Below are 83,347 nucleotides of genomic sequence, written 5' to 3' on the forward strand. Positions count from 1 at the left end.
AAGGCCCTGCGCGTCTGGATCGACCAGCACCTCGACCACGGGGTGATGCTCGGTCCCGAGGACCCGCTGGTCCCGTTGCTGCGCGAACACGGCTGCAAGGTCCACGAGGTGCCAGGCTGGCCGACTGTGGAGAACGTCGCCGAATACCTCGCGGACATCGCCGCCGAACTGCTCGACGGCGTCGAGCGCGTCCCCGGCGCGAAGGTGACCGCGGTGAGCGTCCGCGAAACCCACGTCAACCGGGCCGGATGGTGTGCATGAGGACATCGGACTGAGACTCGGTGGGATTGGGGTCAACGCTTCGTTCTCGCCCACATGGCAGCCGCGACGGCGGCCATGACCCCAGCCGTCGCGGCCAACGATGCCCCGCGAGACCGCTGGCGGACCGGCATCGGCACGGTTACCCGCGAAGTTGGTGCGCTCTGCGCCGCCCGCGCCCGGGCCTGGCCGGTTCGTACCTCTTTGCGTGCGTCCACCAGCACTGGGATGAAACCGATGCTGACCGCAAACAGCGCCGGTACGGTGGCGGCACGTGCCAATGCTTTTGGATCGGGAATAGGGCACTCACCTGGAGTACACACGAATGTGGAGTCGGCCGCTCTCGCGAGGACCAGCCCCGCGATGACGATCAGCCAGTACGCGGAGAACTTCCACAGCGCTGATTGAACATTGGCCATCGTTGTGTCGTCGTTCAACCGGACCGCAAGAATGAAGGCTCTGACTAGCAACAGACCCAGCGACCCGGTGAACCCGAAATAGACTCCCAGTGTCACACCGAATGCCTGATCCGCGGAGCTCCAGATAACCCCGGTGAAAGACAGCCAGCCCAAGGCCACCAGGACAAATGCGGTGCCAGCGAGAAACAGGGCAACGAGAGTGATGCCGTAAACCAATGCGTACCCGGCGCGGTCCGGGAGGCTCACCGCCTCGTGTTCGGCTTTGGACAAGTTAAACCGGCCTGCGGGTGTTCCGAAGAGAATCCGTTGGAGACGCGTTCGCGATTCTGTTCCCGTTAACTTCCGAATGTTCATAACACGGAACGATGACACAGGAAGGTCATGAACACTTCAGAACCGGCAGCAGTCGCACAGTCGGAGCAGCCTCAGCGCGCACGATCGGGTGCCGTGGCGGGGACACCGGCCACGTTGGTCGCAAGCGAGGTCTTCGGCCCGACCGCGCAAGGCGAAGGCCCCTCGGCCGGTCGGCGGGCGAGTTTCGTCCGGCTCGGTGGCTGCAACCTCTCCTGCTCGTGGTGCGACACGCCCTACACGTGGGACGGGAGCCGGTTCGACCTGCGGACCGAGCTGGAACGGCGACCAGTGCGGGACATTGCAGACCGTGCGTTGTCCGGGAAACCCGGCCTGGTCGTGATTTCCGGCGGGGAGCCGTTGCTGCACCAGCACCAGCCCGCGTGGACGGAGCTGCTGGAGGGGCTGCGCGGGGGCGGGGCCGATATCGAGATCGAGACCAACGGCACCGTCGCGCCGACGGCGGAGACGCTGGAACCGGCCCTGGGGGTCCGGTTCAACGTCTCGCCGAAGCTCGCGCACTCCGGCGACCCCTCCGAGCGGCGCATCCGCCCGGAGGTGCTGGCCGCGTTCGCCGCGAGCGGGCGCGCGGTGTTCAAGTTCGTGTGCGCGACCGTGTCCGATGTGGACGAGACCGCCGAGCTGGTCGCCCGGCACCGCCTGGACGCGCCGGTGTGGATTTCTCCGGAGGGCACCACCGTCGAGGCTGTCCTGACCCGTACGCAGCTCATCGCCGACCGCGTGATCGAGCACGGTTTCAACCTGGGCACCCGGCTGCACGTGCTGGCCTGGGGAGACGAGAGAGGCCGATGACCACCCACCCGACCACCGCCCTCGCGACCGGCATCCGCGCGTGGCTCGCTGACCGCGGACTCGACCCGGACGAACCGAACCTCGCCGACACCCCCGCGCGGGTCGCACGGGCTTGGACCGAACTGACCGCAGGCTACGACCAGGACCCGGAAACCGTGCTCGAGCGCACGTTCCCGGTCGACCGCTCCGACGGCATGATCGCCGTGACCGGCATCGCGTTCACGTCGATGTGCGCGCACCGCCTGATGCCCTTCACCGGCACCGCGACCATCGCCTACCTGCCCGTCGCCGGAGCCCCCGTCGTCGGCCTGTCGAAGCTGCCGCGCCTGCTCGACATCTACGCCCACCGGCTCCAGGCACAGGAGCAGCTGACCCACCAGGTCACCGAAGCCCTCGACACCTACCTGAAAACCGAAGGCTCCGCGTGCATCGTGCGCGCCGAACACGGGTGCATGACCCAGCGCGGCATCCGCAAACCCGGCGCGGCCATGGTCACCACCGCCGTGACCGGCCGGTTCGCCGCCGACCCGGAGCTGCGGGCGCAACTGTGGGACCTGCACCGAGGAGGCTGACATGGGGCGACGCGGTGTCCCGCCGAAGCCGACCGCGCTGCGGATCATCGAAGGCGACCGGCACACCGAGCGCTACAACCACCACGAACCGATCCCGCGCGGCGGCCCTCCGGAGTGCCCGGACGACGTGGCCGACGCGGTCCGCGAGATCTGGGACTACACCGTCGGCGAACTCGACGCGATGGGCATCGCGCACGCATGCGACCGCGACACCCTGCTCTGCTACTGCGAAGCCGTCATGGCACATCGCCGTGCCTCGGCCGTCGTCGCGAAAACCGGCGTGATCCAGAAGGGCCTGCACGGCGGGTACGTGCGGAACCCGGCGCTGGTGATCCAGCGCGATTCTGCGCATGTGATCCGCGCGTTCGCGCAGGAATTCGGACTGACTCCCTCGGCTCGGACACGGATCGAGCAGACGGATGGGGCTAGCCGTGACGGAAGCGAAGGCAACCCGTTCGCGGGCACCGGCTAACGACTCACCTTCGAGCCTGCCGATTTGTTGTAAGTCCCGATTTTCCGTGGCCGTGTTACTGGCAAACAGCCAATCAGGTGGGACTGCGACAAACGGGTGGGATCCGTGGGCAGTGCCTCGCCGGAAGCCGGAACTGTCGGTGGCCGGGTGTACCACTTGCGCGACCGCACATTTAGGAGGATGAGCCGTGCCACCACGCAACTACACCCGCGCTGACCGCGCCGCATTGATCCTGTTCGGACGAGGCAAGTGCTACTGGGGTCCGGGCTGCACCGAGCCTCTGCTCACGAAAGTTGAGAACCGATACCGGCTCAACCTGCAGATCGCACACATCAGGACCGACAAGGCGAAAGCCGAACGCTACGTACCGAATATTTCACGTGAAAAAGTTGATGCGTTCGAGAATTTGTTGTTCCTCTGCAAGCCGCACCACGACACGGTCGACGAGCGAGGAGCCGCCGCGCGGTTCACCATCGAAGTCCTCGAAGGCTGGAAACTGGAGCGCGAGGACGGCTCCTACGAGGAATTGCGGGGACTTCGCGACATCACCGAGGATGGCTTGGTCGAGCGGATCACCACGGCCGTCGAAGAACAGAACAACGATATCCGCACTACGTTGGCGCGTCTTGACCAGAATGACCAGGAAGCAGCGGCCCTTATTCGTGAGCTGTCAGACGAGATCCGAGGGTTGCGCAACGCAAGCTCCGTCCTGGACCCGGACGCGGTTTCGATGCTCAGCCATGCAGCACGCGACCTCAGCCATCTTCAGGACAGCGCCTCAGCTTTGATGCATGCCGCACGCGACCTTGCACACCTCGAAGACAGCGCTTCGAGGTTGGCAGAGGCCGCCAACAGCGCGGCGGGCCTGCAAGATGTCGCAGAAAGCATCAGCAGTTCAGTGCGCCGCGCCAGCGACTTCATGTAGACCCACCCCGTCACAGCCGGCCTCGCCCGTTCGGCCCGATCTGGGCAGGGACGAGGTCGGCTGTGACGGCGAAGCCAACCCGTTCGCGGGCAGCGGCTAAACGTCCTCCTTTACGCGCAACCCTCGCCCGGCTGCGGATCTCGCCCGAGGTCGGCTGGTACCTGCACTCGCGCGGCATCCCCCTCCCGTCCTGCCCGCCCGCGATCAAAACCCCCGAAGGCGGCGCGCGGCGCGGAGCACGGTTCGACCCGGCCCGCGTCGACCGCGTCCTCGACGTGTTCTCCCGGTTGCGGCACACGCAAGGCAAGTGGGCCGGGCAGCCGTTGCGGCCGGACCCGTGGCAGATCGCCTACATCCTCGCCCCGGTCTTCGGGTGGGTGTACCGCAACGAAGACGGCGACTGGGTCCGCGTCACCCGCCGCGTCTACGTCGACGTACCAAGGAAAAACGGGAAAACGACGCTCGCGGGCGGGTTCGCCACCTATCTCACGTGCGCCGACAACGAAGCGGGTGCGCAGGTGTACGCCGTCGCCAGCGGACGGGACCAGGCGCGGTACTGCTTCGACCCGGTCCGCCAGCTCGCGCAGAAGTCCCCGGCGCTCGCGCCGTACGTGAAGGCGCTGGCGCACCGGATCATCCACCAGCCCAGCGGCAGCTATTTCGCGGTCGTGTCCAAGCTGGCCGACGTCCTGCACGGCGCGAACGTCGCGGGCGCGATCATCGACGAACTGCACGTCCACAAGACCCCGGACCTGGTCGAGGCCGTGGAAACCGGCACCGGTAGCCGGACGCAGCCGCTGGTGTTCACCATCACCACCGCCGACGACGGCCGCGCGGAAAACGATCTACGCGCGCCGCCGGCACTACGTGGAGCAGATCGCCCGGGGCGCACTCCGGGACTCCTCGATGTACGGGGTCGTCTGGGCGGCCGACCGCGAAGACGACCCGTTCGCCGAGCCCACCTGGAAGAAAGCAAACCCGGGCTACGGAGTCTCGCCGTCGAAGGCGTATCTGGAGACCGCCGCGCGCGAGGCACGCAACTCGCCCGCCGATCTGGCGAAGTTCCTGCGGCTGCATCTCGGGATTCGCACCCGGCAGCAGACCCGCTACCTGGACCTAGAGGTCTGGGACCGCAACGCGTCCATCGTGGACGAAGCCCGCCTCGCCGGGCGCCCTGCCTACGGCGGCCTGGACCTCGCCTCGACCAGCGACCTGTGCGCGCTGGCGTGGTGCTTCCCCGACGGCGAGGGCGGGCACGACCTGCTGTGGCGGCTGTGGTGCCCGGAGGCCGCGCTGGAGGCCATCGACCGGCGCACCGCCGGGCAGGCGAGGGTGTGGGCCGACCGCGGACTGCTGGTCGCCACCCCCGGCGACGTCGCCGACTACGACTACATCCGCACGCAGATCAACCTCGACCGGGAGAAGTTCGCGGTCCGGGAGATCGCCTACGACCCCTGGAACGCCAGCCAGCTCGTGTCCGACCTGCTCGGCGACGGCGCACCGCTGGCGAAGATGCGCCAGGGGTTCGCGTCGATGTCCGCGCCCACCAAGGAATTCCAGCGGCTCGCGCTGGAAGGCACGGCCGAGACGCCCCGGCTGCGCCACGGCGGGAACCCCGCTATCCGCTGGCAGGTCGACAACCTCGCCGTCGAGATGGACGCCGCCGGCAACGTCAAACCGTCCAAGCGCAACAGCGGCGACAAGATCGACGGCGTCGTGGCGCTCATCATGGCGCTCGACCGGGCCGTGCACCACACACTGCCCCGCCGCTCCGTCTACGATGACGGCGACCTCGAAATCGTGTAGTTGCGTTACCCGGCTTCCCCGAGGAACCACACGAAAAGGTCGAAGGCGCGGTCGCAGTAGGGATCAGCCTCCACTTCATGGTCGGCGACGTTTTCGGGTATGCCCGACCGCAAGAGTGCTGCGATCTCTCCGAGAATCGAGGCGCTCGCGGTCCCGACGGACGCTGCATCGTCCTCGGCGATAGGAAGGTCGACGGCGATAGTGTCACCGGATTCGTAGTACGTCAAGTAAGCTCGCAGTTTTCCGTTGCCGATCTTCATGAATCCTGACAGGAAGAGCGGGAAGACTTGCTGAAACTTCTGAACATCGTGTGCGCTCGCGGCCGGGTCGATGTTTAAGCTTGTCAGGCTCAAGAACATCGATGTGCTTGCTGGATCGTCCGGCGAGCCGAAGTCCTGGGCTTCGAAGTCAGTAATGGACGGGTCGTTCGACAGGGCAGCGAGCGCGTTTTCCAATCCGGCTACGAAATCCGTTGACGATATTGGCGATCCGTCGTTACCAGTGAGTTGGAACCAGACCGACAGCGTCGAACGGCTTTGTGTTGACGATGGCACCGAGAGAGCGGCGAGAAATCTATCGGCGGACGAGCGGACGATCCCGATGACTGACGGGCTGCGCTTGAGCTGAAGCGGCGAAGTCAGCTGCACTGCCCGGTCGAGGATCTCTCGGTACGCTCCGTCGAGGACATGCCGAGCCGGGTGGCCCTGAGTTTTCCCAGGGTCACCCGGCGACGCAGCAGCCACGTTGGCTTGCTCAGTTGACGACGTCGGGGCAGACGTTGACGCCTTCGCAGAATGCGGTGATGGTTCCGATCGGTCTCCCATCCGGCGTAGTGTACTGGCCGTCTGACGTGCGGGGGGCTTGTTCGTTGATCACTCGGACAATGACGAAAATGTCACCCTCGGCGTCCGTGAGGAAGGCCAAGTACTCCAAGTGGGTGCCGTTCGACCTAGTTGGATCCGGAAAATTGTTCTCGTACGCGGCTTTGATGGCGCGTTCCGTACGGATGTTGTGCGAGACTGCGTAATGCACGTACCCGAACGCAGTGTTGCCGTGGCGGGTCGGAAGGTCCCTTCCGTTCAGATCCCGATGCGCCCAATCGATTTTGTACCACGGCTGCGGCGGATCGGGTAGGCTGACACCCGGGGGAAGCTCCTTTTTCGGAGCATCCAGTGCGTGTGATTTGCTGAATCTTTCCCGGTACTGCGCCTCGGACAGCAACAGCAAGGTCGAAGGCTGCTGCCGCAGCGCCGCAACCCCAGCGGCGACGCTCTCCGCGTGAGCCACCGGTACAGCGATTGCCGACAACGCGAGCGATGCACCAAGGGCGGCAATAGCCGCCCTCAGCCTGAGTTGCTTTATCAAATTCCCTCCCCGGAATTGTTTTTATCGGGCTTCGGCAGCCGAACGTAATCCCTGCATCATCCGAAGTCCCGTGTTCCAGTAAACGAGCCGGACACGCTGCCCTGAACCGCCATTTGGCGGATCTTGGCATGCAGCATCGATCGCACGTGAAGATTGCTCGCAAACGTGGCAGGGGGTCGTGTTGATCACGCTCGCCTTGGCAATCGCATGCACGGCCCTTACCTGTTCCTTGCTTTACGTGCAGTCCGCGCGCTACAGGCTGCGGTTCGTCCTCCGGCGGCGCGTGATGGTGAGCCTCGTGGACGATCAGGCGATCGTCGGCGTGCTGTGGGGCCGCTACGGCAGGCTCTTCGTGCTGCGCTCCGCGGAGCTGGTGACCCCCGGTCGCGAACCGGTGGCGATGGACGGAGACGTCTACGTCGAGGCGGACCGGGTCAACTGGATCCAGGCTGCGGGGGCAGCCTGATGCCTTTCGTTGTGTCCCAAGGCGTTCTCGCGTCGGTCCACCAGTACCAGAACGCCACGATCCCGGTCGGCGGGTCGGTCATGCTCGCCGACGGCCTGGCGCAGGACTATGCCGCGATCTGGCGGACCCAGCCGCAGGTCCGGACGGTGGTGTCGTTCCTGGCGCGCAACATCGCGCAGCTCGGCATCCACGTGTACCAGCGGCTGTCCGATGTGGACCGTGTCCGGCTCTCCGATCATCCGGTCGGGCAGCTGATCGCGAAACCGAACCCGTTCACGACCAGGTACCGGTTGATCGAAGCCCTGGTGTCGGACCTGGCGATCTACGACAACGCGGTCCTGGCGAAGATCGGCGGCCCGGACCCGGCGCTGGTGCGGCTCGACCCCCGCTACGTCACCCCGTTCTCGGCGAACCAGTTCGCGGTGGAGACCTACCGGTACCGGGGCACCACCGGCTACCGCGACCTCCCCGCCTCGCAGGTGGTCCATTTCCGTGGATACAACCCGGAAGACGGCCGCTGGGGCTGCTCGCCGATGGAGACCCTGCGCCGCACGCTCTCGGAGGAGTACCAGGCCGGGCAGTACCGCGAACAGCTGTGGCGCAACGGCGCCCGCCTTGCGGGCTACCTCAAACGCCCGCTGGACGCGCCGGACTGGGGCGACACGGCCCGGGACCGGTTCCGCCGTTCCTGGCAGGCCCAGTACACCGGCACCGGCGGACGGGCCGGCGGGACGCCGATCCTCGAAGACGGCATGGACTTCGTGCCCGCGTCGGTGACGCCGGAAGCCGCGCAGTACATCGAATCCCGCAAGCTCACCCGCGAAGAAGTGGCCTCCGCGTACCACATTCCGCTGCCCATGGTCGGAATCCTCGACCACGCCACGTATTCCAACATCACCGAGCAGCACAAGAACCTCTACCAGGACACCCTCGGGCCGTGGCTGGCCATGATCACCGAGGAACTGCATCTCCAGCTGCTGCCCGATTTTCCTGACGCGGCGGACGTGTACCTGGAGTTCAACCTCGCGGAGAAGATGCGCGGCTCGTTCGAGGAACAGGCCGCCCAGCTCCAGACCGCGACCGGGGCGCCGTGGATGACCCGCAACGAGGCCCGCGCCCGGGTGAACCTGCCGCAGATCGACGGCGGGGACGAGCTGGTCACCCCGCTCAACGTGCTCACCGGCGGCCAGGCGTCGCCGACCGACAGCGCCCCCGAACCCAAAACCGTGCTCGCCACCGCCACGCGACTCCTGGAGGGCATCGCAGCATGAGGAAGAAGACGTGCCCGGTCCGGATCAAAGCCGCCGGGGCACAGGACGGCACCGAAGACGGCGTGTTCGAGGCCATCGTCGCCGCGTACAACGTGGACAGTGTCGGGGACAAGATCGTGCCCGGCGCGTTCGCGGACACGCTGGCCGAGTGGAAGGCGTCCGGCGACCCGATTCCCGTGCTGTGGTCGCACATGTCGCACGACCCGGACTACCACATCGGCTACGTGGAAGACGCCGAGGAACGCGACGAGGGCCTGTGGGTCCGCGCCCGCCTCGACCTGGACGAGCCGAAAGCGGGCAAGATCTACCGCCTGCTCAAAGGCCGCCGCGTCCGGCAGTTCTCCTTCGCCTACGACATCGCCGAAGGCGGCTGGATCGACAAGGCCGACGACCCGGACGCCGAAGACGACGGTGCCGCGGAGGGCTATTACGAGCTGCGGAAGCTGAAGCTGTTCGAGGTCGGGCCGACGCTGATCGGCGCGAACCAGGACACCGACCTGCTGACCGTCAAGACCCCGCCTCCCCGGTCGTCCGGACCGGCTGTCCGGCCCGAGCCCGCCGCACCGCCTGCCAAGGCGGGCCGCGCGCTCTCGTCCAAGAACGAAACCGCGTTGCGCGACGCCCTCGCGAAAATCGCCGAGGGCGCCGACGCCATCGAGACTGTGCTGTCCGCTCTGGACAGCGGCGACGAGGACAAGTCCGCCGGCCTCGCGAGCAGCGAGCCCGCCCCGCCGGAACCGTCGAAGGCGGCGACCTCCGCCCTGCTGCGGGCGACGCTGGCCCTGCTCGACGCCGAGTCGCAACCGCTCACCGCCTGACCACCGTCCGAACCAGCCTGACGTTTTCACAGGCCACGCCCAGCCCCGCCCGCGCCAGCCGTTCCGGCTGCGCCCGCCCGGCACGGGAACCGCCTCGCTTCGTCTGCGCTCCGCGCACGAACTGAGGAATCCCTTGAGCACCACCATTGCCCAGCTCGCCGACGAGCTGAAAAAGCACCTGAACGACGCGAAGTCCATCGCGGCCACCGCCGACGACGAGGACCGCGATTTCACCGACGACGAACGCGCCACCGTCACCGCGGCCATGGGCAAGGCCCAGGACGCGAAGAAGGCGCTGGACGCGGCCAAGGCCGACAGCGCCGTGCGCGACGCGATCAAGGATCTCGGCGACGCCGTCGGCCTGGCCGACGCCCAGGCCGAGGCCAAGAACCGCCGCGAGCAGGCCGACCGCGACGGCTACCAGGACCGCCCGCGCACCAGCATCGGCGAAACCTTCATCACCTCCGAGCAGTACCAAGACCTGCTCAAGACCGCCCCGAACGGGCAGTTCGCCAAGGACATGCGGGTCCAGTCCCGCCCGCTCGGATACAAGGACCTGGTCACCGCCGTCTCGCCGACCTCCGGCGGCGCGTTCCGCACGCAGGACTACCGGGGACTGCTGGTCGGGCCGGAACAGTTCTTCCGCCCGCTCACGCTGCGCCAGCTCGTCACCGGCGGCACCACCACGAACGACCAGATCGAATACGCCCGCATCACCGGATGGCACAACGCCGCCGCCCCGGTCCCGGAAGCCACCACCGCCGCGCCCGTCGGGTCGGGCAACCCGGCCGTGACCCCAGCCCAGGCCGGAGTCAAGCCCGAATCCGGGTTCTCCACGGTCCGCGTCACCACACCGGTGCGGACGATCGCGCACTGGATGCCGGTCACCAAGCGGGCATTGTCGGACGCGGCCCAGGTCCGCACCCTCATCGACAATTTCCTCGAGGTCGGTCTCGAAGAAGAACTGGAAGACCAGATGATCGCCGGTGACGGCACCGGCGAGAACTTCGAGGGCCTGGCCAACGTGTCCGGCACGCAGACACAGGGAGCCGTCCCGGACCCGGCCGGGAAGCCCGAAGGGTTCGGGAAGCTGCTGGCCGTGCGCCGGGCGAAGACCCGGGTCCGCACCGTCGGCCGCTCCACCGCCAACGGGGTCGTGATCCACCCGAACGACCTGGAAGCCATGGACGAGATCAGCGACATGCAGGGCCGGTTTTACTTCGGCGGCCCTGCAGGAGCGAACGGCACCTCGCCGCTGTGGGGCCTGCCGGTCATCGAGTCCGAAGCGGCCACGCCCGGAACCGCGTGGGTCGGCGACTTCCGCAAGGCGATCCTGTGGGACCGCCAGCAGGCGAGCCTGACCGTCACCGATTCGCACGCGGACTTCTTCGTCCGGAACCTCGTCGCCATCCTGGCCGAGATGCGCGCCGCGTTCGGCATCATCCAGCCCTCGGCGTTCTGCAAGGTCACACTCGTCCCGAATGCGTGACGACGTCGGCTGTCCCGTCTGCGGAAGCACCGACTTCTCCTGCGGGACAGCCACGTCCACCACCGGCGTCGACGAGCGAACCGAGGAGGCACCCGCCATGGCGGACCTGCGCGAATACCGCGTGACCGTGAACGGCCACGACACCATCATGAACCTGACCGAAGCCGATGCAACCCGGCTCGGCGGCATCCCAACCCGGACTCCGCCCGAACAGAAGCGCGCGGACCCGCAGACCAAGGCGCGTACCGCGCGCAACAAGTCCGGCGATGCGGCAACGGACTAAATCAACGCACCATCCAAGAACGTCTTACCCTGCGCTACCGCTATCGATACCGCTACTTCATAAATCAGTTCGGCGTATTGAATTGCCTCGACAGAGCTTACAGCTTGATTGTTCCGTCGATGCATTACTGAATTCTTCAGCGCCTTGAGGCTTGTCACCACGGCGCGCTCAGAGGCGGGAAGCAGTTTGTAGATAACGTCAGTCGTGGATCGTCGAGCGGGAAGCTCCTCTTGACCCGATTGATCAAGGTACGCCTCATTGAGCTTAGCCTCAAGTCGAGACCAGGAATCAAGAATGACGGCCGCAGGCGATATCTCCGCGATCCGCCTCATGTCTTTTACGAAATCACTTGACTCTTTCGCGTCACCTACCGGAACTCGACCCTCGTCTTTCTTCGCCTCAGCCTGCTGCTTAACCGCCGCTTCCAATACCTGATGGAATTCGATGGTCACACCGCTTGGCCCGACTCCAAACTTTGACATATTCTGCGCCGACAAGAGCGCGCGCAGCGGTTTCTTAAACGAGAAAACTAAAACTAGAATCAATACCGGCCATACAAATTGACCGATCGTTCTGCTGACAAACTCCAGCACGCTCATGAGAAGACTCTACGTTTCAGAGCAAGCTAAGAGCGCTGACGGTTCGGGTTCTCGCGTAAACGTGACGTTTCCGTGGCCGAAGACTGCTGCTTTCGGGTGATGGCTGGCCGATCGGGAGGTCTCATGGTTGACCTGCCTTCTTTGGCCGACATGAACGCACTGGCCCGCTGGGCCCGTAGGGATCCCGCTGACCCGGCCGTGGCGGACGCTGCAGCAGCGGCGTCCGCGCGGTTTCGGGGAGAGGTGCGTTGTCCGGTGTCACGAGTGGACGGCGAGGAGGTTCTACTCGACGGGTTCGGCGGGCCGGTTCTGACGTTGCCGGCGGCTCCCGTGGTGGCGGTGGCAAAGGTCGAGATGTGCGGGAGGGTGGTCACGGATTTCACGTGGTCACGGCACGGGCTGCTGCGGCGGGCGGCGTGCTGGCCAAACGAGCTTGGCGCGGTGCGGGTGGTCTACAGCCACGGCTACGACCCGGTGCCCGAGGACGTCGCGGACGCGGTGCTCACGGAAGCCCAGTACCTGCTGACCGTGCAGCCGGGGGTGGCGGCGATGACGGTGGGCGGCGAGTCGGTGTCCTTTCAGGCCCCGGCCGTCGGTATGCCGTTGTCGTGGACTCGGGCGGTGGAGCGGTACCGGATCAACCGCGGAGATGAGCCGTGATTTTCGGCGACACGGTCACCGTCGTCCGTCCCGTCGTCACCCAAGACCGGTACGGGTCGGACGTGCTGGACTACGACGCCGGTACCCGCACGACGGTGACGGGGGTGTGCGTCCAGCCGCGTTCGTCCACGGAGGCCACCGGCGACGCGCGGGACATGGTGACGACCGGGTGGCGGATCTACACCCCGGCAGGCAGAGACCTCGACGTCGAGCCCACCGACCGCGTCGAGTGGGCGGGCCGCACCTGCGAAGTCGTCGGCGAGATCGCCCGCTGGCCGCATCCGATCCGCCCGCGCGAGGTCCACCACTGCGAGGTCGACGTCCAGAAAGTGAGCGGATGATGCCCGGCTACCGGCTGTCGGACCGGCAATGGAAGCAGATCGTGCAGGCCCCGTCGGTCCGCAAACGTCTGAGGCTCGTCGCCGGGCAGATCGCCGCGCACACCCGCGCGAACCTCGCCTCGGCCGGGTCGGAGGCGACGGTCACCGTCGAGGAAGGCACCCGGCCGAAAGGCCGCGCCTACGCCCGGGTCGCGCACGACGACCCGTTCGGCGAGTACGGCACCGAACACGTTCCCCGCCACCGCGCGCTCGGGCGCGCGGTCGGCGGCAAGCAGTAGAAGGAGATCCATTGTGGCCAAGGTGATCGTCGCGTTCCACCGCGACCACACGCAGGTCGGCAAGACCCTCGACGTCAGGGACGACGAGGCGGCCGTCATGGTCAACGAAGGCCGCGCCCGCTACGCCTCCGACCAAGCGGGCGACGAGCCCGCCAAGACCTCGTCCCGCAAGAGCACTGCCAAGACCGCCGAGCGGTGATCGACGCCGAGGCGCTGGTCGTGTCCTGGCTGGCCGGGCGTCTCGGCGGAATCCGCGTGGTGGCCGAGCTGCCCGCGCGCTTCGAGCAGTCGCTCCCGCTCGTGCAGGTCGCCGTCCTGCCGGGACCGAAGACCGACCGGCCGTGGAACTCCCGCCGGCCTTTGCTGTGGCGTCCGCGCGTGGACGTCGACGCCTACGCCGCCACCCGGCCCGCCGCGACCGATCTCGCGTCCGCGGTGTCGGGCCACCTGCACGACCTGATCGGGCAAGCCACCGAGTGGGGCGCGGTCGCCGACGTCGGCGAACCGTCCGGACCCGCGTGGCGCCCGGACTACAACCCGTCGGTCCGCCGCTGCGGACTGACCGTCGAACTCGTTCTGCGGGCCGACTAGCCCGTCATCCATCCGCACGTCCCGCTCGCTCACCCGGGGCTCCGCATCATTCAAGGGAGAAACCCCGTGGCACTGAACTCCGCTCTGGCCCGCCTTGGCGTGACCGGTGCGCTTTACACCGGCCCGTTGGGGACGACCGCGCCGAGCGCGACGGCGATGGAGCCGTGGGGCGCGGGCATGAGCGACCTCGGCTACATCTCCGACGACGGGATCGTGGAAGGGCGCGACGAGGACAAGGAGGAATTCACTCCTTGGCAGTCCGCGACCCCGATCCGGTCGGAGATCACGAAGTCCACGCAGACCTACCACGCCACGCTGTGGGAGTCGAAGTTCGAGACGATCAGCCTGTACTACCGCGTCGGCATCGACGACATGAAGCAGACCGGCACCGGCAAGGACGCGGTCGTGTCCTTTGTGGAGGAAGGAAAGCCCAAGCGGGACCTGCGGTGCTTCGGCATCGACGTCATCGACGGCACCTACCACCGCCGGATCTTCCTGCCCATGGCCGAGGTGTCCGAGCGCGGCGAGCTGACCTACAAGTCCGACACCCTCATCGGCTACGAAGTGACGATCACGGCGTATCCCGGCAGCGACGGCTTTTCCGCGCTGCGGGTCTACAAGGAGGGCTGGCAGCTTCCCACGCCCCCGACCAGCGGATGACCATCCGCTCCTCAAGCGGGGGCCGGTGCGGGCATGTGGTGAGCGGCCCGCACCGGCCCCCTTCCCATGCTCACCACCGCTCACCGGAGACGAGGGACGCCACAGTGCCCGCCATCGACATGGACGCGATCCTCGCCCAGCGCGAGGAAGCCACCGGCAGCTCCGACACGTTCGCCTTCACGTTCAAGCAGAAGCAGTGGACGTGCAAGGACCCGATCACCGCCGAGGACGACTGGAAGGACGGGCTGCTCGACCTCGACACCGATGTCGAGGTCGCCGAGTACTACATGGGCGACGAGCAGTACGCGCGATTCCTCGAAGCCGGAGGCCGGGCCGGGTACGTGATCCTCGCGATCAACCAGTACATGCAGAAGATGCGGCAGGACAACGACGAGGGACGCCCTACACGGCGCTCGACCTCCTCGGCCCGGCGCCGGAAGCGATAGAAGCCGCCCTCTGTGCGACCTACGCGCCGCGCGACCCGGTCGCGGAGTTCTGGCGCGGCGACATCAGCCTGCGGCACCTGCGGGTGCTCATCGAGCACCTGCCGCCCGGCTCGGCGTTCCACCGCACGGTCAACGGCCACGCCTGGACCGACGTGGAATACCTGCTCGCGATCGTCGCGGACCGCCTCGGCGAGAACACCTTCGTCACCGCACGCGGCGCGGGCATGAAGGGCCTGCGGCGCCCGAAGCCGCTCGCCCGTCCCGGCGAGGACGAGCAGGGCCGCATCGGCGACCGCGGCGACGCCCCCGCCGAAGACGTCATCGCCTACCTCGACCAGTACAAACCCCGCCCGGCCGCATGACCGCGCCCTCGCACGAGCCGGAGGTGAGGGCGTGGTCAACTCCGGCGAAGTCGTGTGGATCGACACCCTTCCCTCCGCGCGCGGCTGGGGCGCGGAACTGGCGAAGCAGGCCGCCGGGGCGGGCACCCGCGCCGGTCGGCAGATCGGGGACGAGCTGGAGCGCTCGGCCGGGGCGACCGGCCGCCGCGCCGGTGCGTCGCTGGGAGCCGGGATCGAGGCCGCGAAGGAGAACGTCAAGCGGGTCGCGACCGAGCTGGAGACCGCCCGCAACCGCGAGGCCGACGCGGCGGGCAAGGTCCGTGTGGCCGAAGCCCGCTTGGAGGAGGTTCGTTCCGGCGGCAACGCGAAGGCCAGCCAGCTGGCTGCCGCTGAGGAAAAGCTCGCGACGGCGCAGCGCGGGTTCGCCACCGCGCAGGAGCGGACGGCGTCGGTCTCGTCCCGGGTCGAGCAGGCGCAGCGCAACGCGGCCGACGCCACCGACGAAGTCACGGTGTCGATGGGCAAGGCCGACCGCGGATCGGCCAGGTTCGGGACGTCGCTGCTGGAGACCACCCGCAAGGCGGGGAGCTTCGCGTTCGGGCTGACCGCGATCGGCAACGCCGCGTCGGTGGCGATGGACGCGCTGGAGAACGCGCGGCTCGGCGACAAGCTCGCCGCGCAGCTCGGCGCGCCCGCCGACATGGCCGCCGACCTCGGCCGCGTCGCCGGGAACCTGTACGCGCACGCGTACGGGGAATCCCTCGGCCAGGTCAACGAGGCCATTCGCGGGGTCCTGCAATCCGGGCTCGTCATGGAGGACGCCACCAACGACGAGATCGAAGGCATCACCGCGAAAGTCCTCAACCTCGCGACGGCGTTCGATCAGGATCTCGGCGGCACCACCGAAGCCGTCGGGCAGCTGATGAAGACCGGGCTGGCCCGCGACGGGTACGAAGCGCTCGACGTGCTCACGCGCGGATTCCAGCAGGGCGCGGACCGCTCCCACGACCTGCTCGACACGATGACCGAGTATTCGGTCCAGTTCCAGAAGTTCGGCCTCGACGCCACCAGCGCCACCGGGCTGCTGGTGCAGGGAATGCAGGCCGGGGCACGGAATTCGGACCTGGTCGCCGACGCGATCAAGGAGTTCTCGATCCGCGCGGTGGACGGGTCGAAGACCACGGCGGACGGGTTCAAAGCCATCGGTGTCGACGCAGCCGCGATGGCCGCGCAGATCGGCCGGGGCGGTCCGGAAGCCTCGGCGGCGCTGGGCCTGGTGCTCGACAAGCTGCGCGCGATGCCGGATCCGGTCGCACGGTCGCAGGCGGCGGTGCAGCTGTTCGGCACGCAGGCCGAAGACCTCGGACAGGCGCTCTACGCGCTGGACCCGAGCAAGGCCGTCGCGGCGCTGGGCGACGTCGCGGGCGCCGCCGACCGGATGGGCGCGACGCTAAACGACTCGGCCGGTCAACGGCTGGTCGCGTTCCAGCGGACCCTGGAAACCGGGCTGGTGAGCTTCTTCGGCGGGGTGCTGCTGCCGGCGTTGCAGAACGCGGTCGGCTGGGTGCAGGAGAACGCCGATTGGCTTGCGCCCCTGGCGATTTCGATCGGCGCGTTCGCCGCCGGGTACGCGGCGGCGTCGGGTGCGATCAAGCTCTACGAGCTGGCGACGAAGGGCGCGGCGGCGGCGCAGTGGCTGCTCAACGTTGCCATGAACGCCAACCCGGTCGCGGTCATCGTCGGCGCTATCGCCGCCGTGGTCGCGGCGGTCGTGTATTTCTGGAACACCAGCGCCGGGTTCCGGGATTTCTGGATCGGCGTGTGGGCCGCGATCCAGTCCGCCGCGCAGTGGGCATGGCTGAACATCCTGAAGCCCGCCTTCGACGGAATCGTTGCCGGGCTGCGGTTTCTGGGCCAGATCGCGTCGTGGCTGTGGGTCAACATCCTCTCGCCGGTGTTCTCGTTCATCGGCCAGGCCGCCGGGATTCTCGCCGCCGTCGTCGCGACTGTCCTCATCGGACCGACCGTGCTCGCGTTCCGGGCGCTCGCCGCCGTCGCGACCTGGCTGTGGACCACGATCCTGCAGCCCGTCTTCAGCACGCTCGGCGATTTCTTCGGCTGGCTGTGGAATTCTGTTCTGAAACCCTATTTCGATGCGTGGGTTTTTGTTTTCCGGCTCGTCGGAAATGTCGCGTCGTGGCTGTGGGCTAATGCGCTACAGCCTACCTTTTCCGCCATTGGATCATTTTTCTCATGGCTTTATCTGAGCGTGCTGAAGCCGTATTTCGACGGGTGGGCTCTCGCATTCCGCCTGGTCGGCGACGCGGCGTCCTGGCTGTGGGATCACGCGATAAAACCGGCCTGGGACGCCATTTCCGGCGCGATCTCGTGGGCCTACGACCACGTGATCAAGCCCGTGTTCGGCTGGTTCCGGGACCGGATCGACGACGTGAAGACCGGTTTCGGGCTCATGCAGGAAGTCACGAAGCGCGTGTTCGACACGATCGTCGGATTCGTGAAAAAGCCGATCCAATTTGTGATCGACATTATCTGGAACAACAGCCTGCGGAAAGTGTACAACGCGGCGGCCGATCTCATTCCCGGAGTCGATCCGCTGCCCGAACTCAAGCTCGCGCGCGGCGGTGTCCTGCCGGGCTACGCGCCGGGGCGCGACACCGTGCCCGCGCTGCTGAGCCCCGGCGAAGCGGTGCTGGTGCCCGAGCTGGTGCGCGCGCTCGGGCCGGGCACGATCCTGGCGGCCAACGCGGCGGCCATGGGGGGACGCGGCTACTCCGGGGGCGGGCTCGTCGCCCGGTTCGCGGGCGGCGGGATCGTCGGCGCCGCAACGGGTTCCGTCGCCGCGCCTGCTGTGGCCGAGGCGGCGGCCGTTCCGGACCCGGCGGTGTTCCTCGCGGCAGCCGACGCCGCCGACGTGCTGAACGCCGCCTCGGCGGCACTGGCCGAGACCGTGACCGCGGTTCTCGTGCCCGCGCTGCTCGCGGCCGAACAGCACACCGGAACCGTTCTGCCCCAAGCGAATGCGGCGCTGGGTGTGAGCCTGGCCGGGTTGCAGCTGAACGCCATGACGGTATGGGCCGCGATCACCGGTGCCGTCGTCGCGAACGCGAACATCGCCACCGCGCGGCAGCGCCAGCTCCAAGCCGACCTCTCCGTGTCGTGGAACGCGGTCGCGGCCGGGGTGTGGGCATCGGTCGATGCGCAGAACAGCGCGTTCGCCGCCCTGGCGGGCGGGCTCGCGTCCGTGCGGACGGCGGCGGGCTTCACCTCCGGATGGGTCCGCGACCGGTTCGCGGAGATGCCCGGCTATGCGGGCAACCCGGTGCGCTGGATCCTGCAATGGCCGCTCAACGGCGGCCTGGTGGCGGCCTGGAACAAGCTGAACAGCGATTTCGGGCTGAACAAGCCGATCGGGCCGGTCCCGATCGGGTTCGCCGCCGGCGGTCGCGTGCACGGGCCGGGCACCGGCACCTCGGACTCGATCCTCGCGCGCGTGTCGCGCGGGGAGTTCGTGGTCCGGGCGGCCGTGGCCCAGCGGATCGTGCCGTTCCTCGACGCCCTCAACGCCGGGCAGGCCGAAGCGTTGCGCGCGGCCGGGTATGCCCGGGGCGGGCTGGTCGCCGACACCGGCAGCCAGGCCAATGCCGCACTCGGGCGTGGCCTGGCGTTCGCCCGCGCACAGGCCGGGAAACCGTACGTGTGGGGCGGCACGGGTCCCGAGGGCTACGACTGCTCGGGGCTGCTGTCGGCGGTGACGAACGTGCTGCGCGGGGACTTCCCGTACCGGCGGCTCGGCACGGCCGCGAGCCAGCCGTGGCCGGGGTTCGCCCCGGGCCTGGGGTCGGCGTTCGCGACCGGCTTCAACGACCATCACACGGCCGGGACGCTGGCCGGAGTCAACCTGGAAGCCCAGACGTTCCGGGTCCCGGTCAAGGTCGGCCCCGGCGCGTCCGGCGCGGACGCGGGCCAGTTCACCGGGCACGCGTTCCTGCCCGTGGCAGGCGGGTCGTTCGTGTCCGGCGGAGCGGGCGGGTTCGATCCGGCCGCGCTGGTGGCCCCGTATCTTGCCGACGCGCTGCGCCAGGCCGACGACGCGACCCGGGTGTTCCCGGGCAACGTCGCCGCCGTCGACGGGGCGGGCATGGCGCGCACCGCGATCGAAGGCGCGCGCGACTTCGGGACGCGGCGCCTCGGCGAGCTGTACGCCAGCACGGGCGCCGCTGCCGGGTCGCCCGCCGTCGTGGCCGCGGTGCGCGCGGTGGCCGGGCGCTACGGGTGGGGTTCCGGGCCGCAGTGGGACGCGCTGTCGTGGCTGATCGGCCACGAATCGTCGTGGAACCCGGCCGCGAAGAACCCGACCAGTTCCGCGCGCGGTCTGTTCCAGCAGATGGAGAGCGTGCACGGCCCGGTGCCGGATTCCCCGGCAGGGCAAGCGGAATGGGGCCTGTCCTACATCGCCGGACGCTACGGCTCCCCGCTGGGCGCGAAAGCGTTCTGGGAAGCCCACCACTGGTACGACCAGGGCGGGTGGCTCCAGCCGGGATTCACGCCCGTGTTCAACGGGACCGGCAAGCCCGAACTCGTCCTGCCGCACGACACCGCGCAAGGCGTGATCGGCGCGCTGCACGGCAGCGACGACCCGGTCCGGATCACGGGCGAGCTGTCCATTTCCGACGACGGGCTGACCGCGTTCGTGGACGGCCGGATCGAACGTTTCGACCATGCCACCGGCACCGCGCTCGCGCGCGGCGTCCGGATCTAGGAAGGCGTACAGGTGAGCTACGAATACCGGTCCGCCAAGGACTATTTCTTCGGCACCCTGGCGAACGCGGCGGCCATTTCGGACACCACGCTCTCGGCCGCCGTGTTCGCAGACATCGACACCGACTACAGCCCCGCCACCCCCGGCAAGTACCTGCCCGTCGAGCTGCACGACCCCTCGCAAGGAATCTACGAGGTCGTCTGGATCGTCGGGCACACCGCCAGCTCCCAGACGGTCACCGTCGTGCGCGGACGGGAAGGCACCCCGGCGCGGGCATGGAACGCAGGCACGCAATTGGTGTGCGCACCGACCGCCGGGCGCGACACGCTGTCCGCGCTGTCCTCGGCGGACCTGCCGATCGACCCGCACATCGGGATGCGGGTCGCGCGCACGAACAAGCTGGACGTCCTGGAGCGCGCCGCCGGCGTGTGGGCGCCGAGCACGGGCGTGGCCACGGCCGCCGACGTCGGGCCGCGCCGGGGCGGCGGCTCGGTCCCGGACGGGTCGGTGGTCCTCATGCGGGGCGGCCATCGCACGGGCACGACCGTGGGGGCCGGGGAGATCACGGTGACCCACGCGTCGCCGTTCCCGAACGCCACCGTCTCCACCACCGTGACCGTCGTGCGGACCGGCGTTCCCGCCGTCGTTGTCATCGCCCGGGAAACCGCCGCCGGGGTGACTGTCGGGTTCTACGCGATCAACACGGGCAACAACGTCGGCTCCGGCGTCGCCGTCGAGTTCCAGTACCTCTCGATCGGGTTCTGATGGCCTGGGCGCACGGCACATTCGCCCGCACCCCGTACGCAGCCGGGACCGGAACCGAGCTGCCGGACCTTCCCGGGCAGCAGGAGCTTCCGCCGCCGATTCCCGGCGGTACCGCCCGCTGGACCTACACCCCGAACCCGCCGCTGGGGTACGCGCGGCGCGGCTGGTCCGGCGGCGCCTACCTGCAGACCTATCCCGGCGGGGGCGTGTCGATCCGGCCCGTGCCGGGATCCGGGGTCATGCAGGTCACCGCGTGGTGGCCGGACGCGACCGTCCTGCAGATCGTGCGGGAGCACCCCGACGGGACGCTGTGGCCGGTGCGCGGCGGAAACCCGCTGTTCGTGACCGAGCCGACGCGGCGCAACTGGGCGCTGAACCCGTCGTTCGAAACCGGCCTCAACGGCTGCGTCCCCGACGCCGGGAACCCGGAACTCGCGCGCGTCGCGGACGGGTCGGCGGCGCAGGGCGAGGTGTTCCTGACCGCGACCGTGAAGGCGGCCGGGCCGGTCGGCGTCACCGTCCCGACCGCGCTCCCGGCGGCGGCCGAGGTCACGATCGGCATGGACCTGCGGTTCTCAGCCCGCCCCAGCGCGGTGACGGTCCGGATCGCCTGGACCGACAACACCGGAGTCCCGCTGCCGGTCGCGTCCGCGACGCTGAGCACGGACGAGATCAACCAGTCCGTGAACCAGTTCGCGCGCCAGGTCGTGCGGCTGACCGCTCCGGCCGGTGCCGTCACGCCGACGCTGAAGGTGATCGCCGAGGGAATGCCGGCGGGCGGGGTCATGGCGCTGGACGGGGTGACCGCGGAGCGCTACCGCACCACGGGCAGCTTCTACGACGGCTCGACCTACGGCGCGACCTGGCTGGGACCGCCCGGACTGTCCGCGTCGGTCCTCGCGCCGCTGCTGGTCTTCCCCGACGGGGAATGCCCGCTCGACGTGCCGGTGCGCTACCGGGTGGTGAACCCGGCCCCGACCGGCGGCACCATGGCCAGCCAGTCCGCTGTCCTGCTCAGCGGCGGCCGGACCTGGCTGACCCACCCGTCCCGCCCGGACCGGCCGCTGGTGGTCCAGGTCGGCGCGGTCCCCAGCCGGGTCCGAGAAGCCCCGCGCGGGATCTTCTACCCGGTCGGAGCCACGCACCCGATCATCGTGTCCGCCGCGCAGCGGCGGGCGCCCACCGGAGACATCAGCTTCGGCGCGCTGTCGTTCGCCGAGCGGGACGCCCTGCTGGAGCTGTTCGCCGACCTGCAACCGGTGTGCCTGCGCGCCCCGGCGGAATTCGGGTACGGCACCGGGATGTGGCTCGCGCTGGGCGACCTCACCGAGGACCCCGGCAACCGCCGCGCCTACCAGCAGACCCGCGTCCTGACCGCGCCCTTCCACGAAGTCGAGGCGCCGAGCGAACTGGCGGTCTAGGGGGCGACGGCTTATGTGGCCTTTGTCCACCCGGGCACAGATCGCCCTCGCCCAATCGCACTCGATGACCGCGCGCGCCACCGTCACCAGCCTCGGCTACGGGAGCCTGGAAATCCCGTTGTCGGGCGGGTCGGTCGAGGTCGACGCCCGCAGCAAAATCCGCCGATCCGCGACCCTGCAAGCGGATCCGCGGTGGTGGCCCGCCTCGCCGGTCGACGTCTTATCGCCCTACGGCTCGATCTGCCGGATCGACTACGGGATCGTCCTGCCCGGCGGCGGCACCGAATGGGTGCCGCTGCTGTTCGGGTTCCTGGATGAAACCTCGCGGTCGAGGCCGGTCACCGGCTCCGGCGACATCGAGGTCAAGGTCGTGGACGCGTCGGCGCACGTGGCCGAACACCGCCTCGACATCCCCTCCCAGACCGTCCCCAACGCTACCGCCTTCGCCGAGATCGCCCGCCTGGTTCGCGACACCCTCGGCCCGATCGAGGTCGTCAACCTGACCGGGTCGGCTGCGGTGGCCCCGGTGATCGTGATCGAGCGCGAGCGCTGGGACGCGATGGAGAAGCTGGCCGATTTCCTCGGGGCCGAAGTGTTCTTCGACCCCGAGGCACGGCTGATCGTGCGCCCGCAGCCGACGTTCGACCAGAATCCCGTGTGGACGGTCCGCACCGGCGACGGCGGAAACCTGCTGACCGTCAAAGACAAACTCTCCCGCGAACAGGTCTACAACCGGGTCGTCGCCAGCGGGCAGCGCACCGACGGCGTCCCCGCCGTCTACGCGGTGGCGACCGACACCACCAGCCCGGCCCGCTTTGGCGGCCCGTTCGGCAACAAACCCCGCTTCTACACCTCCGAACTTCTCACCACCACGGCGCAGTGCCAGGCAACCGCGGACTCGCTGCTCGCCCGGGTGCGCGGCATCGCCGCGCAGATCGAGGTCGAAACCCTCGTCAACCCGGCATTGGACGCGGGGGACGTGATCACGGTCCTGGACCCCGAGACGGGGGAAACCCGCCACATCATCGACAAGCTCTCCATCCCGCTCTCGCCGGACGGGACGCAGACCGTCACCACCCGCTCCGACGACCTGCCCGCTGAGACCTGAACCGCAGGGAGGGCAAAGGAATGCGCATCGCCGAGGCCGTCACCCGGCTCGTGGACCAGGCGCTCTCCGCCCGCCGGAAAGTCGGCACGGTCACCGGCATCTCCGGGACCAAGGTCATCGTCTCCGTCCAAGGCGGATCGCTCGCCCTCCCGCGCCTGGCCAGCTACACCCCGGCCACCGGCGACATCGTGCACATCGACGCGAGCGTGCCCGGGGCCTGGCTGGTGCTCGGCAAATCCGCCTAGGAAGGAGCCGAACGCATGGCATCGACCCTCGCCGACAGCGCGGAACTCGCGACGTTCCCCGGGTTCGTCCGGCGCGTGCAGGCCGCCGTGTCCGTCGCCGCGAAAGAGGTCGGGGACGAGCCCGACGACCCGGCCAACCCCACGCGCGGCCAGCTGCGGCGCGCGCTGGCGACCAACGTGTTCGCCGACCCGGACGGCTACCGCACGCGGTTCGCCTGGGCCGTCGCGACCAACCCCGTCATCACCGTGCAGTCCACCGACGGCGAAATCCAGTTCTGCGTGAACCAGGCATGGGACACCATCGCCGGTGCGCCTCCGAGCCAGACGTGAGCGCGTCGTGGCACTCGCCGCCGATGCGGCCCCGGTCGGCCCGCCCTGGCTGGCCGCCGCGCTCGCGATCGCCGCCGCCGTCGGGACACTGCTCGCCGCCGTGATGCCGGCGGCGGTGGAGAAGATCAAGCAACGCGCCGCCCCGCCGAAAACCGAGGCCACCGCGCCGAAACCGGCCAGCCAGACCGACCGGGCGCTCGACATGATCGACGAGTCCCTGCGCGACCTGCGCCGCCAGCGCGACGAGGCCGAGCGGGAAGTCCTGCGGCTGCTCGACCTGCTCTCCGCCCGCGAAACCGAACTGCGGAAGCGGGGGTGGCCCGGATGAACAGCGACCCTCCGGACGTGATGGCCGAGCTGCGGCGCGGCGTGCACGACGCCGTCGCCGAAGCACCCCGCCAAGCCCGGCAAGCCGCCCGGGACGAAGTGCGCCGCGCCTGGAAATGGGCCGTCCTCGCCAGCGTCGCCGTGTCCCTGCTGGTCGCGCTCGCCACCGGCGTCGGCGTGCTCAACCTCTACGGCCGCGCCGCCTCCACCGACGCGGCCGTGTCCGCGTTGCGCGAGCAGGCCGAGCGTTCCCGGACCCAGGGCGAGCAAGCCAATGCCGAACTCGTCCAGCGCGGGCAGCGGCCGGTGCCGATCCCCGAGCCCGGCAAGGCCGCCGACAGCGAGGTCATCGTGGCCGCCGCGACCGCCCGTGTCCTGGCGACCCTGCCCGCCGACCCCACCACCGCCGACCTCGGCCAGGCCGTCGCCCGCTACCTCGCCGCCCACCCGCTAGCCCCGGCCGAACCGGCACCGCCGCAGCTCTCCGCCGCCTTGGCCGCCTACCTGGCCGCCAACCCGCCGCCCTCCGGCCCGCCAGGACCGTCCGGCGCACCCGGACAGCCCGGCACCAACGGGCAGCCCGGCACCGACGGACCAGCAGGCCGCGACGGACCGACCGGACAGGACGGACGCACGCCGACCGCGGACGACATCGACGCCGCGTTCACCGCCTACCTGGCCCAGCACCCCGACACCCTCTGCCCGCGCGGCGGGACCTTCGCCCGCCTGCGCGTGCAACTGGCCGACGCCGCGACCGCCGAGACCTGGCAATGCGTCCTCGCCATCACGCCACCGTCCACAACCGACCCACCCGACAACAGCGGCACCGCAACGCCGGAACCGCCCTCAACAGCTAGGAGGGGCGGACCGTGAGCGTTCTGGTCGACCTCTACGAGAAATACAACCCCGTCACCAGCTGGCCGCAGCTCGCCGCCGCCGTCGACGGCGCCTACGTCAAATACTCCGACGGCACCGGCGGCGCCGCCACACCCGCCGACGCCTACGCGAAAGGCTGCTCCGCCCACGGAATCCCGTACGGCGGCTACCACTTCGCCGAGCCCGGCAACGCCGCGCAGCAGGCACGGGTGTTCCTCGACCAGTACCGGCGTCTCGGCGGGCAGCTCGCCCCCGCACTCGACCTGGAAACCGGGGCCATTCCCTACGCCGCGCGGCCCGGGTTCGCGCGCGCGTTCCTCGAGGCCGTCCACCAGGCGTACCCGGTCGTGGTCCTCTACGCCTCCGCGTCCTGGCTGGCCAGCCTCCGCCCCGACACCTGGCCGTATGACTGGGACCGCACCTGGTGCGCCTCCTACGGCCCCAACAACGGCGCCCGGCACGCGATCACCTCCTACCGAGGCCGCGTCGACCTGCACCAGTACACGAGCCGAGGCCGCCTTCCCGGCGTGTCCGGCCGCGTCGACCTCAACCATGGCGACCTCGCCGCTTTTCGGCTCAGCTCCGCCGACACCACCGCGGAAACGGAGAACGACATGCCCGCCATCCCGTATCCCTTCGACGGGACCGGTCGCGACGCCAACGGCAAACTCAAAGAGCGCTGCCACGTCTTCACCATCCCCGTCGGATCGGTCAGCCAGGTCGTCAACAGGGCATGGCTGTCGTTCAAGTGCGCCATCGGCCGAGCCGAGCGGGTCCGGCTCATGGCCATCGCCGGCGGACCGAAAGCTTCATACACAGTGGACAAGACCTGGACCGGTGTCGCCTCCGACGCGACCCGCGTCTACGTCGAAGCCCCGTCGGGGACCGACCAGTTCACCGCATTCGTTCAGAGCGAGTTTCCCTACAGCCTCGGCCTGGAGACGGAGGCCAAGCGATGAACCCGTGCCGCTACCGCAAAGCTTTCGCCGCGCTCTGGGGAACCCTCACCGTCCCGGCCGTCGTCGGCCTGCTCGCCCTCGCCGGAGTCCACGTCGCCCCTGAAACCGCCGCGCTCGTCATCGCGCTCGGCTCGGCCCTGCTCGGGACCGGCGCTGTTCTTGGCGCCAAACCCAATGAATCAGCGACACCATCATCGAGTGCGGGCCGAATGCAGGACGGTTCTCAAACACCGCCGGTCCGAGACTAACCATGCATCCTGCGAAAAAGCCCCGATACCTGTGTTCCACAGGTATCGGGGCTTTTTCGCACGTAGGGACGGGCCGGAACTGTAAAGGGGGAGGGCGGCTCCGGCCCGTTCGCAACGAGATTACAGGTTGTGGGTCCTGAAGGCGGCTCGGTTCGGATCACCTCATCGGAGGCTGTCGAACAACGAACGCAGCTGCCGGGCCATCGTCTCCGGCCGAGCCGGAGCGACGTTGACATATCGGCCGTCGCCCTCTCCGGTCACCGAGAAGAGGTAGCGGCCGGCCGAAGTGTCGTAATAGGTGCAGACGTTGCCGCCGCTGGTGCGATGTCCGCCGAAACGGTCGCGCACTGCTGCGACGAATTGTCCTGCCCCCGTGCGCGGCAGACTCGCTACGTCGATGACCCGCCGTGCCTCGCGGTGAGGTGCGGCACCGTCGATGACGAGTTTCAGGTCCGCCTCCGGGACCGAGAAAGCCGGCCCGGTTCCCGGCTGCGCGCGCGGCAGCTCGCCGATCAACTCCTCGGCGAGCGCGTCCGGACGAGCTGGCCGGATAAGGATCTGCTTCGAAGCGGGCACGTAGCAGGCGAACACCGCGTCCGAACCCTCCGCGGTGACCAGCAGGCGGTAACGACGATCGGCAGTGGCGTTCACGATCGCCGACAGCTCCCGGGCGCCACGGCACAACACGGTCATAGTCCGGGCGAATTCCGAGGTCAGCCCGCCGCCGCGCCAGGTTCCCTGGCTGGCTAGGGCCTGCACCGCGGCGTCTTGGTGTTCCCGGGTCAGATCCGGGTCCCGCCACACCGGCTCGCCGGTCAACACCGACGGAAGCGACGCCCCGACGTGCTCGGCGGCCAACGAGAGGCAGTCGACCGGCAGAAGCAGCTCACAGTTGAGCACGAGCATCTGCTACGCACCGATCACCGGGGGCACCGACTTTGGGAGCTTGCCGACGAGCGCGTCATCCGGGTCTTGCTCAAGCAGGTAGTCCGCGGTCTTGTGGACCTGGTCCTCTTCCTCCTTGCGGCCCTTCGCCCCGCCCGCCATGCCGCCCATGCCCGCAGCACCCGGTCGACCGGCCGCTCCGCTCGCCGGGGCGGCGGGCCGTCCCGATGCGCCCTCGTTCAGGGCACCTGCACCGGTCCCAGCACCCGTGCCTCGTCCGAGACCGCCGCTGCTGTTGCCGTTGCCGGATCCGTAGCCACCCGAGCTGTTGCCGCCGGGGCCGAAGCCGCCGCCCGGACCGAACCCGCCCGCTCCGAAGCCACCACCCGGTGCGAAACCGGTGCCGCCCCCGGTCGCGTTGCTGTTGCTGTTGCCGCCGGGCTGGCCGCCGTTGGGGATCCAGTAGTTCGGATTGCCGGTGTCCGTGGCGGACGGCGGAGCGTAGCCGGCGGTGCGGGTCGCGTCGGAGGGAGCATGCGTGCCGGTGCCGCCGACCGGGCTGCCATCCGGCCCGCCCGCTGTGCCCGAATGCGGTCTGCCGCCCGAACCTCCCGGGCCACCGGTCCCCCCGGAAAACCCGGGACCGCCGGTTCCGCCGAAACTGTCGCTGTAACCACCCGAGCCGGGCACGCCCGAGGTTCCGCCACGGCCATGGCCCCCCGGGGCGTAGGGCGAAGGCGTGTGCCCGACGCCCGGACCACCGGGCTGGGCGATGGAGAAGTCACCGCCCGCAGAAGGCATGGTCAACTGGCCGTACTGAGACGGGCTGGCCCACTGCCCGGAATTGTTCTGAGACTCGCCGTAATAACCGTGGTAGCTGTCGACGACAACCTGAGCCTTCTCGTCCCACCGCTTGATCTGATCGGCCCGGTTGCTCAAGAACGAGAACCACGTACCGCTGACCAAATCGTCGCTCGGCCGCGTACCAAGATCACCGACCGATTGAACCTTCGACTTCAACGTATTGTAGGAGCCGCCTTGGCCGTTGTAGAGGTTTCCCGTCTGCTGCAAATGCTGGCCGCTGACCTTCGACGCCTGCACCAGCGGACCCGCGCCTGCATTGGCCTGCCCCGCCGCGTCGCCCTGCCAGTACTGGCTCATCTTGCCCTGCAACTGCAACATTTGATCGGCGACGTCGTTGTGCTGGGTCGAGAGATCGCCGCTTGCGGTCGAGCCGTGGAACATGTCGTCGGAACCCGGACCCTTGCTCACCAGCTCGACGATCTGCTGCGCCGAGAGCTCCTGACCCATCACGCACCTTCTTTCAGCTTAGCCACTACAAGCCCCGCCGCTTTGGTCACCAAAGAACACGGATCGCTGTATGAAGGGGAACTCGGACGAAGGCCCGCACCGACGGTGAACACTTCGTCGTCCGTGATGCCGACCGCGATTTCGCAACCGCCGCTCTTGCGGTCGTCGAAAGCGGCACTGAATACCGCGGGGTAACCAGAGACGTCCGGTGCTGGCTCAAAATATCCGCCCCCGCCGACCTGGCTGTTTTTATAGGAGGCTGACAAACCGCCCTGTCCCTTAATAAGACCGACGCTGATGTTGTTGCCGTCTTCGCCGTGCCAGTTGCACATCGGGACGCCGCCGCTGCTGTCTTTGCTGTTGTTGCGCACGCCTCCGATGGACTGGCTGACCTGCTCCTGGGTAAGCAACGCGCAGGGATCTTGTTCGTACTTGCCGGCGTTGAGCGGAGCCGTCACTTTCGGGGCGCCTGGTGCCGTGCTGGACGGGCCTGCGCTGGACGGGTCCGAGGCGGTGCTCGACGGTGAGGGGTTTGCGGTGCCGGGAGCAGAAGAGCAGGCAGCCGTCAGCAATAGAACGGCGGACAAGGCAGCGAGAGCGTTGATCTTAGTCACGTTGTCATCCTTGCTTGCGCAGGCGGTCACTGTGCGCCTGGTCCTGCTTCTCGTAGGCATCGATCGCTTTTTTCAGCTGGTCGGCATAGCCCTGCGCATACGACCTCTGCTGGTTAAGACTGGCCAGGTAAGCAGCTGCATGGCCTTTCGCCGCTTGGATTTGCATCGTGCTACCGGGATCTTCCGCAGGCTGCCGAAGATGCGGCAAGACCTGGGCTTTTCGGATCATGTCGCTGAGTTTGTCGGCAATCGCCTGCCAGTCCGGCTGCAACGAGCGCATGGCGTCGATGTCCATCTTGAAGCCGCCCCCGGCCACCGCGGCGGTCGCGCTGAGATCCTGCGCTACTTGCTGTGTAGCGATCATGATCCCGGCCGGATTGGGCATCACCTGCCCGGCTATCACCTGGGCGTTGCGCTGGGCCTGCTCTTCCGGGCTGATGTACCCGGCGTGCCCCGTCGGCAGCTGCGCACCGCCACCTGAGGCCGGCGGACCCGAGGTCGCGACCGGGCCGCCGCTCGACAGCGGCAACGGCGGTGCGCCTGGTGGCGGCGCAGGCTGATCGGTCGACGTAGTCTGCTGGTAGACGCGGTCCAGACCGCTTTGCCCCTCCGGCATGCAGTAGCCCCTCTCCATGACGGCCGCCCGTTGCGTGGCGAGCTCGTCGTGCCCTCTGCGTACGGCGGATTCCGCCGCTCCCCGTTGTGCGACGTTGTGTGGTCGCGTCGTCACTGTAGCTGCGAAGGCGGAGAGCTGTCAGCAGAATGTAACAACTGGCGTGGCCGAGATCGTTTTGACCTGCAGATACGTGGGCGGGACGGCGGGCCTGTGTTACCAGCCGCTGGCAAGCCGGGCACCGACCTTGATCACAAAGCTAGCCGTCAGCGTAGGGATGAGCAGAGAGCGAAGAGGAGTACACGGCCAGGACCAAGCGGCCGGCCCCGGAGCGTCTCGGCGACACCGTCGCAGCTGCGATTCCTTAGCTGGCCAAGTGGAACTTGGTCGTCCCCTGGATGATCGCGGCGAACGACTCCCGCCGTGGCAGCGCACACTGGTCAAGTTCATCAACGAGGCAGCTGTAGTGACCGTCGTGGTCCGGAACAAATGACCCAGCGGCCTGATGGTTGAGATAGACGAACGTGCTGTGACGCAGGCCATAAAGCGCGAACGGGCTGGAAAACCCGAAGCATGCGCTATCGGACGGAACGATCCGGATGGCGACCTCGGCAGCAGCGTTGGTGAAGAGATTGCCGAGGAACCGCAGCTGCCGAGCCATCGTGACCGGCGGGGCGATCTCGTCTGCGAGGGCCGGCGCTCCCAGGTAGACGGTGAGCTTCTTCGAGTTCTTCCCGACGAAGGCGACGCGGCGCCGTTTTCGCTGATCGGTGATTTCTTTCGCATCGTCGGCGCAGAAGCCCTGTGCAGCGAGGACGGCCTGGCTGTATTCAGGCAGCTGCAGCAGCTCGGGTATGGCCAGCGGGTGCCAAAGAGTCACGGACTCTGCCGTCTCTTCGCAGGCACGCAGCGTCTCGGCATGGTCAGCGGTGCTCTGGTTACCGAGGATGGTCACGCTCGGTTCGGTGCTGCGGGCGATGCTCATAATGAACTGCTTCTCGTCGCCGACGACACCGAGGGCTCCCAGTATCGAAGCGACGATCTCCGCGTTGGCTCCGCGCAGGCCGAGCTCCCAAGACGAAACTTCGGCAGCGGGCACACCGATACGACGAGCAAGCTCCCGGACACCGAATCTCGCATCCTCCCGAACCTTCCGCAGGAGAGCGCCCAAGATGGCGATGCGAGGCTGTTTGCGGCCGAAAGGCGGGTTCACGCGCCCTCATCCGCACTCTGTTGATCAGCGGGAAGCACGTCCCCACCGGTTTCGGGGCCCGCCAGCACCTCGGCGCTATCGCTCCAAATCCACCGGCCCACCGTGCTCACCACCCCTTCCGGCGCGGCGACTGCGGACGCAGGCACCCTCTCCGTAGCGAGAAATCTCGCGTAGACGGTACGACTGCTACCGGCGAGTAACCCGAACTGTCAGTTCGGGTACCGCGCCCGGCCGGGTTCGAGGTCAGGAAGGCAGACCGATCTGAACGGCAAGCTGCGCCGCTTGGCGGGAATCGTTGCGACGCCCTCGTTTCATGACGGCTCGGACAAGATCGTGCGCAGCCGGTCGGAAGCGGACGTCCTCTGGGGCTTCGGTCTCCGCGGCTTTGAGGAGAGCCAGCGCCGCCGGGTGTTCCCTTCGTTGGAGGTAGCCCTTGGCTTGGTCGAGCAAGAAGGCCACCCGCCGCTCTATCGACGGCGAAAGCTCGTGGTCCACCTTGGCCGCGAGCCGCAACCCTTCGACTGCCTCTCCGGACTCGACTTCGATGGTGACGGCATGCATTGCGACGTTGATCGGGCCGAACGCAGTCCAGCAGGTATTTCGGTCGCCGACGCGCTCGGCGAGCGAAGCCGCCTCCCTCAGCCGATCCCGACCCGGCCAAACCTTGCCCGCGCGGACGGCAGCCACCGCTGCGACCAGCAGAAGCGCTCCGGACAGCGCCGTCGCGTTCAGGACGTCGCCACCGCTGGAGGCGCGGAGCACGTTTAAGGCGGACATGGCCAGGTCTTCAGCCTCATCGGCGCGACGGTCGGCGAGGAGAACCTGTGCGAGATTCCAGTGCGCACCCGCGATCCGGACCGGATCGTCCGCTTGCTCAGCAGCGTTTCGAGCACGGTCCGCCGCGAGCAGGGATAGATCCGCTCGTCCGATACGTTTGGTTACCGTCCTCAACAAGCCGTTAAGGTCTGCTGCGACAGCATGGACTTGCCGACTTTCAGCTCCTGAAACGTGACGAGCCGTGGCTTCGATCGTATCGATGAGTTCGGGTAGGTCAGTGGTCAGTGTGCTGTAGCGGTGACCCGACGTTTGCCAAACTGACCACGCCGTTCGGACTTGCTGTCTGAGGTCCTCCACATCGATTGGACTCACCGAACGCGGCGCGGTCATCGCACGATAGATTCCGGCAGCCGACACGGTCGTGGCTGCGCCTTTCGCCGGGTCGGCGGGCATCGCGTTGAGCAGGTCTCCCGGTTCAACTCTGAGCACTTCCGCAAGCCTGGCGAGCACCGGAATCGTCGGGAGTTTGGTGCCTCGTTCGATCTGATACAGGTAGTCCGGCGTGACGCCGACCAGGCCCGCGACGACGGTCTTCGCCTGGCGGGCCGCAGTACGGAAGAATTTCACCCGGTCGCCGACCGTGCGAGCCAGATGGTCATCCATGATCCAGCGCCACCTCCCTGCCGGGCCTGTGACCAGGGCGAATGGTAACGCTTCTCGCTCGTCCCGTCACCGATGGCACACTCTGTGCATGACCGTGGCTCGTACCTTGGTGCTCTGGGACATCGACCACACTCTTATCGAGACGAGAGGCGTTGGACGGGCTATCTACGACCGGGCGTTCCCTGCGGCGACAGGAAGGCCGCTTGCCAAGCTGGCGACGATCGCTGGGCGCACCGAGCTGGACATTATGGCCGAATCGCTGCGGATCAACGGAATAGAACCAACCGATGAAGCAGTGACCCGACTGGCCGACGCATTGATCCAGGGCTACCAGAATGCTCGCGAGGAGCTGGCAACAGTAGGCCGAGCCTTGCCCGGTGCTCGTGAAACGCTCGCGCAGATCGCTCTGGACAACTCTGTTCATCAAGCGGTGCTGACCGGCAATCTGCGCGCGGTCGCACGTATCAAGCTGGAGGTCTTCGAGCTGGCGAGTTTCGTCGACTTCGACAGCAGCGCTTTTGGAGACGACCACGCCGAGCGATCGGAACTGGTGCGGATTGCTCGGCGGCGTGCTGGCGAACGAACCGGCACGCACTTCGAGGACGACCACGTCGTGCTGGTCGGCGACACTCCAAACGATGTCAAAGCTGGCTTGTCCGCAGGCGTCCGTGTCATCGGGGTAGCCACCGGGAAGACTAGCGAAGCGGAATTGCGGGACGCTGGCGCTACGGAGGTCACGACTTCCTTGTCCGGACTCAGGTTCTGACTGATGCAATTGGCGACACTCCCGATCGGATGCGGTACGAGTGGGAGACCCCTACGTGAGTCATCGCACCGGGCTCTAATTCGGGGTCGAAGGATTAGGCCGTTCAGCGGGGCCGCCGTTGTTCGATGTCGGCGGTGTTCGAACAGTAGGTGCGTGGCGAGACGCGACAGTTGTGTCCGCAGAACGCGCTTGCTGCGCGTCTGCGAACGGCTAAACCCGCGCTAGCTCGTGCAGGCGGGGTCTCCAGTGAGCCCGCTCCAGTGGGAAACGGTCTTGTCCCTCGCGTCGCGGATGGCCACGGATTGGAAGTCGACGGTGGCCTTTGTCGCGGAACTGCGCAGCGCTTCGCAGGCAGCGAGTGTTTCTCGGTCGCCGTCGGTCAGGGTCGATCGGCCGATCACGCCTCGCCCGTCGAGGTCGACCGCGGTTACCTTGCCGAACCATGGCTTGCCTGAGTGATCGGCGCGGAAGACTGCGCGAAGCTTGTCGGCTGGATTGGCCGGCGGAGCAGGTGGTGTGCTCGCTGGGCGCTCTGCCGAACTAGACGCTGGCGCGCCCGGGCTGACTGGCCGCGAGGCCGCCGACGCGCTGGCTGGATTCGCTGGCGTTGAGACTGGCGCTGTCGGCGCCGATGCACTGTCGCGAGCAGGTTTGTCCCCGTTGAACGCGCCGATGACCCCGGCCGCCACGACGACGGCAACGACGCCCCCGGTAATCCATGGCCAGCGACGCCGCCGCTTCGCTGAGCTTATGTTCTCGGCCTCGTTTTCGGTGCTCTCCATAGTTTTCGCCCCTTCACTGGTGCATGTCATCTCGTTGTTGATCGCACCTGCCCCGGCTAGGCACGATAGTGGCTGTTCACGCTTGTCCAATCCGCCGATCCGACGGTCCTGGCCCCGTGCGGCGCGGGTTGCGGGGCAACCAGGTCCCCGGTGCGAGTGGTCGCGCCGGGGACCTGTTGACGCTGGATCGAAGGATCAGACGACTCGTCGGGCCCGCCATTGTTCGAGGTCTTGACGGTGTTCGGTCAGCAGGTGATCGGTGATGAGGTTCGCGAGGTAGACGTGTCGGCAGAACACGCACGACGCGCGCGTGCGGAAGTGGACGACAGCGGCGGGGCTCAGGTGCGGCAGCCCTGTCCGGCCGCGTCTGCGAGCGGCCAGCTCGGTTTGAACACGGACGGTGAGGTTGCTGACGAGGGTGGCCAGTTCCCGGAGTCCTGGGTCTGGCAGGTCGCCGACCACGTCCTCGAGTGCGGCCAGTTCGGCTACCTGGGGAACGGTCACGGCAGAGTTTTCTTCACGTAGAGCGGGATATCTGGCCACAGTCCGACCTCCAGTTCATTTGTGCGTGCGCAGGATGCGCAGACGCGCACGACCACGGGCAGATCTCCTTCGGGGAGGTGCCCGTCGGTGCTGCCGATCGCGGCAGCGAGAATCACCGGGACCTGGGCCTGCGGGATGCCGAGAGCGACGAGGCCGGCGGCGGCGAACTCGGCGTCGCCGATGAAGGCGAGGCCGGTGTCGGTGCCGGTCATGCACGCCACGCAGGCCCCCGCGTAGTTGCCCTGAATGTTCGGAGGGGGCGGGAACTCGTTCATGTGCGTTCAGTCCTCGGTGTCCGGTAGTAGCGTTCGCTGATCTCGGCGTCGTGTCTGCGGCCCTGGTTGAGACGGAATCCGTGCCGTCCGAGCCAGTATTTGAGCCGCGTGACCTTGGTTTGGGGGCGTTCGGACTCGACAGGCGAGGCGGTGGCGGCGAGCACGAGGCCGTGGAAGTCCGCCCAGACGGTGATCAGGCGCATCGCGCGTTCGGCTGCGCCGTAGCCTCGTTGATCGCGGTGGACGCGGATCAGGCTGAGCACGACGTGCCCGGCCGGTTTGAGGTCGAGTTTGAGGTCTTGCAACTCGGGGTTGTCGTCGCGCAGCAGGCTGGCGAACTCGTCCACGTCGGTGCCGATCACCTCGTACGGGTCCTTGCCCGCCAGCAGCATCAGCGAGCGGCCGTTGTCCCATTTCGTCCACAGCTGGCTGCCGTTGCCGCCGGTCACGGTTCCTGTGGTGCCGACCGGGACCGGGTCGGGGTCGTTTCTCATCGGGCCGGTCAGGCGGACACGAGTGCCGGGCGGGACGGGGCAAGGCAGCTGTGTCCGGCGGAAGAACGCGCGGGCGTCGGCGTCCACGGGCGGCTCACCGGCCGTTCGGCGTGCGGTCGTGGTCGGCGAGGAACTCGCCCTTGCGGTTCACGGTCCAGCCGACCCGGCCGCCTGTGTGCACGATGTAATCGCCCGAGCAAGCGGTCTCCTCCCCGGCGCGAGTGTTCAGGGCCAGGGCTTTCCGTTCGTCCGGGCTGGTTCCGGTCCAGACGACTTCGCCGCCTGCCGTTTCGATCCAGGCGCGGATGCGACCGCGGTTCGCGTCGGTGAGCTGGACCGCGTCGACGCGGCGCGGTTTCACCGTCCAGTCCTCGGCCACCTCGGCGGCGAAGGCCGGGTCGGCCAGGCCCTTGAAGTACTCGTAGGTCTCGGACCAGTCGGCATTGCTGAGGGTGACGGCGGACAACGTGGCGCCGAGCCAGGCCATTGCTTGTGCCCGGAACGCGGTCTCGCTGCCCATGGGGAGGGTAGTGCCGATCGGCCGCCCGGCCGGGTCGTGCTGGGACGGGGCACGCAGCGCTTCGCAGAGGTCGTGCGTGGCGAAGTAGGTGTCGGGGTTCATGGGGTCAGCCCTTTTCTTGGTGCGGTGCGGAGTGGTCGAGGTGTCCGAGCGGGGCCGTCCACGGTCCGTCGTTGAGCTGGACCGTGAGGCCGGTGTCGAATGCGAAGCGCGCGCGGCGGAGGCCGCCGGCCTGGAGCCGGAGGAGCAGGACGCGCAGGTCGTCGCCGTCGACGAGGACGGAGCGCGCGGTGGGGCTCAGCTCCTGTTCGACGGCCCGCCGCAAGAGGATCCGGACGGCGGCGGCACGGTTGGTGCCGTTGCCCAGCGCCCACGTTTCGACCAGCGCTTTGAGGTCGTCGCCGAGTTCCTGGCGGATGGGGCCGCCGATCGCGGGCCGCCCCTTTCCCCGCCGTTCCGGCTGAGCGGGAACGGGTTGGTCACACCTGTCCTCGGGTTCTTCCGGCTCGTGCTGCGCCGCCGGGACGAGCCGGAAGCGGACGCTCACGCGTCCAGTCCGTTCGCGGCCAGCCGCCGCACCGCGTCGCGCAGCGATTCGACGTCCACATCGGACTCCTGTCGCACGACGACCCACGTGTAATCCGGTTGCCGGTAGTAGCCGACCTCCAGTTCGTAGAGGTCGCGGCCGTTGAGCTTGACGATGATCTTGCGGTGCTTGCCGGGGCGGTACGGGCCGTAACGGAACATCACCCCGTCGTCGGTGTAGACGAGGTCGCGGGCGCTGACCTCCAGCAGGAGCTTTCGGCCGAGCTGCTGCCAGATGACGTCGGTGTCGGCGTCGGCCAGCCGCTTGTCCGCGATCGATTCGGGCTCGTCGTTCATTGCCGTGGTCCTTCCTGATCCTGTCCGGGTCAATGACTGTCCTGTATGGACACCGCACGCCTGCCTCCGAAGAGATCAGGCGGCGGAGTCAATGCAGGGCTTTCCGGATCAGACCGGGAAACACAGCACCGAACTGTCGGCGGTCTCCTTTCTGGGGAGTCGTTTCACGGTCGCGTCGGCGCGCTTGCTGGTGCGCGGGTCGCCGAGCACGGCGTCGACGGCCTCGCCGAGGTGCGCCGGGCAGCAGTAGCGTCCTTCGTCGCCGTTCTTGAAGTAGGTGACGAAATGCGTGGCGGCCTCCGTGCCCGTGCCGAAGGAGCAGAACCGGTCAGCCATCGGCCCGGTCCCTTGCTCGCAGGAGAGATTCGGCGAAGGGCAAGCCTTCTGCGGTGCACTGCTGCTTGAACAGGTCGATGTGCCAGCGGGACATCGCTTCCTGCACGAGTTTCGTGCCGATGCCTCGGCGTTGCCGGTCCGGCCGGACGAACACGGTGATCGCCCCGGCTTTCTCGTGGGGCGGGAGATCCTGCGGGTAGTGGTTGAGGATGCCGACCAGGCTTCCGGCCGCGTCGCGGAACAGCAGGCAGTCGACGTAGGCGCCGGGACCGAATCCGGCCGACAGGTCGCCGCGAAAGTAGCCGATGCCGGGCGGGCCTTCGGCCGGGTACTGCTCGGCCTGCGACTGCCAGGTGAACACGATCATCTCCCGGATGATCCGGGCGAGTCCTCCTTCGCCGCTCATCGCGGATGTCCTTCCAGCGCAACGTTTCCCATGCGCCACGTCGGACGGCAGTCCAGGAGGTCATCGCCGTGCGGGCATTCCATGTCGCTCAGGTCGAGATCCCAGGTCCGGGCATTCTCGTCGTGGACGAACCGAGGCTTGCCCTCCAGTTCCGCGTAATGCGCTTCGCACCAGAAGCCGTACGACGATTCACGTGCCGGTGCGATGTTGTCGGCGAATGACCGGACCAGATCGGCGAACGATTCCCGCGTCACGGAACGGAATCGGAAGTGGTCAGCGGCACCGGTCAGGCTGTCGCGGAACCTGCCGCGCACCGTGCACCGGCCGTCTCCGCGGTCGGTGACGGCACCGGCGAGGCTCATGGTGCCGATCTCGAAAGCGAAGTACTCCGGATGGACCACAGCGGACTCTTCGGTCATCAGAACTGGCCTCCTGGGACGCGGCGGATGCCGAGGCGCCCGCGCTTGATCTCGAACATCAGATAGCGGAGCCAGATGTCCGCCTTGTCCGACAGCGAGGTGTCGTCGCCCTTGCCGTCGGGGCCGCCGAGGAACACGGCCGTGCCGTAGTACATCTGGCGAACGGTGCCGTTGAAGCCGTACACGATGACGGTGGCGTACTCGTTGGGGATCGGGAGCTGCACCTGGTGGGCGTGCTCGTCCGCGTACATCGTGGCGTCGAGGCCGTCCGCGTCGAGGCGCACCGCTTCGACGGAGTCGCAGTTGATGACCGAACTCAGGGCGTCCAGAAAGTCCTGGCCCGCCGGGGGAAACAGCTTTTCCTCGATCATGCCGTCCGGGGTGACGACGAGGCCGCGCACGTCGCTCACTGGTCGGCCTCCTCGACCTGCCACGCCCAGCCGAGGCCGAGGGCGTAGCGGCCGTCGTCGTCGGGCTGCACCACCGCCGAAGGCCGGAACGGGCTGTCCGGGGTGAACACGAGCACGTAGCCCTCCTGCGACCATTCGCAGCGAGGGGATTCCTCGTCGTCCTCGGCGATCCGGTTGGTCCAGGCGACGACTTCTTCGGCGACCGGCTTGGCGAAGCGCGGCTCGGCGTACCCTTCGGCGTTCGGATAGTCGTTCAGGTATGCCTCGAACCGCGGATCGAGTTGTCCGCCTTTTATGTCGATGTAGACGTTTGCGCGCACGGCAAACGCGGTGCCGCAATCGGCATTCATGATGTCCGGGTCCATTCTTTCAAGGGTTGCAATGTCCCCGCGACCGCGTGCGGGAGCGGCACGCGAGATCACGGCAGATCGGGCCGCGAAGCGGCCTGACCAGTCGAAATGACGCGCGCGGCAGCGATTGCGGAAGCGTTGCGAGGGACTGTCCGGGTCTTGTGCCTGCCCATTTACAGGCACTGGTTAATCGTAGGCGCCAGGCGGCGAACCGGACAATAACAGTGACCCGATATTCTCAAGGGACGCCCTGACCTGCGGGTATCCACCTTGAAAAGGGAACGGTCCCCGACGCGAACGCCGGGGACCGCCTGTCAGCAACCCTTAAATGACCCGGACAAGGGTACATCGAATGGAACCGACGGCCGACACTCTATCGTGCTCGCCCGCCGATGCGAAGTCCGCCCTGCCAAGCCTCGGGTCAATGATCTTTCAACAGGTGTCGACTAATAACCCCGCGACGCTCCCGCGTTGCTGCGGTGCGCGTGAATCGTGATTCCTTCTGAAGCGAGGATTGACCCGGCGAGCCGCCGCCTGCTCGACCCGCCGGGCCTCCTTCCAGGGGCTGCGAGTACCGGCCAGAATCTCCCATTCGATTCCTGTCCGGGTCAGGGTTGCCGATCCTGACCGATGCCCCTCCGTCGTTCGCAGCCCCCGCACGCCCCCGTTGCTGGCTGGCCAGCCCAGGGACGAGCCCGCTACCGCCGACCGCTGCGGAGTTCGCTGCTGCTCACCAAGGTGCCGGGTGGTCCAGGTCGGCGCACAGCCCGAGCGTCGCGCCGGGCGGCAGGTCGTCCACCTCCACCCCGTGCAGGCGGTCGGCGGGCACGTTCCTGCCGTCGGCCGGGGACGCCGACCACAGCACCTCGCCGGTGTCCATCAGGCCCTCGAAGGCGCAGTCGCACGGGATCTCGGTGCCGTCGTCCAGCAGAATCCGCACGCCGCGAGGCCTGCGCAACCGCGCGGCGAGCAGGAGGCAATGCCCTGCCCACATCCTCCAGACGAGCGAGCCGAACACCGGTTGGGCGGTCACGCTGCCACCGCCTTCCGGCCGCTGCGGCCCGTGCGAGCGACGGCAGTCTTCCCGCTGCGGTTGGCACTCTTGACGCGGCGAGTGTGTGCGACCGTGCGCTCCAAGGCTTCCCGGATCGCGACCTCACGCACGTAGCGACGGCCGATCCGCTTCCCTTTCGCGACATAGCCTGCCGGGTAACTGGACCGCGGCTCCAGCTCGACATAGCTGACGACCCGCCCGCGCCGCATGGCGATCCGGAACCGCGCCCGTTTCCTGCACTCGCATCGGGCGCAGACGAAGACCTGCTCGTGCGTGGCCTCGGAGTCGTTGTACGCCTCCAGAATCGGAACGTCGTCCTCGTCGGGGAAGTCGTGGCCTTTCTTGCGGCACTCGGCGCACTTCGGGTTGTTGCGAAGGTACTCGTCGACGTCGGTGTTCTCGTCGTCGTTGGCTGACATGGTGTCCAATCGCGTTGTGCTGGTGCTTATTTCGTGCGGCGACGGCGCGGTTTGGCTGCGCGTTTGCGGCCGGAGCCGGGTACTTCGCGGTCGAGCCGGTCCCACGACGGAACGTCCATGGCGGACCAGACTTCCGCGAACCACCGTTCGTACGCGGCGTGCGGAACGATGCCGCGTGCGCCGAGGTCGGGCCACCCGTTCTTGCGCGCCCAGGCGCGCACGATGCCGCGAGCTTCCGAGAACGCCTTGGCCGTCTTCGTGCTGATCGGCCGTGGCGGGTCCATCCACCACGACTGGCCCTGCACCGGCTCGGGCCGGATCGTCTCCAGCGTGCCGCGCAGCGGGGCTTTCGCCGCAGGCCGCGTCGTCGCCTCGCCGTCGCGGACCCGCTTCGCCGCCTTGCTCCAGTAGGCGACCATGCGGTCGAACGCCTCGGCGTCGTCAGGGCCGAGCCACCGGGTGTACAGCTTCTTGCCGACCGCGAACGTCCGCTTCACCAGCCCGTCCGTCCACGCGCCGAAGTCGCTGTCGAACCGCTCGGCGTTGGCCTCGCACAGGTCAATGCCGAACTTGCGGTTGCCGACCTCGAATGTCTTGCTGGCGGTGGCGTCCTGGGAGGGGTCCAGGTCGTCCACGTAGGTGACCTTGGTTTCGATCTTCTGTGCCATCGGAGCTGACCCCGCCCTCAGTCCGAGCCAGGCGCGCCGCTGCGACGCCGCCGGCAGCTCTGGAGCTGCACGACGCTCGCGCACTCTCCCTGATCGACAGCCGCCTGCTCCACGGCTTCGGCGACCGTGCTCCGGCGTGCCCGTTCCCGCTCCTTGTCGTATTGCCTGCGGATCTGCTCGGGGATACGGCCCCGAGCGCTCACCGGCAGCCGCTGTCGGCGAGCCCATTCGCGGACGGTGGCCGCGTCGTCTTCTTCCTCCGGCGCGACCGCCGGAAGGTCGGCGGAACGGCCGCGCATCGGACGACGGTGGTTCTTCAGCACGCGATGAACATCCCGCTCGCCGAGCGGCGAATCGAGATCGATTTCGTACAACGTCGCGCGCGCCCCCTCGGCACTCGCCCCGTGGTCGTAAGAGCCCTCCTCTTCCACGACCACGATCAGTGCAACATGAACCATGAGTGGTAACACTTCCTGTCCGGGTCATTGCGGTTTGCACACCCCCCGTGTGCAAGCCCACCCCCCGTTTGGGGGGCATCCGGATTCAACAACGGCAATTTTCGCTCTGCAACCGATCTTGAGCGGCTGGGCTGAACGGGTTACAAAACGGACAAAGGAATTCGGAGGGTGAGAATGTGCGGAGTGCACGGCGTTTACCGGAACCCCGCACATCCACGACAGAGTGAAAGTAATCCGTATGGACTAGACCACCGGCGTTATCACTCTGTTGATCACCACCCGATCGGCGGTACGGTCACGCGGCCGCCTCCAGCTCGCCGGTGTCCCGGAACCGGATGCCGATCGACGCCGTGTCGAACCGCGAACCCCGCCGCGCGGGCGGGTTGAGGGTCACTTCCATGAGTGTGTCGAGCACGAACCGCTTGCTGCTCAGCGGCTGAGCCTGCCACACCTCGCCCACGTTCTCGATGCCCACCAGAGACAGCAAGGGCGACTCGACCACCGAGGCCGACAACGTCCGGTCGATGGCCTCCAGGCGGAGACGGGCGGCCTGCGTGGCGCTGCGCAGCTGAGACCTGTCGACGAAGCCGAGCACGTGATCCTTCGCCAGCCCGTCCAGGTTGACGCGGATGCTCTCCGCCTCCAGCCGCAGCGCCTCGACGTCCACCTCCGGCTCCGGAGCCCGATAGATAAACGCCTCCACGAACCTCGGATCGCGACTGATGCGGTTGAGCAGCGTCGCCTGCACGTACGTGTCGACATTGATCGCGTGGCGGGCGAGGTGGTGGGCGGCCTTGCACTTGTAGCGGGGTGTGCGGCTGTGGCCGTTGCCGTTGGACTTGACGTGGCACGAGGTGCCGTTCCCGTGGATCCCGCAGAGATAAAGGGCGGTGCCGAGCCAGCGCGGCGCGTTGCCCACTCCCGGCTCCCGCGTGTTCCGCGCCGGGTCGGTCAGCAGCTGCACCACCGCCCGGTACAGGTCCATTCCCACGATGGCCTCGCCCGGCAGCCTGCCCAGCTCCACGCCCTTGTAAGACGAGATCCCGGCGTTGCGGGGCCGCAGCAGAATGCTCCGCAGAATCGGTGAAGACCACGGCGCGCCGCTGACCGTCGGCACCGAGCCCTCGCGCAGCTCCGCGGCAAGGTCGCGCAGGCTCCACAGCTTCCGGGTCCTCTGGTTCAACTGGACGACCCGCTCCGAGCAATCGAGGACCACCTCGGCCTCGGCCGGGACCTTCGTGACACCGTCCTCTTCGAACCCGAAGGGCCGTCGACCGCCGTGCCACGTACCGGCCCTGGCCTGCCGCTCACGCGCGTCCGAGACGCGCCGGGACGTCGCCCGGCTCGCGGCGTTCGCGAACGACACCATGTTCCGGGCCAGCGTGATCTCGGCGTCGGTCCCGCCGTCGGTAAACGTCAGCGAGCCCGAGAGAGACCGGGCGTTGACCTTGCGTTCCTCGGCGATGTCGATGAAGTCTTCGAGGTCCCGGGGATCGCGCATCGTGCGGTCCAGGTCCTCGGCCAGCAGGCCGTTCGCCCGCCCGGCCTGAAGGTGGCCCAGGGTCTCGCGGAACCCCGGGCGCACCACCCGCATCACCGTGGTGCCATCCGGAAGGGTCACCTTGCGGCGCTTGAACGCCGAGGCGTTACGGGCTTTCCCGTTCTTCCGGTTGACGTCGTTCTCGATGATGACCTTGAAGACGGTCCAGCCGAGCCGCTTCGCGAACTCGCGCAGCTTCCGCTCCCGGCTGCTGAACGTCTTGCCGTTGCCGTGCTCGTCGAGATCGTCGGGCTTCAGATCCGACAACCGCAGGTAAATAATGGCTTTGACAGGGGAAAACACTGAAGGGGTAATGACTGTCCGGGTCATGGGCCAGACAGTCACAAACCCTTTGTGTCATAAACAAGTTTTCGGCTTTCCCGCCTTGACAAGCACCACCGCGCCGTAGTCACACTCAGCTTCGGGGTGCCCGCCCAAGAATCACCCCGCAATGTCGCCGCCAGGCGACGAGCCGAAACCCCAGCTACTCAGCCGCCATCCGCTCCCGAAGCGAACGAGGCCGCATATCCGTCCACACCTCGTCCACATGCCTCATGCATTCCTCCCGGCTCCCCCGAACCCCATCCGCCCGCCACCCGGCCGGCACTTCCTTGCCCCCCGGCCACAGCGAATACTGCTCCTCCTCATTGACCAAAACCTGAAACTCAGCACCGTCGTCCATTAAAAACTCCCTTTCTCCGTCACTGACCAGAAGTCTCTTCAAGCTCACGAACCCGAGGCGCAGCAGGCAACCCCCGCAACGTCCGGCTGAACGTAGTCGCCAGAGTCACCACCGCGATCGACCCGCTGCAAGCCAACACCGCCGTCACAGCAGGCAACGCCTCGACCAGCCACCCGCCCAACGCAGGCCCAGCGGCCGCGGCCAACCCGCCGGTCACCCCCAGCACTCCCCCCAGCCGCCCCCGCAACTCGTCCGGAGTGGACAGCAACTGATAAGTGGCAATAGCAGTATTGGCAGCAGGGGGCAAAAACGCAATAGCCGCGAACAACGCCCCCATCACATACCCATTATGCACGAAGACAGCAATCGGAGTCAGCGCGGTCAACGCCCAGAACACCCCGATGACCAGACCGTACGCACTAATCCACCGATGCAGGTACGGCGCGGCCAACGACCCGAGAATCCCGCCGCCCCCGAGCATCGCCGCCATCACGCCGATCTCCCCGGCGGGCACGCCCCGCTCAGTGGACAACACGATGATCACCAAATAATAAGCGGAAAAGAACAGATTCAAACTGACCACGCACAACACAGTCGCCCGCAACGCAGGCCGCGACCACACCCACCGAAGCCCCTCGACGATCTCCCGCCCGAGATGCTGAGGCGGAGCCCCTTCCGCCCGCTCCGGCTGCCGAGGCAACCGCACGAACAACAACGACACGAACGCGAACACGTGCGCGACCAAGTCGAAGAGAAACGGGACGACCCGCCCCACCGCGAAGAGAAAACCGCCCAGCGCAGTCCCGGACAAGTGCCCCGCACTGGTCCTGGCGGCATTCATCGCCACAGCGGAGGGCACCTGCTCCTCAGCCACCAACCGCGGCAAACTGGCCTCTTCGGCCGGCTCGAACAACGCCCGGCCCAGCCCCATCACAGCCGCCACCACGACGAGCATCCACACCTGCGCGACGCCCCAGTACAACGCGAGCACCAACCCGCCCGCAGCGACCGCCTGCGCGGCCTCGCACCAGAGCATGATCTGCTTGCGAGGCCACCGGTCCACCAACGCCCCGGCAGGCAATCCGGCCACGAGCTGACTGATCGCGACAGCCCCGAGCACCAGCCCGGACTGTGCCGCCGACCCGGTAAGCGCCAGCACCAGCAAGGGAAACGCGATGGTGGTCGTATTGAACCCGGCCTCGGAAACGACCTGACCGGTCCACAGAAGCCGGTAGTCGCGATTGCCGACGATCCCGCTCATGCGCCGCCTCCCTCACGCCCGACACGCGAAACTCCTGCCAGACGAACCGCTGCCGCACCGGCCCCAGCCACGGAACCCGCCGGACCACCAGACCGCAGCCGAGACTCGACAACCCCGCTCATCGCTTGTCTCCCACCGCCCGCGAAGGTCACGGGACGAGCTGCGGCCCCGCCGAACCCAGAGACCACCTGACCGATCCGCCACAACCGGCCGCCGACGATCCCGCTCATGCCCCGTCCCCTCGATAGCCCACAAGCTGCCCGCGAAAGATGACAGGGCAAGAGGCCCGGCCAACCAACCGCGGCCGAGGCTCGCAGCCGACAATCCCGCTCATCCCTCGCCCCTCCGAAAGCCAACGACAACAGCGCGCCAAGCCCCAGGCACGGCGAACCGCGCCGCCGAAACGACCCGGCCCGGCAGCGGGCAATAGCCGAAAACCCCGCCCTCCCGACAAGTCCGCCGAGGCGCCCGCCCCACCGCATGCGCTCGCCTCGAACACCAACGACCGACACCCGCGATCACCGGCACCCCGGCTCATCCCTCACCCCGGCAATCCGCCGCGATAGCCCGCAACGCGTCCGCGAATCCCGCCGCCACCCCGGCCACGGTCGCCCGCGCATGCAGATCCGGCTGGTAGAACCACGAAAACTCCAGCTGTCCTTCCCGCACCCCGCCGACCACCTCGAGCGCGTGCAGCGACCGGTTCGCCGGATCCTGGTCCCGGCCCAGCGGCGGAAGCGACCGCAGGAACAGCCCTTCGCCGGTCCCGGTGTTCTCGCCCTGCCCCAGGTAGTTGAACGCGACCCGCGGAGAAGACCGGCCCAGCTCCGGGAACCGGAAGGCCCGCAGCACCCCGTGCCCGAACCCGTTCCCCGGCACCGCCCGCAACTGCCGCCGGACCGACTTCACCAGCTCCCGCCAGCCCGCGGCCGGAGCGACCTCCAGCGCGACCGGGAACAGCGTCGTGAACCATCCGACCGTCCGGGTCAGGTCGACGTCGTCCAGAATCTCTTCCCGCCCATGGCCTTCGAGGTCGATCGCCACGGCGGACTCGCCGGTCCAGCGGGTCAAAGTCCAGGCCAGCGCGGTCAGCAGAACGTCGTTGATCCGAGTCCGGTACGCACCGGGAGCCAGGTGCAGCAAGGCATCGGTGTCTCGCTCGTCGACGCGGATGGTCACCAGTTCTTGCGGCTCCGGAGCGGCACCTGCCCGATCCACCGGGATCTCGCAGCCAGGCAGATCGCGAGCCCAGTGCGCGCGTTCCCCGTCCAGCGCACCGGATTCGGCGAACTCCCGCAACCGTCGCGCCCAGTCCCGGAACGACGTCGTCTTCGGCCCCAGATCCGGCTTTTCCCCGGCTTCGATCTGCCGATAGGCCCGTTCGAGATCCTCCAGCAGGATGCCCCACGAAACGGCATCGACGACCAAATGGTGCGCCACCAGGAAAAGCAACGGGTTCTCGGCACCGTCCGACAAGAGGGCCCGCAGATGCGGAGGCTGGGCAAGGTCGAAGCTGGCCTGAGCGTCGTCGGCCGCCCGTTCGAGGTCCACAGTGGACACGCGGCGCAGGACGGAACAGGAATCGACGGGGTCGTTGTGCTGGGTCCACCCGTCGGCGGTCCGCTCGAAGCGCAGCCGCAGGGCATCGTGCTGATCCACCAGCGCGTCGATCGCCTGCCGCAGGACTTCCTCGTCCACCGGGCCGTTCAGCTCGATCAGCACGGACTGGTTGAAGTGCGCGGGATTCGCCGGCGCGGCGTCCAGGAACCAGCGCTGGATCGGGGTCAGCGGAACCGACCCGACCACGGCTTCGCGGTCGTCCTCGGCCGCGCCGGCCGGCTGGACGACGCTCGCCAGCTCGGCGACCGTCTGGTGCGTGAACAGGTCTTTCGAGCGCATCGCCAGCCCCGCCTGCCGGGCGCGGTGCACGACCTGGATGCTGAGCAGCGAATCGCCGCCGAGTTCGAAGAAATTGTCCGTGGCGCCGACCCGCGGGATTCCGAGCACCTCGGCCCAGACGTTCGCCAGCAGTTCCTCCAGCTCGTTCCTGGGGGCGACGTGCACCGCGGTCTGCAGCTCCGACAGATCCGGCTCCGGAAGCGCGGCGCGGTCGATCTTCCCGTTCGGGCTCACCGGAATCTCGTCGAGCGGCACGAACACCGACGGCACCAGGTAGTCCGGCAGCGTCTCGCCCAGGAAAGCGCGCAGCTGAGCGGTTTCGCCGACGACGTAGGCGACCAATCGCTTGTGCCCGCTCGCTTCCCGGGCCACCACGACGGCCTCGCGCACCTCCGGATGCCGCCGCAGCGCCGCCTCGATCTCGCCGAGTTCGACGCGGAACCCGCGGATCTTGACCTGGTGGTCCACGCGTCCGGCGAATTCCAGGTCCCCCGCCGCCGTCTGCCGGACGACGTCGCCGGTGCGGTACATCCGCGATCCCGGCGGGCCGAAGGGGTTCGCCACGAACCGGTCGGCGGTCAGGCCGGGCCGGGACAGGTAGCCGCGGGCCAGTCCGGCGCTGCGGACGTACAGCTCGCCCGTGGACCCGATCGGCGTCTGCCGCAGCCCGGCGTCCAGCACGTACGTCTCGGTGTTCCGGATCGGTTTGCCGATCGGCGGCGGGCCGCCCGGCGACAGCGGTTCGCTCCACGAAGTCGCGACCGTGCATTCGGTGGGCCCGTAGGCGTTGATCATCCGCCGCCCCGGCGCCCAGCGGGCGACCAGCTCGGCCGGGCACACGTCGCCTGCCACGACCACCGTGCGCAACTCAGGCAGCGGCAGGTCGGGCACGGTCGCCAGCGCGACCGGCGGGACCACCAGGTGCGTGACCCGGTGTTCGGTCAGCACCTCGGCCAGCTGCGCGCCGAGCAACGGCCCTTCGGGCGGGACGACGAGCGCGGCGCCCGCGGACAGCGTCAGGCAGACTTCCACGACCGCCGCGTCGAAGCTGGGCGAGCTGAACGCCAGCACCCGGTCGCCGGGGCGGACCTGGAAATGGCCGATCGTGGCGGCCGCGAGAGTGGCCAGTCCGGCGTTCGGCACGACGACGCCCTTGGGCCGCCCGGTCGAACCGGACGTGTAGATCACGTACGCCGCCCGCTCCGGGTCGACCGGGACGCCGAGGTTCGTGTCCGGGTAGCCGGCGGCGTCGAGTTCCTCGTCCACGATGAGGACCGGACCGGCGTCGCGCAGCATGAATTCGATGCGCTCGGCGGGATAGCCCGGGTCGACGGGGAGGAACGCGGCGCCGGTCTTCGAAATCGCCAGCTCGGCGACGACGAGCGCGGTCGAGCGCGGCAGCCGGACGGCGACGATCCGCTCGGGCCCGGAACCCCGCTCGGCCAGCAGCCGGGCCAGCCGGTTCGCCCGCGCGTTCAGCTCGGCGAAAGTGCTCTCCCCGGAGGCGGATACCAGCGCGGGAGCGTCGGGAGTCCGCCCGGCCTGTGCTTCGAACAGCTCGGCCAGGGACGCCGTCGAGTCCGCAGCCGCGGTGTCGTTCCACACCCGCAATTGGTCCGCTTCGGACTGCGGCAGCAGCGGCAGCGACGCCATCGGCTGGTCCGGCTGAGCAGCGAGAACAGTCAGCGCGGTCAGCAACCGGCCAGCGAACCGTTCGATCGTCGCGGCGTCGAACAGGCCGGTGGAGTAGTTGATCGCGGCGTGCATCGCACCGTCGTCCTCCTCGAATTGCACGAGCAGGTCGAACGTCGCGGTCGTCGCGGGCAGCGCGACCTCCTCGGCGACGAGCGCGCCGCCGCCGGGCCGGTCACCGGTGTTCTGCAGCACCACCATCGCCTGGAACAGCGGCGTCCGGCTCGGATCCCGGACCGGCTGGGCGGCGTCCACCACGCGCTCGAAAGGCACGTCCTGGTGAGCGAAAGCGTCGAGCACCGTGTCGCGCACGCCGCCGACGAACTCCCGGAAGGAGCCGCGTGAGTCCACTGTGGACCGAAGGACCAGTGTGTTGACGAAGAAGCCGATCAGGCGTTCCAGCTCGGCCCGCTCGCGTCCCGCCGCGACTGTGCCGACCGCGATGTCCTCCTGTCCGCACCAGCGCGCCAGTACGACCTGGAAGGCCGCGACCAGCGTCATGAACAGGGTGCCGTGCTGTGCGCCCGCGAGTTCGCGGAGGTTCGCGGCGACCTCGGCGGGAATGTCGAAGCCGAACCAGTCCCCCTCGCTCGTGCGGACTGCGGGACGCGGCCGGTCGGTGGGCAGTTCGAGCGGTGCGAGCCCGGCGAGCCGGTCCCGCCAGTGGTCGAGTTGCTCGTCGAGGTCGGGGCTGTCGAGGAAATCCCGTTGCCAGGCCGCGAAATCCGCGTACTGCACCGGCAGCGCGGGCAGGTTTGGCTCATCGCCGCGGACATAGGCGGAGTAGCAGGTGTCCAGTTCGGCGGCCAGCACGCCGGCCGACCAGCCGTCGGTGACGATGTGGTGCAGCACCAGCAGCAGGACGTGGTCGCCGGACTCCTCCCGGAACAACCGGGCGCGCAGCAACGGCCCGGTGCGCAGGTCGAAGGGCCGAAGCGCTTCGCGGACCAGCACTGCCTCGTCGAAGGCCTCCACCGGGAGTTCGACCGGTGCGGGCTCGTGTACGACCTGAACGGGATGGCCTTCGATTGCGTCGAAGGTGGTGCGGAGCGATTCGTGCCGGGCGACGACCGTGGTCAATGCCTTGCTCAAGGCGTCGATGTCGAGTTCACCGCGCAAGCGCAATGCGGTGGGAGAAATGTATTCCCGGCCGCCGGGCTCGAATTCGTCCAGGAACCACAAACGTTGCTGAGCGAACGACAACGGCAGCACGCCGTCCCGGGCGAGGACCGGGATCGCCTCCGCATCCGCTTGCCGGGCGGGGAGTTCGGCGGCGAACTGGCTGAGCGTCGGCGCCGAGAAGAGCATCCGCGGCGATACTTCGACACCGAATTCCGCTCGCACCCGCGAGGTGATCCGCATGCTGAGGATCGAGTCGCCGCCGAGCTCGAAGAAACTGTCGTCGGCGCCCACCCGGTCGATTCCGAGGACATCGGCCCAGATCGCGGCGAGCCGCTGTTCGGCGGCGGTCCGCGGCGCGACGTACTCGGCGGTTCCAGCGCGGCCGGGGGCGGGCAGCGCGCGGCGGTCGAGCTTGCCGTTCCGGTTGAGCGGCAACGCGTCCAGCGACACGAACGCCGACGGGACCAGGTGCTCCGGCAGCCGTTCGCGCGTCCACTCCCGCAAACCCCGCGCTTCGCCGACGACGTACGCGACGAGGCGGCCTTCGCGGGCGATGACGGTGACGTCGGCGATCGCCGGATGCCGCCGCAGGACGGTCTCGATCTCGCCCGGCTCGACCCGGAACCCGCGGATCTTGACCTGGTCGTCGACGCGGCCGAGGTAGTCGAGCGAGCCCTCGGCGGTCCAGCGGACCTGGTCGCCGGTGCGGTACATCCGCTCCCCCGGCGGGCCGAAGGGATCCGCCACGAACCGGTCCGCGGTCAGGCCTGGCCGGCCGAGGTAGCCGCGCGCGAGCTGCGGTCCGGCGAGGAACAGCTCGCCGGGCAGGCCGGGCGGCACGGGCTCGCCGGTGTCGCCGAGGACGTAGGCGCGGAAGTTGGTCAGCGGACGGCCGATCAGCACCTCGTCCCCGGTCACCGGCGCGTGGATCGAGTCGACGGTCGCTTCCGTCGGGCCGTAGTAGTTGTGCCCGGTGACGTCCGCGGCGGCCAGCTGCCGCCACAGCGTTTCGGTGGCCGCCTCGCCGCCGGTGATCACCGTGCGCGGCCGGACTTCGCCGGTCGCCAGTCCGGCGTCCAGCAACTGCTGGAGGTAAGCCGGGGTGAGGTCGAGCAGGTTGAGCCCGTGCGCCCGGACGGCGCGGACCAGGGCGAGCGGGTCGAGCCGGGTGTCGTCGTCCAGCACGTGCAGCTCGTGGCCGTCGATCATGGCCAGCAGCGGTTCCCAGGACGCGTCGAAGGCCAGCGACGCGGTGAGCGCCACCCGTTCCCGCCCTCGATCGAGGAAGATCGCACGGTGCGCGACCAGCAGGTTCACCAGCGCGCGGTGCTCCACCACGACGCCCTTCGGCGTGCCCGTCGAGCCCGAGGTGTAGATGACATACGCGGCGGTGTCCGCGTCCGGCCGCTTCGAGCGCGGCGCAGGGGGTGCGTAACTCTCCTCCGGCCTGCCGAGCACGACCACTGGGCGCGCGTCGTTCAGCAGGAAGTCGACACGTTCCTCCGGCAGGTCCGCGTCGATCGGCAAATACACCGCGCCTGCCTTGAAAATCGCCAGGAACGCGATGACTGCCTCGGCCGAGCGCGGCAGCATGACGGCCACCACTCGCTCCGGCCCGGCACCCTGCTCGATCAGCCCTTCGGCCAGTTGCGTGGCGCGGGCGTCGACCTCCGCGTAGTCCAGGACGGTGTCGTGGAAGATCAGCGCGGTCTCGTGCGGCATTCGCGCGACGGTCGCGTCGAACACGTCCAGGACCGTCTCCGCCGGGAGGTCGGCGGTGTCGCCGTGTCCCAGGGCCAGCACGTGGCGGCGCTCGTCGGCGGTGAGCGGCGAGAGCGAGCCGACGCGACGGTCCGGGTCGGCGGCGATCGCCCGCACCAGCTGGGCGAGGTGCCCGGCCAGCCGCTGCGCGGTGGCTTCGTCGAACAGCTTCGGGTCGTAGGACAGTTCGAGCCCGAGCCGGTCGTGGAGGTAGGCAGTGAGGTTCAGCGGGTAGCTCGTGGTGTCCAGCGATTCGACGTCCAGCACCCGGACGCCGTCCTGCCCGCTGTCTTCGATCGGGTAGTTCTCGAAGACCACCACGCTGTCGAACAACGCCGCGCCCGCTGGTACGCCGGTGAAGGTCTGCAGCTGCGAGAGCGCCAGGAAGTCGTACCGGCGCGCGTCCGCCTGCTCGGCCTGGATCGCGCGCAGCCATTCGGCGGCCGGCTGTCCATTCCGGACTTCGACCCGGGTCGGCACCGTGTTGATGAACATCCCGATCATCGCCTCGACGCCGGGCAGTTCCGGCGGCCGGCCGGAAACCGTGGTGCCGAACAAGACGTCCGGCTCGCCGCTGTAGCGCGCGAGCAGCAGCGCCCACGCTCCCTGCACGACCGAGTTGACCGTCAGCGCGGCGGCTTTCGCCATCTCGCGCAGCTCCGCCGATTCCTCTGTGGACAGTTCGACCAGCAGTGTCGCCCCGGATTCCGCGCGATGCGCCTCGCGGGGACGGCGGTCGTACGGCAGCGGAGTCGGTGCGGCGAAGCCGTCGAGCACCTCCCGCCAGTGCTCCTCGGCCGCGGCGCGGTCCTGCTCGGCCAGCCACGCGAGGTAGTCGCGGAACGGCCGGCGCGGCGTCAGTTTCGCGGGCGTGCCTTCGACAATCGCCGTGTACTGCTCGCAAACCTCGCCGAACACCTGAGCGGCGCTCCAGCCGTCGAGCAGGACGTGGTGCGAGGTCCAGAGCAGTTGCACCTCGTCGTCGGTCAGCCGGGCGATCTCCAGGCGCATCAACGGCGGGGCCGTCAGATCCATGCCCGCCGCCAGGTCGGCTTCGAGCAGTTTCGTCAGCTCGGCCTGCTGCGCTTCCGCAGCGAGACCGCGCCAGTCGTGGTGTCCGACCGGCACTCGCACCCCGCGATGGACGCGCTGCACCGGCTCGTCGACGCCGTCCCAGACCGTGCTGCTGCGCAGGATCGGCGTCCGGTCCACCACGCGCTGCCAAGCCTCGCCCAGCGCGCGCGGGTCCCGCACTCCGGCGAGTCGCAGCCGGAACTGGTCGAAGTACGCGCTCGACCCGCTGTCGACCAGGCTGTGGAACACCATACCCGCCTGCAGTGCGGTCAGCGGGTAGATGTCCTCGACCTCGCGGCCGTCCCCGGCCAGCCGGTCCACTCCTGCCTGGTCGAGCCTGGCCAGCGGGAAGTCCGACGGCGTGCGGCCACCCGTCTCCGCGCAGTGCGCGACGATTTCCCGCAGCGCTCCGACAGTCGCCTCGGCCAGGCCGCGGACGGTCGCCTCCTCGTGCACCTCTGCCGAGTATTCCCAGGTCAGGTGCAGTTCGCCGGATTCGACCACGCCGACGACGTCCAGCAGGTACGGGCGGACGCCGTCCGGCGCGGAATCGTGGCCGAGGCTTTCCCCTCGGCCCTGGTAAAGCCCGTCCTCGGCGGTTCCGACGTCCCAGCGGCCGTGGTAGTTGAACGAGATCTGCGGTGTCGGGTCGTTCCGCAGCGGGGATTCGCTGAGGTAGCGCAGCGCTTCGTAGCCGACGCCCTTGTTCGGGATGGTGCGCAGTTGTTCCTTGACTGACTTGAGGACCGCGTCCCAGCCGTCGCCGGGCACGGTCAGCGCGACCGGGTACTGCGCGGTGAACCAGCCGATCGTCCGGGACAGGTCGAGCGGCTCGGCGACGTCCTCGCGGCCGTGGCCTTCCATTTCGAGCACGACCCGAGACCGGCCCGTCCAGCGCGCCAGCACGCGGGCGAGGGCGCTCAGCAGGACGTCGTTGACCTCGGTCCGGTACGCGCCGGGCACGTCCTGCAGGAGCGCGGAAGTTTCAGTCTTGCCAAGGGAAACCGACACCGAACGCGCCGATGCCGCGGTGTTGCGTCCGGAGTGGTCGACCGGGAGTCCGGTCTCGACGCCGTGCAGCACACTCCCCCAGTACTCCGCCTCGTCGTCCAGCCCGCCGGTGCGGACATGATCGGCCAGCGTCCGGGCCCAGTGGGTGAACGAACTGCCGGTCGGTTCCAGCGGTTCGCCTTGGTAGGCGCGTTCCAGGTCGCCCAGCAGGACGCGCCAGGAGACGCCGTCCATCACGAGGTGGTGCGCAGTGAGGAACAGCTGCGGCGAGCGGTCCCGGAAGGTAAACAGGACCGCGCGCCACACGGGGCCGTTGACGATGTCCAAAGAGGTCTGTGCGCGCACTGCCTCGGCGTGCATCGCCGCTGCCGCGTCGTCCACTTCGGACAAGTCGGCGTGCCGCAGGATGTCCGCCGGTTCGGCGGCGACCGGTTCCTGCTGCCAGCTTCCGTCCGCTTGGAAGAACCGCATCCGCAAGGCGGCATGCCGAGCAGTGACTTCGGCGATCGCGGCAGTCAACCGCGAAACGTCCACAGAGGACAGTACAAGGTGGACAGACATAGTGAGCCGCCACGGCTCGTCCAGGTGCTCGAACAGCCACGACTGGATCGGCCCGAGCGGCGCGGGACCGCTGCGCTCCGGCGCCCGCGCGACCGGCCCGCCGGTCGTGACGACCCGGCCCAGTTCCGCGATGGTCTGGTGCTGGAAAAGATCCTTGGACGTCAGCGTCAGCCCGGCCTGGCGGGCGCGGGAGACGACCTGGATGCTCAGGATCGAGTCGCCGCCGAGGCCGAAGAAGTTGTCCTCGACGCCGACCTGGTCGACGCCGAGCACCGTCGACCAGACCTCGGCGAGAGCGGTCTCGATCTCGGTGCGCGGTGCCACGTAACGGTTTTCGACCCGCGCGCCGGGCGCGGGCAGCGCTCGGTGGTCGAGCTTCCCGTTCGCGTTGAGCGGCAGCTCGTCCAGCGCGACGAACACCGCCGGGATCATGTGCGCGGGCAGCGAGCGAGCAAGGAACTCGCGCAGCACCGTGGTCCCCGGCACCGTCCCGGTCAGATACGCGACCAGCCGCCGGGCGTCGCCCGTGCCGTGCGCGACGGCCGCCGCGCCGGTCACGTCCGGATGCGCGGACAGCGCCGCCTCGACCTCGCCCAGCTCGATCCGGAAACCGCGGATCTTGACCTGGTGGTCGGCCCGGCCGCGGTAGGCGAGTTCGCCGTCCGAGGTCCAGCACACCAGGTCGCCGGTGCGGTACATCCGCGTTCCCGGCTCGCCGAACGGGTCCGCGACGAACCTCGACGCAGTCAGGCCCGGCCGGTTCAGGTAGCCGCGCGCCAGGCCGGCGCCCGCGACGTACAGCTCCCCGGTGACGCCGGGCGGCACCGGTTCGAGGCAAGCGTCCAGGACGTAGGCGCGCAGGTCCGGGATGGGCACGCCCACGGTCGCGCGATCGTCGAGCACGCGGTAGGTCACATGCACGGTGGTTTCGGTGATGCCGTACATGTTGATCAGCTGCGGTCCGTCCGGATGCCGCCGTCGCCATTCCTCCAGGCGCACCGGATCCAAGGCCTCGCCGCCGAAGATCACGTACCGCAGGCTCAACGGCTCCGACGGCAGCGCGCCGAGCCGGTAGAACGCCGACGGCGTCTGGTTGAGCACGGTCACCCGCTGTTCGGCCAGCAGGGCCAGGAATTCCTCCGGCGACCGGACCGTGTCGGCCGGGACCACGACCAGGCGGCCGCCGTGCAGCAGCGCGCCCCACAGCTCCCACACCGAGAAGTCGAACGCGTAGGAGTGGAAGAGCGTCCAGACGTCCTGGTCGCCGAAGCCGAACCAGGCCTCGGTCGAGGAGAACAGCCGGGTCACGTTCGCGTGCGGGACGAGGACGCCCTTGGGCACGCCGGTGGAGCCGGAGGTGTAGATGACGTACGCGGTGTTCTCCGGACGGACCAGCACTCCGGGATCGGTGTCCGGCCGTCCGTCCGCCGCGATCGTGTCCACGACGCACACCGGCTGCGCGTCGGCCAGCATCGCCTCGATCCGCGCGGGCGGGTAGTCCGGGTCGATCGGCAGGTATCCCGCGCCGGACTTCAGCACGGCGAGGATCCCGACGACCAGGTCCGCCGAACGCGGCAATCGCAGGGCCACCAGGCGTTCCGGCCCGGCGCCCTCGGCGATCAGCCGGTGCGCCAGGCGGTTTGCCCGCCGGTCCAGCTCGCGGTAGGTCAGTTCGACGCCTTCGCAGGTCACCGCGACGGCGTGCGGGGTGCGGACGGCTTGCGCGGCGAACAGCCGGTGCAGCGTCGGCTCCGGAGCCGCGACGACGGTGGGGTTCCACTCCCGCAGGACGCGGTCCCGCTCGTCGGCGGTGATCCACGGCAACCGGCCGAGCGCCTGCGCCGGGGCCGCCGCGATTCCGGCCAGCAGGATGCGCAGCCAGTTGCTCAGCCGTTCGATCGTGGCGGCGTCGAACAGGTCGGTGTTGTAGTTGACGACCGCGTCGAGCCGTCCGGCGGTCTGCTGGAAGTGGAGCGCCAGGTCGAATCCGGCGGTCACGATCGGCGGCGCGAGTTCCTCGACGGCGAGACCGGGCAGCGCCGGGCGGGCGTCCGGGGTGTTGTGCAGCACGACCATGACCTGGCACAACGGGGTGCGGCTGGGGTCGCGTTCGGGCTGGACGTCGTCCACGACGCGGTCGAACGGGACGTCCTGGTGCGCGAAAGCGTCCAGCACGGTGTCGCGGACTTCGCCGAGGAAGGCGTCGAAGCCGCGGTTCAAGTCCACAGTGGACCGCAGGACGAGGGTGTTGGCGAAGAAGCCGATCAGGCCTTCCAGCTCGGTGCGTTCCCGGCCGGACACGACGGTGCCGACCGCGACGTCGTCCTGCCCGGACCACCTCGCGAACAGCACCTGGCAGGCGGCGAGCAGGGTCATGAAGAGCGTGCTGCCTTGCTGCCGGGACAGCTCGGCGAGGCGCGCGGTGGTGCCGACCGGGACGCTGAACTCGTGCAGCGCGCCGTTCTTCGTGCGGACCGCCGGACGGGGCCGGTCGGTGGGCAGTTCCAGCGGTTCGAGACCGGCGAGGCGGTGCCGCCAGTAGCTGAGCTGGCTGTCGAAGTCGGTGCGGTTTCGTTGCCAGACCGCGTAATCGGCGTAGTGCACGGGCAGCGGCGGCAATCCCGGTTCCTCGTCGTGGAGGAACGCGGCGTACAGGGCCGCGAGTTCGCTCAGGAGGACGCCTGACGACCAGCCGTCGGTGACGATGTGGTGCAGCACCAAGGTGAGCACATGGTCGTCGGGACCGAGCCTGGTGAGCGCGGCGCGCAGCAGCGGGCCCGTGTGCAGGTCGACCGGTCCGGTCGCGGCGGCCAGCGCGGTGTCCAGGTCGCCGTCGGCCGCTCGCAGATCGACAGCGTGCGGCGGGTGGACGATCTGCACGCCGCGGCCGTCGACCGTCGCGAAGGTCGTGCGGAGGGATTCGTGCCGGGCCACCAGTGCGGTGAGTGCCTGGTTCAGTGCGCGCACGTCAAGCGCACCGCGCAACCGCAGTGCGGTCGGCGAGACGTACTCGGTGCTGCCGGGGTCGAATTCGTCGAGGAACCAGAGCCGTTGCTGCGCAAAGGAAAGCGGTGCTTCGAACGGTCCGTCGCCGCGAGGCAGGAGCGGGATCGCTTCCTGCGGCGCGGAGGCAGCGGGCAACTGTGCGGCCAGCAGCGCCGGGGTCGGCGCGGTGAAAACGAGCCGGGCAGGAACGTCGGCGCCGAGTTCGGCACGCAAGCGCGCGACCACCCGGATGCCGAGCAGCGAATCGCCGCCGAGAGCGAAGAAATCGTCTTCGACGCCGACGCGTTCCAGTCCGAGCACCTCGGACCAGACGTCGGTCACGAGCTGTTCCCGCTCGTTTCGCGGGGCGAGGTACTGCGCTGACGCGGAGATTTCCGGATCAGGCAGCGCCCGGCGGTCCAGTTTGCCGTGCCGGGTCAGCGGAAGCTGGTCGAGAGGGACGAACACGGACGGAATCAAGTGCGCGGGCAGCACCGCGGCCAGTTCGCTCCGCACGTCAGCGGGGTCGCCGACGAGATAGGCGACGAGCCGGCCGTCGCGCGCGTCAACAGCCGCATCGACCACGCCCGGCTGGGCACGCAGCGCGGTCTCGACTTCGCCGGGTTCGATGCGGAAACCGCGGACCTTGACCTGGTCGTCGGTCCGGCCGAGGTGCTCCAGCCTGCCGTCGGCCGTCCAGCGGGCGCGGTCGCCGGTCCGGTAGAGGCGGGTTCCGGGCGCGCCGAAGGGATTCGCCACGAACCGGTCGGCGGTGAGACCCGGCCGGCCGAGGTAGCCGCGCGCGAGCTGCGCTCCGGCGAGGCAGAGTTCGCCGGGCACTCCAGCGGGGACGAGCCGGAGTGCTTCGTCGAGCACGTACGCGCCGACATTCCCCAGCGGACGGCCGATCGACGGCCGGTCTCCGGTCACCCTGGCCCACGTAGCGTCCACAGTGGACTCTGTCGGGCCGTAGTAGTTTCCGGCGGCTACCCCGGATCCGGCCAGTTCTAGCCACAGGCTCTCGCCGATGGCCTCGCCGCCGACCATCAGGAACCGTGGCCGCTGCTCGCCTTCAAGCAGTCCGGCGGGCAGCAATTGCCGCAGGTAGGACGGGGTCACGTCGAGGAAGCCGATGTGCTCGTCGCGGACGTAGCGCGTGAGCGCGGCAGGGTCGAGCCGGGTTTCGTCGCTGATCAGGTGCAGTTCGTGCCCGTCGGCCAGCAGCAGCGGGCCTTCCCACGACGTGTCGAACGACAGTGACGCCGTCAGCGCCACCCGCAGCCGCTCGCGACCGAACGCCGCGCGGTGGTTGGCCAGCAGGTTCACCAGCGCCGCGTGCTCGACCACGACGCCCTTGGGCGTGCCGGTCGAACCGGACGTGTGAATCACGTAGGCGGCATCCGACGGCTGAGGCCCGGCCGGGCGCGGACCGTCGGTGAAGCCGCCGATGCGGTCCAGCACCACCGCCGGCCGCGTGTCGGCCAGCAGCACCTTGATCCGCTCGGCAGGCAGGCCGGGATCGATCGACTGGTGGACCGCACCGGCCTTGAGAACGGCGAACAGCGCGACGATCGCGTCGGCCGAGCGCGGGAGCAGCACGGCCACCACCCGGTCCGGCCCCGCGCCCCGGGACACCAGATCCGCGGCGAGCACGTCGGTGCGGGCGGCGAGTTCGGCGAAGCTCATCCGGACGTCGCCGCAGACCAGCGCGGTCGCCGTCGGCCGGGTCCTGACCTGGTGGTCGAGAAGGTCGACGATGGTGCCGTCAGCAACGTCGGCGGCGTCGAGCACCGGGCCGCGCCAGCCGAGCAGCTGGGCTTCCTCGGTCTCGGTGGTCAGCGGCAGGTCGGCGATGCGGCGGCCGGGGTCGGCGCCGACCCCGGCCAGCAGCCGCAGCAGGTGCGCGATCAGCCGGTCGATCGTCCCGACTTCGAACAGCTCGGTGCTGTACTCCACGAGCCCGGCCAAGCGGCCGTCGGATTCTTCGAACTCGACGGTGAGGTCGAAGTTGGACGAATCCCGTGCCACCCCAGCCGGTTCCGCGGCCAGCCCCGGGAACGCGGGCCCGGTCCCGCTGGCGTTGTGGAGCAGCACCATGACGTCGAACAACGGGTTGCGCCCGGGGTCCCGGCCCGCGTGCACCGCGTCGACCACTTCCTCGAACGGCACGTCGTCGTGGGCGAAAGCGTCCAGGACGGTCTGCCGCGCGACCGCCAGGTGGTCGGCGAACGACGCCGAGCGGTCCACTTCCGAGCGCAGGACGACGGTGTTGACGAAGAACCCGACCACCCGCTCCAGCTCCGGCCGGTCCCGGCCGGAGACGACGGTGCCGAGCGCGATGTCCTCCTGGCCGGTGTAGCGCGCGAACAGCGCCTGGCAGGCGGCGAGCAAGACGGTGAACAACGTGGTTTCCGAGGCGCGCGCCAGGTCCGCGAGCCGACGGGCCACGTCCGAGGGGACGGCGAACTCGCGCACCGCACCGGCCGTGCTGCGGGCGGCCGGGCGCGAACGGTCCGTCGGCAGCTCCAGCGGTGTCACCCCGGTCAGCTGCCGGGTCCAATGCTCCAGGCCGGCCGCGCGGGTCGGGCGATTGTGCTGCCACACCGCGAAGTCCGCGTACTGCAACGGCTGCGGCACCAGGTCCGCGTGCTCGCCGTCGCGGTAGAGGAGGCCGAGTTCTTCCGTCAGCACGCCCATCGACGCGCCGTCGGTGGCGATGTGGTGCACGCACACCAGCAGCACGTGCTCGGCCAGACCAAGGCGCACGAGCACCGCCCGCAGCAACGGCCCGCGCGCGAGATCGAACGGCCGCGAGTACTCGGCCTTCAGAACAGCGTCGAGGTCATCCGGCGCGGCATCGACCACCGGAAGCGCCACCTCATACGGCGGCTGGACGATCTGCCGGGGCTCGCCGTCGGCCTCTTCGAAAGTCGTGCGCAGCGGTTCATGCCGGGCGACCAGCAGCCGCAACGCCGTCGCCAGCGCCTCGACCTTCAGCTCGCCAGTCAGGCGCAGGGAGAACGCGCTGTTGTACTCGGGATCGTCCGGGCGGAGCCGGCTGAGAAACCACAGCCTGCGTTGCGCGGACGACAGGGGGACGGGGCCGGAGCGGTCGGCGGCGGCCGGGATCTCCGGCGCGCGGCCGGCCGTTCCGGCCATCCGGCGGCGCAGCGCTTCCTGCAGGTGAGCGGGCAGCGCGGCGATGCGGTCCTCACGGGACGACGTCATGGGGAGTCCTCACGATTCCAGTTCTGCGGCAAGGCGTTCCAGCTCGCCGAGCACGAGGTCTTCGACGGTTTCGGCCAGCCGCGCGACGGTGCGCGCGGCCAGCACGTCGGCCGGGGTGAGCCGGACGTCGAAGAGCGCGCTGGCTTTGGCGGAGATGTGCAGGCTGCGCAGCGAATCGCCGCCGAGGGCGAAGAAGCTGTCCTGCGCGCCGACCCGGTCCGCGCCGAGCACCTCGGCCCAGATCCCGGCGAGCGCCCGCTCGGTCTCCGTCCGCGGCTCGACGTGCCCGGTCTCCGTCGCCCGAGGGGCGGGCAGTGCGCGTCGGTCGAGCTTTCCGTTGGCGCTCACCGGAAGCCGGTCGAGCGCGAGGAACACCGACGGCACCAGGTAGTCCGGCAGGGACCGGGCCAGGAACTCCCTGAGCACACTTTCTCCGGCCGCCGAAACGACGTAGGCGACCAATTGCTTCGCACCGGGCTGGTCCTCCCGGACGAGCACCGCGGCCTGCGCGACCTCCGGGTGTTTCGCCAGCACGGCCTCGACCTCTCCCGGTTCGACCCGGAACCCGCGCAGTTTGACCTGGTCGTCGCGGCGGCCGAGGAATTCCAGCGTGCCGTCGGGCCGCCAGCGGACGACGTCGCCGGTGCGGTACATCCGCTGTCCCGGCGGGCCGTCCGGATCGGCGACGAACCGGTCCGCGGTCAGCCCCGGCCGGCCGCGGTAGCCCCGGGCCAGTCCCGCGCCGGCCAGGCACAGCTCGCCCGGCACGCCCGGCGGCACCGGGCGCAGGTCCGCGTCGAGCACCCGGGCGCGGGTGCCGTCCAGCGGGCGGCCGATCGGGATCCGGTCCGGCGGCGGGGCGTCCATCGGATAGGCGGTGGCGAACACCGTCGTCTCGGTCGGGCCGTAGCCGTCGACGACCCGCAGCCCGGGACACGCGGCCAGCACCCGCCGCACCGCCTCCGCCGGGACGACGTCGCCGCCGGTCCAGACCTCGCGCAGGCCGGTGAAGCATTCCGGCGTCTCCTGGGCGAGGATCCGGAACAGCCCGGCGGTGACCCACACCGCGGTCAGGCCGTGCTCGCGGACGAGACCGCGCAGCAGCGGGGCGTCGAGACCCTGGTCCGGGCTGGTGACGACCCAGCCGCCGGTGAGCAGCGGCACCCACAGCTCGTAGGTCGCGGCGTCGAACGCCAGCGGCGAGTGCAGCAGGACCCGTTCGTGCGCCCCGCAGCGGAACCGCCGGTCGGCGGCCAGCGCCGCGACGTCGCGGTGGCGCACCACCACGCCCTTCGGCACCCCGGAGGAGCCGGACGTGAACATCACGCAGGCCGCCTGGTCCGGGTCGACGGCGATGCCCGGATCGCTGTCCGGCTCGTCGTCCACAGAGGACAGCAAGACGGTCTGGGCGAGCGGATGTTCCTCCGCCGCGACGATGAACCGGACGCCGTCGAGCAGCACCCGCTGCCGCTCGAGCGGGGCGCGCACGTCGATCGGCAGGTACGCGCCGCCCGCCTTGGCCACCGCCAGCTCGGCGATCACCGCGGCCGCGTGGTCCACCGCGAGCCCGACCGGTTCCTCCGGCCGCAGCCCGAGCCCGGCCAGCCGGTTCGCGAGCCGGTTGGCCCGCCGGTTCAGCTCGGCGTAGGTGACCGGTTCGCCGCCGAGCACGGCCGCGAGCGCGTTCGGCCGGACGCGGACCTGGTCGGCGAACAGGCCGGGCAGCGACCGGGGTTCCGGTTCTCCGCAGGTGGCGGCCCGTTCGGCAAGCAGCTCGATCTCCGCCGCCGTGACGACCGGGACGTCGCGGAGCGTGCGGTCTCCGTCGGCGGTCAGGCCGCTGAGGATCTCCAGCAGCCGGGCGCCCAGGTCCGTCACCGTCGCCGGGTCGAAGAGCGCCGGGTCGTAGCCGACGTCCACCGACAGCTCCGCGCCTGGCGAGGCCACGACGGTGACCGGGAAGTTCGTCGTCTCCCGGGCGGACAGGTCGCGCACGGTCAGGCCGTGCCCGGCCGCGGCGTCGGTGATCGGGTAGTTCTCGAACACGACCAGGCTTTCGCACAGGTTCACCCCGCCCGGCAGCCCCGCCCAGCCCTGGACCCGCGCGAGCGGGACGTGCCCGTGCCCGCGCGCTTCGGCTTGGGCCGACTGGAGCCGGGCGAGCCAGTCCGCGACGGGAAGGCCCCGGTCCACCGCGACCCGGACCGGCAGTGTGTTGATGAAGATGCCGGGAATGTCGTCCACCCCAGGCACTTCGGCCGGGCGGCCGGAGGCCGTGGCGCCGAACACGACGTCGTTTTGTCCACTGTAGACAGACAGCAGCAGCGCCCACGCTCCCTGCAGCACGACGTTGTGCGTGAGGCCGTGGCGTTTGACGAACGCGTCCAGCCGAGCCGTCGCGGGCCGGTCCAGGCGGACAGGCAGCCACTCGGCCGAGCACGGGGCGTGGCCGGACGGCGGGGTCCGGTCGGTCGGCAGCTGCGTCGGGCCTTCGATCCCGGCGAGTGCGGCGCGCCAGAACTGTTCGGCGGCGGCCTGGTCGTGCTCGCCCAGCCAGGCGAGGTAGTCGCGGAACGGCGGCCGGGACGGCAGCGGCTGCCCGGCATAGGCGGTGCAGACGTCCGAAAGGATCTGGAAGACGCTCCAACCGTCGAGCAGGACGTGGTGGAACGTCCACAGCACCAGGACTTCCGTGTCCGACAGCCGCGCCAGCGCGACGCGGGCCAGCGGCGCGACGGCGAGGTCCAGGCCTTGCGCGCGGTCTTCGGCGAGCAGCCGCGCCAGCTCCGTCTCGTGCCCGTCGAGGCCGGTCCAGTCGAGGTGCCGAACCGGCAGCTCGGCTTCGCGGTGCACGACCTGGACCGGTTCGTCCACGCCGGTCCAGACGAAGGACGTGCGCAGAACCGGTATGCGGTCGACGACCTGCTGCCACGCCCGGCCGAGCCGCTGCGGGTCGGTGACTCCTTCGAGCACGAAGGTCGCCTGCTCGAAGTACATGCCCTGAGCGGTCTGCGACAGGCCGTGGAAAACCATCCCGCCCTGCATCGGCGTCAGCGGGTAGACGTCCTCGACGCTGCGGCCCTCGACCAGCCGGTCCACTCCCGCCTGGTCGAGCGCAGCCAGCGGGAAGTCGGACGGGGTGCGTCCGCCCGCGTCCGGTTCGACGCAGTGCGCGATGATTTCCCGCAGTGCCGCCAGCATCTGTTCGGCCAGAGATTCGACCGTGCCGTCGGCGGTGGCGTGCGACCAGGTCAGTTCCAGAACACCTGCTTCGACACGGCCGACGACGTCGAGCACATGGGTCCGGGGCGCGTCCGGGTCGACGTCGGCGTCCAGGCTGCCAACGCGGAACAGTCCGCCTTCCCCAGCGCCGAACTGGCCGAGATAGTTGAAACTCACCGGCGGGTCGATCTCCGGCGCGGCGCCGGTCAGGTAGCGCAGTGCGCCGTAGCCGATGCCCCGGCGAGGGATCGCGCGCAGCTGTTCCTTGACGGCCTTGAGCGCGGCGCCCCATTCGTCGGGAACGTCCAGCGCGACCGGGAACATGCTGGTGAACCAGCCGACCGTCCGGGACAGATCGATGCCCTCGAACAGGTCTTCGCGCCCGTGGCCTTCGAGGTCGATCACCGGGACCTCGCCGGTCCAGTCCCGCAGGACGCAGCCCAGCGCGGTCAGCAGCACGTCGTTGACCTGCGTCCGGTAGACCTCGGGGACGTCCTGCAGCAGCGCGCGGGTTTCCTCGGCGGTGAGGCGGACGGTGACCTCGCGGGTGTCGGCGATGCTGCCCGGGTCGCCCGCGGGCACCGGCGGGAGGGACTGCCAGTGCGCGAGTTCGTCGTCGAAACCGCCTGCCTCGGCGTGTTCGGCGAGCCGCCGGGACCAGGCGAGGAACGACGTCGTCTTCGGTTCGAGGTCTTCGCCCCGGTAGGCGGTTTCCAAGTCCTCCAAGAGAATCCGCCACGAGACGCCGTCGATGACCAGGTGGTGCACGGCCAGCAGCAGCCGCCGTCCGTCGAGGACCGCGTTCAGCAGCGGACCCCGCTCGATCTCGAACGCGGGCTCCCCGACGAGCAGTTCCACCGGGCCGAGCGGGTCGCTGTGCTGAGTTTTGTCGAATCGCAGCCGCAGGGCGTCGTGGTGCGCCCAGACCGCGTCCAGGGCACGGCGCAGCGCCGGCTCGTCGACGTCCTCGGCGAACTCCAGCACGACCCGCTGGTCGAACCGCTCCGGCTGGGTCTCGAAGTACCACCGCTGGATCGGCGTGAGCGGCGCTTCGCCGACGACCGGGCCCTGCTCGGCTTGCGGCCCGTGGCCGCCGCCCGCGTGCGCGGCCAAGGCGGCGAGCGTCGGGTGCCGGAACACCTCGTGCGGCAACAGGATCAGCCCGGCCCGGCGGGCCCGGGAAACGACCTGGATGCTGAGGATCGAGTCGCCGCCGAGTTCGAAGAAGTTCGTCTCGGCCCCGACGTCCTCGACGCCGAGCACCTCGGACCAGATCCCGGCCAGTACCCGTTCGGCTTCCGTCGCCGGGGCGGTCCGAGTGCCGGTCGCGGCGAAGTCCGGGGCGGGCAGGGCGTTGCGGTCGAGCTTGCCGTTGACATTCAACGGCAAGCGGTCGAGCCGGACGAACGCGGCCGGGACCATGTAGTCCGGCAGGGTCCGCCCGAGGAACGCGGGCAGCTCGTCCGCGTCCCCGGTGTAGTAGGCGACGAGCCGCTTGACGCCGTGGTCCTCGCGCGCCAGCACGGCGGCCTGCGAGATCCCGGGGTGCGCGGCCAGCGCGGCCTCGACCTCGCCGGGTTCGATCCGGAATCCGCGGATCTTGACCTGCTCGTCGGCGCGGCCGGCGAAGTCCAGCTCGCCCCGCGCGGTCCAGCGGACCAGGTCGCCGGTGCGGTACATCCGCTCCCCCGGCGGTCCGAACGGGTCGGGCAGGAACCGCTCGGAGGTCAGGCCGGGAGCGCCGTGGTACCCGCGCGCCAGGCCCGCGCCGGCGAGGTGCAGTTCGCCCAGCGCGCCCGGCGGCACCGGCCGCAGGTCCGGGCCGAGGACGTACGCCCGCGTGTTGTCCAGCGGCTTCCCGATCGGCACGACGTCCGGCACCGGGCCGAGAACCGGGTGCGACAGGGCGAACGTCGTCGTCTCGGTCGGGCCGTAGACGTCCACGACGGTCGTGTCCGGGCAGGCGTCCCGCACCCGGCGCACGGCGGCCGACGGAACGGCGTCGCCGCCGGTCCAGACCTCCTGCAGCCCGCGGAAGATCTCCGGCGCCTCGCGCGCCGCGAGCCGGAACAAGCCGGTGGTGAGGAACGCGGCATCGACGCGATGCTCGGCGAACAGGCGGCCCATCGTTTCGAGATCGAGGTCGCCGGGCGGGGCGACGACGACTGTGCCGCCGTTGAGCAGCGGCACCCAGAGCTCGTACGTCGAGGCGTCGAAGGCCTGGGACGCGTGCAGCAATACCCGGTGGTGCTTGGCGAAACGCCGGTCGGCCGCCAGCGCCACGATGTCGCGGCGGCTGGGTGCGACGCCCTTCGGCTTGCCGGTCGAACCCGAGGTGTACATGACGTACGCCAGGTTGGCCGGATCCGCCTTCGGCAGCTGCGCCTCCGCCGTTTGGCCGCCGGGGACGACTGTGGGTCCACTGTGGACCTTCCCGGCGGTGTCGCGCCAGGTTTCGTCGGTGACCAGGATTTTCACGCCGGACAGGAGGGTCTTGAGCCGGGGCTCGGGGGCGCGGGTGTCCAGCGGCAGGTACGCGGCACCGGCCTTGACGATCGCGAGTTCGGCGACGACCAGCCCCGGCGAACGGTCCATCAGGACGCCGACGAGCGTTTCCGGCTGAGCGCCGAGCGAGACCAGGTACCGGGCGAGCCGGTCGGACTGCCGGTCCAGCTCCGCGTAGTTCAGGCGGATTCCGTCGCCCGCCACCGCGACCGCCTCCGGCGCTTGCCGGACCCGTGCGGCGAACAGCTCGGTCAGGTCGTCCTCCGAGAGCGGCTGGGCAGTGTCGTTCCAGTCGCGGAGCACCGTGCGCCGTTCGGCCTCGGTGAGCAGTTCGATGTCTTCCAGCGATCCCGGACCCTCGCTGAAGGCGTCGAGCACGGCGGTGAGCTGACGAGTGATCCGCTCGGCGGTCTCGGTGTCGAACAGGTCCGGGTCGTAGCCGACGTCCAGGGTCAGCTGCTCCCCCGGCGACGCGACGACGCTGATCGGGTAGTTCGTCGTCTCGGCGGCGTCGACGTCGCGCAGCCGCAATCCGCGCGTCGACGCCTTGTCGATCGGGTAGTTCTCGAACACCACGATGCTGTCGAAAAGGCTTCCGCCGCAACCGCTCCACGCCTGCAGCTTCGTCAGCGGCAGGTGACCGTACCGGCGGGATTCGACCTGAGCGGACTGCAGCTGAGCCAGCCACTCGGTCGCGTCGGCCCCTGTCACGGCGACCCGCACCGGCAGGGTGTTGATGAAGATGCCGGTGATGTCGTCCGCGCCGGGAAGGTCGACCGGACGGCCGGAAACCGTGGTGCCGAAGCAGACGTCGCGCTCGCCGCTGAGCCGAGCCAGCACCAGCGCCCACGCGCCCTGCAGGACGGTGTTCAGGGTGAGACCGGCCCGGCGAGCGAAGTCCGTCAGCCGTCCGGAGTTTTCGACCGGCACGCGCAGCCATTCCGACGACCGGCTCGTGTGCGCCTGCGCGGGGGCTCGGTCGCAGGGCAGCCGGGCGGGCGCGACGAGACTGCCGAGTTCGCGCCGCCAGTGCTCCTCGGCCGCCGCGTCGTCCTGCCGGTCCAGCCAGGCGACGTAGTCGCGGAACGGCGGGCGCTCGGGAAGCTCGGCGCGGGAGTAGGCGGCGAAGACGTCGGACAGCACGCCGAAGACGCTCCAGCCGTCGAGCAGGACGTGGTGGAACGTCCACAGCACGCGGACTTCGGTGTCCGAAAGCCGCGCGAAAGCCAGCCGCAGCAAGGGCATTTCGGTGAAGTCGAGCCCTTGGGCCCGGTCGGCGGCGAGCAGGTCCTGCCATGCCTGGTCGCGTTCGGCCGGGGTCCGGTCGCGCCAGTCGTGCCGGGCGATCGGGACCGGGACCTGCCGCTGCACGACCTGGACCGGCTCGGGCACGCCCTCCCAGGCGATCCTCGTCCGCAGCACCGGCGTCCGGTCGACCACCTGCTGCCACGCCTGTTCCAGGGCGGCCAGGTCCTCGACGCCGTCAAGCACGAAACCGACCTGCTGGAAGTAGACCCGCTCGCCGGGCTGGGACAGCGCGTGGAACACCATCCCGGATTGCATCGGCGTCAGCGGGTAGACGTCCTCGACCTCCCGGCCGTCGCCGACTAGCTCGTCCACAGTGGACTGATCGAGCGCGGCCAACGGGAAGTCCGACGGCGTCCGGCCGCCCGCCTCGGGGTCGGCGCAGTGCCGGATGATCTCGCGCAGGGCGGTCGTCATCGCGGCGGCGAGCGTGTCCATAGTGGACCGTTCGTGGACGCCTTCAGCGTAGTACCAGGTCAATTCCAGCTCGCCGGTCTCGACGCGGCCGACGACGTCCAGCAGATGCGCGCGAGCCGAGCGGGGGCTCTCGTCGGACTCCAGACGGCCGGAGCCGAACTGGCCGAGGTAGTTGAAGCTCACCTGCGGATCGATCTCCGGCGCGGCACCGGTCAGATACCGCAGCGCGCCGTAACCGATCCCCCGGCGCGGCACCGCGCGCAGTTGCTCCTTGACGGACTTGAGCGCCGTGCCCCAGTCGTCCGGGACGTCCAGCGCCACCGGGAAGACCGTGGTGAACCAGCCGACCGTCCGGGACAGGTCGACGTCGCCGAACAGCTCCTCGCGGCCGTGGCCTTCCAGATCGACCACGGGCGTCCCGCCGGTCCAGTCCCGCAGGACGCGGCCGAGCGCGGTCAGCAGGACGTCGTTGACCTGCGTGCGATAGACCTTCGGTACGTCTCGCAGCAACGCACCGGTCTCCGTTGCGGACAGCCGAACGGTCACCGAACGCAGCGAGGCGTTGGTCGCGTCTCCTCGGCCGTCGACCGGCACGGTGGTCCGGCCGGACACGCCTCGCCAGTAGTCGAGTTCGTCGTCGAATCCGCCTTCGGCAGCGTGCTCGGAGAGCCGGATCGCCCAGTCGCGGAAGGACGTCGTGCGGGGGCCGAGGTCGATCGGCTCGCCGTGCAACGCCTGGTTGTACGCGCGCTCGAAGTCCTCCATGAGCACGCGCCACGAGACGCCGTCGACCACCAGGTGGTGCACGGCCAACCGGTTCTGGTCGAAGCTGACCAAAGGTGTCTCAGCGCCGACTGGGCCGTTTTCCTGGAGCCAGTGGGTTTCGCCGCGGGCGAAGCGCATCCGGAGCGCGTCGTGGTGCTCCAACAAGGCTTCGACTGCCGCGCGCGCCGCGTCCGGATCGACGGTGCCCAAGCGGACGTACTGGTGGAAATGGTCTGGCTCGGCGGTTTGCGTCGCGAAGAACCAGCGCTGGATCGGGGTGAGCGGCACCGGACCGTGGACCGGGCCGCGCTCGACCGCCGTCGTCGCGGTGCGGGCCGCCGTGGCGAGCGCGGCCGGGGTGCGGTGCGCGAACAGGTCGCCGGGCTGCAGTTCCAGACCCGCACGGCGAGCGCGCGAGACCACCTGCATGCTGAGGATCGAATCGCCGCCCAGCTCGAAGAAGTCGTCGGTCGCGCCGACGCGTTCCACGCCGAGCACGTCGGCCCAGATGCCGGCGATCGCGCGTTCGCGCTCGGTGCGCGGCGCGACGTGGTCCCGCGCGCCGAACTCGGGCGTCGGCAACGCCTGCCGGTCGAGCTTCCCGTTGACGTTCACCGGGAACCGCTCCAGCCGGACGAACGCGGCGGGCACCATGTAGTCCGGCAGCGTCCGGCCGAGGAACTCCGCCAGGCCACCGGTTTCGCCGACGACGTAGGCGACCAAGCGCTTCACGCCACTGTCCGAACGCGCCAGCACGGCCGCCTGCTCGACGCCCGGGTGCTCGCCGAGCGCGGCCTCGATCTCGCTCGGCTCGACCCGGAAGCCGCGGATCTTGACCTGCTCGTCGGCCCGGCCGACGAATTCCAGCGCGCCCTCGTCGTTCCAGCGCACCAGGTCGCCGGTCCGGTACATCCGCTCCCCCGGCGGGCCGAACGGATCCGCGACGAACCGTTCGGCGGTCAGCCCGGACCGGCCGAGGTAGCCGCGCGCCAGTCCCGCGCCGGCGATGTGCAGTTCGCCGGGCGCGCCGGGCGGGGCGAGCCGGAGGTCGTCGTCGAGGACGTACACGCGGGTGTGGTCGAGCGGCCCGCCGATCGGGACGACGTCCGGGACCTCGCCGGGCAGCGGGTGCACGGTCGCGAACGTGGTGGTCTCGGTGGGGCCGTAGACGTCGGCGACCAGGGTGTCCGGACAGGCCGCCTGGACCCGGCGCAGCGCCGCCGCGGGGACGGCGTCACCGCCGGTCCACACCTCCCGCACGCCCGCGAAGACCTCCGGCGATTCCTGCGCGACCAGGCGGAACAGCCCGGTGGTGAGGAACGCGCCGGTCACGCCGTGCGTGGTGAGCGAGCGGCCGAGCGTCTCGACGTCGACGTCCCCCGGCGGAGCCAGCACGACGGTGCCGCCATTGAGCAGCGGGACCCACAGCTCGTAGGTCGCGGCGTCGAAGGCCTGTTGCGAATGCAGCAGGATCCGGTCGTGCCGGACGAACCGCTGGTCGATGGTGAGGGCCACGACGTCGCAATGCCGTGCCGAAACGCCCTTGGGACGGCCGGTCGAACCTGAGGTGTAGATGACGTACGCGAGCTGTTCGGGATCGACGCGGACGGCTGGCGACGTCTCCGGCGCGTCGCTCTCGCCGGTGAGGATCGTGCCGGTGTGGACTTCCTCGGCGGTGGCCAGCCACGCCGCGTCGGCTACCAACACGGTCACTTCGGCCTCGCTGAGGAGCAGCCGCAACCGTTCGGCCGGGGCGCGCAGGTCCAGCGGCAAGTAGGCACCACCGGCTTTGATGATCGCCAGTTCCGCGACAACGAGTTCCGGCGACCGGTTCATCAGGACCGCGACCCGGTCCTCCGCCTGTACGCCTGCCTCGATCAGCCGATGGGCCAGCCGGTTCGCGCGGACGTCCAGCTCGCGGTAAGTGATCTGCTCGTCGTCGGTCACCAGCGCGACGGCGTCCGGGGTCCGGCCGACCTGGGCCTCGAACAGCTCCGGCACCGCCTTGGCCGGGAGCACACGGGCGGTCTCGTTCCGCTCGGCGAGCAGGTGCTCGATCTCGTCCCCGGACAGCATCGGCACCCGGGAGACCGGCTCGTGCGGGGCCGCGATCATGCCCCGGACCAGCGCTTCGAGATGCGCCGCGAGCCTTGCCGCCGCCGTGTCGCCGATCCGTGCCGGGTCGTGCGTGAGGATCAGCGACAGCCGGCGCCCGGGATAGGCGACGACGCCCAGCGGGTAGCTGGTCCGCTCGGCCGCGCGGACGTCCCGCAGCTCGGACACCTCGTCGATCGGGTAGTTCTCGAACACGACGATGCTGTCGAACAGGCTGCCGCCGCCGCTCCACGCCTGCAGCTTGGTCAGGCCGACGTGCCCGAAGCGGCGGGATTCCGCTTGCGCCGCTTGAAGATCGCGCAGCCAGTCCGCGACCGCACGCGAGCCGTCGAGCCGGACCCGCACCGGCAGGGTGTTGATGAAAATGCCGGGAATGTCGTCCGCGCCGGGCAATTCCGCCGGACGGCCGGACACCGTCGCGCCGAAGCACACCTCGGTTTCGCCGCTGTAGCGCGCCAGCAACGCGGCCCACGCGCCCTGGACGACGGTGTTGACCGTCAGCCGGTGCCGCCGCGCGAAGGCGTACACCGCAGCGGACGTCTCGTCGTCCAGCTCCAGCGGAATCCGGCCGGTCGAACTCGACGTGTGCGTGCGGACGGCGGGACGCTCGAGAGGCAACGGTGTCGGCGTCGCTCCGGCGAGTTCGGCCCGCCAATGTTCCTCGGCGCGCTCATCGTCCTGAGCGGCGAGCCAGGCCGCGTAGTCGCGGAACGGCCGCCGGAGAGGCGGTTCCTCGCCACGCAGCAGGGCGACGACGTCCGAGAGGATGCCGAAGACGCTCCAGCCGTCGAGGAGGACGTGGTGGAACGTCCAGAGCACACGCACCTTCGTGGCGGATTCCCGCGCGATGGCCAGCCGTGCCAGCGGAGCCTGGGCCAGGTCGAACCCTTCGGCCAGGTCCTGCTCCAGCAAGTGCTTCAGGGACTCTTCCGCGTCTACAGCGGACCAGTCCAGATAGGACACCGGAAGTTCGACCTCGCGGTGCACGATCTGCAGGGGCTGGGGCACGCCGTCCCACACGATCCGGCTCCGCAGGATCGGAGTCCGCTCGACAATCCGCTGCCAGGCCTCGCCGAATCGCCGCGGATCGGGGACATCGTCCACAGTGAACGAAACCTGTTCGAAGTAGACCCGGTCGCCGGGCTGCGCGAGATCGTGGAACACCATCCCGGCTTGCATCGGCGTCAGCGGGTAGATGTCCTCGACGTCCCGGCCGTCGCCAGCCAGATCGTCCACTCGCGCTTGGTCGAGCCCGGCCAACGGGAAGTCCGACGGCGTCCGCCCGCCCGCGCCCGGCTCCGCGCAATGCCGCACGATCTCGCGCAATGCCTCGGTCATCGCCGCGGCCAGGCGGTCCACAGTGGACTCTTCGTGGACACCCTCGGCGTAATGCCAGGCCAGTTCCAGCTCGCCGCCCTCGACCCGGCCGACCACCTCCAGCAGGTGCGGCCGGACGGTGTCCGGCGCGACGTCCAGCGAGAGTTCTCGGCGCAGGGCCGGGTAGAGGTCTCCGGGCAGGTCGAACTGGCCGAGATAGTTGAAGCTAACCTGCGGTTCGATCACCGGCGCCGACCCGGCCAGATACCGCAGCGCGCCGTAGCCGATCCCCCGTCGCGGGACCGCGCGCAGCTGCTCCTTGACGGCTTTCAGCGCAGCGCCCCAGCCGTCCGGGACGTCCAGCGCCACCGGGAACATGCTGGTGAACCAGCCGACCGTCCGCGACAGGTCGACGCCGTCGAACAGCTCCTCGCGGCCGTGCCCTTCGAGGTCGACGACCGGCGGGTGCCCGGTCCAGTCCCCCAGCACCCGGCCCAGCGCGGCCAGCAGCACGTCGTTGACCTGCGTCCGGTACGCCTGCGGCACCTCGCGCAGCAAGGCGTGCGTCTCGTCCGCGGTGAGCCGGGCCGTGACGACGCGGGCCCGGCCGAAGGTGTTCTCCGCCGTGCCGTCGACCGGCAGCGGTGTCGGCGCGGGCAGTTCCCACCAGTGCGCGAGTTCGTCGTCGAAGCCGCCCGCTTCCGCGTGCTCGGCCAGCCGGCCCGCCCACTCGCGGAAGGACGTCGACCGCGGGCCGAGGTCGATCGGTTCGCCGCGCACGGCCTGCCAGTAGGCGCGATCGAGGTCTTCGAGCAGCAACCGCCACGAAACGCCGTCGACCACCAGGTGGTGCGCGGCCAGGTGCAGCGTCCGCGGCTCGCCGGACAGCGACCACCGCAGCAGTGTGTGCCCGTCGCCGACGGCGGTGTTGTGCTGATGCCAAGCGTCGCGGTCGTGACTGAACCGCATCCGCAGCGCGTCGTGCTGCTCGGACAACGCAGCCAGCGCGGAGATCAGCGCGGTCAGGTCGACGTCAGCGGGGAGCTCGACGGCGATCGTCTGGTCGAAGCGGTCCGTGGCCAGCCCGAAGAACCAATGCTGGATCGGGGTCAGGACGACGTCGCCGCTCTCCGGGCCGCGCTCGGGGATCGCCGCGGCCTCGCCGACCGTCGGGGCGAGCGCGGCGATCGTCTGATGGCGGAACAGGTCGGCGGTGGTCACGCTGAGCCCCGCGTGCCGGGCCCGGGCGCTCACCTGGATGCTCAGGATCGAATCGCCGCCGAGGGCGAAGAAGTTGTCGTCCACGCCGACGCGGTCGAGGCCGAGCACGTCGGCCCAGATCCCGGCGAGCACGGCCTCCCGTTCGGTGCGCGGGGCGACCGTGCGCTCGCTGGAGGTCTGCGGCTCCGGCAGGGCGCGGCGGTCGACCTTGCCGTTGGCGGTGAGCGGCAACTCGGCCAGCGGGACGAGCACCGACGGCACCATGTAGTCCGGCAGCGTGCGGGCGACGGCGCGGCGGAGCGCTTCGGTGTCCACCGTGGCCGGGACCACGTAGCCGACCAGCTGTTTGCGTCCGCCGGCGGCCCGGATCGCGACGAACGCCTGCGTCACCTCTTTTTCGGCCGCCAGTGCGCGTTCGATCTCGGCCGGTTCGACGCGGAAGCCGCGGATCTTGACCTGATCGTCCACGCGGCCGAGGAATTCGAGCGTCCCGTCGGTGCGCCACCGGCCCAGGTCGCCGGTCCGGTACATCCGGTCGCCGGGGTTGCCGGACGGCGCGGCGACGAACCGGTCCGCGGTCAGGCCCGGCTGGTCGAGGTAGCCACGCGCGAGCCCGGCTCCCGCGATGCACACCTCCCCGGCCGCGCCGCGCGGCAGCAGCCGGAGCCGGTCGTCGACGAGGTGGATCCGGACGTCCCGCAGCGGCGTGCCGATCGGGATGACGTCGGGAACTTCGGTCGTGATCCGGAAGGACGTGGCGAAGGTGGTGGTCTCGGTCGGGCCGTAACCGTCCACGACGGCGATGCCGGGGCAGCTGTCGAGAACCCTTTGCGCGGCGGGCGGCGGCACGATGTCGCCGCCGGTCCAGACCTCGCGCAGTCCGGCGAAGCATTCAGGCGTTTCCTCGGCGAAGAGCCGGAAGAGGCCCGCGGTCAGCCAGAGTGCGGTGAGCCGGTGTTCGGTGACCAGCTGCTGGATCACGTCGGCGTCCAGGTCGCCGGGCGGTGCGACGACCACGGTGCCGCCGTTGAGCAGCGGTACCCACAGCTCGTAAGTGGAGGCGTCGAACGCCAGCGGGGAATGCAGCAGCACCCGTTCGTGGCCGGAGAAGCGCGGGTCGGTCGCGAGTGCCGTGACGTCCGCGTGCCGCACGGCCACGCCCTTCGGGACGCCGGTGGAGCCCGAGGTGTACTCGACGTAGGCCAGATTCTGTTCGCTCAGCGTGATTTTCGGTGTGGTGGATGGCTCGTCGACGTCCTTGACAACCAGCGACGTTCCCTTGTGGACAGTGACGGCCGTGTCGTGCCACGTGTCGTCGGTGATTACCAGCGACACTCCATCGAGGACGCGGCGCAGGCGATCGGCCGGGGCGCGCAGGTCCAACGGGAGGTAGGCCGCGCCTGCCTTGAGGATCGCCAGCACGGCCACGACGAGGTCGGCCGAGCGGTCCAGCAGTACGCCGACCCGCTCCTCCGGCCTGATGCCGCGCCGGACCAGGTGCTGCGCGAGGCGATTCGCGCGGGACCGCAGCTCCGCGTAGCTCAGGCTGACGTCGCCGCACACCACCGCTGTGGCGTCTGGCCTTTGTTCGGCACAGCGGTCGAACAGCTCCGGCACTTTCTCGGCGAGCACGCTTTCGGCCTGGCCGGGAAGCAGGAACTGGCGGTCCTCGACGGTGAGCAGCGGGAGGTCGCCCACCGGCCGCGACGGGTCGGCGGCGATCCCGGCGAGCAGCATTTCCAGGCTCCGCGCGAGACGTTCGACGGTGCTGGCGTCGAAGAGAGCAGTGGCGTACTCGACGGTGACGCGCAGCCCGTCGGGTCGCGGCCAGAACTCCACCACCAGGTCGAAACGCGCCGAGGGCCGAGGCAGCGGGTACTCGCTCGCCTGCAGCCCGGCGACCGTACGGGCCGACACCAGCGGGCGTTGCAGGACGACGACAGCCTGGACCAACGGCGTCCGCGACGGGTCGCGTTCCGGCTGGACTTCCTCCACCACGCGGTCGAACGGGACGTCGCCGTGCGCGAACGCGGCCAGCGCGGTCTCGCGGAACTCCGCCAGGAAACGGTCGAACGGTTGCGCACCGTCCACTGAGGACCGCAGCACGAGCGTGTTGACGAAGAATCCGGTCAGCGGCTCCAGTTCGGCCCGGTCGCGTCCGGACACCGCCGTGCCGACCGCGATGTCGCGCTGGCCGCTGTAAGCAGCCAGGACGGCCTGGACAGCCGCGGTCAGGGTCATGAACAGCGTCGCGCCCTGCGCCCGGCCTGCTTCCGCGACCCGGCGTACCAGCTCGGCGGGCAGGTCGTGGCGGTGCACCGCGCCTGCCGTGGTGCGCTGCGGGGGCCGCGGACGGTCGGTCGGGAGCGCGAGCGGTTCGAGGCCGTCGAGCGCCTCGCGCCAGTAGCCGACCTGGTCGAGACGCTCGGACGCCAGGCGCCACCGGGTGTAGTCCTGGTAGCCGAGCGGCAGCGGAGGCAGGGACTTGCCGCCGTACAGGTCGAGAAGTTCGTCGGTGAGCACGGAAATCGACCGGCCGTCGGTGACGATGTGGTGCTGGCACAGGAGAAGCAGGTGCTCGTCCGCGGCGAGCGGGAACAGCACGGCCCGGGTCAACGGCCCCGTCCGGAGGTCGAACGGTTCGCTCAGTTCGGCCTTCAGCACGTCGTCGTCCGGGACGGAATCCGCTATGCCCAACGGGATTGTCCCGGTCGGCGTGATCCGCTGCATCCCTTGTCCCTCAACGGATTCAAAGGTCGTGCGCAGCGATTCGTGCCGTGCGCACAGAGACGCCAGCGCGGCGCGCAGAGCTTCGAGGTCAAGCGGACCGGACAGGCGGATACCGACGCCAGTGTTGTATTCGGTGCTGCCGCCGGTCATTTCGTCGAGGAACCACAACCGCCGCTGCGCCGGGGACAGCGGCAGCAGCTCGGCTGGTGCCGCGACCGGAATCGCCTGCTCGGCGCGCGGTCCGTTTTCCAGGGCCTCCGCGAGTTTTTCCACGCTGGGCGCGTCGAACAGGGCCCGCGCCGAGAGGTCCGCGCCGAACGTCCCGCGCAAGCGGGACAACGCTTGCACCGCCAGAAGCGAATCACCGCCCAGGGCGAAAAAATCGTCGTCGACGCCAATCCGGTCCAGGCCCAGCACTTCCGCGAGAATCTCGGCGACGACGCGTTCGATGTCCGTCCTCGGCTCAGTCCCGGCATCCGCCGGTTCCGCCGAGGGCGCGGGCAGCGCTTTCCGGTCGACCTTTCCGTTGGCGCTCAACGGAAGCGCGTCCAGCACGACAACCGACGAAGGCACCTGATAGTCCGGCAATACCGCCGAGACAACGGCTTTCAGGTCCTTTCGCGGCGTGTCCGGAACCAGCACGACGTACGCGACGAGACGTTTCGTGCCCGGCCCGTCCGCCCGCGCGACGACCACGGCCTCCGCGACGGTGTCGTCCGCGGCGAGCACGGTCTCGATTTCGCCGAGTTCCACGCGGAAACCGCGGATCTTGACCTGATCGTCGGTGCGGCCGAGGAATTCCAGCTCGCCCTCGTCGTTCCAGCGGACCACGTCGCCGGTGCGGTACATCCGCTCGCCGGGCACGAGAGGATCGGCGACGAACTTCTCCGCCGTCGCCCCGGGACGCGCCCAGTACCCGCGCGCCAGACCAGCGCCGCCCAGGTGCAGCTCGCCGGGCGCCCCGGACGCGACCGGATTCAACGCGTCGTCCAGCACATACGCGCGGACGTCGTCCAGCGGGCGGCCGATCGGCATCGCCGTCACGTCCGCCGACTGGGCCGCGTGCGCCGTCGCGAAGGTGGTGGTTTCGGTCGGGCCGTACCCGTCGACCACGGTGACGCCAGGGCAGGCGCGCAGCACCCGGCGCACCGCCCCGGCCGGGACGACGTCGCCGCCGGTCCAGACCTCTCGCACGCCCTGGAAACAGTCCGGCGCTTCCTGCGCGACGACCCGGAACAGGCCCGCCGTCAACCAGACCGCACCGATGTCGTACCGGGAAAGAACCTCGCGGAGGCTCTCGACGTCAAGGTCTCCGGGCGGCGCGACCACCGCGGTGCCGCCGTTCAGCAACGGCACCCACATTTCGTAGGTCGAGGCGTCGAAGGCGGCCGGAGAGTGCACCAGCACCCGCCGATGCGCGTCCCCCGCGAACCTCCGGTCGGCCGCGAGCGCCGCGACGTCCCGATGCCGGACCGCGACTCCCTTGGGCTTGCCGGTCGATCCGGACGTGTGCACCAGATAGGCCAGGTTGTCCGGATGCCCTGTCGCCGAAGGGAACTCCGCTCCCGGCAACGGCCGCCCGAGCACCGCTATGTGTCCGCTGTGGATTTCCGCGGCCCGGACCGGGTCGTCGGTCAGCAGCACGCTGACCCCGGCTTCGACCAGCAGCGTCCGCAACCGGCTGTCCGGCGCGCGCCGGTCGAGCGGCACGTACGCCCCGCCTGCGGCGACCACGGCCAGTTCGGCGACGATCAGCCCGGCCGACCGCTCCGCCAGCACCCCGACCCGGTCCTCCGCGCGCAGCCCCAGCCGCAGCAGGTACGCGGCGAGCCGCCCCGCCTCGTCGGCCAGTTCGGCGTAGGTCAGCCGGACCGCGCCGTCCACGGCGACGGCGTCCGGAGCCGACCGCGCCCGTGCGGCGAACAGCGCCGGCAGGCCGGCGGTCGCATCCGTTTCGGCCGGGTTGTCTTGGGCGGTCATGGTTTTCGCTACCTTCCGGGCACACCAAGGGATCCCGCCTGCCGCGGGAGGGGACGAGGAGTTCTCCGGGCCGCTCAGCACCGCCGCGCGAGCCGGCCGCCGATTTCGACGGCAGCCGCCGCGCCGGGTTCGCCGCGGAACCGGCCGCAGGGGGTGGCGCGGCCGGTCGCCGGATCGCGGACGGTGAACGTGCCGTCGGCGTACCGGGTCAGTTCGGGGAAGACGTCGCCGTCCACGTCGAGACACGCGCCGCCGAGGGCGTCCGGCCGGACGGTGTACGTGATGGCACCGTTGCGATAGCTGCCGAAATCGCCGTCCGGCAGGGGAATCGGGCAGGATTCCGCAGCCTGGACGCGGTGCGGCGGGAGACCGAATTCCGGCAGTTCCTCGACCAGGTCGTGCCAGAGGTCGGTGCCGCCCGCCCCGTTGGCGGTCAGGGCGAGCACGCAGGCGCCCGCCTGGTCGATCCGGAGGTGGCACGAGGTGCCGTCGGCCGTTCCGTCGTGCCCGAGCCAGCGGGATTCCTCGTCCCCGAAGCAGGCGAGGCCCAGACCCCAGCCGTCCGCGAGGCCGAACGGTTCCGCGCCCTGCACCGGCCGGTGCAGGTCGCTCGCGGTCACGACGTCGAGCAGCCCCGGTTTGCCGAGGTGGACCCGCCCGAGCGCGACGAGGTCGCGCGCGCTCAGCGCGAGCGCGCCCGCCGGGTCCAGCATCGGCGGCAGCACCTGCGCGAGCGGGCGCTCGCCGTCGCGGGCGTGCCCGGTCGCGATGCCCGGGCTGTCGACGTAGACCGGCTCGATCTCCAAGGGCCGCAACAGGATCGACTCGACCGCCTGGCGCCAGCCCATCCCGGTGACGTCCTCGATCAGCTGGCCGACCAGCGCGTAGCCGAGATTGGAGTAGGAGAACGCGGTCCCCGGCTCGCAGACGAACTCCGCGGACCGCACTTCCTTCCGGCAGCTGCCGGCGGCGTCGGCCGGGTCCGACGGCAGTCCGCTGGTGTGGCTCAGCAGCCCGCGCAGGGTCAGCGACCCGGGCAGCGCGGGATCGCCGAGGATCTCGCCGACCGGCTGGTCCAGCTCGAGATCGCCGTCGGAGACGAGCACCATCGCCAGCGTCGCGGTCGCCACCTTGGTGATCGAGCCGATCGGCACCCGAGAGTCCTCGCGCATCGGCCGCCCGCGGCCTTCGACACCGGTCTGGACCACTACTGTCTCGCCGCCGGACCAGACCGCGACCTGCGCTCCCGGCACCCGATGCCGGACGGCCAGCCGCGCGAGCACCGCGGCCAGCCGGTCCGCACTGCCGACGCCAGGCACCGGGCGCGGTCTCGGGACTTCGAATCTTTCTTTCCGGGAGTGCATGACCAGACCTTTCGAATACTCGTAGGAGCCGCTCGAGGAATTGCCCCCCGCTCGCGCGGCACTAGCCCCAGCACAACGCGGACGCCATCAAGCCCAGACCCGCGCTGGAATCCATACCCTGCCTAGCGCCGTCGCGCTCCAGCAACCGCCAAACGAAGGACTCCCGCAAACACCGGCTCGCACCCTGCGTCACACATTGCCGAGAGCATTCTAAAATATGAACAACGGACTCACACCTCGGGGCGAACACAGATAAGCGGAAGATCAGTCTTCGCATTCGGCGGATCTTCCTCCCGCGCACCGCAGCGATTCCGGTTGCGCCGACCAGCGTAAACCCGCCTTTCCCGGTGCCGCCGGAACGGCGATCACCACCAAAGAAGTGGTGCCAACGGCCGTCGCCGTTGCCCCGACCGCAGCAACATCACGGCCACGGACGCGCCTTCGGCCGCATTCCGGCAAAAGATCACCGTCCGCCTTCGCCGATAACGTTCCCGGACAGGTAGCGGGACAAGTCGATCTCAGGAAATCCGAGAATCCGTCCGCTAAACCTCACCCGATCACCGGAAAATTCCGGCAGTTCCCCGCCAAGCGGAATTCCCGGTCCCGGACCGCCGCGCGAATGGCACGCCGCGGCACTGGCGCTTACCGCCGGGCAACCCGCTCTTCCGATGTTCGAGTCCCGCTCGAGCGCGCAGTGCCTCCGCCGATTCCTTCACGAGCACCTCCGCTCGCACAGTCGCCCCCGCCGACCGAAACGTTGCAGCTTCTCCGCGACCAATAGCCGAACAGCGGAACCGCCTTCTTGCCCGGCGCGGAGGAAATGCCCACTGTCGGCACGCTGCCAATAAGCGGACTATTCCCATAAGGACGGTAAAGAAAACCATGCAGTCCGTTTCCCGATCGTTGACCCGCGACCTGTGCGGTTCCGGAATACGTCCACTCAGGACATTTCCGTCACCTTTCCCGCGCGTCCGTTCCCCCGGACCTCTTCCCCGCCCGCATCGCCGAAAGAAGCACCGGCAACGCGACGGCCAACGCGATCCCTCGCACCGCACCGGCCACCGGATACGCCGCCCGGATGCCGGCCAGGTCCGCGACCAGCCCGCCCGCCAGCGATCCCAGCGGCATCAATCCCCAGCCCAGCATCCGGTAGACGCTGTGCACCCGCCCGCGCAATTCCGCCGGCACTTCCTGCTGGCGCAGGCTGACCGTGACCACGCTCCAGAGCGTGGTGGCGAATCCGTTGATCCCCAGCAGGACACCGAGAACCACCGCGTTCGGACTGGCGCCGATGAGCACGAAGACCACCACGTTGGCGACCAAGGCGGTCAGCAACGCTTGCAGCGCCCCGATTTTCGCCACGACCCGCGCGTTGACCATCCCGCCGGCCACACTCCCGACCGCGGCCCCCGCGAGCAGCACGCCGTAACCGCGCTCGCCGACGTGCAAGATCTGCGTCGCGAGCAGCACGACCGTCACATTGCCGAGCTGGTAGCAGAAGGTGTTCACCGCCAGCAGTCCCGCCAGCACGCGCAACAACCGGTGCCGCCCGAGCCAGCGCACCCCCTCCGCCGCCGCGACCCGCATCGGCGGCTGTACGACCTGCGGCAACCGGCGCCTCGGGAGCGTCGCGAGCAACACGGCGGACACCACGAACGACACCGCGTCCACGCCGAACGGCAACGCCGCCGCGACCGCGAACAGCAGACTGCCGACTGGCGGCCCGACGAACAGCTGCCCGGCATTGGCGACCGCGTACTGACTGCCGTTCGCCCGATGCAACTGGGTCTCGGAGACAAGGTCCGGCACCACCGCGAGCGACGCGCTGGCGAACACGACCTCGCACGCACTGAGCGCGAACCCCATGACCGCCAGGCCCGCGATGTCGATCCGCCCCAGCCAGATCGTCGCGGCGGCCACCGCGACGATCGCCGCCTGCAGGGCCTGCGACCGCCACAGCAAGCTGACCCGATCGCGCCGATCGACGAGCGCGCCCGCGGGCAGGGAGAGCAGGAGCCAGGGCAGGTACGTCGCCGCCGAGACGACCGAGACCAGCACCGGATCGCGGGTGATCGTGACCGTCAGCAGCGGAACGGCGGCGGCGAAGATTCCGTCGCCGACGTTGTCCGCCGCCGAGGCCCACCACAACCGCCAGTACGCGGCGGGGAGTTTGGTTCGGGGGTCGGATTCCTTCATGTCCGGGATGGTTCCCGACTCGAACAGGTGTTCGCCATCATGTAGGCTGGAGCTACATCGAATGTTTCGTGGTGCCGTCGTCGTATTTCGCTTGCCGCGGGTTCCTGGGCGCCGCAGACTGGCCCGCCGATGCCAAGTCCTGCGCGAATCCGGAATCAGCCCGGCGGGTCCATCTGCCGACGTGGACGCACGACGGCTGGACGCACCTTGGCTGGACGCACCTTGGCTGGACGCACCTTGGCTGGACGCGCCGCGGCTGGATTCAGCTTGGCCGAACGCGCCGCGGCCGGACGGGCGCGCCGTAGCCACGGACTGCGCAGCCGAGCACCACCCAGTTGAGCACCACGCAGCCACGCACCACCCAACCGAGCACTACCCAGCCGAACACCACGCAGCCACGCACCACCCAACCGAGCACTACCCAGCTGAACATCACGCAGCCGAACACCACGCGGCTGAGCGGACAGCGGCTGGTCCGGCAACGGCCAGGCACACCGCAGCCGGATGCACCACAGCAGATCCACCACGGCCGGATGCACGCCAGCCGCACGCCTCCGCGTCCGGAAACACCGCAATCAGCCGCGCTGCCGCCAAAAAAACCGAACGAACAGGTGGTTCATGATCGACGTCATCATCTCCGGCTGCGGCCCGACCGGCGCGATGCTCGCCGCCGAGCTTCGGCTGCACGGCGTGCGGGTCCTAGTCCTGGAGAAGGAAATCGAGCCGCTCCCGCTCGCCCGCATCGTCAGCCTGCACATCCGCAGCCTCGAACAACTCGCGATGCGCGGACTGCTGGACCGTGTCCTCCACCACGGACGACAACGTCCCGTAGGCGGCATCTTCGCCGGCATCCCCAAACCCGCGCCCCAGGGCTTGGATTCCGCGTACCTGCTGGGCATCCCCCAGCCCGTCGTCGTCCGCCTGCTCGAAGACCATGCGATCGAACTGGGCGCGGAGGTCCGCCACGGCCGCGCTGTCGCCGGTTTCGACCAGGACGAGGACGGGGTGACCGTCGGACTGACCGACGGCGAACGGCTGCGATCGAAGTACCTCGTCGGCTGCGACGGCGCCCGCAGCACCGTGCGCAAACTGCTCGGCGTCGGCTTCCCCGGCGAACCCTCGCGCACCGAAACCCTGATGGGCGAGATGCCCGCGACCGCCCCGCAGGAGGAGATCGCCGCCAAGGTGGCCGAGATCCGCGAAACCGACAAGCGCCTCATGCTGAGCCCAGTAGGCGAGGGCCTCTATCGCGTGGTGATCCCGGCCGCGGGAATCAGCTCTGCGCCGCCCGTCCTCGAGGACTTCAAACACCAACTGCACGCCATCGCCGGAACCGACTTCGGCGTGCACTCCCCGCGCTGGCTGTCCCGCTTCGGCGACGCCACCCGCCTGGCCGAGCGGTACCGCGTCGACCGGGTGCTGCTCGCCGGCGACGCCGCGCACATCCATCCGCCCGCCGGCGGGCAGGGCCTCAACCTGGGCGTCCAAGACGCGTTCAACCTCGGCTGGAAGCTCGCCGCGCAAGTCCGAGGCTGGGCCCCGGCCCCCCTGCTGGACACCTACCAGGCCGAACGCCGTCCGGTCGCCGCGGACGTCCTCGACAACACCCGCGCCCAGATGGAACTGTCGTCCGCCGAAGCAGGACCGCGAGCCGTGCGCAAGCTGCTCGCCGAACTGATGGACTTCGACGAGGTCAACCGCCGCCTGATCGGGAAAATCACCGCGATCGACCTCCGCTACGACTTCGGCGAAGGCCCCGATCTCCTAGGCCGCCGCCTCCCCGACCTAGACCTGAAACCGGGCCGCCTCTACGACCGCCTGCACCAAGGCCGAGGCCTGGTGCTGGACCGCACCGAACGCCTGAACGTCAAAGGCTGGACCGACCGCACAGACCTAGCCACAACCCCCGCCGCCCCCCTGGACGCCCCAGCCCTCCTGCTGCGCCCAGACGGCTACGTAGCCTGGATCGGCGAGAACCAGCAAGACCTGAACACCCACCTAACCCACTGGTTCGGCCACCCCACCCCAGCCCCCTAAGCACCGCCGAACACCACAACCCGAACGCCACCCACCCCGCCCAGCCCCCGCAGACTCCTGCCACCCCCTCCTCTACCCGCCAGACCCCACCGAGCCCCACACCCGCCCAGACCAACAAAACCCAGCAAAACCACCACCCCCTCAACTCGACCCAACCGCGGGATCGCGTCGGCGTCTGGAGGGGCAGTGCGCACGGCCTGGGGGCCGTGCGCACTG

61 protein-coding genes and 3 pseudogenes (1 of these 64 cut by a window edge) are annotated in these 83,347 nt (G+C 69.4%); 32 read left to right on the forward strand and 32 right to left on the reverse strand.

Translation table 11 applies throughout. The features are described 5' to 3' along the window. Positions 1-261: the 3' portion of a 6-pyruvoyl trahydropterin synthase family protein gene (locus ACZ7OI_RS10305; protein ID WP_470235786.1), read on the forward strand. Its footprint begins 168 nt before the window's first position; only the last 261 of its 429 coding nucleotides appear in the window; its start codon lies off the left edge, out of view; it ends in the stop codon at positions 259-261. 32 nt (positions 262-293) lie between these two features. Here ACZ7OI_RS10305 and ACZ7OI_RS10310 read toward each other — a convergent pair whose 3' ends face one another. Beyond that, on the reverse strand, positions 294-1,031 hold the full coding sequence (locus tag ACZ7OI_RS10310) for a hypothetical protein (RefSeq protein ID WP_470263862.1): 738 nt from the start codon (positions 1,029-1,031) through the stop codon (positions 294-296). Positions 1,032-1,124: 93 nt separating this feature from the next. Between ACZ7OI_RS10310 and ACZ7OI_RS10315 the strand changes: the two genes are divergently transcribed. The 6 genes and pseudogenes from ACZ7OI_RS10315 (at position 1,125) to ACZ7OI_RS10340 (ending at position 5,616) form a co-directional block, all read left to right on the forward strand. Beyond that, the gene (locus ACZ7OI_RS10315) at positions 1,125-1,841 is read left to right on the forward strand and encodes a 7-carboxy-7-deazaguanine synthase QueE (RefSeq protein ID WP_470263863.1); all 717 of its coding nucleotides are present in this window, start codon (positions 1,125-1,127) and stop codon (positions 1,839-1,841) included. Further along, a complete protein-coding gene (gene folE, locus ACZ7OI_RS10320; RefSeq protein WP_470263864.1) occupies positions 1,838-2,413 on the forward strand; it encodes a GTP cyclohydrolase I in 576 nt (191 codons plus the stop codon). The genes ACZ7OI_RS10315 and folE overlap by 4 nt, the downstream gene beginning before the upstream one ends. Position 2,414: 1 nt before the next feature. Next, positions 2,415-2,885 (forward strand): phage terminase small subunit P27 family, encoded by a 471-nt coding sequence (locus ACZ7OI_RS10325; protein ID WP_470263865.1) that lies wholly within the window; start codon positions 2,415-2,417, stop codon positions 2,883-2,885. Positions 2,886-3,072: 187 nt separating this feature from the next. Beyond that, positions 3,073-3,810: a hypothetical protein gene (locus ACZ7OI_RS10330; protein WP_470263866.1), complete on the forward strand. Its 738-nt coding sequence runs from the start codon at positions 3,073-3,075 to the stop codon at positions 3,808-3,810. 377 nt (positions 3,811-4,187) lie between these two features. Beyond that, positions 4,188-4,583, forward strand: a pseudogene (locus ACZ7OI_RS10335) (terminase large subunit domain-containing protein); the annotation flags it as partial. Positions 4,584-4,677: 94 nt separating this feature from the next. After that, a complete protein-coding gene (locus ACZ7OI_RS10340; RefSeq protein WP_470263867.1) occupies positions 4,678-5,616 on the forward strand; it encodes a terminase TerL endonuclease subunit in 939 nt (312 codons plus the stop codon). A 5-nt stretch (positions 5,617-5,621) separates the two neighbouring features. Here the strand turns inward: ACZ7OI_RS10340 and ACZ7OI_RS10345 are convergent, their stop codons facing one another. Both ACZ7OI_RS10345 and ACZ7OI_RS10350 read right to left on the reverse strand, forming a co-directional pair. Continuing rightward, a complete protein-coding gene (locus tag ACZ7OI_RS10345; RefSeq protein WP_470263868.1) occupies positions 5,622-6,359 on the reverse strand; it encodes a hypothetical protein in 738 nt (245 codons plus the stop codon). Between the two features lie 10 nt (positions 6,360-6,369). Continuing rightward, positions 6,370-6,981 carry a hypothetical protein gene (locus ACZ7OI_RS10350; protein WP_470263869.1) on the reverse strand — a complete coding sequence of 204 codons (612 nt, stop codon included), beginning with the start codon at positions 6,979-6,981 and terminating at the stop codon, positions 6,370-6,372. Between the two features lie 238 nt (positions 6,982-7,219). Here ACZ7OI_RS10350 and ACZ7OI_RS10355 point away from each other — a divergent pair, with 238 nt between their 5' ends. From ACZ7OI_RS10355 to ACZ7OI_RS10375, 5 genes are all read left to right on the forward strand, one after another. Next, complete coding sequence (locus ACZ7OI_RS10355; protein ID WP_470263870.1) at positions 7,220-7,447, forward strand: hypothetical protein; 228 nt, start codon at positions 7,220-7,222, stop codon at positions 7,445-7,447. Beyond that, complete coding sequence (locus tag ACZ7OI_RS10360; protein WP_470263871.1) at positions 7,447-8,718, forward strand: phage portal protein; 1,272 nt, start codon at positions 7,447-7,449, stop codon at positions 8,716-8,718. Before ACZ7OI_RS10355 ends, ACZ7OI_RS10360 begins: the two co-directional genes overlap by 1 nt. After that, on the forward strand, positions 8,715-9,536 hold the full coding sequence (locus ACZ7OI_RS10365) for an HK97 family phage prohead protease (protein ID WP_470263872.1): 822 nt from the start codon (positions 8,715-8,717) through the stop codon (positions 9,534-9,536). Before ACZ7OI_RS10360 ends, ACZ7OI_RS10365 begins: the two co-directional genes overlap by 4 nt. Before the next feature lie 133 nt (positions 9,537-9,669). Further along, positions 9,670-11,025 carry a phage major capsid protein gene (locus ACZ7OI_RS10370; protein WP_470263873.1) on the forward strand — a complete coding sequence of 452 codons (1,356 nt, stop codon included), beginning with the start codon at positions 9,670-9,672 and terminating at the stop codon, positions 11,023-11,025. Beyond that, the gene (locus ACZ7OI_RS10375; RefSeq protein ID WP_470263874.1) at positions 11,018-11,308 is read left to right on the forward strand and encodes a hypothetical protein; all 291 of its coding nucleotides are present in this window, start codon (positions 11,018-11,020) and stop codon (positions 11,306-11,308) included. Before ACZ7OI_RS10370 ends, ACZ7OI_RS10375 begins: the two co-directional genes overlap by 8 nt. Here the strand turns inward: ACZ7OI_RS10375 and ACZ7OI_RS10380 are convergent. After that, positions 11,305-11,907, reverse strand: a complete 603-nt coding sequence (locus ACZ7OI_RS10380; RefSeq protein ID WP_470263875.1) for a hypothetical protein — start codon at positions 11,905-11,907, stop codon at positions 11,305-11,307. The two genes, ACZ7OI_RS10375 and ACZ7OI_RS10380, sit on opposite strands and share 4 nt — an antisense overlap. Before the next feature lie 255 nt (positions 11,908-12,162). Here ACZ7OI_RS10380 and ACZ7OI_RS10385 point away from each other — a divergent pair, with 255 nt between their 5' ends. From ACZ7OI_RS10385 to ACZ7OI_RS10470, 18 genes are all read left to right on the forward strand, one after another. After that, positions 12,163-12,567 carry a hypothetical protein gene (locus tag ACZ7OI_RS10385; RefSeq protein ID WP_470263876.1) on the forward strand — a complete coding sequence of 135 codons (405 nt, stop codon included), beginning with the start codon at positions 12,163-12,165 and terminating at the stop codon, positions 12,565-12,567. Then, positions 12,564-12,908 carry a hypothetical protein gene (locus tag ACZ7OI_RS10390; RefSeq protein WP_470263877.1) on the forward strand — a complete coding sequence of 115 codons (345 nt, stop codon included), beginning with the start codon at positions 12,564-12,566 and terminating at the stop codon, positions 12,906-12,908. Before ACZ7OI_RS10385 ends, ACZ7OI_RS10390 begins: the two co-directional genes overlap by 4 nt. Continuing rightward, entirely contained in the window at positions 12,905-13,186 is a 282-nt protein-coding gene (locus tag ACZ7OI_RS10395) for a hypothetical protein (RefSeq protein WP_470263878.1), read from the forward strand. Before ACZ7OI_RS10390 ends, ACZ7OI_RS10395 begins: the two co-directional genes overlap by 4 nt. Positions 13,187-13,199: 13 nt before the next feature. Further along, positions 13,200-13,385 (forward strand): hypothetical protein, encoded by a 186-nt coding sequence (locus tag ACZ7OI_RS10400; protein WP_470263879.1) that lies wholly within the window; start codon positions 13,200-13,202, stop codon positions 13,383-13,385. Further along, on the forward strand, positions 13,382-13,777 hold the full coding sequence (locus ACZ7OI_RS10405; protein ID WP_470263880.1) for a phage tail termination protein: 396 nt from the start codon (positions 13,382-13,384) through the stop codon (positions 13,775-13,777). Before ACZ7OI_RS10400 ends, ACZ7OI_RS10405 begins: the two co-directional genes overlap by 4 nt. Before the next feature lie 66 nt (positions 13,778-13,843). Then, entirely contained in the window at positions 13,844-14,437 is a 594-nt protein-coding gene (locus tag ACZ7OI_RS10410; protein ID WP_470263881.1) for a phage tail tube protein, read from the forward strand. Between the two features lie 104 nt (positions 14,438-14,541). Then, positions 14,542-14,883 carry a hypothetical protein gene (locus ACZ7OI_RS10415; protein ID WP_470263882.1) on the forward strand — a complete coding sequence of 114 codons (342 nt, stop codon included), beginning with the start codon at positions 14,542-14,544 and terminating at the stop codon, positions 14,881-14,883. A gap of 83 nt (positions 14,884-14,966) precedes the next feature. Further along, positions 14,967-15,245 carry a hypothetical protein gene (locus ACZ7OI_RS10420; RefSeq protein WP_470263883.1) on the forward strand — a complete coding sequence of 93 codons (279 nt, stop codon included), beginning with the start codon at positions 14,967-14,969 and terminating at the stop codon, positions 15,243-15,245. Positions 15,246-15,276: 31 nt separating this feature from the next. Further along, positions 15,277-20,004 (forward strand): aggregation-promoting factor C-terminal-like domain-containing protein, encoded by a 4,728-nt coding sequence (locus ACZ7OI_RS10425; protein WP_470263884.1) that lies wholly within the window; start codon positions 15,277-15,279, stop codon positions 20,002-20,004. Positions 20,005-20,016: 12 nt separating this feature from the next. Then, positions 20,017-20,769, forward strand: a complete 753-nt coding sequence (locus tag ACZ7OI_RS10430; protein WP_470263885.1) for a hypothetical protein — start codon at positions 20,017-20,019, stop codon at positions 20,767-20,769. After that, positions 20,769-22,190 (forward strand): hypothetical protein, encoded by a 1,422-nt coding sequence (locus tag ACZ7OI_RS10435; protein WP_470263886.1) that lies wholly within the window; start codon positions 20,769-20,771, stop codon positions 22,188-22,190. The genes ACZ7OI_RS10430 and ACZ7OI_RS10435 overlap by 1 nt, the downstream gene beginning before the upstream one ends. Before the next feature lie 64 nt (positions 22,191-22,254). After that, positions 22,255-23,298, forward strand: coding sequence for a DUF5047 domain-containing protein (locus ACZ7OI_RS10440; RefSeq protein WP_470263887.1), 1,044 nt, complete (start codon positions 22,255-22,257; stop codon positions 23,296-23,298). Positions 23,299-23,318: 20 nt separating this feature from the next. After that, positions 23,319-23,543, forward strand: a complete 225-nt coding sequence (locus tag ACZ7OI_RS10445; RefSeq protein WP_470263888.1) for a hypothetical protein — start codon at positions 23,319-23,321, stop codon at positions 23,541-23,543. A gap of 15 nt (positions 23,544-23,558) precedes the next feature. Beyond that, on the forward strand, positions 23,559-23,873 hold the full coding sequence (locus ACZ7OI_RS10450; RefSeq protein ID WP_470263889.1) for a hypothetical protein: 315 nt from the start codon (positions 23,559-23,561) through the stop codon (positions 23,871-23,873). A 7-nt stretch (positions 23,874-23,880) separates the two neighbouring features. Continuing rightward, the gene (locus tag ACZ7OI_RS10455; RefSeq protein ID WP_470263890.1) at positions 23,881-24,201 is read left to right on the forward strand and encodes a hypothetical protein; all 321 of its coding nucleotides are present in this window, start codon (positions 23,881-23,883) and stop codon (positions 24,199-24,201) included. Beyond that, a complete protein-coding gene (locus ACZ7OI_RS10460) occupies positions 24,198-25,073 on the forward strand; it encodes a hypothetical protein (RefSeq protein WP_470263891.1) in 876 nt (291 codons plus the stop codon). Before ACZ7OI_RS10455 ends, ACZ7OI_RS10460 begins: the two co-directional genes overlap by 4 nt. Then, positions 25,070-26,035, forward strand: a complete 966-nt coding sequence (locus ACZ7OI_RS10465) for a glycoside hydrolase family 25 protein (RefSeq protein WP_470263892.1) — start codon at positions 25,070-25,072, stop codon at positions 26,033-26,035. The genes ACZ7OI_RS10460 and ACZ7OI_RS10465 overlap by 4 nt, the downstream gene beginning before the upstream one ends. Further along, positions 26,032-26,283 carry a hypothetical protein gene (locus ACZ7OI_RS10470; RefSeq protein ID WP_470263893.1) on the forward strand — a complete coding sequence of 84 codons (252 nt, stop codon included), beginning with the start codon at positions 26,032-26,034 and terminating at the stop codon, positions 26,281-26,283. Before ACZ7OI_RS10465 ends, ACZ7OI_RS10470 begins: the two co-directional genes overlap by 4 nt. A 162-nt stretch (positions 26,284-26,445) precedes the next feature. On the opposite strand, the gene ACZ7OI_RS10475 is transcribed toward ACZ7OI_RS10470, so the two are convergent. The 6 genes from ACZ7OI_RS10475 to ACZ7OI_RS10500 all read right to left on the reverse strand — a co-directional run bounded on the left by ACZ7OI_RS10475 (position 26,446) and on the right by ACZ7OI_RS10500 (position 32,359). Further along, entirely contained in the window at positions 26,446-27,189 is a 744-nt protein-coding gene (locus tag ACZ7OI_RS10475; protein ID WP_470263894.1) for an ESX secretion-associated protein EspG, read from the reverse strand. A gap of 3 nt (positions 27,190-27,192) precedes the next feature. Beyond that, entirely contained in the window at positions 27,193-28,479 is a 1,287-nt protein-coding gene (locus ACZ7OI_RS10480) for a hypothetical protein (protein ID WP_470263895.1), read from the reverse strand. Next, on the reverse strand, positions 28,479-29,093 hold the full coding sequence (locus tag ACZ7OI_RS10485; RefSeq protein ID WP_470263896.1) for a DUF3558 domain-containing protein: 615 nt from the start codon (positions 29,091-29,093) through the stop codon (positions 28,479-28,481). Before ACZ7OI_RS10485 ends, ACZ7OI_RS10480 begins: the two co-directional genes overlap by 1 nt. A 4-nt stretch (positions 29,094-29,097) precedes the next feature. Then, a complete protein-coding gene (locus ACZ7OI_RS10490) occupies positions 29,098-29,709 on the reverse strand; it encodes a hypothetical protein (RefSeq protein ID WP_470263897.1) in 612 nt (203 codons plus the stop codon). A gap of 361 nt (positions 29,710-30,070) precedes the next feature. Further along, positions 30,071-30,919 carry a helix-turn-helix domain-containing protein gene (locus ACZ7OI_RS10495; RefSeq protein WP_470263898.1) on the reverse strand — a complete coding sequence of 283 codons (849 nt, stop codon included), beginning with the start codon at positions 30,917-30,919 and terminating at the stop codon, positions 30,071-30,073. Between the two features lie 243 nt (positions 30,920-31,162). Then, complete coding sequence (locus ACZ7OI_RS10500; RefSeq protein WP_470263899.1) at positions 31,163-32,359, reverse strand: helix-turn-helix domain-containing protein; 1,197 nt, start codon at positions 32,357-32,359, stop codon at positions 31,163-31,165. 88 nt (positions 32,360-32,447) lie between these two features. Between ACZ7OI_RS10500 and ACZ7OI_RS10505 the strand changes: the two genes are divergently transcribed. Then, the gene (locus tag ACZ7OI_RS10505; RefSeq protein WP_470263900.1) at positions 32,448-33,125 is read left to right on the forward strand and encodes a haloacid dehalogenase-like hydrolase; all 678 of its coding nucleotides are present in this window, start codon (positions 32,448-32,450) and stop codon (positions 33,123-33,125) included. A gap of 977 nt (positions 33,126-34,102) precedes the next feature. Here the strand turns inward: ACZ7OI_RS10505 and ACZ7OI_RS10510 are convergent. The 22 genes and pseudogenes from ACZ7OI_RS10510 to ACZ7OI_RS10615 form a co-directional block, all read right to left on the reverse strand. Beyond that, complete coding sequence (locus tag ACZ7OI_RS10510) at positions 34,103-34,411, reverse strand: hypothetical protein (RefSeq protein WP_470263901.1); 309 nt, start codon at positions 34,409-34,411, stop codon at positions 34,103-34,105. Continuing rightward, positions 34,408-34,725, reverse strand: coding sequence for a hypothetical protein (locus ACZ7OI_RS10515; protein ID WP_470263902.1), 318 nt, complete (start codon positions 34,723-34,725; stop codon positions 34,408-34,410). The genes ACZ7OI_RS10510 and ACZ7OI_RS10515 overlap by 4 nt, the downstream gene beginning before the upstream one ends. Then, positions 34,722-35,306, reverse strand: coding sequence for a DUF4314 domain-containing protein (locus ACZ7OI_RS10520; RefSeq protein WP_470263903.1), 585 nt, complete (start codon positions 35,304-35,306; stop codon positions 34,722-34,724). The genes ACZ7OI_RS10515 and ACZ7OI_RS10520 overlap by 4 nt, the downstream gene beginning before the upstream one ends. A 7-nt stretch (positions 35,307-35,313) precedes the next feature. Further along, positions 35,314-35,841 (reverse strand): molybdopterin-binding domain-containing protein, encoded by a 528-nt coding sequence (locus ACZ7OI_RS10525; protein ID WP_470263904.1) that lies wholly within the window; start codon positions 35,839-35,841, stop codon positions 35,314-35,316. Between the two features lie 4 nt (positions 35,842-35,845). Next, complete coding sequence (locus ACZ7OI_RS10530) at positions 35,846-36,286, reverse strand: hypothetical protein (RefSeq protein WP_470263905.1); 441 nt, start codon at positions 36,284-36,286, stop codon at positions 35,846-35,848. Next, positions 36,283-36,621, reverse strand: coding sequence for a hypothetical protein (locus ACZ7OI_RS10535; protein ID WP_470263906.1), 339 nt, complete (start codon positions 36,619-36,621; stop codon positions 36,283-36,285). Before ACZ7OI_RS10535 ends, ACZ7OI_RS10530 begins: the two co-directional genes overlap by 4 nt. Positions 36,622-36,729: 108 nt before the next feature. Beyond that, positions 36,730-36,957 carry a hypothetical protein gene (locus ACZ7OI_RS10540; protein ID WP_470263907.1) on the reverse strand — a complete coding sequence of 76 codons (228 nt, stop codon included), beginning with the start codon at positions 36,955-36,957 and terminating at the stop codon, positions 36,730-36,732. Then, a complete protein-coding gene (locus tag ACZ7OI_RS10545; RefSeq protein ID WP_470263908.1) occupies positions 36,950-37,363 on the reverse strand; it encodes a GNAT family N-acetyltransferase in 414 nt (137 codons plus the stop codon). Before ACZ7OI_RS10545 ends, ACZ7OI_RS10540 begins: the two co-directional genes overlap by 8 nt. Then, positions 37,360-37,782, reverse strand: a complete 423-nt coding sequence (locus ACZ7OI_RS10550) for a hypothetical protein (RefSeq protein WP_470263909.1) — start codon at positions 37,780-37,782, stop codon at positions 37,360-37,362. The genes ACZ7OI_RS10545 and ACZ7OI_RS10550 overlap by 4 nt, the downstream gene beginning before the upstream one ends. Continuing rightward, entirely contained in the window at positions 37,782-38,192 is a 411-nt protein-coding gene (locus ACZ7OI_RS10555; RefSeq protein WP_470263910.1) for a DUF3846 domain-containing protein, read from the reverse strand. Before ACZ7OI_RS10555 ends, ACZ7OI_RS10550 begins: the two co-directional genes overlap by 1 nt. Continuing rightward, on the reverse strand, positions 38,189-38,557 hold the full coding sequence (locus ACZ7OI_RS10560) for a hypothetical protein (protein ID WP_470263911.1): 369 nt from the start codon (positions 38,555-38,557) through the stop codon (positions 38,189-38,191). The genes ACZ7OI_RS10555 and ACZ7OI_RS10560 overlap by 4 nt, the downstream gene beginning before the upstream one ends. Before the next feature lie 715 nt (positions 38,558-39,272). Beyond that, a complete protein-coding gene (locus tag ACZ7OI_RS10565; RefSeq protein WP_470263912.1) occupies positions 39,273-39,575 on the reverse strand; it encodes a hypothetical protein in 303 nt (100 codons plus the stop codon). Beyond that, a complete protein-coding gene (locus ACZ7OI_RS10570) occupies positions 39,572-40,015 on the reverse strand; it encodes a hypothetical protein (RefSeq protein WP_470263913.1) in 444 nt (147 codons plus the stop codon). The genes ACZ7OI_RS10565 and ACZ7OI_RS10570 overlap by 4 nt, the downstream gene beginning before the upstream one ends. A gap of 26 nt (positions 40,016-40,041) precedes the next feature. After that, positions 40,042-40,683 (reverse strand): Lsr2 dimerization domain-containing protein, encoded by a 642-nt coding sequence (locus ACZ7OI_RS10575; protein WP_470263914.1) that lies wholly within the window; start codon positions 40,681-40,683, stop codon positions 40,042-40,044. A gap of 17 nt (positions 40,684-40,700) precedes the next feature. Then, positions 40,701-41,141, reverse strand: a complete 441-nt coding sequence (locus ACZ7OI_RS10580) for an Lsr2 family DNA-binding protein (RefSeq protein WP_470263915.1) — start codon at positions 41,139-41,141, stop codon at positions 40,701-40,703. A gap of 295 nt (positions 41,142-41,436) precedes the next feature. Beyond that, positions 41,437-43,011, reverse strand: a complete 1,575-nt coding sequence (locus ACZ7OI_RS10585; RefSeq protein WP_470263916.1) for a recombinase family protein — start codon at positions 43,009-43,011, stop codon at positions 41,437-41,439. Between the two features lie 154 nt (positions 43,012-43,165). After that, entirely contained in the window at positions 43,166-43,363 is a 198-nt protein-coding gene (locus ACZ7OI_RS10590) for an MbtH family protein (RefSeq protein ID WP_470263917.1), read from the reverse strand. A gap of 19 nt (positions 43,364-43,382) precedes the next feature. Continuing rightward, positions 43,383-44,624, reverse strand: a complete 1,242-nt coding sequence (locus ACZ7OI_RS10595) for an MFS transporter (protein WP_470263918.1) — start codon at positions 44,622-44,624, stop codon at positions 43,383-43,385. 534 nt (positions 44,625-45,158) lie between these two features. Beyond that, a pseudogene (locus tag ACZ7OI_RS10600) lies at positions 45,159-70,190 on the reverse strand (non-ribosomal peptide synthase/polyketide synthase). 15 nt (positions 70,191-70,205) lie between these two features. Further along, positions 70,206-77,534, reverse strand: a pseudogene (locus ACZ7OI_RS10605) (amino acid adenylation domain-containing protein); the annotation flags it as partial. A 74-nt stretch (positions 77,535-77,608) separates the two neighbouring features. Further along, positions 77,609-78,853 carry a serine hydrolase domain-containing protein gene (locus ACZ7OI_RS10610; RefSeq protein ID WP_470263919.1) on the reverse strand — a complete coding sequence of 415 codons (1,245 nt, stop codon included), beginning with the start codon at positions 78,851-78,853 and terminating at the stop codon, positions 77,609-77,611. A gap of 999 nt (positions 78,854-79,852) precedes the next feature. Further along, positions 79,853-81,094: an MFS transporter gene (locus ACZ7OI_RS10615; RefSeq protein WP_470263920.1), complete on the reverse strand. Its 1,242-nt coding sequence runs from the start codon at positions 81,092-81,094 to the stop codon at positions 79,853-79,855. 618 nt (positions 81,095-81,712) lie between these two features. Here ACZ7OI_RS10615 and ACZ7OI_RS10620 point away from each other — a divergent pair. Continuing rightward, positions 81,713-83,131 carry an FAD-dependent monooxygenase gene (locus tag ACZ7OI_RS10620; protein WP_470263921.1) on the forward strand — a complete coding sequence of 473 codons (1,419 nt, stop codon included), beginning with the start codon at positions 81,713-81,715 and terminating at the stop codon, positions 83,129-83,131. The last annotated feature ends 216 nt before the right edge of the window (positions 83,132-83,347 follow it).

The organism is Amycolatopsis sp. NPDC114503, assembly GCF_055633655.1.

Coding starts and splice junctions, on each gene's coding strand:
- ACZ7OI_RS10580 (WP_470263915.1), bottom strand. CDS start 41,141: ATGGTTCATGTTGCACTGATCGTGGTCGTGGAAGAGGAGGGCTCTTAC.
- ACZ7OI_RS10500 (WP_470263899.1), bottom strand. CDS start 32,359: ATGGATGACCATCTGGCTCGCACGGTCGGCGACCGGGTGAAATTCTTC.
- ACZ7OI_RS10575 (WP_470263914.1), bottom strand. CDS start 40,683: ATGGCACAGAAGATCGAAACCAAGGTCACCTACGTGGACGACCTGGAC.
- ACZ7OI_RS10550 (WP_470263909.1), bottom strand. CDS start 37,782: ATGACCGAAGAGTCCGCTGTGGTCCATCCGGAGTACTTCGCTTTCGAG.
- ACZ7OI_RS10590 (WP_470263917.1), bottom strand. CDS start 43,363: ATGGACGACGGTGCTGAGTTTCAGGTTTTGGTCAATGAGGAGGAGCAG.
- ACZ7OI_RS10475 (WP_470263894.1), bottom strand. CDS start 27,189: ATGCTCGTGCTCAACTGTGAGCTGCTTCTGCCGGTCGACTGCCTCTCG.
- ACZ7OI_RS10440 (WP_470263887.1), top strand. CDS start 22,255: ATGACCGCGCGCGCCACCGTCACCAGCCTCGGCTACGGGAGCCTGGAA.
- ACZ7OI_RS10595 (WP_470263918.1), bottom strand. CDS start 44,624: ATGAGCGGGATCGTCGGCAATCGCGACTACCGGCTTCTGTGGACCGGT.
- ACZ7OI_RS10310 (WP_470263862.1), bottom strand. CDS start 1,031: ATGAACATTCGGAAGTTAACGGGAACAGAATCGCGAACGCGTCTCCAA.
- ACZ7OI_RS10535 (WP_470263906.1), bottom strand. CDS start 36,621: ATGAACGACGAGCCCGAATCGATCGCGGACAAGCGGCTGGCCGACGCC.
- ACZ7OI_RS10360 (WP_470263871.1), top strand. CDS start 7,447: ATGCCTTTCGTTGTGTCCCAAGGCGTTCTCGCGTCGGTCCACCAGTAC.
- ACZ7OI_RS10505 (WP_470263900.1), top strand. CDS start 32,448: ATGACCGTGGCTCGTACCTTGGTGCTCTGGGACATCGACCACACTCTT.
- ACZ7OI_RS10515 (WP_470263902.1), bottom strand. CDS start 34,725: ATGAACGAGTTCCCGCCCCCTCCGAACATTCAGGGCAACTACGCGGGG.
- ACZ7OI_RS10375 (WP_470263874.1), top strand. CDS start 11,018: ATGCGTGACGACGTCGGCTGTCCCGTCTGCGGAAGCACCGACTTCTCC.
- ACZ7OI_RS10545 (WP_470263908.1), bottom strand. CDS start 37,363: ATGAGCGGCGAAGGAGGACTCGCCCGGATCATCCGGGAGATGATCGTG.
- ACZ7OI_RS10450 (WP_470263889.1), top strand. CDS start 23,559: ATGGCATCGACCCTCGCCGACAGCGCGGAACTCGCGACGTTCCCCGGG.
- ACZ7OI_RS10380 (WP_470263875.1), bottom strand. CDS start 11,907: ATGAGCGTGCTGGAGTTTGTCAGCAGAACGATCGGTCAATTTGTATGG.
- ACZ7OI_RS10620 (WP_470263921.1), top strand. CDS start 81,713: ATGATCGACGTCATCATCTCCGGCTGCGGCCCGACCGGCGCGATGCTC.
- ACZ7OI_RS10540 (WP_470263907.1), bottom strand. CDS start 36,957: ATGGCTGACCGGTTCTGCTCCTTCGGCACGGGCACGGAGGCCGCCACG.
- ACZ7OI_RS10615 (WP_470263920.1), bottom strand. CDS start 81,094: ATGAAGGAATCCGACCCCCGAACCAAACTCCCCGCCGCGTACTGGCGG.
- ACZ7OI_RS10570 (WP_470263913.1), bottom strand. CDS start 40,015: ATGTCAGCCAACGACGACGAGAACACCGACGTCGACGAGTACCTTCGC.
- ACZ7OI_RS10560 (WP_470263911.1), bottom strand. CDS start 38,557: ATGGACCCGGACATCATGAATGCCGATTGCGGCACCGCGTTTGCCGTG.
- ACZ7OI_RS10460 (WP_470263891.1), top strand. CDS start 24,198: ATGAACAGCGACCCTCCGGACGTGATGGCCGAGCTGCGGCGCGGCGTG.
- folE (WP_470263864.1), top strand. CDS start 1,838: ATGACCACCCACCCGACCACCGCCCTCGCGACCGGCATCCGCGCGTGG.
- ACZ7OI_RS10490 (WP_470263897.1), bottom strand. CDS start 29,709: ATGCCGGAGGGGCAAAGCGGTCTGGACCGCGTCTACCAGCAGACTACG.
- ACZ7OI_RS10480 (WP_470263895.1), bottom strand. CDS start 28,479: ATGGGTCAGGAGCTCTCGGCGCAGCAGATCGTCGAGCTGGTGAGCAAG.
- ACZ7OI_RS10395 (WP_470263878.1), top strand. CDS start 12,905: ATGATGCCCGGCTACCGGCTGTCGGACCGGCAATGGAAGCAGATCGTG.
- ACZ7OI_RS10585 (WP_470263916.1), bottom strand. CDS start 43,011: ATGACCCGGACAGTCATTACCCCTTCAGTGTTTTCCCCTGTCAAAGCC.
- ACZ7OI_RS10445 (WP_470263888.1), top strand. CDS start 23,319: ATGCGCATCGCCGAGGCCGTCACCCGGCTCGTGGACCAGGCGCTCTCC.
- ACZ7OI_RS10435 (WP_470263886.1), top strand. CDS start 20,769: ATGGCCTGGGCGCACGGCACATTCGCCCGCACCCCGTACGCAGCCGGG.
- ACZ7OI_RS10365 (WP_470263872.1), top strand. CDS start 8,715: ATGAGGAAGAAGACGTGCCCGGTCCGGATCAAAGCCGCCGGGGCACAG.
- ACZ7OI_RS10470 (WP_470263893.1), top strand. CDS start 26,032: ATGAACCCGTGCCGCTACCGCAAAGCTTTCGCCGCGCTCTGGGGAACC.
- ACZ7OI_RS10525 (WP_470263904.1), bottom strand. CDS start 35,841: ATGAACCCCGACACCTACTTCGCCACGCACGACCTCTGCGAAGCGCTG.
- ACZ7OI_RS10325 (WP_470263865.1), top strand. CDS start 2,415: ATGGGGCGACGCGGTGTCCCGCCGAAGCCGACCGCGCTGCGGATCATC.